This window comes from Rhodococcus triatomae, from assembly GCF_014217785.1.
In the GTDB taxonomy this organism is placed as follows: domain Bacteria; phylum Actinomycetota; class Actinomycetes; order Mycobacteriales; family Mycobacteriaceae; genus Rhodococcus_F; species Rhodococcus_F triatomae.
In genome coordinates this window covers 3,135,052-3,249,567 of the sequence record NZ_CP048814.1, presented here as the reverse complement: position 1 = coordinate 3,249,567, position 114,516 = coordinate 3,135,052, and the positions used below count along the sequence as shown (strand labels likewise).

Genomic DNA, 114,516 nt, shown 5'->3' with positions numbered 1-114,516 from the left:
GCTGTCCACGGTGGGTCCGAGGAGAAGATGCAGCCGAAGGACTGCGGATCGGCGCGAGCAAGTCTCGAACCGTCGTCACCGTCGAACCTCAAACCTGCAGCCGCCAGTGCCTCAGGCGAGATCTCGTCACACGGCTGCCACGACACCGGGCCAGCAGTAGCAGTCGGCTCCGGTGCCCCCGAACCCGACGAACACCCCACCAACACAACACCCGCAATCGCCACCAGCGAGGACACAGCCTGTCTCACAGCGAATCTCCCCACTGCCCGTAACCAGCCGCATTCACCGCATCCTGCTCCTCATACCGCCGCAACGCCGCCCGGAAGCTTCGCCGTCGACTCGATCGCCGCCCACACCGACGAGTGTTCGCCACGCACCTCGGCGACCATTCGCACCGCCCGCTCATGCAGCTCGACCGGTCCTCCGCGCCGGTGGCTGAGGACCGAGGTGTCACCTCCACCAACCACACCTCACGAAACGGTGCGGCTAACCCAGCCGATCCGGGAACGCCGGCGCCAACCCTTCCGCATAGCCCGTCGCATACTCACATGCCTCTACCGCACTCGCCGCATCCTTGATCGACTCGGACGGATTCGGGGTCCAGCCCACCTGGAGGGTGATGACGCCGGGAGGAAGCTCGATCACCACGACACACGACCGCGAATTCGTGTCATCGGTCGCGATCATCCGCCGTCCCCCGAGCTCGGACTCCGCCAGCACCTCACCCTTCACCGCCTCGTCAACGGTCATCGACCACCCCGACACGGTCACATTCGGCGCTGTCCACGGTGGGTCCGAGGAGAAGATGCAGCCGAAGGACTGCGGATCGGCGCGAGCAAGTCTCGAACCGTCGTCACCGTCGAACCTCAAACCTGCAGCCGCCAGTGCCTCAGGCGAGATCTCGTCACACGGCTGCCACGACACCGGGCCAGCAGTAGCAGTCGGCTCCGGTGCCCCCGAACCCGACGAACACCCCACCAACACAACACCCGCTATCGCCACCAGCGAGGGAAAAGTCTGTCTCACAGCGAATCTCCCCACTGCCCGTAACCAGCCGCATTCACCGCATCCTGCTCCTCATACCGCCGCAACGCCGCCCGGAAACTGTCACCCATCGCCCGAGCCCAATCACGGTGCGCCTCGAACACCCCCACCGCACTCGACTCGTGCGCGATGCTGCCACCACCGATCGCCTTGTCCTGAAACTTCGCCGTCAACGTACGGGCGGACTCGAGCTCAGATTCCCCGATACCCAACGTGTTGACGTACAGCTCAACCTTCGCACGATCCGCGAACCGCTGCATGTCCGCCGCATGCTGATCACACAGCGCAACCAGCCGCACAAGCCCATCACGCTCGATCGAGAACGCGTGCGCAGCACACGACTCCGCAAACGCCTTCCAATCCTCACCAGATTCGGTCATATCCCCCACTCGTCCCACCGCCAATGCCCGTCAAAACTACCAAACCAAGGACAACCAGAACCTCCCGCTATCGACGTCGAGCCGCGTCAAGCGGGCCGCTCCGCTCAATGAAGGGCACCTCCCGAAGGAGGTGCGACGCGTGGTCGTCGAAGTGGTGCAGCATGTGCTCGCCGCCTCAATGAAGGGCACCTCCCGAAGGAGGTGCGACCCTCGTCCGGCCCGCCTCGCACGACGAGGACGGGCTGCTCGCCTCAATGAAGGGCACCTCCCGAAGGAGGTGCGACCGCGGCGTGTCGTACACGATGTACGACGCCGGAGCTGTGCCTCAATGAAGGGCACCTCCCGAAGGAGGTGCGACCGTGACGCTGCATGGCCGCGAACGACTTTGACCATTCGCCTCAATGAAGGGCACCTCCCGAAGGAGGTGCGACTTCTTCATGTCGGCGTTGGCGTCGGCGACGGTTTCGCCGCCTCAATGAAGGGCACCTCCCGAAGGAGGTGCGACCACCGGCGTAGATGAACGCCTGCCGGAGCGCTCCCATGGTGCCTCAATGAAGGGCACCTCCCGAAGGAGGTGCGACCCGGGACGTCCACCGCCTCCGGCTGCGGTTCCTCGAGCCTCAATGAAGGGCACCTCCCGAAGGAGGTGCGACCTGCTGCCAGTCGCCTCGCCCGGCCGAAGCGGGAGAGCAGCCTCAATGAAGGGCACCTCCCGAAGGAGGTGCGACTCGGTGAGCATGGGGGCGGCGTCCGGTGCGGGGCTGCGGGCCTCAATGAAGGGCACCTCCCGAAGGAGGTGCGACGTGTGTCGGCGATGCTCGAGGCCGAGGCGTCCGGCGAGCCTCAATGAAGGGCACCTCCCGAAGGAGGTGCGACCCCAGGTGCTCCATCGCGAAGTCGGGCAGGGTCATCGAAGCCTCAATGAAGGGCACCTCCCGAAGGAGGTGCGACGGCCGTGGCACCCCATCCCGACAGGGGGCATTTTTTTGGCCTCAATGAAGGGCACCTCCCGAAGGAGGTGCGACCCACGACCTGGCCGCCGGGCAGATACGTCGGCATGCCGCCTCAATGAAGGGCACCTCCCGAAGGAGGTGCGACCGGGTTCGGCTCCTCCGTACGTGACCCGACGACCGCCTCAATGAAGGGCACCTCCCGAAGGAGGTGCGACTTCGGGTCGTCGCCGAGGGCCGCGGCCAACTCTTCGAGAGCCTCAATGAAGGGCACCTCCCGAAGGAGGTGCGACCGTCTCGGCGGCGAGGGACCCGACGGCGGCCGTGTCGGCCTCAATGAAGGGCACCTCCCGAAGGAGGTGCGACCTGGATTCCGAGCGGGTGCGCACTCTCGTCCGTCGGCTCAGCCTCAATGAAGGGCACCTCCCGAAGGAGGTGCGACGACGGCGTGCCGCGACCGAACCCGGACGATGCGACCGACGCCTCAATGAAGGGCACCTCCCGAAGGAGGTGCGACAGCACCCTAAATTTACCCCCTCTGACCAGCATCGGAGCACCCTCCCCGCGAGCACTCCGCTTTCAGCACCCCGATTGAGGGCTTCAAGGCTACTCTTCGGCACGAACATGGCCTCTACCTGCGGAAACATCACGCGAGCGCTCCCCAGGAAATCGTGCACCGACGGAGCGCTCGCGAAACACCTCGGAATCAGATGATGATCGACGAATTGTCGGTGATCGGTCGCGACCTTCCGAGGTAGCTGAATCGGCCGTCCTCGACGGTTGCGGTCAAGCCGAGATCACACACGAGCACCGAGTCCTCCGAACGCACGATGACCGAATCCATCTCCCGTTCGAGACGAACCAACCGAGCCGGCGAGATGTCCACGACGAACACGCTGTACTGCACGCGATCGCCGTACCTGGACAGGAGCTTGGCAAGTCGCACCCGGCGCTTGTCGTCCGGGATGTCGTACGCGATCAGCGTGCGCCGCGTGTCGTCCCGCCTCATCGCGTCTTGATCCCGACGTACCGGCCCTGGGTCCCGTCCACACACCCCAACACCATTCGTGCCTGCACCTCGATCGCTCGACGCCAGGACACTCGATAGCCGAACACCGGGTGGGTGAACTTCGTCTGGATTCTCCGCTCGAACCCGGCGACGAGCACCTTTCGTCCGCGTTCGGTCAGCCTGCTCGATCCAAGGACATCGGTGAAGTCGTCGATGACGAGTTCGCCGTTGTTGATCGCCGTCACCACCGCCGAATCGGCCAGTGGCGCACGAAACTCCTCCATCAGATCGAGCGCGAGTGCAGGCTTGTTGCGCGCACTGCTGTGCAGAAACCCCGCGTGCGGGTCGAGACCACACGCCACCACCGCGCGTACCACCTCACCGAGCAGCAATCCATACGCGTAGTTGAGCGCGACATTCAAGGGATCGTGGGCATGCCTACCGGCTCGCCCCGGCCACCGTCTGCGGAACTCTCCGGATCGCGACGGCGACAGCAGAAGCGGGAACTCCCGGAAGTATGCAGCGGCCGCATCTCCCTCCACACCGAACAGCTGGCCGAGCGAATCGACAACACCCGCTTCACGCTGAGACCGCCGCAGCCGCGCGATCGTCTCCCGTCCCCCATCGGCGTTCCGCCGCAGAAGTGTCGCCTGATTAGCCACCTTCGATGCAACGAACTCCCGCGCAATGTCGAGCCGTCCCTCAGCCGACGCCACATGCTGACGCACCCGGGGCAACCCGTTGGCCGATGCTGCCGGTCGGCTCCACCCGACCACCCTTCCCACACTCGAGCACCAGACGATGGTGAGATCCCGCCACAGCATCTGCCGAATCAACGCACCCGAGAGATCGCAGTTGCCATGTACTACCAGGCCCTGCACTCGCTCGAGCGGAAGAGAAGCGATCTCCTCACCTCGCGCCTTGACCACCATCCGCCCTTTGGACACCGATGCCCGACTCCCCTGAGTCGTGAGATGGACGGTCTGTGCGTCGGGGTCGGCGACGTGGATCCGCCGCTGAACCTCCCCTTCGGCTCGCTCGTCCGGCAGGCACACGCTGATGTGCGAGCAACTGCTGCACCGCGCGTCGTCGACCAGAGGAAGCGGAGCGATGGACGCCGACACGATCTCGCGTGCCCTCCTTGCGAAAGACCTTGCCGTATCGAATGCTTCATCGTCGAGTTCGACCTCGGCATGTACATTGTGTCCGGTGAAATAGACCTGCTGCTCGGCTACATCGTGCCCCATATCCTCGAGACACAACCGCTGCAGAGCCAATTGGATGCGCATCGCCTCGGTGATCTCGGGGCGCCGACGTACAGGCGTGGCCTTGTACTCGACGATCCCGAGGCTCCCGTCGCCACGCACATCGACGACATCACACCGCCCCACGAGGTTCATCCGCTTGTGCCCGATGTCGAGAGAACGAACGGACCGATCTCGGCTGCTCCCTGGATCATCCGCCCTGCGGTGCGACGCGACACCGACCGCCATCTGCGCGGTGTCGGTGCGTTCGCCCACCGCCTCGAGCCAGGCCCTGCGCTCACAGAACACCGTGTGCGCCACCAGGCTCAACGGCAACGGGTCCGCCGAGAATCCGCTACTCATGTCACTGTCTCTCCCGTCGGCAACAGTGCTCCGCTGAGGACCTGCCGCTCCGGGGCACTCGCGCTTCCCTTCTTGTCCACGGCGAACCGGGCCACGGCCACGACGCGGCGAGCGAAGAGCCACTTGCTCGCTGCCGCTACGGTGAGGGCCGTGATGCCCTCGTTCTCGGCGTCCTCGTCCAGGCCGGCGGTGCCTACCACCGCCAACTGCTCGGACACCACCAGTGAGCGCAGCCGTGCGAGGGTGACGCCTCCCACCGCCACCGGCAGATACATGTACCTGGTGTGCAGCGCGCCGGGGGGAAATGCCCCCGGTGTCACCGACAGGTCGGTGACGCGGTGGGTGAGCGGGAAGGCACTGATACCCCACAGCGCGCACCAGGCGAGGACGCTTTCCGTCGGTCCGGGTGTCGTGAATCCGGTGGAGGTGCGTGAATCCTGCTTGTCCTTACCGAGTTCATCGCGCCGACTGCTCCCGATGATGCCCGCGAGCACGTCATCGACACTGCGCGCGGCAACCACCTTCGCCAACGGCAACAGCCGATTGCCGACGAACTCCTCACCCTTGTTGCGGGTCTTCATCTCCCAGCGGCTCGCCCCGTGATCCGGGCGGAGGTCCCCATTGTTCGCCTCGCGCCAATACGCGGGCTCACCGAGTGCGCCGATCAGGCGCAGATCCCCGTCGCGGCCGGTGTCGAACAACGCATCGAGATGCTCCTGGCGGGTGCGCTGAAGCTCGCGCCACTCCGGCGGCGAGGCGGCGAGCTTGATCCGGGGGCTGAATGCCGCCGTCCCCGCCCGGCCCCCGTGATCGACGGTGGCATTCAGCCACGAATCCGGGTCGGCAAGCCGACCCGCGTGCGCGGAGATGATCCGGGCAATCGCCGCCTCATCGAGTCCGGGGCAGTCCACGAACGCCTGCGGACGGGCTGTATCCGTCCATCCCACCGCCACCCGGCAGTCCGACTCCGCTTCGACGATCGCCGCGAGCCCGAACTGCGCGAAATGCGTCAGCGCACTGGTGACCTCACCGGCCACGGTCAATGTCGTCATCGCCCCTCCTTCGATACCTGGCCGTCGGCGGCCCGCAGCAGGGCCTCGAGATATGCCGAACCCCAGACCCCCCATCGGCGGTGAGTGTCATCGAGAATGCGGTCCCAGGTGCCGACGTCGAACAACTCCACGGCGTGGGCCGGGAGGCCGCCGGCACCGATCAGTTCCTCGGCCGTGTGCGGGAAGCCGCTCCGGCCACGACCGTGGCTGGTGCCGACCAGCCGCAGCACCAGATCCGCGAGCGGCGAATCGCCCACTGCCGGGGCAGCGAGGACCACCGACAGCTGCTCGTGCCGCCAGCCCACCGGCAGCCCGCTGGCACCCTTCCCGGAGGCCAGCCACTGGGCCGTCCGCCGCTCACTCTTGGCCAGCACCTCCGCCTTCGCCCCGAGCAGCTTCTGGAATCGCACGTCGACCTTGCCGGCGTCGTGGTGCAACCCGGCCGAGGCGAGTGCCTCGGCGACGTCCTCAGCAACCCCCAGAACCGTGGCCAGTGCGCGACCTCGATCCGCGACCGCCGCATTGTGGTCGTCCAACAGCACCGGCGCGCGCGACGCCGTCCATTCCTGTCGGGCTTCCTCGTCGGCTGCGATCGCGGCGGCACCACGAGGAATCACCACCCAGGACAATGCCTGCACGACAACGGTGTCCGGCGCCAGCGGGCCCACCAGCGCAGTGCGCCGCACCTCCTCCCGCCGGGGCTCGGGAACACGGAGTACCAGAACGTCGCGGGGGTCGTCCGCTTCCGCGGCGTCGACGAGGTCCCGCTGATCCTTGTCCCACTTCCTCGGGTCCTCGTCGCCGCGCCACACGATGACCTCGGCGCCGGTGCACTCGCTGTAGACGTCCTTGGCTTTCGCGACCGGCTCGTCCACCGCGACACCCTCATAGGCCACGGGATGGATGTCGTCGAGAATGACGATGTCGCCATCCTCGACGGCTGCGTCGTTGTCCAGGACGTCCACCTCGCCATCGCGGTAGACGAACGCACGACGACGGAGATCGTCGTCATAGCCCTTGTCCGCATCCCACACCACCGCGAGCCGATGCTCGGCCTCCCACCGCTGGCACGGAAACACCTCGTCGGCGACAGGCGGCGCGGCCCGCAGCAGCGCGAGCGCGCCCCCGTCATCCCTGGGTAGCGAACGCACCACGATCCCGGAACTCGATCGGTCGCGCTCGAGGGAATCACGGAGCCACAGCGTAAGGTCCGCACGCGCGGCCCCCTCCTCCGTGGTGCGCGCCCAGGACCACGCATCCCACAACTCCGGACGCTGATACAGGGTGCGGCGGGGCGCCTCGGGCGGCGGTGGGTCGGACGCCACAGCCCACGGGGCGATACCGTCGGCTGTCGCGGCCAGGCGGTCGACCCACTTCTTCGCGGCTTCCAGGTCGTCACGCCGGTAGGGACCGTGCCAATCCTTCATGGCGTCGATATGGGTCGACACCACCACTACCTCGGTGTCGGCCGATCTCCCGATCCGGTTCACCCGCCCCGCGCGCTGTGCGAGCGCCGCACCCGGCGCCAGTTCGGTGACCAGGGACGCGAGGTCCGCGTCGACGCCGACCTCGACCGTCTGGGTGGCCACCAGCACGTCGACGTCGGAATCGCCGTCCAGCGAGAACAGCCCGCCGTGCTCGTCGCGCAACCGCGCGACGTCGTAGCGGCGCATGCGGCCGACGAGAGTGACCACCCGCAGCCCCCGCTTCTTCAGACGCGTGCTCATCTCGACCGCTCCCTTGACGGTGTTGACCACACACGCCACGGAGCGACCGGATCCGCTTGCCGTGCCGAACCTCTCGTGTTGCGCGAGAACCTGTTCGACCAGCACGTCCCAGTACGGCCCGGTCGTCTTCGGGTACGTCGTCGGCAGGTAGCGAATCGGCTTGGGCGTGGTGAGCCGTCGCCGGAGCACCTCACCCGATCCGTCCCCACCGGGAGCAATGTCGCCTGCGAGCACACCGACCTCCCGAACACCGGACCCGGGATCGCCGGGCGTGGCGGTGGTTTCGACCACCTGCAACACCGGCACCCCGATACGCTGCGGCGCGTCGCGCTCGAGGTCCGCGATCCGGCGCGCCGTCACGAGCAACTGCCGGTTGAGATGGGCCTCGTCGAGCACCATCACCGAGTCGTACGCCAGCATCCCGGCGTCGCGGGGGCGCGCATAGCGGGACGAGCCGTAGCCGCGGAACAGCAGACTGCTCCCCCACATGTCCGGGGTTGCACAGAGGACAGCACACGCGCTCGGGTCGTCCACCCAGGAGCGATCGGTCGGCAGGCCGCCCCGCAACTGCGTCAAAGGCAGGATCTCGGCGGCGGTCGGCGTCCCCTCGTGGGCCACGACGCGCAGCGAGCCCAGCGCGCTGCGCACCGCGCCCAGGACGCTGTCGTCCTCGGTCTCCGAGAGCAGCTTCCCCAGGTACTCGGCCCGGTCGGCGTGACTGTCGACGAGAGCGCGGCGGTTGACCACCACGGCCAACCGCCGCGGCACCCGCGGACCGGTCCCGGCGCCGTACAGCGCGTTGAGGAACACGTGCACGTCGACGACGCTGGATTTGCCCGCGCCGGTGGGCGCGACGATCCGGTCCGGCCACCGGCCGTCGGAGAGGACGGTGTCGACCAGACGAATCTGCCACGCAAACGGCTGGTGCCCGCTGACCGCGGCGAAGAACTCCGCGAAATCGGCGGGCTTCACGATCCCCTCGGGCCCGGTCATCCCTGCACCTCCCGCAGCGCGTTCGCAAGGTCCTCCGGATGGTCGACGGGCACGAGGAGCCCGCCGCCGAGGTGCCGCGACTGTCCCACGGCCGACAGCGTCCGCGGGGGAATCGCCTCGCCGACGTCGAATGTCGCCGAATAGGTCAGGACCGGCGTGTTTCGGTGGAGTTTGTGGACGTACCGCTCGGCGTCCCGCTTGGCGACCGCACGAACCTGCTGCACGCGCACTCCCCGCTCGCGTGCCTGCTCGACGACGCTGCGGTAGAACGCCAATCCACGTCCGGGCTCGAGCTGCCAACGGTCGCGCAGCACGAAACCCACCGACAGCAACGCCGCATCCTGCAGCGTCCATGCCGGCACCGCGTCCCGCTGGGGTCGGGTCTCCGCTACCGCCACCGGGTTCGTCGTCCACATGCGGACGGTGCGCGGCGCGGGCGCCGGCCAGAACTCGTCGGCGAGGACGCTGTGCACGGTGCCGTCGAACTGCACCATTCCGGCGGGCGATCGCAGGTAGCGGAAGTTCGCCAGTGCGGCGGTGAGCGCGGCGTAGTCCTCCTGCTCCGCCCCGGCCGGAATCATCAGCGCGAACGCATCGCTGGTGATGTTCAGATGACCGAGGAGTGAGCGGTGCAGGTACTGCAGCGCCAGCCGGTTCGCGGGCCTCGGTACTCCCGGCTCGTACACGCCGGTGACCAGGGACGGCGCACCGAAGCCGATCCGGGAGACCAGCGCCCGGTGCAGCGCGGTGCACCAGAGGACGCGGTCACGGAAATCGACGTCGAGATCGACCGGCAGCAGGATCACCTCCTGCCACGGCCCCGCGGCCGGAGCCGGATCGGCCGGAAAGTACTGAGCCGACGCCAAACCCGTGGTCACCACGGGATGGGGCGCCGGAAGCTCCGAACTCGCGGGCCTGTCCTGTGCCGTCGTCGGGCGCTTGACGTTGGCCTTCTGATGACCTGTGAGAAGGGCGTCGACTCGGCCGGGCTCGGCGACCCGAACGGCGGTGGCACCGGCGGCGAACCGCGATGCCTCCGGCCGCAATCGCAGCGTCTGTTCCGGCGCGGCGGACGAGACCTCGAGGACCACCGGGCTGGCGGCCTCACCGAGGCAGGAGACGTCCGCGCACAGAGCGTCGAGGGTGTCACGCACGTCGGCGGGCGGCTCCTGCTCCCAGACCCAGGCGATCTCACCGTTGAACGCGTAGCCGTCGGCGACGCGACGCTGCGTCTTCTTGTCCGTCCACGCCGCGCCTTCCTTCCGGACGACGCCCTCGTGCCGGTAGGCAATGACCCGCTCGCCGTTGATCGGCACGGACTCCGGAAGATGAATCCCGGTGGGCGGGTTGCTCTCGAACCAGCGCAGCGCCGCGAGCGATTCGGGTGACGGGCGCAGGCTGCCGCCGGAATCGGCGAGAGCTGTCGATCCCTGGCAGGCGGCGTGGACGAGCGCGGCGTGCAGGCGGGCCGGGTCGGGAAACGGGTCCGGTGCCCCGTCGTCGCGGTGTCCGGTGTAGGTGCCCAGCAGGAACCGGGCGACGATGGCCCACATCATTCGTCCGCATCCGCGACGGCGCCCGCCCGGATCGCCGGGTTGCCGGTGACGGTCAACACCAGTCCGTCCCAGGTGACGTCGGCCTTCTTCTCCGCCTCGGCAAGCGCTTTCTCGAGTAGTGCGTCGGCGGTCTCGATGGTGATCGGATCGAACTCGACGGTCTTGCCGTAGCGGGCATCGAGCGTCACGGTGGGATTGCCGGACTCGACCAGATCGCAGTTGGCGCGCAGGCTCAGCTCGGAATCCGAGCGGGCCAGGCCGGCGAGGGCGTACGCGGCGAGCAGGGCACGCGCGGCGGCGTCGCCGTCGGGGCCGGCTCCGAAACGCAACTGGCGCAGGGCACTGAAGCTGAGGACGTGGGTGCGGATGATCCGCTTGCACGCCACCGAGCCGAGTGGGTCCAGGCTCGGTGGGATCGCTCCGAGCCCCAGTGCGGACGCCGATTGTGCCTTGGTGCCTGCGCTCTTGATGGTCTTGCCGACCCTCTCGATCAGCTTGGGGCTCAACTCCGATGCCTGCGCGTCCACGATGCCCTGAAGTTCCTTGCCGGTGAGCCGCACGCTCATTGCCACCGGGTCGACGCGGGCGCCACCGCGTGGGTTGGGAGTGCGCGCCTCCTTGCCCTGGTCGGCGAGGACGCCGATGATCTCACCGACGAGCACGCTCCGGTAGCGCGCCTGATGCGACTTGCGGGTCGAGTCCCAGGACCCGAAGACGAGGCTGGTGGGGCTCGTCTCGAGCAGTGCCTTCGCGTCGGCCGGGGACGAATCGCGAGCTGCACGATAGCGCGGATCGTCGGTGGCGGGAGCTCCGTCGATCGTTCCGGCGCGAATGTGCCCGTCCCACAGACGGTGTGGCAACTGCAAGTCGGTGTAGACCTCGGTGCCGTCCCGGTAGGTGACGGCCACGTGCGGCACCCGGGACAGCAGCGGGTGGCCGTCGGCAATCGCATCGGCGAGGGGCTTTTCGAAGCGATTACCCTGCGAAGACTTACCGTCGATGTCAACGGTCTGCTGCGCCTCCCCGTCGATGTAGCGGACGCCGTACGCGTACACGGAGTTGTCGCCCAGGACGAACCGGGCGGGCGCCACGGCAGCGTGGTCGCCACCCGCGGGCTTCAGGTCGGTGACCGAGGTCAAGGCACTCGATCCGCCGGGGCGGCAGGCGGCGAGCAGGGTCTGGTAGTCGAGCTGGGGCATTGGAGATCCTTCGTGTCATGAAGCGCGAAAACTGGAGATCGAGCATCGAAATCGCGAGCACGCGCCCCCATTCAGGAAGGCGTTTCACCTCGCCGCCGACCGTTCGTGCGGACTTCACCATCGCGAACACACCGCACGAACGGTCGACCTGGAACAGCAGGGCACTGAGAGGCATGGCACCGCCCCGGCCAGCGACCTACTGGCAACAACTCCTGGAACGCACGTACCAGAATTGCAGAATTCGGACACGGTGGCAACCGTTAGCTGATCTCATGTCACCTAGCACTACCTCACGGGTGCATGTCAGGGAGGCAGCGCCCATTAGGCTGGGTGTGCGCTGCCCTTCATTGAGGCGTGACCTGAGAGCAGCCGCGTCGTGCGGACGCAAGTCGGCATCTCGTCCGGGTGGGCGGCGCCGCCCTCCACCCGGACGAGCCTTCATTGAGGGCTACCAGCTCACGAGCAGTCCCCCCTCTCCCCGTCCTTGACCACCGACAACATCGCGTCCCCTTCTCCGATGGGCGCTCCCGGCTGGGGATCCTGGCCGACGACCACCCAGTTGGAGTCGATGATCTGAGATCGACCGCGGCCGGTCGCATCTTCGCTGCGGGAGTAGAACGCGCCGGTTTCCTGGATCAGGTTCTGCGCCTCCTGCAAATCCATGCACATCACGTCGGGCATCAGCGCCGGGATCGGTGCCACCGCGGATGTCAGCGACGGCTCACTGCTGGTCGCCGGTGCTCTCCCCTGCTGCGCCGGTCCCGAGGCCTGCGGATTCGGCTCCGGTGCAGCTGCCACCGTCGCGGGCGCAGTGGTGGACGTCGCGCTCGGCTCGGTCTCTGACTCCTCCCGTCCGGTCACGTCCCCGATGATGCCCACCAGGACGAACACGCCCGCGACGACACTCGCTGCCACCAACCCCTTCCGCATCGGCCGTTTCTCGGGAACCTCCGGTGGTGGCGCCATGTACCCGGCTGTGTCACCAGCGAGGAAGGCTGCGTGTCCCGCATCGGCGCGGGCCGCGATCGCTTCCTTCTCCGCCTTGACCCGGGCATGCCGGTCCCGAAGGAGCTTGCCGACGGCCAGGTACCACAGCCCCGCAGCGAACAGCAGCTGAATGAGCGCTGCACCGAAATCGCCCTCGGCGAGGGTCGTGAAGACGAGCCACGTGCAGATCCCGGCAAAGAACCCGGCGACCACCCGGAGGTAGGGAACGATCAGATTCATATGCGCTCCAGTTGATTCAGAGGACGGATTCGACTTCCCGCTCCGCATCGCGGACACGGAGTTCACCGGCAATCAGTCGCGGGAGAAGGGTGTCGCGGAGTCGGACCAGAGAGGCAGATTCTTCCCGCCGATCAACAACCAGCGTTCCCAAACTGGAAACCGTATCGAGCAACGACGGACTGAACTGCTCAGGATCGGGGACCTGGCTGGCCATGACATCCGCTGGCTTCACTCGCTGATGGCTCCCTGAAGTACCCGCGACCTGCGACTGCAGCTGAGCTGAAAGAACAGGAGACCGCAGAAGCGCCCAGAGCACCGAGGTGGAACACGACATCGGCTCGAGTACCAGGAACTCGGTCGAGGCGAACGCACGCTCGGCGGGAAGCCTCGCGAGATTCCACACCCTGGGAAAACGCGGGTTGAGCTTGGAGATCAACACGCTCGGCTTTTCCACCTCGAACTTCGCACTCTTGATCTCAACCGGGTTGGAGATCTCTGGCATCTCGCCCGAATCGAATGCGGGCAGACTGAAATGAGCGACTGCCATGTCACCCATCAGAGCTGGCGAGCACGTCGCCTTCCTCAAGCTTGCAACAGCGCCCAGTTCGACGAATCGGTTGCCGCCTGCAAGCATCGAAACTGCAAGTTCCGCTGCCGTCTCCACGACCTTGCGGTTGACGGCGATCTTGTCGTCGAAGGCGCCGAGGATTTCAGCGATGGCATCCTGCTCAGAACGTTCAGGAACACACACATGGAGGGCCTTAGCCTCGGGGTAATACATCGTTTGATGTGTGGTCCCGTAAGAGAACCTGCGCACACTCTCCTGCTCTGCGACGAGAAGGTACCGAAGGTACCTAGAAGACAGCCCAGGACCGCAGACCCAGTTGACGAAATCCTGACTTGTCGCCATCGGAACCCCCATTCGGACGACGTAGCCGACCGAGGCAGTTCGCGACAGACACACTGTGCCAGCTGGCAGGATGCGCGCTGACGAGTTTTCGATCCCCTTCTGCGTCACGTTCTGCAAGGTGTGGTCGATCGTTCGTCCGTGGTTGGCCGTCGCGTCTCGGATACCGATCCAGGGAATCTCACCGTCCCAGTACTCGTCGACCTTGCGACTCGGCGTGTGTCCACTCTCTAGTCGGGCCAGCTCGCCAAGAGGCCTCCAGCGGAACCCTGTTGGCTGACTCAAGGTGGTCGGCATACCGACACTCAAGGCGAACCTCCCTGCGATCACTCCCCCCGTAGGCCCCCTACCTCCCGTACTGGTTTCAGCACTCACGACAACACCCGCCCCAGCTGCTCACGCACAACCGCCTGCAACCGGTCCGACTCCTCGAACTGCGCGAACAGTTCCTTCGTCAGGCGCTCGATCTTCTCGCCGATGGGTTCGCCGTCGTCCTCGAGCTGCGGGGCACCGACGTACCGGCCGGGGGTCAACGCATAGCCGGCCTCTTTGATCTCGGCGAGTGAGGCCGAGTAGCAGAATCCCGGTTCGTCCTTGTACACCGCATCACCGGCGGATTCCGTTCCGCGCCAGGCATGGAACGCACCGGCAATCTTCGCGATATCCTCCCCGGACAGCGCCCGCTCGGCACGATCGACCATGTAGCCGAGATTGCGGGCGTCGATGAACAACACCTGGCCCTGCCGGTCGACCGACCCCTTCGGCCCGGCGCTCTTGTCCCGCGCCAGGAACCACACGCACACCGGGATGCCGGTGCTGCGGAACAGTTGGGTTGGCAACGCCACCACGCACGACACCAGATCGGCCTCGACCAGCTGGGCCCGGATCTCGCCCTCGCCGCCAGAGTTCGAGGACATCGAGCCGTTGGCCATGACGATGCCGGCACTGCCACGCTCGGCCAGCTTCGACACGATGTGCTGGATCCACGCATAGTTCGCGTTGCCGGACGGCGGAACGCCGAAGCGCCAGCGCTTGTCGTCCTCGCGGCGGGCCCAATCCTTGATGTTGAACGGAGGATTCGCCAGCACGTAGTCGGCCAGCAGATCCGGGTGCCGGTCGTGGGCAAACGTATCGTCCCACTTGCCACCGAGATTGGCGGTGATGCCGTGAATGGCGAGGTTCATCTTCGCCATCTGCCACGTCCGCTGATTGGACTCCTGCCCGTACACCGCAGCCTCGGTGGGGCTACCGCCGTGCCGCTCGATGAACTTCTCCGTCTGCACGAACATGCCACCCGACCCACAGCACGGGTCGTATACGCGCCCACCGTACGGCTCGAGCACCTCCACCAGCACCCGCACCACGCCCGGCGGGGTGTAGAACTCGCCACCACGCTTCCCCTCGGCACGGGCGAACTTCTCCAGGAAGTACTCGTACACCTCACCCATCAGGTCGCGGGCCTTGGTCGCCCCGTGACCGGTGAACCGCGTATCGCCGAGCAGGTCGATCAGCTCGCCCAGCCGACGCTGGTCGACCGCGGGGCTGTTGAACGACGTCTGGGTGATGCCCTCGAGCGTCGGATTGGCCGCAACCAGCTCGCGCATCGCATCGTCCACCACCTGGCCGATGGTCTTCGCATCTGCGGAACTGCTCTCCTGGATGCCCTTCGCATTCTCGGCGAGATAGGACCACCGGGACGGTGCGGGCACCCAGAACACGCTGCCACCGACGTACTCGTCGGGCACGTCGACGAGTTCGACGATCGCGTCCTCGTCCAAGCCCTCCGCAACCATCTCGTCGTGGATCTGGGCGCGACGCTCCTCGAATGCGTCCGACACGTACTTGAGGAACACCAGCCCCAAGATGATGTCCTTGTACTGGGAGGCGTCCATCGACCCACGCAGCTTGTCCGCGGCCTTCCAGAGCGTGTCCTTGAGCTCCTTCATCGTCGACGGCGCCGACGACGCGGACTTCTTCCTCGGTGGCATACTCAGCCTTCCTCCGTGCTTTCCGTGGACGCGTCGGTGACCACCAGCACACCTCGTGCCAGTCCGTCGACCACCGTCGTCGTCAAGAGATCGATATTTCGCACCAGTTCGGCAGCGGCCCTGCGCTGCCGAGCCAATTCCTCGAGCGCCGCCCTGGTCGCCTGCGCGTGGTCGGATCGCAACTGCGGCACCTCCCACCCGCCCCAGCGCGCGCCGGTCCGTACACCCTGCCGGGGCCGAGTCCGGGTCTTGGCGCCGCGTAGGCACTCGGCCACCACCTCCGGAAGGAGCCCGGCATCGGGATCCACGATCCGCAACACCCGCGCTGGCGCAAGCACGACGGCCGCACCCTCGTGGTCGATGAGCACCCCGAAATCGGCGTCCCCACAGACGACGATGTCGCCTTGCACGGTGAAGCGGCCCCGGGGGTAGTCGGCCGCGAAGGTCAGCCGGTCGATCCCCCGGGAACCGACCGCGCAGCGGCCGAATACCTCGTCCGGCCCGATCACCCGGTGGTCTGCGTCCGCCACGACGTCGTCGGGATCGATCCGGTTGCCGGGCACCATCCGGACGACACCCTCGGACACGAGATCCCCGACCGTGCGTATCCTCGCCGCACCGCCGCTGCGGTACTCGAGCGGCATCGTCACGGTCGATCGCGTGGATGTCGCCGCGCGGTTGATACGGTCCACCAGCACTCCGGCGCGCACGGCGATGTCGGCACCTTCGACCCGCGCGCGTGGCCGCTTCCGGCGCCCGGAGAGCGCACCGTGTGCATCCTGCGCGAGCAATGTGGCGGTACGTTCGAGCTCGCCGAACTGGAACGAGTGTGCCCGCACCGACGCAGGCGAGCCCATCGCTGCCGTCACGTCGGAAACGATCGCGGACGTGACCGCCTCGTTCAGGTCGATGTCACCGATGTCGGCCAGCACTGCCCGTCGCTCTGCCGGCGGAACCGAGTCGTCTGCGGAGCCCAGCACCCACAGCGCCAGTGGCAACCCCGGAGCGGACGGGACGAGGCCTTCCGGCAATCGGATCGACGCCCGCAGCCGGTCCGACCGGAGGATGTCCGAACGAACCCGCGAGGCGGCGGCATCACGCAACGGATCGACGAGGATCCGGGCCGGCGCCAGCACCACCGCGGTGTGCCGCTCCCCCATCCGCAGGGTGACGTCATCGATCTCGGTGAGCACGTCCACCGGCGAATCCGCCGCCCGTGACGAGACCGGATACTGCATGACGAACACCGCGCGATCGTGCACGGCTGCCGCGTCGTCGACGCCGCCGCGGCGTAGTGTCCACCCGTGCACGGTCAAGCGACGCCGCGCCAGCCGCGACACCGGGCCGCCGTCACTCGCGACCGCTGCCACCGGGCTCGCGTACTCCGGTAGGCGCCTTCGCACGGCCACCAGCAGATCGGTGCCTCCGGGAATCGGATCGACGAACGTTGCGTGATCCGGGTCGGCCAACGAAGTCGCAACTGCCGCAACCATCGCCGATGCACGGGCGGCTACGCCCGCCGGACCCGAACCCAGGTGCGGATAGCGCGTTCGCTGCCGCATGAGCACCTCGAACGCGTCGAGTGGCGTGTACGCGGCGTCGGCGATGCGATCCACGTAGAGGGCCATCGTCCGCAGCTCCGGCCCGAGCGCGATCAACTCCGAATACACCATCTCGTCGTCGGGATCGTGCTCGTCGGCCTCGTCCAGGAGCTCCTCGGTGTCCAGATCACCCAGCTGCGCACCCATCATCCATTTCAGGCACAGCAGTGCGGTGATTCCCTCGAACACGACACCGGGCTCGAGGTCGCTGCGGTGATCGAGGGCAGCATGCACGGCGAGATCCTCGGCCACCGCGTCATTGTTGCCCAGCCTCCGCCGCGTCAGCCATGCGACGATTTCGGCGCCGTCGAACCGGTCCTGGCCACCCACGGACTGCACCGGCGCCGGGAACGGATCGCCCCCAATTCGGTAACGATCTGCCCACACGGTCACCACCGGACGCCGGACGCCGGCGAGCGCCGCAATCCCCGAGCGAGTGAGCAACAGGGCCGAGTCCATGGATGTGTCGGTAGTCATCGGCATACTCCTCTCAGGTCCGGGGGGACAACGTCGGGGGGGACCACACTGGGGAGAAAGCTACAGCAACCATCCGACTGTACCGTCTAGTTGCTCGATAACCCGGGTTATCGATACTTTCCGTGATTGCACGATCATCAGAAGCCATGCTCGTCGCCATACCGCAACCGAGGAGGCTCCGATGCACGCTGTCATCCACACCCGTACCGTCTCCGGACTTGCCGATGACGCCCACACGGTGGCTGCGTTGGCCTGGTCCGCTGCCGACGGCGAACACCGCAGCCAGCTCTTCATCCGGCCCGGCGCCTCCTGCGAAGCCCGCTACGCCGCCGGACTCGACGCCTTCGAAATGGCTCTCGCACTGTGCGAGACGAACGACGACACGGTGATGCTCCACATCAACGACCACGGACTGCGCGCCAACATCGACATGGTTCTCGACGCCTTTCCCCACATCCACCTGGCGCACGGAACCAGAGGCAACCTGCTCGCCCTGCTGGAGACCGCCATGCACCGAATCGACGAGCACACCCATGTTGCCGCTGCCGTGCATCACGAGCGGCTCGAGCGGGCCCGGATCGAGCGAGCCCAGGCCCTGGCGGAGCTGCCCGAGCTCGTCATCGCGACCGATGCATCCAAGGCAACGCATCGCCGCGGCGCCGGCATCGCCTACGCGACGGCAGACGGCCGATACCGGCAGGAGTTCCTATCTGGTGTCCGGCACATCTCCGTCGGGGAACTACTCGCCATCGAGGCGGCCGTCGCCGACTTCCCCGGACGTAGACTCCACATCCTCACCGACAGCCGAGACGCGATGCAGGCGATCGGCGTGGAATGGGAGCCGCGCTGGCGGGTCACCGGCGAGACGGCCACGCTGGGGGCACGGATCCGCGCGCTGATGAGTGGTCGGGACGTGCGGATCAGCTGGGTCAAGGGCCATTCCGGGCACGAGCTCAACGAGATCGCGGACCGACTTGCTGTCGCCGCGCGCCGTCACCACGAGTCCAAGGTTCCGGCAGCAAGCCGACGATCCGTGGCGGACAACATCGTCGCGCCCCTGCGTGCAGCCCACGTACAGGCCGCCGCATGAACGACAACTGGGAACAGATATTTCACGCGCTCGGATACACACGCCGCGACGGTCGCGACGGGCTGTGGTGCAGTGTTTCCGGAGTGGACGTCGGCGCCGTCGACGGCCCCGGAGACCTCGTCCGGCTCACCGCACGCCATCGCACCGTCCGCACGATCGCGTGGCGCGAATCCGTCGGTGATCGCCGTTGGGACCGAGAGCACATGCTCAACTCGATTGATCAGATGGTGGGGCAGGTGACCGACCGGCCGGATACTGCAGTCCTGCAGGATCTCGATCGCGCCGAACAGATCACGCTGGAAGGCCTCGTGTCCGGCTCCCACCCTTGCTACACGTTCGAACAGTTGCCCCTCTATCCGGGAATCAGTTACGGCCTCGAGTACACGCTCGAACACCGGGCCGCGATGACGTGCGCACGCGCGAGCGCGGACACGCCTCTGCTCGGCTGGCTCGCCGCGCACCATCCGAACGAGCAGGTGCGCACCGAGGCGCTGCGCAATCCGGCGTGCTCGCACGATGCACTGCTCGCCTCGGCATCCGACGAACGCGTGGCTGCGCAACTGCTGCGGCGCAACGACATTCCGCCGGACGTCATGGATCGACTCATCGTCGCCGAGAGCACGCGGTATCTGCGATCGCCACATCCTCGTGCGCACTGCCCACGGTTGCTGGAGATCGCTGTGCACCCGTCCTGCCCGGACGAGGCGGTATCTGGCTTGATCGCGCACGGGTCGGTAACTCACGAACTCCGGCTGTATGCGGCCGAGGTCGCGTGGCGGGCATCAGACGAGCGGCGCGACCGTATCCACATGTGGCTGCTCGAATCCCGCCGGCCGGGGAAACGCTCCGCCGAACTGATCGGCCGAATACTCGGCACCGACGACCCCGCCGGGCGTGCCGCCTGGCTCCGCGCCCAGAGCCCTCGCCTGTCCCGCCTCGTCGAGGGCTCCCGACCGAACACCGAGACGGCTCGGTGACCGCCGTGGAAGGAACCTGGCGAGGGGCCGCGGCGCCCTTCGACAGGTGTTCACTGATCGCCGACCCGCTCTTCTCTCCGGTTGCGTGTCACTGTCGTGGGGCGTGCCCGGTCGAACGGCGGTGCCGATACACGTCGGCATCGGCGTGCACACGCCGGAGCGCGGCGACGACCACGCCCGAGGGTGATCGCGCCTCACCGCGATACCGTCGGCTGCCCCAATCGGACGACCGTCTGTCGCCGAGCCCTGTCGCCGAGTCGTTTCGCGAGCGCTCCACCGGTGTACGATTTCCCGGGGAGCGCTCGCGTCCCATTTCCGCAGGTAGAAGACGAGCACGTGTCGCCCACGCCATTCTCGCACTCGGATTTCGACGGCCGGAGACGGAGCGCTCGCGAGAGGGGTGTTCCGCCGCTGTTCAGAGGGGGTAAATTTGGGGCGCTGTCGCAGCTCCTTCGGGAGCTGCTCTTCATTGAGGCTGGGATCAGCCTTCGCCATGATCACTTCTCTCCTTCGAGGTCGCAGCTCCTTCGGGAGCTGCTCTTCATTGAGGCCTGCGACCCCAGGTGCGCTCCACCGCCGACAGCCCGGTGGAGTCGCAGCTCCTTCGGGAGCTGCTCTTCATTGAGGCGGGTATGGGTTCTCACGACGACGTTGCGCTCGATCACCGTCGCAGCTCCTTCGGGAGCTGCTCTTCATTGAGGCGACGAAAACCCCAGCGGGCAATCCCACCGGGGCTTCATGGTCGCAGCTCCTTCGGGAGCTGCTCTTCATTGAGGCACGGCGATCCGGCGCGGCACTATCGCTGACCGGTGGGTGTCGCAGCTCCTTCGGGAGCTGCTCTTCATTGAGGCCGGATCCTCCGGAACGCGGGGTTGGCGTCGGCTGGGGGTCGCAGCTCCTTCGGGAGCTGCTCTTCATTGAGGCGCGAAGAGCCTGGGGGTCGCGGTCTCGGCGGACTCGATGTTGGTCGCAGCTCCTTCGGGAGCTGCCCTTCATTGAGGCTCACGAGACAGCTCGGTCACGCGAGCGGCTGCCCCGTCCGGGCAGGGCTCCGTAGTTGTTGAGGCCCAGGGCCGCGACCTGCGGGTTCAGGATCTCAAGACCAGGTCGACAGCACGATGCGGGTTTACCGCGACACGTCGGCAGGCCTGGGCGATATTCGACTGCCCCGCCCGTCGATGAAGGCTGATCGCTGTATTCCGCAGCGTCGCCATCACCTGCGGTCCGTGACCGGCACGGACCGTGGAGCGGTCTTCGTCGAACGTCACGTCCCGTACCCAATGGACCCTGTTCTCGATCGACCAATGCCCGCGGATCCACCTCGCGAGCAGCTTCGGTGGCGCCTGCTCACAGGGCAACGAGCAGATCGCGTACACAACCTCGATGCTCCACCGGTCGGCACCGATCCGGCGGCGACGGCGAGTGATCTCGATCACCTGCTGCGCGTACGGGAATCGAAGACCACGGGTGACGGTGACGATCTTGTAGATCCGCGCCTCCTCACGACCGTGACCACGTTCGAGCGGGTCGGACCACACCACCGGCACCTGCTCCCACGGCAGCTCCCGGATCCGGGCGAGCAGCCCAGGCTGGTTCGCCTTGACAACCATCACGTACTCGGCCCGACACCGCTCACGCAGACACCGGGCAGTGGCCTTCTGCGTGTGCATGGCATCGACGGTGACGACCGCACCGACCAGGTCGATTCCTCGCAGCAACCTTCGGACAGCGGATATCTCGTTGGACTTGTCCGCGGTGCGGCACTGCCCGAGTACCACACCACCGGTATGGGTGACCGCCGAAACCAGGTGCGGGGCCGACTCCTCGCCGGCTCGTGCACCGCGGACAGTTTTACCGTCGACAGCCACTGCCACCCGCTCGCCGCCGCTGTCATTATCGCCGGCATCGGACAGGTAGCGGCCCAGCACCAGATCCAACCCATCCCCCTCGACCCGTCCGAGGACCTGCCGGATCGTGGCCTCGCTCGGCACACGGAACCGGATACCCAAGCGCACCAACACCTCCCGCGGAGCAGCTACGGCCCAATCCGCGATACTCGAATACGACCGAGCGCCCGCGGCAACCGCACACAGGGCAATCGCGATCAACGAGGGCAGCGAGTACCGGCGACCGCGACGATCCCGCGGATCGGGCACCACTTCGAGTGCAGTCATCAACCGCGGCACCTGCTTCTCGTCGACGACACCACCGACAAACCGGGTCAGCTGGTCAAGGCATGGGTCGATCGGGGACACTGTCCCGGCGGGCATGGGTGACTCCTTGTGGACGATCTGGATGCGTAAGACACACCCATGATCGGCCCCTGTCCCCATGCCCGCTCCACCGCCCCCACACGCTCCAACGAACCCAAACCACCAGGCCACAGCTCCGCTACTCAACAACTACGGAGCCCTGCCCGTCCGGGTCGCAGCTCCTTCGGGAGCTGCCCTTCATTGAGGCATGGTAAAACCAGCCGCTTCGAGTTCGTCGGCGTATGCGTCGTCGCAGCTCCTTCGGGAGCTGCCCTTCATTGAGGCGGGAATTGGAGGCCGCGCACAATGGATCGGCCAGAAGTCGCAGCTCCTTCGGGAGCTGCCCTTCATTGGGGCCTTCTGAGACGCACAGAGCGTGCTCGTGCCGACTGGCGGTCGCAGCTCCTTCGGGAGCTGCCCTTCATTGAGGCGGCCTCCCCTCTGGCATCGCCTCCCACCTCCCCACCGTCGCAGCTCCTTCGGGAGCTGCCCTTCATTGAGGCCCGGCAGATCGAGGCGGTGACGTCGTCGCCGCTGGCGTCGCAGCTCCTTCGGGAGCTGCCCTTCATTGAGGCGCGCCCGATTCCGTCGGGGTCATCCCAGGCACGGATGTTCCCAGTCGTAGCTCCTTCGGGAGCTGCCCTTCATTGAGGCGAGTAGGGGTTCGCGTTGAGGACCGACCAGGCGGCGGTCGCAGCTCCTTCGGGAGCTGCCCTTCATTGAGGCCTCGTCCATCACTTCACCGGCCCGACGAGCTGCTCGAGTCGCAGCTCCTTCGGGAGCTGCCCTTCATTGAGGCCCGCTCGCGGACACGGTGCGGGTGACGAGGGAGACCGAAGTCGCAGCTCCTTCGGGAGCTGCCCTTCATTGAGGCACGACCAGCGAACACCAGCCGACCCTCTCGTTCGGGGGTCGCAGCTCCTTCGGGAGCTGCATCGATCCTCGTCGGCACCAACGGCCTTCGCCCCGCCTCAGTTCATGCGGCGCCCCAGACTGCAGGCCTTCGCGCAGTCAACGATCCAGGCCCCTGCTGGTATGGTGCGCGCCGGGGAGTTCGGCCGACGTGCAGCGGCCGTCAGCCGTACAGGGAGGGAGCACAACCATGAGCGCAAGCGACGCACCCGCGCCGGGGAGCTGGCAGGAATTTTCCGCCGCAGCCATCGGCAGCGGCCAACTCAGCCTCGACCCGGACAAGATGCGCGAGTGCATCAACTACTGCGACGACTACATCCGCAAGCTCCAGCGATTACAGGACCGAGCGAGCGACGAGCTCTACTACGAGACCCTCGGAATCGGTGAAGCAGACATCGAGACCTCGAGGCTGATCGTGCAGAAATTCCAGCACAAAGCCCGCGGCGGCGGCCAAATCGCAGACGAGAGCTCCGCCGTCGGCTACCTCGGCGCCCACATCAGGTATGCCACCGATCTCCGCGATTCGCTCCAGGCAGTACTCGACGCCTACCTCACCACCGACTCCCAGTCCGCCGACGGCTACCACTCGATCGGAACCAACCAGTGACCCACTCGCGCTCCCTCGCCGCCGTCGGCGCACTCGGCCTCCTCACCGTCACCGCACTCACCGCCTGCGGCACCGATACCGACTCGCCCACCACCACAACCACCAGCGCGGCACCGATCCCGATCACCTACCACCCCTGCGACGACCTCTCCTTCGACGCACTCGCACAGGTCGGGTTCGACCTCGAGCACGACCGCACCGACCGACAGAACCCGATCTCACACGGGTGCACCTTCGCCCACATCGACCCCGGCTACGGCGCCACCTTCTCCGCCAGAGGAATGACCTTCGACAGCGTCCTCGCCGACGAACGACTCGTCGAATACAACCGCACCACCATCAACGGACGCGACGTGTCGATCGCCGAATTCACCGGCGGCTCCAACTGCTTCGCCACCATGGACATCGAACCCGGCGTCTTCCAGTTCTCCGTCACCTACTCCCCCACATCTGGATACCCCGACCGATACGTCACCACCATCGAGCAGGCCTGCAGTGAAGCCGAACGCATCCTCACCGCACTCGCACCCCACCTCCCCGACCGCCTATAGCCCGCGCGAACACCGACGGCGCGTACTACCCCCGGAATCCGCGGCCATACTGCACACCGCGCCCTCGAACCTTCGAGAGCACGGTGCACACAACGTCCGCGGATCGCGAACCTCGGCGGCTACCACTCGATCGGAACCAACCAGTGACCCACCCCCGCACCCTCGCCGTCTTCGGCGCACTCGGCCTCCTCACCGTCACGACACTCACCGCCTGCGGCAGCGACACCGACTCGCCCACCACCACAACCACCAGCGCGGCACCGATCCCGATCACCTACCACCCCTGCGACGACCTCTCCTTCGACGCACTCGCACAGGTCGGGTTCGACCTCGAGCACGACCGCACCGACCGACAGAACCCGATCTCACACGAGTGCACCTTCGCCCACATCGACCCCGGCTACGGCGCCACCTTCGCCGCCATGGGAAGAGCCTTCGAGGACGTCGTGGCCGACGAACGCCTCGAAGAAAAGAAGCGCATCCAGATCAACGGACGCGACGTGTCCATCGCCGACTTCACCGTCGGCTCCAACTGCTTCGCCACCATGGACATCGAACCCGGCGTCTTCCAGTTCTCCGTCACCTACTCCCCCACATCGGGATACCCCGACCGATACGTCGCCACCATCGAACAGGCCTGCAGCGAAGCCGAACGCATCCTCACCGCACTCGCACCCCACCTCCCCGACCGGCTCTAGCTGTATGAGGCCATGACGTTGGTGACACCGGCGTGAAGCAGGGTCGCTGGCGGCCGGTTCCCGGCGGCAGTGATGGGGTCGATGGTAGTTGTAGTGGACGTTCCACACAGCGAGGGCCTCCGCTCGTTGGGTCTCACTGGTCCAGTCGCGGGCGTAGAGGAACTCCTCGGCCAGGATGCGGTTGTAACGTTCGACCTTGCCGTTGTGCCGTGGGGTGTAGGGCCGGATGAACTGATGCCGGGTGCCGGCGAGAGTGCGGGCGAACACCGCCGACCGGTAGCAGGAGCCGTTGTCGGTGACGACCCGGGTGAACCGGGCGATACCGTGGGCGACGAAGAACGCCTTCGCCCGGTTGATGAACCCGACTGCGGTGACGCCTTTCTCGTCGGCGAGGGCTTCGGTATAAGCGAGTCGGGAAAACCCGTCGACGATCGAGTGCAGGTACACGTATCCAGTGCGGGTGCCGCGCTTCTTGCTCCGGTCGACCTTCTTGGCATGGCCGCTGCCACGGCCGTGCATCCGCCATCCGCCTCCGTCGGGAATCCGGCCGACCTTCTTCACATCGACATGCACCATGTGGCCGGGGTATCGGGCGACGATCGTGGCCGCCGGTGTGCGGTTGTCGGCACCGGTCGGGTCGAGGAATCTACGCCGGTTCAGGCCGAGGCGGACCAGGTGACGGCTGACGGTGCGGACCGAAATCCTGATGCCCTCGGCAGCGAGTTCGAAGGCGATGCGCCGGGCTGACCACTTCCTCTCGCGCCGCAAGGCTTCGATTCGGGCCACGACCTGGTCCGGGGTGGCTGTCGGTTGGTGGTGCGGGACGCTGGATCGGTCGAGCAGGCCATGCTCGCCGGATTGGCGGTACCGGTTGATCCATTTGCTGGCGCAGGCGCGGGAAATGCCCATCTCGGCGGCGACGTGGGCGATCGGGCGGTGTTGACAGCGTTCGACGAGTCGGCGGCGGCCTTCGACGGACAGCGGAGCATTACTGTGGGTCACGGACGGGTCTTTCTGGCGGGTGGACGAGTTGGTGGTACTTCTCATCCTGCCGTCGAAGGACCCGTCCGCCTTGTTCGGCCCAACCGTGGTCCGGTGTCTACAACGTCATGACCCGCAACATCTAGCCCGCACGAACACCGACGGCGCCCCAAATCCGCGGACATACTGCACACCGCGCCCCCGAACCTTCGAGAGCACGGTGCACACAACGTCCGCGGATCGCGAACCTCGGCGGCTACCACTCGATCGGAACCAACCAGTGACCCACTCGCGCTCCCTCGCCGTCTGCGGCGTGAAGGATGTCGGCACCGCCGCACGCTCGTACTTCGGCGGCCGGTCTGAGGCCAACGCCCGCTCCACCGTCGACCTGACGCTGCGGAACACCGTCCGCCACCAGCCGCCGGATCAGAGCCCAATCCTCCACAGAGATCACCCATCCAATCTGCCTGGGTGGCCTCGTTTTCGACCGGCGCTATGGCCTCGTTTTCAAGCGTCGTCGACAGGAACGCCAGCGCCAACCCTTCCTCATAGCGGTCGCGTACTCACATACCTCCACCGCACTCGCCGCGTATTGGACTGACCCCGCTCGAATTCGAGACAACCACCAGCGTCGCAACCGCGGCCTGACCTATCAACCCCACCTGTCAACCGAAGCGGGGTCAGTCCCGAATCCCGATGGAGGTCGGACGGAAAGCTGCGGTACTGTCCTGATTGCGCAATTCGACGCTGCGTAGCAGCGACGGCACAGGGGGGATCAATGTCTGACGATCTGTATATCGATGTGGTTGCATTCGAACAGCTGACGACCACACTCGAAACAGCGGCGGAGGATATGGCGACGGCCACACGACAGTTGGTGGACGCCGCGGTGGAGGGGATGGGAATCCGGGCGCTGGACGTGGCCGCGGGATCCTTCAACAACGAATGGGGATACGGCGTCAAGAAGATTGGCGAAGCGACCGAGGGACTCGTCACAGTGATGCGCGCGACCAAGGATGCCTACGTTCTCCAGGACGACGCGACCTCACAGTCCTTCGATACGTGCGGCGCCGCACTCGCTGAGGCGGGGCCCTTGCCGGGCGGATCGACCACCGCTCCCGGTGTCGACGGGGTCTCGCCCCCGGCTCGCACCGGCCACAGCCTCGCGGGCTTGTGATGACCCGCGCTCACATGCTGGACAGCTCACCCACCGGTACCCGCGACGAACTGTTCCCAGCGTTGGGAGGCGATCCCACCCCAGGTCGAGCGCAGGTCGCGGCGGACGCGGCCGCTGAACTGATGAGCGTGGCGGATCGGCTCCGACAGGCCCACACTGCGCTTTCCGGCATCGGATACTCCGACGGAATCTGGCGCGGTGAAGCCGCGAACGCCTTTCGCAGCAGGGTTGGCGAACTCCCAGCACAGTTGGACACCGCTGGCGAATCCCTGCGGAAGGCGAGCAACGCCCTCGACGGGTGGAGCAGCGATCTGGCTTCGTTTCAACGCAACGCCACCACCTTGGAGGCCGAGGCGGCCGCTGCCAAGCGCGCCGTTGCAGACGCCGAACGGCATCCAGGATGGGCCGAGCAAGGCCGAACCTACACGGATCCGCACGAACTCAGCGCTGCACAAGCACGTCTCGACGCGGCTACCGACTCCGTGCGGCGCGCGAAGAACGAACTCGACGCCATCATCGAGCAGGCTAAAGCCCTGTCCAGGCGCCACCAGGAACTCGCTCTGGCAATCGCGGCACAGCTCCGCGCCGCCGCGGACGAGGCACCGGACCAAGGATTCTTCGAACGCCTCGGCGACCTCATCGGCGACGTCATCGACATCCACAAACAGATGGCCGAGATGGTCGTCGAGTTCATCAAAGAGCACGCGGATGTCATCGAGAAAATCTCGGATGGGCTGTCCACGGCCAGCACCGTTATCGCTGTAGCCGGGACCGTCGTCGCGGCGACAGGCATCGGTGGCCCGGTAGCAGTTGCTCTTCTCGGAACATCCGCGGCACTGTCAGGCGCCGCCCTCATCGGCCATGCCACCGTTGCAGCTGCCAGCGACGAACCAATCGGGATCGACACAGTCAAAACCCTTGCCAGTGATGCAGTCGGAGCTATTCCACCGCTGAAAGTCCTCGGCGAATCGGTCCGGTACACCATCACCGCCGGAAAGGTCACGGAGACACTGGGGGTGATTTAGTGGGCAGTGGATGTCATCCGAGATGTCAACTTTCCTGGCGACAACTCGCAAGCACCAAACAATGGATATCGAATGGTTGACTCGCACCGAGTTTCTTTTACGCCGTTACCAGGGTTCCACGAAATACCAATTCTCGGCGACCCAACTAAACGAGAACGAGAATGGGTGAAGCTTTCATCAGCCGGAAGCGCCGGAATATCCGACACACCGGATCGCGACCCTGATTTTTCACTCCTGAACGAACTTGCAGACAGCCTCGTGGAGAACGGTGCGGTATGGTTCGGCGTCATAACGACACCCGCTCACGGCGGTAGCACATTCGCCACTTTGTGCATAAGTGTCGTGGAGTTAGAAATTCCAAATATCGACAACGAATCGGAGAGTAAAGTTCAACAAGCCGGCGTCGCTGCGCTGGAGGAGTCGCTAAGATCGAGCAAAACTCAGTTTTCGTACTCCAGAGATTTCCTGAATTCCGGCCCGAGCATCTCCGTTCACAAAGTTCACGAACTTCATTTGGAAGAACAAGAGGGGCTCACCTGCAGGTCATTCAGTAAGCAAATTCTCACATTATCTCCGGACGGGATGAATCTGGTAATATTTGACATGTCATCAGCCTTTGCAGATGCCTGGAATGATTTCGATCATATTTTGTCAAACTTTGCCAATACCCTCACGTTCGGATCCGATAGTGGAGCCACCCCCGATGGAGTGAGCACTCCGCAGCGGGAGCCATCAGAAGTCGCAAGGAGCGCCAACTACAATGGGTGACGACATTTTCGTGCCGATCGTGGTCGTCGCAGTAACTATTGGCATGATCACGACCCCCTTCCTCGTCCTCCGCGCCATCGCCCACCTCGAATCGGAGGACAGCGCACGGGCCAGGTTTGCACGGCACTTCGGGCGCGACGAATGGGTGCATGTCACCGCTGCGCGCGTGAGGCTACCCGCCGAGGAAATGGGTCGCATAGCATTACAACACGGGTACGTCTACGCAGCCAATCGGCTAAGCGGACTACCCCTCAGGCGGATGACATTTGCTCGCATAGTCGAAACGCCCGGTGTTACACAGCTCCCCTCCCGCGATGAAGAAGCCTTCTATCATCAGATATTTCAAAGCGGGAAGGACAGGATTCGAATCGAGCCCGACTGGCTGAACCGTCACACCCAACCTTCAGATCCTCCCGTCGCCCGAATCTGCACTATCGCTGCGCAGTACGGTCTCGTCTTCAGTGGTGCCCGAAATCGCGCGATGCGCGCAGTGGATCTAATTTTCACGCCCATGGACTCGTCACCTGACTTACCACTTCCGAATACCTACCTCGGCGAAATCCAGCAGCATTGGAATGACCGTCGAAAAAGCAGAATAACGAGGCGCGCCGCTAAGAGTTGATTCGGTCGTGCACAGCTCTTTTGCCGGCACAGCTGCGCTGGGCGCCGAACGGCGCCTCAACGAATGGCGCCTCCCGAAGGAGATGCGACAATACCTCAGATTTACCCCCTCTGACCAGAATCGGAACACCCTCTCCGCGAGCGCTCCGCTTTCCAGCACCCAAGGCGGTCGTTCGGCACGAACCTACCCTCTACCTGCGGAAACATCCACGCGAGCGCTCCCCGGGAAATCCCGCACCGACGGGGCGCTCGCGAAACACCTCGGAATTAGATAATGATCGACGAAGACCGAAGTCATTTCCCGCTCGAGGCGGACCAACCGAGCCGGGGAGATGTCCACAACGAACACGCTGTACTGCGCGCGATCGCCATACCTGGACGCGACATTCAAGGGATCATGGGCACTCCGACCGGCCCGCTCGCCAGCCCACCGGCAGCCCGTTAGCACCCTTGCCGGATGCCAGCCACTGGGCGGTCCGCCGCTCACTCTTGGCCAGCACGTCGCCCTTCGCTCCGTGCCGCTTCTGGAATCGCACGTCGACCTTGCCTGCATTGTGATGCAACCCGGCCGAGGCGAGTGCCTCGGTGACCTCCTCGGCCACTCCCAGAGCCGTGGCCAGTGTGTGACCTCGATTAGCGACCGCCTCGTTGTGGTCGTCCAGTAACACCGGCGCGTGCGACGCCGCCCACTCCTGTCGGGCTTCCTCGTCGGCTGCGATCGCGGTGGCACCACGAGGAATCACTACCCAGGACAATGCCGGTACACCAGTGAGACCAGAAGCTCTGGCATGGGCGATCGCGTTTCCTGCGTCGCAGCTCCTTCGGGACCTGCCCTTCACTGAGGCGTGACTTCGAATCCGGCAGAAGACCCCTGTCGCAGCCGCACCGTTCTTCACGTCGTTGCTCTCGAACCTTCGAGGGCAACGACACGAAGAAGGGCGCGGATCGCTGGGACTCACTCACTCGATCGGAATCACCCAGTGCCCCAACTCGTCACCGTGGCCGCAGCCGGCACTCCGACCTGCTCACCGTCATCGCACTCACAATCCGGTGCGGCGATCCACCACGTCGCGCCGAGCGACATGTCGGAGTTCGGCCCCCGCTCACGCCCGTTCAGCTCGGGACTCGCGTGCGGACTGACCCGGAACGGTGTGGCAGATCCGGGGCGGCCGGATCCGTCGGGGGCTCGGCTTCTCGAGGCACCCGATGCCAGCCCCGGCGGTCGTAGACGGCTGCCGCGACCACGCCCAGGACGAGCCCGAGCGCGAGCACGACGAGCAGCGCCACGACGGCGCCCGTCACGCGCTCTCCGCCGCCGAAGAACAGGATTGCCTGGACTCCGCGGTGCACCTGGTACATCGGTTCGAGCGGAGCCAGCACCGAGAAGAATTGCGGGCTCGCTTCGAGCGGCACCGTCGCCCCGGACGACGGCAGGCCCAGGATGATGAACAGCACGAGATTGACCAGCAGCCCGGGAGTGCCGAACACGACCAGGATCGACGTGGCGAGTATCCCGACGGCCGCGATGGACAGTGCCGAGAACAGCCACAACTGCCCGGGCGAGGGAACCGGCATGCCCATCGCCGTCGCGATCCACAGGTACAGGGCCGCGACCACACCGGCGATCACCACCACCAGCGCCCACTTGATCAACAGGGTCTGGAGACGGGAGAGTCCGGCATGTGGTTCGTGCACGTAGAAGGGGCCGTACTCAGTCGGCGTGTAGCCGAGGTGCCCGTCGACGATCGAGTGCACGATCATCGATCCGGTGAAGCCTGCGAGGACGATGGCCAGCGCGAAGAAGAAGACCGCGAGCCCGTTGCCGATCCCGTCGGGTAGGGGCGCGAAGTCGACCTCGAGCACCTGCACCGGCTCCGCCAAGGCGATTCGGGCGGCGCCCGGCACCGACGCGGCACCGTCCGCGAGTTCGGCGTCCACCCGCGCGGTGAGTTCGGCTCCGACCGTCTCGACGACCTGCCCCAGCGCCTCGGCGGTGAACCGGTCCATCACCTCGGCGCCGCCGATGCCCAGGCGCGGGTTGCTGTAGACGGTGATGACGGGCTTTTCCATCTCTCCCGGGATGACACTGCCCTGCCCCAGGATGGACAGCCGTTTGGTGAAGTCGACCGGCACGACGATCGCGCCGTAGAGATCCCCGGAGGCCAATTCTCCACGGGCCCTGGCGATTCCCATCCGCTCGAGCCGGAACTGCTCGGACGGCACGTTGTCCTCGAGGCCCTGCGCGATGCGCTCACCGACGTTCTCGTAGCCACCGTCGAGCGGTTCCCCGTCGTCGCGGACGACCAAGGCGATCGGGAAGTCGTGCAGGTGCTGTTGCGGGTCGAGCGTGCTCGACAGGTAGAGCGCGCCGAGGAGCGACATCAGCACCGCGACGAGCGCCACCGGCGCACCCCACAGGCGAGGGTGACGCAGTACCGATCGGTCGATTGCCATTCCGCCCCTCGCCAACGCAAGACTCTCTTGCGTTACTACCGGACGGTAGCCGGGAAAGCGCCGACATCGCAAGGATGTGTTGCGTTAGGGTGAGGTGTGATCGACAAACTCCCCGGCGGGAAGCTCCGGCGGCGCGGTGCGCACCTCAAGGCGGCAGTGCTCAGCGCCGTGCTGGAATCGGTCAACGAGTACGGGATCCGCGGCTTCTCCGTCTCCGATGTCGCACACCGCGCCGGGGTCCACGAGACGTCCGTGTACCGCCGCTGGAGCGAGTCGCGCGCGCTGCTGGTGGCCGCGCTCTACGACCGGACCGACGAGACTCTGCCGGTACCCGACACGGGTTCACTGCGTGGCAATCTGCTCGCCCACCTGAGACAGGTGGCCGACTACCTGGCGTCACCGACCGGGCGCGCCTCGCTCCAGATCGCCGCGGCCACAGTGCAGTCCGACGCATCGGAGAAGGCGCGAGACGATTTCTGGTCGTCGAGGTCGACCGTGGTCGAACTCCTACTCGAACGCGCACGGAAGACCGGCGAGATCGTCGACGTCCCGGATCCGGAAATCGCCTACGAGTTGCTCGCCGCACCGCTCTACATGCGGGTACTCCTGACGGGCCGGCCGATCGACGAGGACTACCTCACCCGGATCGTCGACTCCTTCCTTCGCGAGTCGACGAGCTAAATGGTCCAGCCGCCCACACCGACCTCACAACGGCGGCACACCACACCCGCGGATCAACCGATGTTGTCGTCGAGTAACCGCGAGAGGTCCTGTGATTCCCGCCGGAGCGCCTCGAGTTCCCGGTCCACCTGCTGCGAGAGTTCGATGATGCTCGCGTTCCATTCAGCCCGGGACTTGCGCGCGGCCATACCCATTCCTGCTTCCTCGACGGTGTGACAGATCCGGGACTGCGGTTCCCTCGGGAAGTGTCGCGCCGGCCGGAGCCCGATTATCGCAGCAAGAAGGGGAATTCCGCGCGGTATGTCCGTTTCTGCGGACGATTCACAAGCGGTGGCCGTCGCCACTGGAGACTCTCACCGGGCGGGACACGGGGCCGCCGAGTCCCCCTGCGACTCCACGGCCCCGGCCCGAGGAGCGGCCACGCCGCCCCTCATGGGAAGTAGACGCAACGGGAGCCTGTCCGGTTCCCTTCCGCTGCCGTAGGGCGCGGCCGACGGTCAGGCCAGCGCCGACATCGACTGCCACGTGCCCCAGTCGATCGCCCAGTCGTAGAGATCGCCGTCTGCCGCGGACAAATCGATCGACGTCCCGGTCACCTCCACCGGGTCGCCGTACATCGCGGTCCGGAAGTACTGCTCCGCGTCGCCGAGCGAGAGGTTGATGCAGCCGTTGGTGACGTTGGACGCACCCTGGACGCCGATCGTCTCCGGATTGGCGTGGATGAACTCGCCGTTGTTGGAGATGCGCACGGCCCACCGCTCCCGCACGTTCTCGTAGTAGGGCGGGTTGGACATCAGGAAATCCTCGTGCTTCTCGGTGACCACGTGGACTCCGCTGCGGGTGACGTTGCGCGGCTCGTTGCCCTCGCCGTAACTGACGGGGATGTCCATGATCGTCTCGCCGTCCCGGACGACCTGCATCCGGTGGCTCGTCGCATCCGCGACCACGACCTGACTGCGACCGATCGTGAAGTCCAGCGTCAGGTCCTCCTCGCCGTAGGCGCCGTCCCCGAAGGCGAGGCCGTACAGCTTCGCGTCCAGATGTACCGAGGTACCGGGTGCCCAGTACTGCTGCGGACGCCAGTGCACGCGCGCACCGCCGTCGTCGGGCAACCACGCCCAGGAGCCGGGCGTGGGCGGATTCGTCGTCACGGTCAGCGCTCGTTCCACGGCCGCCCGGTCCTCCACGGCACCGTGGAACTGGAGCGTGATCGGTGCCGCGATCCCGACTTCCTGTCCGTCCGCGATGTTCAGTGTGGCGCCCACCGTCTCGTCCGGTGCCAGTGTCGTGAACCCACCGCGGACGGGGACGGTCTCGCCGTCGGTACCCACCGCGGTGCCCTGCCAGGTGTATCCGGCGTCGTACCCGAGCGGTTCGGCGCTCGTGAAGGTCGTTCGATCGGGAGACAACTCGCCGAGAACCGGCGTGCCCTGCGCATTCACGAGGGCGACGTCGGTGAAGGTCCCGTCCGCCACCCGGACGGACACCGGTGCGACCGGATCGACGTCACGGGCACCGTCGCCGGGCTGCGCGGTGACCACGGCGACGGGCCCGGGATCCTGCGGCGGGGACGAGCCGGGGCCGTCCGCCGTGCAGGCGACCGTCGCCGCCAGCAGGGAGAGCACCGTCGCGACGATCAGCAGCCACCGTCGCCTGTTTGTCCGAATTACCAGGTCACGCACTTGACCAGGCTACGCTCGCTCGGTGAACCCGGCCGGGACGGCGAGCGAATTCACACCGTCGGCTCTCGCGGCCGCGTCAGATCTCACAGCCGACGGTCACCGGTTCCGGCGAGAGCCGCACACCGAAGGCGTCCTCGACCCCGTCCCGGACCGTACGGGCCAGCTCCGTCAGATCCTTCGCCGACGCCGCACCACGATTGGTGAGGGCCAACGTGTGTTTCGTGGACAGCCGTGCGGGAGCATCCGCGCCGGGGAAGCCCTTGGTGAATCCGGCCCGCTCGATCAGCCAGCCGGCCGACAGCTTCACTCCCCCGTCCGCCGGATACGTCGGCACGGCGACGTCGCCGAGCCGCGACCGGATCGCCGCGAGCACCTCCTCGGCCCGTGCGGCGGGGACGACCGGGTTCGTGAAGAACGATCCGGCACTCCACGTGTCGTGGTCGGTCGAGTCGAGCACCATGCCCTTCCCGCGCCGGAGCGCCAGCACGGCCTCGCGGGCCTGCGCGGCAGGCACCCGCACCCCCTCCGACACCCCGAGGGTCGCCGTGAGCTCGCGGTAGCGGATCGGGGCGCTGGCCCCGTCCGGCGACACCTGCAACTCGACCTCGAGCACCAGGGCCGCATCCGAATGCTTGAGCACGCTGGTGCGGTAGCCGAGACCGAGCTCGTCCGGGCCCACCCAGCGAACCTCACCCGTGACGCGGTCCAACAGCCGGACCCGATGCAGGACGGTGCCCACCTCGACGCCGTACGCACCCACGTTCTGCACCGGCGTGGCCCCCGCCGAACCGGGTATCCCCGAGAGACATTCGAGCCCGCCGAGGCCCGCCTCGACCGTCCCGGCGACGACGTCGTCCCACACCGCGCCGGCCTCGGCCGCGATCACGTCCGCGTCGAGGCGTACCCCGGAGTTCGCGATCCGGACCACCACTCCGTCCCAGCCGTCGTCGCCGATCACCAGGTTCGAACCCCCGGCGATCAGCAACGTCGGAACGGACTCCGCATCGAGGAGGCGGACCACCTCGACCAGCGACTCGGTGGTCGAACACTCGGCGACGACGGGGGCCGGGCCACCGACCCGCAGTGTCGTGAAGCCGGCCAGGTCGAGATCCCGGGACACGAACGCGCCGGCCTCGACGAGTCTCTCGGACGTGTTGCTTGCATCCCACACAACAGGAAACGGTAGCGTGCCCGTCGTGAGCCGCCGCATCGAGCATTCGTCCTCGTACCCGTTCCCCGTCGCCGAGGTCCACGCGGCCCTGACCGGCGAGCAGTACTGGCGGGACCGCCTCGCGGAGGTCGGCGGCGACGGAGCCGCCCTCGACGCGATCACGCCCACCGCGTCCGGTGGCGTCACCGTCACCATGACCCAGGCGATTCCCGAGGATCACCTCCCGTCGATCGTGACGAAGATCCGGCCCGGCGACCTGATCATCACGCGCACCGAGACCTGGGGTCCCCTCGTCGGCGGCCGCGCCACCGGCACCTTCGCTGCCGAGGTCGAGGGGGCACCGGCGCAGATCTCCGGAAACCAGACGCTCGCGGGCGAGAACGGGTCGTCCACGATCGACGTCAACGGCGCCGCCGAGGTAAAGATTCCCCTGGTGGGCGGCAAGATCGAGAGCGCCATCGCCGACGAGATCCTCCGGCTCCTGGACCGCGAGCAGGAGTTCACCGGCGCCTGGCTCGCCCGCTGACGACCCCGACCGGGTGCACGCAGTCGGCACGGCTTTCGTGGTAGACCGCACGAGCCGGTAACCTTGGCGATCATGGCTCGCCGCATGAACTATTCCGCACGCTACAAGCACACCCCGGAGCAGGTGTACGACGCGTTCACCAACCGTGACTACTGGGACGCGCGCATCGAGGAGATGCGCAAGTACTCGGAGAACCACGTCGAGCACTTCGAGGTCGGCGACGACGGCATCGACCTCGTGCTGCACCACATCCTGCCGCGCTCCGAGCTGCCGGAGATCGCCCAGACGGTGATGAAGAAGGACATGATCATCACCCGCAAGGAGAACTACAGCCCGTTCGGCGAGCCGGTGACCGCCACCTACGAGGCGTCGATTCCGGCCGGTCCCGGCAGCCTCACGGGCACCATGGAACTCTTCGCCACCGAGACCGGGTGCACGTTCCGCACCACGTCCGAGGCCAAGGTGTACCTGCCGTTCATCGGCGGCAAGCTCGAGCAGCTGATGCTGGTCAACCTCGTCGACCTGTTCCGCGCCGAGGCCGAGATCACGGAAGCGTGGCTCTCCCGGCAGTAGCCGCCCGCGCCGCTTCCGCCCGCACCCGCAGCACGCCGGTCGGGGTCGTCACCCGGGGAACGACGGGGATCAACCGGCTCCGGCGCAGTGATCGCTGGCTCGTCCACGATCCGCTCGTGCGCCGGACGCTGTCCGACGCGGCCGACCCACTGGTGGTCGACCTCGGCTACGGCGCGCGTCCGCACACGACTTTCGAGCTCGCCACACGGCTGCGGACGGTGCGGGCGGACACGCGGGTGACGGGCCTCGAAATCGATCCCGGAAGGGTTGCGGCTGCCCGGGACGGTGTGTCGTTCGCACGGGGCGGGTTCGAGCTGGCCGGGCTACGACCGGTCCTGGTACGGGCATTCAACGTATTGCGGCAGTATCCCGAAGAGGCAGTGGCGGCCTCGTGGGCGCAGATCCGTGCGGGCCTCGCGCCGAACGGTCTCCTCGTCGACGGAACCTGCGACGAACTCGGCCGTCGCGCGGCGTGGGTGCTGCTCGACGCCCATCGTCCGCTCTCGCTGACGCTCGCGTGGGATCCGTTCGACGTGCAGCGTCCCTCGGACGTCGCCGAACGACTGCCGAAGGCACTGATCCATCGCAACGTCCGTGGCGAGGGCGTGCACGCATTACTCGAGGCGGCAGACCGTGCCTGGTCCTGGGCCGCGCCGTACGCCTCCTTCGGACCGCGGGTGCGCTGGCGCGCGGCACACGAACGCCTGCGCGAGGACGGAGTTCCCGCGGCACCGCAGCGCCGTCGACTACGGGACTGCGTCCTCACCGTGCCCTGGGAGACGGTGGCACCCGGCCGCACGGCCGGACCGGGCCCGAACTAGCAGGCCGGCACGGGCTCGTCGACGAGCGTGATCCGCCACCGCTGATCGGGGATCCGCACTCGGGTACGCCGGACCAGGTAGCGCCGCAGGTACTCCTCCGAGTCCGGGGCCAGCGCGAGTTCGCCGACGACCCGGCTCAGCCGGGATTCGATCACCGCGTTCGGCGGACGCCCACGTTCGGCAGCGGTCGGAGTATCCAGCAGCGCCCCGACGAAACGGTCCGCGAGGGCGTCGACATCCGCCGACGTCCGCAGGTCGCCTGCGGCCGCGGAGGTGCGCAACACCCGGGTCGCGTACGCACGGAGTTCGTCGCCGATTCCCGGCGACGCACCGCGTTCGGGAGCACGCGCATGGTGGACGAGCAGGGGTCGTTCGTTCCGGCGACCACAGGCGGTCGCGATCCACACGTCGACCAGTGCCTCGATCGCCGAACTCCGCCACAGTTCGCGGCGGCGGATCAGGGCGACGACCTCGTCACGGCTGGATGCGATGACGCCCTGCAGGAGCAGTTCCTTGGACGCGAAGTGGTAGTACACCGCACCCTTGGACACCCGCGCCCGATCCGCGACCGCCTCGACCGTGGTGCGCCGATAGCCGAGTTCGTCGATGAGCATGAGCGCACCATCGGTGATCGCTCTGCGGGTCGCCTTCGAGCGCGCCTGCATCTACCCCTCCTCGGTGCCGGTACGAGTTGTTGCTCCGCAATCCGGCCATAGTTCGCTGGACGTTAACCGTGGACCGAAGTATTGGACCTGAACCTGTCTCGACATGCAAGCGGACCACGCCCCGCGGGCAACTTCACGTCGGGCATCGCCCCTCGTCATCGCAGTGAACGGCACCGGGAATCACAGGTGCCCTCAGCGTCGAACACGGGATTCCCCCGGGTCGATATGGGCGAAATGCGAAGAAATGCCCGACACTCGCCGCCCGGGTAGATGAATGCACGCGCCGGGAGGCCCGTTCCGGAACGAGCAGGGTACGGCGGGATTGAAGTAGCTACACAGAAGCTGCACCGAAGCCGTGAAACAGGCCGTCACCTCGAAGTCCGCCCCGCGGACACGCGTCCGGACCGGACGTCACTGGCACGACATCAGGGCATGTTCGAGTCGCTGCGCAACCTGCGCAGGCTTCGTCGCACACTCTCCGTACAGTCGCTCCGGATCGAGACGCCCGATGGCGACCCCGTCGGAGACCACCTCGTCGAGCAGTTCCTGCGCGATCCCGCCCGCGGCCAGATCGAGGGCGGTCCGGGTGGGCGTGGTGATCCGCAGCGCACCGATCTGTTCACAGTCGTCGGTGCCGATCGATCGTCGATGCAGCGCCAGGGCCCGGGTGGGCGCCGGCGGTGACAGAACCGTCGACATGTGGATGAACCGCGGATACAGATTCCCCAGCCCGTGCAGGTCCGCCGCACTCTGATGGGACACGGCCGCAGCATTACCGAACCACGTGCACCACTTCGCGAACTCCTCCAGATCGGTGGACGGGATCTCCGCCAGGCGGAAGAGATCGCGCTCGACCCGCTGCCACGAGCCGTCCACGATGCGCGCGCCGACGTCGCCCACGTGGAAGCCCAGGCGCAGTACCTGCGCCGTCGTGAAGTATCCGGACTGGGAGGCGGCGAGCTGCGCGAGGGAGCTCTCGAGCCGTTCCCGGTCCTCGTCCTGCCGTTCCGGTGCCACCCATTCGTCCATACGCACAGATTACGTTCGTATGTGTTTCAGATCACAAAATAAGGTGAGGATTCGGTCACGATTGCCGAGGAGTGTTCACAGACTTTCCTCACACTCGTCGGGAAGAATCCGATACATGGCTGCCACCCGAACCGACGGAAAGAAGCGCAACCGTGTACTCGTCGTCGCACTCGTGCTGGTCGCGGTACTCGTCGCGGCATTCGCGGCAAGCGAGCTGTATCTGCGCCGACAGGTACAGAGCTGCATGGCGAGCCAGTTCGAGAGCCAACTCGGGTCGAAGGTCGACGTCGGACTCAGCTGGAAACCCGTTCTGCTGCAATCGATCGACAAGCGCGTCCCCTACGTGACGCTGGAGAGCAACGACACGTCGTTCGGTCCCGCCGTCGGCATGGACGTGCAGGCGCGGGTCGACGACGTCCACATCGAGGAGACGCCCGACAGCAACGGGACGATCGGCTCCTCGACGGCCGAGGTGCGCTGGAGCACCGCGGGGATTCTCGCGACGATGCACCAGCAGCCGTTCGGCACCCTGATCGGCAACGTCGTCTCCGATCCCGCGGCGGGAACGCTCACCTTCTCGGTCGGCCCCGGTGGGCTCGCCGACCTCGAAGTGCGCCCCCACATCTCCGGCGACACCATCGCCGTCGAGACCGTCGGTGCCGAGATCCTCGGCTTCGGGCTGCCGACCGACCTGGTCGACGGAGTCGTCCAGACCCTCACCGAGAGCCTGCAGACCTACCCGCTGGACATGGTCCCGACCTCGGTCGAGGTGACCGGCGACGCGATCGAGATCTCCCTCGAGGGCGGCGCGTACACCATGCCCGCGGCGGACCCCTCCGACCCGGCGGTGCAGGAACAGCGCGATCAGCTCGAGGGGTGCGGGTTCCTCGTCTGACGCGGGGCCCCGACCCGGACGGCCCGACCGCACCTACTCCGGAAGCGCCTCGAGCACCTCGCGACTGCGGGAGAGCCCGAGGCGGGTGGCACCGGCGGCGATCATGTCGAGTGCCGCCTGCGCGGTGCGGATGCCGCCACTGGCCTTGATCCCGATCCGCCCACCGACCGCGTCCGCCATCAGCGCCACCGCGCGGGTCGACGCGCCACCGGCAGGGTGGAAACCGGTGGACGTCTTCACGAAGTCCGCACCGGCTCGTTCGGCCGCGAGCGCGGACTGCACGATCGCCTCGTCCGAGAGCGCCGCGGTTTCGAGGATCACCTTGAGCACGGGGTCGGTACCGACGGCTTCTCGCACCGTCAGCACGTCGGCGAGGACCGCGTTGTAGTCGCCCGCGACGGCGGCCCCCACGTCGATCACCATGTCGATCTCCTGCGCTCCCTGATCGACCGTGAGGCGCGCCTCGGCGCCCTTGACGAGCGAGTGGTGCTTCCCGGACGGGAACCCGACCACCGCAGCCGTGACGAGGCCGCCGGGCCGGATCGGGAGCATCGACGGAGACACGCACACGGCGAGGACACCGAGGTCCCGGGCCTCGCCGATCAGGTCGGCGACGTCCTGTGCGGTGGCCTCGGGAGCGAGCAGGGTGTGATCGATCATCGACGCCACCGTGCGCCGTGTCGGAGTGTTCGAGTGGTCGTCAGCGGACATGGACCTCAGCTTGTCACAGCGGATCCGGACGACCGGCCCATCCCCTGCACCCGCCGCGATCTGCTGCCGGCGCCTCCTGGGACACTGACGGCATGAGTTCCGCTTCCACCGGCCACGAGATCGCCGACGACCGCAGGTACGTCCTCACCCTCGGATGCCCCGACCGCACCGGTATCGTCGCGCGGATCTCCGCGTTCCTCGCCGACGTGGGCGGCTGGATCGTGGAGGCCGCGTACCACGCGGATTCGGACACCGGCTGGTTCTTCACACGGCAGGCTGTGCGCGCGTCCTCCGTCGGCTTCGGTGTCGACGAACTGCGCAGCAGGTTCGCCGAGGTCGCCGCGGAACTGGGGCCGGACACCGAATGGACCCTGCACGATTCCGGGGCACGCAAGCGGGTGGTTCTCCTCGTCAGCAAGGAGGGACACTGCCTGCACGATCTACTGGGCCGGGCTGCCGGCGGCGAGCTGCCCGCGGATATCCGCGCCGTCGTCGGCAACCATCGCGATCTCGAGGACGTCACCCGCAGGCACGGCATCGACTTCCACCACGTGCCGTTCCCGAAGGACCCGGCCGAGCGCGGACCGGCCTTCGAGGAGGTGCGCGAACTCGTCGACGTGCACGATCCGCACGCGGTGGTACTCGCTCGCTTCATGCAGGTGCTGCCCGCGCCGCTGTGCGACCACTGGGCCGGCCGGGCGATCAACATCCATCACAGCTTCCTGCCGTCGTTCGTCGGCGCACGCCCGTACCACCAGGCGTTCGCGCGGGGCGTGAAGTTGATCGGGGCAACGTGCCACTACGTCACTCCGGAGCTGGACGCCGGGCCCATCATCGAGCAGGACGTCATTCGCGTCGACCACGCCGACGAGGTGGCGGACATGGTGCGTCAGGGCCGCGACATCGAGAAGCTGACTCTCGCCCGCGGGTTGCGCTGGCATCTCGAGGACCGGGTCCTGGTCCACGGCCGCAAGACCGTCGTCTTCAGCTGACACCGCATCCGCGGACCTGTTCCGCGCCGCGCCCTCGAAGCTTCGGGAGCACGGCGCGGAAGGAGTCCGCGGATGCGCAGGGTGGATCAGAGTGCCCGCAGGCGCACGATCTCCCGGTTGACCGACTCGGGGTCCTCGACCGAGCTCATGTGCCCCACACCGGGCAGCACGATCAGCCGCTGCAGGTTGTCTGCCTGGTCCAGGGTGCGGGCGAGGCGGCGGGCATGCGACTGCGGCGTGAGCCGATCGACCGTTCCGACGAGGACCGTCGTCGGAACGGTGAGGTTCTCCAAGCCCCGTCGTATGTCCAGGTTGCTGAGCGCGATACCCCAGCCACCGCGCGTGCGCGGCTGGCAGCCGGACACGATCTTGCCGCAGAACTCGACCTCTTCCCTGGTGGCCCGCGGCGACATGGTCACGTACTGGATCGCCTTGGCCGTCATGGGCGTGGAGACGATCGGCAGCGACGCGCCGATGATCGCGCGTCCGACCGGAAGCGGAACCTTCGGGAACCGGGGCGGGAGCGGAATCACGGTGGATTCGGCGACCAGACTGTCGGTCGCGGTGCTCGCGAGCAGCACCGCGGACGCGAAACGGTCCACCTTGTCCGAGTGGCGTTCCGCCCACGCGATGATGCTCATTCCGCCCATGCTGTGGCCGACGATCTCGGCCTTGTGGTCTCCGACGACGGTGGCCTCGAGCACGGCCTCCAGGTCGTCGGCGAGCACGTCGGGATCGAACACGCGCGTGCCCGCGGTGCTACGTCCGTGGCCACGCTGGTCGTACGCGATGACCCGGTAGTCACCGGCGAGGGCGTTGATCTGCGGGTACCAGTACTCGATCGAGCAGGCCCAGCCGTGGACGAGGACGATCGGCGGGGCATCTGCCGGACCGTAGGCGCGCGCGTGCAGCACCGCACCGTCGTCGGTGACGACGTCGATGATCTCCGGCCGCGTCGTCGGCTCGCCGAGCAGCGGATTCCGCGGTGCCGGGGCGGCGGAGGCCGCCCGGCCGGCCCGACGCCGCCGTGCGTACAGCCCGGCCGCGACGACTCCGGCACCGAGTGCACCGAACGCCAGGAGGCGGGTGCGGGAACTGCTGGTCATGTACTCCCCTGTTCTGGCCGGGACGGTCCCGGCCGTGGTGGATCCGAGCTCAACCGGCCCGGGTGCTCTCGTCTCGATCCTCGCCCATCCGGGCGGCCATCTGCTCGAGGGACCGGGAGATCGCGGTCTCCATGGCCTCGGCGAACATCGACTGCACCGTGTCATGGGCCAGTGGCCGGATCTGGTTCACGAGTGCCGCCATCTCGGAGACGGTCGCCTCGTCGAGGTCGAGTGGACGATCGTCGCCGGGCATGTAGCGGTCGGCGACCACCGCGACGAACCGGGCGGCGACGTCGGCGAGGTCGGCGCGCACCGCCTCGGCCTGATCGAGGATGTCCCCGAGCGGGATTCCCGCGTCCACCAGAACCTGGGCCGCGTCGATCAGCCGTCGCTGCGGCACCGCGAAGTCGTCACCGGTGGGAACGAGTGCGCCGAGTTCGGTGCCGCGCGCGATGTTGCGTTCGGTGCCGTCGGCGCCGAACATCTCCCGCAGGTCCTCGAACGACAGCCGCCGGGACCGCCGCAGCGCCTTCCAGTCTCCGTCCGGGTTCTCGGTCTCGAGGATCTCGCTGACCTGGAGTCCGTAGCGTGCGGCGCTGAGCAGTTCACTGATCGTGGCGAACGTGTATCCGCGGTCGAGCATGCGTCCGATGAGGGTCAGCCGGGCCAGATGCGAGTCGTTGTACCACCCGGTGCGTCCCTGCTTGCGCGGCGGTGGCAACAGCCCTCGGTCCTGGTAGACCCGTACGTTGCGCACACTGACACCGGCAGCACGGGCCAGGTCGTCGATCCGGTACTCGGTCATCACAGGATGTGCGCGCGCCGCAGCAGGACCGTCGACGGTCCGCCGACCAGGCCGACCTCGTCGAGGAACTCCATCGTCTTCGCGCATCCTTCGCGGACCTTGTCGTGGTAGTGGCGATTGTTCTTCGCGGCGGCCTTCGCCTCGGCGACATCGAGCCCCGCAGCCGCGTACACCTGGTCGTTCACCAGGCTGGTGACGACGAAGTAGGCGGTGACGCCCAAGACGAGACGCACCCGGGCTCGGCTGAACCACGACGCGTTGCGGACCCGGCGCACACACTCCTCACGCGCGAACTTGATGTGCCGGGACTCCTCGAGTACGTGGATCTTGCTCACGGTGCGGGTGACGGGCTGCACGCGCGGGTCCTTCATGAAGTCCCGCTGCATCATGTCGAGGATCTCCTCGGCGAACAGTGTTCCGCCGTAGGCGAGCGACCCGGTCGCGGTGGCCTTGAAGAGCCGGGCCGACTCGCGGATCCAGCGCTTGGGCCGATACGACGGGATCCCGAACCGCTGGGCGGACCGCGCGAACATGGTCGAGTGCCGGCACTCGTCGGCGATCTCGGTGAGTGCGAACTGGACGTGGGCGGACGCCGGATCGTGAGAGTAGATGTCCCGCAGCAGCATCTGCATGAGGATCATCTCGAACCAGATGCCGGTGCCGGCGATGGACGCCGCCTCGTGCTGGGTGAGCGTGACCCGCTGCTCCTCCGACATCCGATCCCACAGCTCGGTGCCGTACAGGCTGCACCACTCCGGCGTCATGCCGTACTTCTCGTGCGGGATGGGCGCCTCCCAGTCCACCTCGACCAGCGGGTCGTAGGACTTGCGGGCGGAGGAATCGAGCAGCCGTTCGGCCGTCTCCTGGCGGGAACCGGCACGAGTGAGACGCGAGGAAGGAATTCGACCCTTCGCGCTGCCACCCTTTGTCCTGCCACTGATGACGGACATCACAGTTCCCTTCGTCAGGCCTGTCTGTCGCTCAGGATATCTGCCTGTCACTCAGGATATCAGTTATCACCCCTCCTGGGACACCAGCACATTGTCACAATGAGCATTGTCATCGTTGCGGCAAGCGCGGCCCCAGGGCTCGGCACCATGTCACATCGGATCGCTCAGATCGAACCCGTGTGACATCGTGCCGAGCAGGGCGGGAAGAGGAGGGCGAGCGGGGCGGCTACCAGCGAGGGCCGCGCTGCACCTCGTCCACCCGCGGACGGACGTCGACGAGGTAGACGCACACCGCGACCACGGCGACGATGCCCAGCAGGAACACGGCCTGGAAGAGCAGGAGCACGAGGAACGACGCGGCCAGGATGCCGAGCCAGATCGGCTTGGTCAGCTTGTCGACCGCCGTGAAGGCGTCCTTACGTTGACGCAGCGCGTGAAACAGCGCGTACCCGGCGGCCGCGAGTGCCACGATCTGGAGCGCGAGCAGGATCAGCGAAACGATGCCGTCGACGTGAATCACGGGTCCATCCTACGAGTCGGGACGACGAACGGCTCCCGCGCAGTGCGCGAGAGCCGTTCGTCGTCGGTATCCGTGCCGGTCGGAGCGTCCGTCCGACGCGTCCCGATCAGGACTTCTTGGCGGGAGCCTTGCGTGCGGTGGTCTTCGCCGGAGCCTTCTTCGCGGGCGCGGCCTTCTTCGCCGGAGCCTTCTTGGCCGGGGCGGCCTTCTTCGCGGCGACTCGGGACTTGGCGACGGTCGCACGCTCGGCGGCGTCGTCGGCGGCGTCCTCTGCCTGCTCGCCGAGATCGAGGACCCGGAGAGCGGCCTCGTCGCCCGCGTCCGAGATGGCGTCGCCGACACCCTCTGCGGTGTCCGAGATGCGACCGGCGGCACGGCCGGCCAGCTTGGCGGCCTGCTCACCCACCGAACGCGTCTGGCGCGCCACGGTGCCGAGCGCTTCCTCGGTCAGCTCGACGGCGTCGCCGAACGCGGACTCGGCGCGGCCCAGGCCCTCTTCGAAGCCGGACTGGTTGCGCAGCCGCTCGACGGCCTCTTCGCCGCGCTCGGCCAGCGACGTGTACAGATCCGACGCGACCTTCAGGTAAGCCTCGGCGACCCGCCGCAGTTCTTCGGCGCTGAACTTCTCGCGCAGGTCGGCCAGTTCCTCGGGGAGCTCGGCCGGCAGACCGGACAGGCGCTCACGCAGCCCCTCGACGCTCTCGGTGAGCTCGTCGGAGAGCTCCACGAAACGCTCGCGGGCGGTGTCCACGCGCTCGGTGACGTCGCCCTGGGTGTTCTCGGCGCGCTCACGTACCTGGGCCACCACGTCGGCCACGGCCTGCACGACGACGTCGCCGGCGCCCACCGCTGCGTACAGCGACGTCTTGACGTTGTCGATGGTCTTCGGATCAGTCATCGGTGTTCTCCTCTTCGAGGGTCGGCGAGGTACTCACCTCGCGCGTCGGCGAATTGCCCTCCGGGCCGGTGTCGCGGACGGGTTCCCCGGCACGAGCGCTCGGGGACACCACTACCGCACCGTCGGTGGCACGGGGTTCATCCGAGTCGTTCTCTCGACGGAACGACTCGTAGATCTCGAGCAGGACCTGCTTCTGCCGCTCGGTGACGAAGGTGTCGGCGAGCAGCGCATCGCGCACCGGGCTGTGCGCCCGTTGTTCGAGATAGCCGGCCTGGACGTACAGGACCTCCGAGGAGACCCGGAGCCCCTTGGCTATCTGCGCGAGTACCTCCGCGGAGGGCTTGCGCAGCCCACGTTCGATCTGACTCAGGTAGGGGTTGCTGACGCCGGCCAGTTGAGCGAGCTGACGGAGCGACACCTGGGCCGACTCACGCTGTGCGCGAATGAACCCGCCGATGTCGTGTGCCGCGGAACTGACCACCGCGGCGATGTCGCCGGCACCGGCTGCGTCCCGATCCTCACTGTCCACCGTCGTCTTCACCTTTCGTGGGCACCACCAGCGTAGGGCGGGGTGCTAGCAATTGCAAGCACTCTGTTAGCACCGGTGCTCGCGGACCTGTTCGTCGGCCGTCCGGGCCGCTGTGGCTCAGCCGAAGAGAAGCCCCGACAGGGTGTAGATGGTCAGGCCGGCGAGCGCGCCGACGACCGTGCCGTTGATCCGGATGAACTGGAGGTCGCGGCCGACCTGGAGTTCGATCTTGCGGCTCGCTTCCCCGGCGTCCCAGCGTTCCACCGTCTCGGAGATGACGGCCGTGAGCTCGCCCGTGTAGTTCTCGGCGATGTACCGGGTCCCGCCCTGGAGCCAACGATCGACCTTTGCCCGCATCTCCTCGTCGTCGCGGAGGCGGCGACCCAGCTGCGCCACGTTCTCGGCCACCTTGGTCCGGAGCGTGCTGTGCGGATCGTCGACCGACTCCATGATCAGGCGTTTGGCCACCTTCCAGGTGGAGGCGGCGAGGTGTGTGACCTCGTCGCGATTCATGATCTCCGCCTTGATCTTCTCGGCCTTCTCCATCGTGACCGGGTCGTTCTGCAGGTCGTCCGCGAAATCGTGGAGGAACCGGTTGGCCGCCTGGCGGACCTCGTGATCGGGGTTGGACCGCACCTTCCAGGTGAACTCGACGAGTTCGCGATGGATCTTCTCCCCGAGCAGATGGTCGACGAACTTCGGCGACCACGTGGGCGAGTCGCGACTGATCACCCGATCGATGGTGTCCTGACTGCCGAGCGCCCACTGGTGCGCCCGTTCCGCGAGCAGGTCGATCACCGGGAGTTGCCGGTTCTCCCGCAGCAGTTCGGCGAGCACCTTCCCGATCGGCGGACCCCATTCCGGCTCCGCGAGCCGGCGCACGATGGTGTGGTCGATGATCTGCTGGACGTCCTCGTCGCGCAGGACCTCCACGAACCCGCGCAGGACGGTCGCGGTCTCGGCGGCGACCCGCTCCGCGTGCTCCGGCTGGGCCATCCAGGCACCGAGCCGACGCGGGATCTCGGCACTCTGGACCTTCGCGGCCACCACGTCCGGGGCGAGGAAGTTCTGGCCGACAAAGTTGCTCAACGCCCCGCCGAGCTGGTCCTTCTTGCGTTTGATGATCGCGGTGTGCGGGATGGGCAGCCCGAGCGGATGCTTGAACAGCGCGGTCACGGCGAACCAGTCGGCGAGGGCACCGACCATGCCTGCTTCCGCCGCGGCGCGCACGTACCCGACCCACGCGCCCGCGCCACGCGACTCCTGCCACCGGCAGTAGAGGTAGATCACGGTGGCGACGACGAGGAAACCGGTCGCCAGGACCTTCATCCTGCGCAGGTCGCGGCGCTTGGCGGCGTCGTCGAACACCGAGAGGTTCAGTTGTTCCACATCTGCCATTGTGCCGAAGGCGCGCGGGGTGCCGGTGCCGAAGGCGCGCGGCCAGGGTGGGGTCCGAGTGAACGAGACATCACCGCCGCGGACAGTTCGGTGCCATTAAGCTGGACTGGTTCGGAGCAGACCCGCCCGATCACCCCGAGGAGTGGACGAACCCCAGTGCCGAAGAACGATGCCACCGTCGCCGAGAAGGAAGCTGCCGATCTCGTGACCGAACCCGACAAGCAGGCCAAGCCCGACGGGCGTAAGCGCCGCTGGCGTGAGCACAAGATCGCGCGGCGCGAGGAGTTGGTGGACGGGACGATCGCGGCGATCCGGCTGCGGGGGCGCGACATCGGGATGGACGAGATCGCGTCGGAGATCGGCGTGTCCAAGACGGTGCTGTATCGCTACTTCAACGACAAGGGCGATCTGATCAACGCGACGATGGTTCGCTACGTGGAGACGATCCTCGCCCCGCGGATCTATGCCGCGATCAGTGGAGACCTCGACGAATTCGAGCTGGCCAAGGCGACCATCACGGCCTATGTGGAGACGGTGGCCTCGGACCCGGAGATCTACCTCTACGTGATGGCCAACGGGCAGGGCTCGGCGGGTCGCGACGTGGTCGCGGATTCGGAGCGGATGATCGCCGAGGTGCTCTCCACGGTGCTCGGCGAGAAGCTTCGCGGGCTGGAGATGGACTCGGGCGGCGCGGTTCCGTGGGCGTACGGGATCGTCGGCTCCGTGCAGTTGGCCACCCACTGGTGGATCTCGAACCGGTCGATGTCGGCGGACGACCTGATCAGCTACCTGACGATGATGACGTGGGGCGGCGTCACCGGGATCGCCGCCGTCAACGGCTCGCCGGCCCGTTTCAACGCGATGCCGCATTCACTGTTGCCCGAGCCGCACTGACACTCGACACCTCTTGTGTAACTTCAAGTCACAGGTAACACTGGAGGGGTGAGCGAACCAGAGGAAGAAGCGGACGGCTACCGCGGCACTGCCGAGGTCTCGGTGGCCGGGCAACCGACGGTCACCACGTCCGTCGAGTTGGCCGGGAACTTCGAGCCGATCAGCGGTCGCTACGTATGGCACGGGCGCCTCCGTTCCCTCACCGAACTCCTCGGCCGGGGCGCCGATCTCTCCGTCGGCACGGAAGTCTTCCTCACGACACCCACCGGAACGGCGAATGCACGGATCACCGCCGTGGACCTGTGGGGCAGTCACATGATCGAAGGCGCAGGCGCACCGCCGTACGAGTGGATCTGACCGGAGCGACGGCCCCTCCCGTGGCAGAGTGGGCGCCATGGCGAAGGCGGGATCGAAGCTGTGGCAGCGTCCGGCGAGCGAGATTCTGCGCGCGGGCCCGGGGACGCTGGTCGCCGAACTCGACCGCAACGGCACTCCGGGGTTCTCCGGTGCCAAGTCCGACGGCACGGCATTGCTCGAGGAACGCGGCGCCGTGCTCTCCGGCCTCCAGGAAATGCTCTACGCGAACGGGCGGTCGGGCGACTCCCGCTCGGTACTGCTCGTCCTGCAGGGCATGGACACCGCGGGCAAAGGCGGAATGGTCCGGCACGTGATCGGACACGTCGACCCCCAGGGAGTCGATCATGCGGCGTTCGGAGTACCCACGCCGGAGGAGAAGCGGCACCATTTCCTGTGGCGGATCTCCAAGAGGTTGCCGCGCGGTGGGCAGATCGGAGTGTTCGACCGCTCGCACTATGAGGACGTCCTGGTCGTCCGCGTCCACGGACTGGTTCCGACGCCCGTGTGGCAGGGCCGGTACGAGGAGATCAACCAGTTCGAGCGGACCCTGGTCGCGGAGGGCACCACCCTGGTCAAGGTCGCCATGTTCGTCTCTCTCGAGGAGCAGAAGAAGCGGCTCGCCGAGCGCCTCGACCGGCCGGACAAGTACTGGAAGTACAACCCGAGCGACGTCGACGAACGTGCCCTGTGGCCCGCCTACCAGGAGGCATATCAGGCGATGCTCGACCGCACCTCGACGGAGTACGCGCCCTGGTACGTCGTGCCGTGCGATCGCAAGTGGTACAGCCGCCTGGCCGTCACCGAACTGCTCATCACGGCACTCGAGGGGCTGGATCTGAGCTGGCCGCCCGCCGACTTCGACATCGAGCACGAAAAGGGACGCCTCGCCGACGCCTGACGCCGCGTCGCCGACAGACGGAAATGCCGGGCGTCAGAAGATACCGGGCGTCAGAAGATACTGGGCGTGGGTCGGTGGAGCCGATGATCGTGGTGCCGAGTTGTTCCGAGGAGCACCGCCGCGGCCGCGAGGGAGCCGAGGCAGATCACACCGGTGAGTACGGCCCACCCGCCGAAGCCGGACCCCGCCGCGACCAGGAATCCGGCCAGCGCCACGATGGACACCAGCACGAGAGCGAACGTCGCCCATGCACTGAACAGGTTGAGCTTCATGTCCCATCACCTCGGGTGAACTACCGGTCGGAGGTATGACACCGACGGTACGCGAGCAGTGACGTGACGACAATCACGGCACCGGGGAGCTCCCCCACCGTTCGACGGTGTATCGGGCGGCCCGGACGAGCTCGACACCGTAGCCGCGCCCGTGACCGGCCGCGTGCACCGCAAGCGGGTGCAGCTGATGGACAGGCACCCGCTCGTCCCGGCCGGGCGCGAGATCGGCGACCGCCGCGTAGCCGGCCAGGACCTGTTCGAGGAACGGGCACCCGAAGAGCTCCAGCATCGCCAGATCGGTCTCCGGATGCCCTCCGTGCGCCGCCGGGTCGATCAGCACCACGCCGTCCGCGGTCCAGAACACGTTCCCGCTCCACAGATCGCCGTGGATGCGGGCCGGGCCGGGCACCGTGGCGTCCAGCACGCCCGACTCCACGACCTCGCAGGCCTGCTCGACCTCGCGAGCCTCCGTCTCGGTGAGGTGCCCGGCGGCCACCGCCGCGGGCAGGAACGGTCGCACCCGTTCCTGCCCGTAGAACCGACCCCAGGTCGGGGCCGTACCGGATCCCATCGGCCGCGCGCCGATGTAGAGCTGTCCGTGGTAGCCGTCGGGAGCACTGCCGTACTCCGACGCACCCGCCGCATGGACCAGGGCCAGCATCCGGCCGAACTCCGCCGCACAGGCTGCTGTCGGACGCGCTGCCTCCAGGCGTTCCATGACGATGCCGTCGGCGCCCACCTCGAGAACCCCGACGACTCGGCCACCTGCGGCGGCCAGCCATCGCAGCCCCGCGGCCTCGGCCTCGAAGAACCCGGGGGGCGCCCCCGCACGGTGTTTGCGGAACGAGCCGTCACCGACACTCATCCGCCGCACTGTACCTGCGCCGGTCGTGTCCGGGTTTACCTTCGGCAGCTTCGGGAAACACTGCGGGCGACGGCAGTACCACCACGGTTCCGCCCGGCAGGTCCCCTGGGGCCCGCCGCGCGTGACCTGCTCCACCCGAGACACAGGCCGATCCACTCCGAAGACTGAGGTGATGCAGATGCGCGCAGCGGTGACCGGCGACCCGAGACCGCTCAAGATCTCGATGGTCTCCGAGCAGGCCAGTCCGTTGGCCGGCTGGAGCGAGTCCGGAACCCACCGACAGAGCGTCCACGTCGCCGAGTTGTCGGGCGCGCTGGCACGCGCCGGTCACGACGTCACCGTGTTCACCCGGCGGGAGGACGACCGAACGCCCGAGCGCGTCGACACCGAGGCGGGCTACACGGTGGTCCACGTCCCGGTGGGACCCTCCGAGCGCATTCCGGTCGACGACACCCTGCAGTTGATGGGCGAGTTCGGTGGCTATCTCGAGGATTCCTGGGACGTCGACCGGCCGGACATCGTGCACGCCCACTTCTGGATGTCAGGGATCGCCACCCAGCTCGCGACCCGGATCCTGGGTATCCCGACGATCCAGACGTTCCATGCCCTGGGCGTCGTGGAGAACCGGTTCAGTCAGGCGCCGAAGCCGCGTGCCAACCAGAGGGTCCGGCTCGAACAGCTCATCGCCCGCGGTGCGACCCGAGTGGTGGCCACCTGCACGGACGAGGTGTTCGAACTGTCCCACCTCGGGCTCCCCCGGTCACGAACGTCGATCGTCCCCGGCGGGGTGGATCTGTCCGTCTTCACTCCGGAAGGCCGCCGGCTGGAGAAGGGGCGTGCACACCGGCTGGTCATGGCGGGTGACCTGTTGCCGTCCAAGGGAATCGACACGGCCATCGCTGCTCTCAAGTGGCTGCCGGACACCGAGTTGGTGATCGCGGGTGGGCCCGACCCGGCTGCGCTCGACGACGATCAGGAAGCTTCCCGGCTGCGCACCGTCGCTCGCCGCGCGAGGGTGCAGGACCGTGTGCACCTCCTGGGCTGGGTGCCGCACGAGGACATGCCCGCGCTCTACCGCTCCGCCGACGCGGTCGTGTGCGCGCCCTGGTACGAGCCGTTCGGCACCGCACCCTTGGAGGCGATGGCTTGCGGCACACCGGTTGTCGCCGCCGCGGTCGGCTCCTTGCGAGAGACCGTGGTCGACGGGATCACGGGTCGGCTCGTGCCGCCACGCAACCCGAAGCGCCTCGCCGACGCGACCCGGCAACTCATCGAGGACGAGTCGGCCCGTTCCGGTTTCGGACTGGCCGGCCGTGATCGGGTGCGGGCCCGCTACTCGTGGGACCGCGTCGCCTCGGAGACCTTGCGAGCCTATGCACGATGCGTGTCCGCGCCTCCGAAACACGCCAAGGCCGCGGCCAATTGATGCCGAGACGTTCTCGCACGGAGAGCGCCGGACGAGGGTCGATCGGCAGGTACTGCGCACCCACGCGAGCGCGGGCCGCGCAAATGAAGGGCGGACGCCGTACGCGGTCGGCGGAGAGGCGGACCCGGATCACCGAGCGTGCGGGGAGACCCACCGGACGGGTGCCGTGCTCCTCCGCGAGGAGAGTCGGACCGGAACTGCGAACCGCACGGTCGGTCGGGTTCGAGCCCACCGGCCGGTCGACGAACAGGAGAGCGGCGGCCGGTTCACCGTGGCTACCGGGCGACCCACCGCTTCGAGGGCGGCACCGGCGCCGCTGGACTGTTCCGGATCGTGGACATCCGCGACTGCCCAATTGTGGCCTCCGCCACCCGGGGGGCTCCGACGCGACGTCGACAACCTTCGAATGTTGTGGAACCGAGCGTCTTTTGCCAACATTACCCCGGAAACTGTCAACACCGTCGGGGTTTGATCAGCGTGCGCACGCGGTATCCAGCGAAGTGTCACTCGCTCGCCGCCGTGACGGTTGGGCGCCCGACCGTCACCTGCTCTGCCGGACCCGGAGGTCTCATGGCCAACGCCAAGACAATTGAACCCGACCAGGATCAGTCCCATCCTGTGGTCGAGCTGCGGATACGGGCCACGCCCGACCAGCTTCCGGTTCTGCGTGCTCTCGCGTCCGCCATCGCGATCCACGAGAACTTCGATCTCGACGCCATCGCCGACATCAAGCTCGCGATGGATGAGATCTGCACCCACCTGATCGTGCGCTCCACCGAGGGTGCGGTGCTGGTGTGTCGGCTGCAGTTCCTGGCGGGCACATTGCGGGTGGCCGTGTCCACGACGACCAACGAGCCGGACGACTTCAGCCCCCGATCGTTCGGCTGGCGGGTGCTCGAGACACTGACGGACTCGGTGGACATCACTCAGGAGCCGTCCGGCGGAGCCACCGGCTACGTCACGACGATGGAGTTCAGCAAGACGAACGGCATGTATTCGTGACGAGTTCTGCCGACGAAGGGCAGCGCAGCACATCTCGGTGGCCGGACGAGTACGACGACGTCAAGCCGGTCTTCCACCAACTCGCGGCACTCGAACCGGGCAGTGCCGAACACGGGTCCCTGCGCGATCGCCTGGTCAAACGCTGCCTACCTCTCGCCGAACACATCGCCCGTCGGTTCGACGGACGCGGCGAATCCCACGACGACCTCGTCCAGGTGGCGCGGGTGGGCCTGGTCAACGCCGTCGACCGATTCGACGTCGAGCGTGGATCCGACTTCGTCTCCTTCGCCGTCCCCACGATCATGGGCGAGGTGCGTCGCCACTTCCGCGACACCGGGTGGGCCGTGCGCGTTCCGCGCCGCCTCAAGGAACTGCACCTGGCTCTCGGGCAGGCGATCTCGGATCTGTCCCAGCGACTCGGCCACGCACCCACGGTGCGGGAGCTGGCTGCCGAGCTCGGCATCCCCGCCGAGGACGTCGCCCAGGGCCTGATCGCCGGCAACGCGTACCAGACGGTGTCGGTCGACAACACCGGGCCGGACCGCTCCGGCGAGATGTCGATGGTGGAGACGCTGGGCGACTACGACTCGGCGATGGAGGACGTGGAGAACCACGAGACGCTGCGGCCGCTGCTGAACTCGCTACCCGAACGCGAACGCACCGTCGTGATGCTGCGGTTCTTCGGGAACATGACGCAGACGCAGATCGCGGAGCAGGTGGGCGTCTCGCAGATGCACGTCTCGCGGCTGCTCACCAAGACCCTGGCGCAACTACGGGAGAAGCTCGACGAGCCTTGACCCAGGGGAATCCGTTCAGATCGTCGACGCGTCGATGACGAACCGGTACCGCACGTCACTGGCGACGACCCGCTCGTAGGCGGCGTCGATCCCACTGGCCGGGATGACCTCGATCTCGGCGCCGATACCGTGCCGCGCACAGAAGTCCAGCATCTCCTGGGTCTGCGCGATACCGCCGACCATCGATCCGGCCAGACTGCGCCGGTTGGCGGCCAGCGTGAAGGCCCGGACCTCGATCGGCTTCTCCGGCAGACCCAGCTCCACGAGGGTGCCGTTGATCGCCAGCAACGACATGTACGCGTCGATGTCGAGGTTGACCGAGACGGTGTTGAGAATCAGGTCGAACCGGCCGCGCAGGTCCCGGAAGGTCTCGGGATCGGCGGTGGCACGGTAGTCGTCCGCGCCGAAGCGCAGTCCGTCGTCCTTCTTGCCGAGCGACTGGCTGAGCACGGTGACCTCGGCGCCCATCGCGTGCGCGATCTTCACCCCGACGTGGCCGAGCCCTCCCATCCCGATGACGGCGACCTTCTTCCCCGGCCCGGCACCCCAGTGCGCCAGGGGCGAGTACAGGGTGATGCCGGCGCACAGCAGCGGGGCGGCGACGTCGAGCCCGAGTCCGTCGGGGACGGACACGACGAAACGTTCGGTGACGACGATGTGGGTCGAGTACCCGCCCTGGGTACGCTCACCGTCGCGACCACGGGCGTTGTACGTCCCGGTCACACCGACGACGCAGTACTGCTCCTCGCCGGCGAGGCAGGGCTCGCACTCGCCGCAGGAATCGACGAAACACCCGACGCCGACTCGGTCACCGACCTCGAATCGGGTGACCTCCGAACCGACTTCGGCGACGATGCCCGCGATCTCGTGGCCCGGGACGACCGGGTAGCGGGTGCCGCCCCATTCGTTGCGGGCGGTGTGGATGTCGGAATGGCAGATACCCGCGTACTTGATCTCGACGAGGACGTCGAGCGGGCCGAGCTCCCGTCGGTCGACGGTGGTCTTCTCGAACGGGGAATCGGGTGCGGTCACGGCATAGGCGGCGGCGGAAACCATGCTTACATGCATACTCTTCGACGCGGCCGGACGCATGCCCTGGTGTCTGTGGCTCCGGTAACATCGTGCAGGTGACCAGCAGCCCCGCAACGGCGCAGCATCTCCGTGATCTCGCCCGGTTGCGACGTGTCCGGGACAGGATCGACCGGGAGTACGCGCAGCCGCTGAACGTCGAGGCGCTGGCCCGCGACGCACACATCTCCGCCGGGCACCTGAGCCGCCAGTTCCGCGCCGCATACGGCGAGTCCCCGTACAGCTACCTGATGACGCGACGCATCGAGCGCGCCATGACGCTGCTGCGGCGGGGCGAGCTCAGCGTCACCGAGGTCTGCTTCGCGGTGGGCTGCGCCTCGCTGGGCACCTTCAGCACGCGTTTCACCGAGTTGGTCGGGATGCCGCCGAGTGTCTACCGACGCCGAGCGGCGTCGGCGACGGACGGCATCCCGTCGTGCATGGTGAAGAAGGTGACCAGACCGGTCAGGAATCGAGAAGCGCGGGGTGCCGAGCCGCAACTAGCGTGAGCGGCATGGACATCATCATTCACTACGCCTTCCTCCCCCATACCGACGCCGACGCGGCTCTGGCGTTCTATCGCGACACTCTCGGCTTCGAAGTCCGCAAGGACGTCGGCTACGAGGACATGCGCTGGATCACGGTCGGTCCCCCCAACCAGCCGAACACCTCCATCGTCCTGCATCCTCCGGCCGCCGATCCCACCATCACCGATGACGAACGCCGCACCATTCTCGAGCTGATCGCGAAAGGCAACTTCGCCGCGGTCACCCTCGCCACCGACGATCTCGACGCGCTGTTCGAACGGTTGCAGGCAGGCGACGCGGAGGTCGTCCAGGAACCGACGGATCAGGACTACGGCGTGCGCGACTGCGCATTCCGTGATCCCGCGGGCAATCTCCTGCGCATCAACCAGCTGACCTGAACGGTCCCGATTCCGGAAGCTGCCCGAGTTCGTCCCATCGACGGCGCCTCACCGCGCTCGAGGAGCCACCCATGCCACTCTCGCTCGACGTCCTCGCTCTCGAGGTTCCGCAGGCGCAGGCCGCGTGCGACTTCTACGCGTCCTCGTTGTCGTCCACCGTCATCGACCGTGACCGCCACACCGACCTCGACCTGCACGGCACCGGGCGGATCTCGCTGACCGAGGCTGTCTCGCCGGCCCCCGCGCGCTCCGGTTTCCCCGGCTACGTCCTCAGCTATGTCGTCGACCAGCCCAGCGAGGTCGAGTCCCTGCTCGACGCGGCGGTGCGCCACGGCGCGGACATCCTGGTCCCCGCCGAGAAGGGCATCTTCGGCGGATTCTCCGCCGTCCACCGGGCGCCGGACGGCACCGTCTGGAAGTTGTCGGCACCCACCCGGAAGGACACCGGCCCCGCACGCACACCGCCGGTGCCGACCGAGACCGGCGTCCTGGTCGGCGTCGCCGATCCCCGAGCCGCCAAGGCGTTCTACGAGGCCGTGGGGATGACGACGGACCGGGACTACGGGAAGAAGTACGTCGACTTCCTACCCGGCCCCGGCCGTGTCCGATTCGGGCTGATGCCCCGCAAGGCGCTCGCCGAGGATGCGGGCTTCGGCTCGGGGGGCGCAGGATTCGGCGCCGCGATGCCGGTCTGCAGGGCAGGTTCCCGGGACGAGGTCGACTCCCTCCTGGCCGCCGCGGCCGCCGCCGGCGGTGACGTCGTCGTCGCGGCCGGAGAGACCGAGGACGGCTACGGCGGCCGCTTCACCGATCCGGACGGCGTGCCGTGGCAGGTGACGTCGTGACGAAGAGCCGAACGCCCGGTTCGAATCTGGTTGGATCGAGCCGGGCCACGCCGACCGGGAGCACGAAGGCGGCGCACACACGGAGGGAGAGACGATGAGCACGGTCACCAAGAGGGGTACGACGGCTCGGGCGAAGCGAGCGGAGGCGGACGCTCCACACGTCGCCGACACGCACGACCTGATCCGGGTGCACGGTGCTCGGGTGAACAACCTCCGGGACGTCAGTGTCGAGATCCCGAAGCGGCGGTTGACCGTGTTCACCGGTGTCTCCGGCTCGGGCAAGAGCTCGCTCGTGTTCGGCACGATCGCGGCGGAATCGCAGCGGATGATCAACGAGACCTACAGCGCGTTCGTGCAGGGCTTCATGCCGACGCTGGCCCGGCCGGACGTCGACGTCCTCCACGGGTTGACGACGGCGATCATCGTGGACCAGGAACGGATGGGTTCGGACCCGAGGTCCACCGTCGGCACCGCCACCGATGCCAACGCCATGCTGCGGATCCTCTTCAGTCGGCTCGGGAAGCCGTACATCGGTTCACCCCAAGCCTTCTCGTTCAACGTCGCCTCCATCAGCGGGGCTGGGGCGGTGACCATGGAGCGCGGCGGAAAGACGGTGAAGGAACGCCGCGACTTCAGCATCACCGGCGGCATGTGTCCTCGCTGCGAGGGCCGGGGTTCCGTCTCCGACTTCGACCTGACCGCGCTCTACGACGCCGACAAGTCCCTCAACGAGGGCGCGCTGACGATCCCCGGCTACTCGATGGACGGCTGGTACGGGCGGATATTCCGCGGTGCCGGTTACTTCGACCCGGACAAGCCGATCGGCACGTTCACGAAGAAGCAGTTGGACGACCTGCTCTACCGGGAGCCGACCAAGATCAAGGTCGAAGGCGTCAACGTGACGTACGAGGGTCTGATCCCGAAGATCCAGAAGTCGTTCCTGTCCAAGGACCGTGCGGCGATGCAGCCACACATCCGGGCCTTCGTGGACCGGGCGATCACGTTCTCCGCGTGCCCGGAATGCCACGGCACCCGGCTCAGCGAGGCGGCCCGCTCGTCGAAGATCGCGGGGGTCAGCATTGCCGACGCCTGCGCGATGCAGATCAGCGACCTGGCGGAGTGGGTGCGGGGGCTGGACGAACCGTCGGTCGCCCCGCTGCTCGACACCCTCCGCCAGACTCTCGACTCGTTCGTCGAGATCGGGCTGGGCTACCTGTCGCTCGAACGCCCCGCGGGCACGCTGTCCGGCGGTGAAGCACAGCGCACCAAGCTGATTCGGCATCTCGGCTCGTCCCTCACCGACGTCACCTACGTCTTCGACGAGCCGACGATCGGCCTGCACCCGCACGACATCGCCCGGATGAACGACCTGTTGCGGCAATTGCGTGACAAGGGCAACACGGTGCTCGTCGTCGAACACAAGCCGGAGGCGATCGCCATCGCCGATCACGTCGTCGACCTCGGCCCGCGTGCGGGCAGCGAGGGCGGACAGGTCGTGTTCGAGGGGACCATCGACGGGCTGCGCGAGAGCGGCACCCTCACCGGACGGCACCTCGACGACCGCGCCTCGGTGAAACCGGCTGTCCGGGAACCGTCGGGCGCACTGGAGGTGCGCGGCGCGGACACCCACAACCTGCGCGACGTCGACGTCGACATCCCTCTCGGGGTCCTCGTCGTGGTGACCGGGGTGGCGGGCTCGGGGAAGAGCTCACTGATCGCCGGGTCGGTGTCCCCGCGGGAGGGAGTGGTCTCGATCGACCAGACCGCCATCAAGGGATCGAGGCGCAGCAACCCCGCGACCTACACGGGGCTGCTCGATCCGATCCGCAAGGCCTTCGCGAAGGCCAACGGGGTGAAGCCCGCGCTGTTCAGTGCCAACTCCGAAGGCGCCTGCCCCAACTGCAACGGTGCCGGGGTCGTCTACACCGACCTCGGGATGATGGCCGGGGTCGCGAACCCGTGCGAGGTGTGCGAGGGGAAGCGTTTCCAGGCCGCCGTGCTCGACTACACGTTCGGCGGACGCGACATCAGCGAGGTGCTCGGTATGTCGGTGGCCGAGGCCGAGGAGTTCTTCGGTGCCGGTGACGCCCGAATCCCCGCAGCGCACAAGATCCTGACGCGTCTGGTGGACGTCGGACTCGGGTACATCAAGATCGGCCAGCCCCTCACCGCCCTGTCCGGCGGCGAACGCCAGCGGCTCAAGCTCGCCACCCACATGGGCGAGAAGGGCGACGTCTACATTCTGGACGAGCCCACCACGGGCCTGCACCTGGCCGACGTCGAACACCTTCTCGGCATGCTCGACCGGCTCGTCGACTCCGGTAAGTCGGTCGTCGTCATCGAGCATCATCAGGCGGTCATGGCCCACGCGGACTGGATCATCGACCTGGGCCCCGGCGCGGGACACGACGGAGGGCAGATCGTGTTCGAGGGCACCCCGGCCGACCTCGTCGCCGCCCGGTCCACCCTCACCGGCAAGCACCTCGCGGAGTACGTGGGAGCCTGAGGCTGTCCCTCGCCTCCTCTTCGCCTCGCCCTCGTCCGGCACGATGTCACGCCGTATCGATCTGATCGATACGGCGTGACATCGTGCCGGGGTGGGGTGGGGTGGGGTGACAGGGCGCCCGGATCGCATCGGGACTCAGCCCCTGCGAGTGCCCTGCGAAGCTGCCTCAGCCCTTCGGTGCCCTGCGAAGCAGCCTCAGCCCTTCGGTGCCCTGCGACGCAGCCGACGGGCCGCGGCCACCAGGTTGCGCAGGGACGGTTCCAGCTGCCAGTAGTGGCGGGTCTTGAGACCGCCGTCGGGATTCGCCCACAGCCGATCGAGCGGCACCGACGCGCTTGCCTCGGTGAGCAATTCGTCGAGCTCGTCGATGTCCGGGATACGCGCGGAACGAGACTCGTAGACACCCGGCCCCACTCCACGGGTCAGGGCCCGCTCGTCGAGAGCCTCGAGCACCCACCGGATCGACCGGGTCGCGACGATGGCCGTGACGTCGGCGTCCAGACGCTCGATCGCGTCCACGACGGACGACTTGCCCGAGTACGTCAGGTGGGTGTGGATCTGCGTCTGCGGCTTCGCCCCGCCGGTCGCCAACCGGAACGCGTCGACGGCCCATTCGAGGTATTCCTCGCGCCCGTCGTCCCGCAGCGGCAGCAACTCGCGAATCGCGGGCTCGTCCACCTGGATGATCGCGATGCCCGCGGCCTCGAGGTCCGCGATCTCGTCCCGGATGACGAGGGCGAGCTGGTCCGCCGTCTCGTGGAGCGGCTGGTCCTGACGGACGAACGACCGTGCCAGCATCGTCACCGGACCGGTGAGCATGCCCTTGACCGGCTTGTCGGTGAGCGACTGCGCATACGTGATCCACTCGACCGTCATCGGCTTCGGCCGGGAGATGTCGCCGTAGAGGATCGGGGGCCGCGTCGCCCGCGAGCCGTAGGCCTGCACCCACCCGTTGTGGGTGAACGCGTAGCCCTCCAGCAGTTCTGCGAAGTACTGCACCATGTCGTTGCGCTCGTGCTCGCCGTGCACGAGGACGTCGAGCCCGATGTCCTCCTGGAGCCGGATGGTCGACTCGATCTCCGCCTGGATCCGCTTGTAGTACTCGTCCCAGGAGAGCCGGCCCTCGCCGAGCTCGTACCGCGCCTGCCGGACCTCGTCCGTCTGCGGGAACGACCCGAGTGTGGCGGCGGGCACCAGAGGAAGGTTCAAGCGCTCCTGCTGGAGCACGCGGCGCTCCTCGTACGGTGCCCGCACCCGGTCCTGTGCCTTGATCGCGTCGACCCGCAACCGGACGGCGTGCTTGAGCTTGAAGTGCACCTTCGTGGGGCGCTTGCGCCACTTGTCCGAGGGGCCCTCGGTGAGCGCCTTCGCCAGCGACACCACCTCGCCGACCTTCTGCTTGGCGAAGGCGAGCCGATCCGCGACGTCGCCGGGGATGTCGTACTCGGAGAGCACGTCGTACGGCACGTGCAGCAACGTCGTGGACGTCGACACCACCAGATCCGGCACGACGTCCTTGAGCCGGTTCAGGTAGGTGAGGGTGACGTACCGGTCGGCGCGCCACACGTTGCGTCCGTTGACCACGCCGGCGTAGAGGCGCTTGCGCTTGATGCCGGGGATCTTCGCGAGTTCGTCGGGATCGACCTTCCCGCTCACCAGGTCCAGTCCGAGCGCCTCGACCGGCGTCGACGCCAGGATCGGCAGTGCGTCCCCGAGCCATCCGTACTGTCCGGTGACCAGGATGCGCGGCCGCAGCGGGGCGTGCGAGAGCGTCTCGTACGCCCGGCGCAGCGCGGCCAGTTCCTCGGGTGTGCGGTCCTCGGTGAACGACGGCTCGTCCAGCTGGATACACGTGGCTCCGGCCTTGGCGAGCTGCTCGAACAGCCGCTCGTACTCGGGGAGCAGACGGTCCAGCAGATCCAGCGGTGTGAAATCGGGATCGGTCCCGGTGGGGCCGACCTTCGACAGCAACAGCAGCGAGACCGGGCCGAGCACGACGGGCCGCAGCTCGATGCCGCGCTCCATCGCCCGGGCGAACTCGTCGAGCACCGCCTCCGAGTGCAGCGAGAACGTGGTGTTCTCGTCGAGTTCGGGCTGACGGTAGTGGTAGTTGGTACCGAAGTACCGGACCAGCTCGAGCGGCGGGAAGTCCGGCCGGCCGCGCGCGAGGGTGAAGTAGAAGTCCAGCGGATCCAGCTCGCTCTCGAGCGGCCGGAAACGTTCCGGGACGGCGCCGAACAGCAGCGCGTTGTCCAGGACGTGGTCGTAGTACGAGAAGGTGTTGCCCGGCACCTGGCTGAGGCCGGTGGCGGCCAGTTCGCTCCAGGTGTCCTCTTGCAGGGACCGTCCCACGGCGAGCAGTTCGTCGCGGGTGATCCCTCCGTGCCAGTACGACTCGAGGGCGCGCTTGAGCTCGCGGTGCGGGCCGATGCGCGGGTAGCCCAGGACGCTCGAACCGAACCGGCCACTCGAACCCGGGGATGCGGCGGTGGACATGAGACGACCTTTCTTCAAGCACCTGTGCGCCCCCGCTGACCGACGACGTCGAGAGAGACGTTATCGGTCACCGAAGGCGCACGGGCGACGGGAGGGGCGTGGCTAGCTCGCCTTCTTGGTAGCACGGCCGTTGTCGCCGTACTCGTAGAATCCGGCACCGGACTTCTTGCCCACGAGTCCGGCTTCGACCATGCGCAGCAACAGCGGCGGGGCAGAGTACAGCGGCTCCTTGAACTCCTCGTACATCGAATCGGCGATCGACTTGACCGTGTCGAGGCCGACGAGATCGGTGAGCGCGAGCGGGCCCATCGGATGGGCGAGGCCGAGGACCGTCGCCTTGTCGATGTCCTCCTTCGTCGCGAACCCGGACTCGACCATGCGGATGGCCGAGAGCAGGTAGGGGACGAGGAGCGCGTTGACGACGAAGCCGGAGCGATCCGCCGAGCGCACGACCTGCTTGCCGAGGATGTCGCTGGCGAAGGACTCGGCACGCGCGGTGACGGCGGGGCTGGTCTTGAGGGTCGTCACGAGCTCGACCAGCGGCAGCACCGGCACCGGGTTGAAGAAGTGCATTCCGATGACGCGCTCGGGCTTGGTGGTGGCGATGCCCAGCTTCATGATCGGGATGGACGAGGTGTTGGAGGCGAGCACCGCATCGGGGTCGGTGACCACACCGTCGAGTTCGGCGAAGATCTCACTCTTGATCTTCTCGTCCTCGACGACGGCTTCCACGACGAGCTGCCGGTCGGCGAAGTCGCCGAGGTCGCTCGTGAAACGCAGGCGCCAGGCAGCCTGTTCGCGCTCGCGCTCGGTGATCTTTCCGCTGCTCACGCCCCGGTCGAGGGAGCGCAGGATGCGGGATCGGCCGGCTGCGGCGAGTTCGCGGGTCTGCTCGTACACCAGGACGTCGACGTGCGCGCGGGCGCACACCTCTGCGATTCCGGAACCCATGATTCCGGCGCCGATGACGCCGACGCGCTGAATCTTCTCACTGCTCACGTCAGCTCCCTTTCGTTGGTGGGTCGTCTCGATTGGAGGGTGGCGATCTGGGTACGACACTGCCTTGGGATGGATCTCGGGGTGCGTCCCCCGTGGGGGGAGACCGGGGCTGTCGGTCTCCCCCCACGGTACGACGCGGAGAGGTTCCCGGAGGAACCGTCTCGTGGAGCAGTTCCTAGTGGAACTGGCCCTCTTCGGTGGAGCCCTTCAGCGCAGCCGTCGAGGTGTTGGGATCGACGGTGGTGGCGATGCTGTCGAAGTAGCCGGCACCGACCTCACGCTGGTGCTTGATGGCGGTGAAGCCACGCTCCTCGGCAGCCTTGAACTCGCGCTCCTGCAGGTCGACGAAGGCGGTCATGCCCTCGCGAGCGTAGCCGTGGGCCAGGTCGAACATGCCGTAGTTGAGCGAGTGGAAGCCGGCCAGGGTGATGAACTGGAACTTGAAGCCCATCGCGCCGAGCTCCTTCTGGAACTTCGCGATGGTCGCGTCGTCCAGGTGAGCCTTCCAGTTGAAGGACGGCGAGCAGTTGTACGCCAGCAGCTGGTCGGGGAACTCGCTGCGGACGGCCTCGGCGAACTTCTTGGCGACCTCGAGATCCGGCACACCGGTCTCCATCCAGATGAGGTCGGAGTACGGGGCGTAGGCCTTCGCACGGGCGATGCAGGGCTCGATGCCGTTCTTGACACCGAAGAAGCCCTCGGCGGTGCGGGTTCCGTCGAGGAACTCACGGTCGCGCTCGTCCACATCGGAGGTGATGAGGGTGGCGGCCTCGGCGTCGGTGCGCGCGATGACGACGGTCGGGACGTCCGCGACGTCGGCCGCGAGGCGAGCCGAGGTCAGGGTGCGGATGTGCTGCTGCGTGGGGATGAGCACCTTGCCACCGAGGTGGCCGCACTTCTTCTCCGACGCGAGCTGGTCCTCCCAGTGCGAGCCGGCGACGCCGGCCGCGATCATGGCCTTCTGCAGCTCGTAGACGTTGAGGGCGCCACCGAAGCCGGCCTCACCGTCGGCGACGATCGGGGCGAGCCAGTTCTCGACCGAGGTGTCACCCTCGACCTTGGCGATCTCGTCGGCGCGCAGGAGCGCGTTGTTGATCCGGCGCACGACCTGCGGCACCGAGTTGGCCGGGTAGAGGCTCTGGTCCGGGTAGGTGTGACCGGACAGGTTCGCGTCACCGGCGACCTGCCAGCCGGACAGGTAGATGGCCTTCAGGCCGGCGCGGACCTGCTGGACGGCCTGGTTACCGGTGAGGGCGCCCAGCGAGTTGATGTAGTCCTCGTTGTTCACGAGGTCCCACAGGATCTCCGAGCCGCGGCGGGCGAGGGTGGCTTCCTCGACCACGGTGCCCTGCAGCTTCGAGACCTGCTCGGCGGTGTAGTTGCGGGTGATTCCCTTCCAGCGCGGGTTGGTGTCCCAATCCTGCTGGATCTCAGCTGCGGTCTTCGGGGTGCCGGTGGTCGACATCAAGACTCCACTTCTCATGTGATCTACGGGTCCGGTACGGATGTACTGCTTCACATCCTTGCCAGGCCCTCTCTAGGTACTCACCGAGAATGACACAACCGAAAAGTGCCGTCTACCTGTTGCAAGTGCCAATCTTGGCTAGGTTCTCGAGCGCATTTGCAAAGGTTGCGAAGACTCTTCGCCGTTGCGACGGGCAGGCAGACGACTCCGGTTACTCCCAAGTAGGTCCCCACCTGCGGATTGCCACCCTGCGGCAGCAGTGACACCCGCCGGCCGCCGTCGGGCCGGAGCGCGGTCCCGATTCGGACAGAACTCACCGCTGGGCAATCCAGTTGTGAGCGCTTTCACATAACGCACGTACTGCTTTCCGTCACCCCCGAGTCCCGCGGACCGGACACCGGAAGCGCTGCCGGGCACGCCGAGGTCCGCTAGCGTGACCGACATACCGAGTACGTCCGACGGCTCCTCTGACAGGAGGTGGCGACCGTGCCGCTCTACGAGTTCCACTGCGCCGACTGCGGGCCGTTCGAGCAGTCGTTCCCGATGGCGACCGTCCCCACCGCTGCGGACTGTGCCCGCTGCCTCCGCCCGGCCCGCCGCGTGGTCACGACGGTGCGATGGGGCCGAGGCTCGTCACCGCAGATGCGGCTGCTCGATCGGACCGCGCGCTCCGCACACGAACCGGACGTCGTCGCGGCACCGCCACCGTCCCGTTCCGGCCCTTCCACCGCACAGCCGTCGACCAATCCCCTGCACCGCAAGCTCCCCCGGCCCTGAAGGAGCACGACATGCCCGAGTTGTTGTTCCCGCTCGACTCCTCGAAGAAGTTCACCGACCAGGCGATCGTGGGACACAACCGGTGGCACCCGGACATCCCGCCCGCGGTCACGGTCAAGCCCGGTGACTCGTTCCGGGTGCACTGTCGCGAATGGTTCGACGGCGCCATCCACAACGACGACTCGGCCGACGACATCCTGAACGCCCCCCTGACCACCGTGCACACCCTGTCCGGCCCGTTCGCGATCGAGGGTGCCCGGCCGGGCGACCTGCTGGTGGTGGACATCCTCGACATCGGACCGATCCCCCAGGAGGACTCGGGACCGCTCGCGGGTCAGGGCTGGGGCTACACCGGCATCTTCGCGCGCGGCAACGGCGGCGGATTCCTCACCGAACAGTTCCCGGACGCCTACAAGGCGATCTGGGACTTCTCCGGACAGACGGCCACGTCGCGGCACGTTCCGCACGTGTCGTTCACCGGCATCGTGCACCCCGGCCTGATGGGCACCGCGCCGTCCGCCGCCCTGCTCTCGACGTGGAACGCCCGCGAGGGCGCGCTGATCGCCACCGACCCGGATCGCGTACCACCGCTGGCGCTCCCGCCCGAGCCGCGCGACGCCGTCCTCGGTTCGTTGCCGGACGCCGACCACGACCGGGTCGCCGGCGAAGCGGCCCGCACGGCACCGCCGCGGGAGAACGGCGGCAACCAGGACATCAAGAACCTCACCAAGGGCAGCCGCGTCTTCTATCCCGTGTTCGTCGACGGCGCGCACCTGTCGGTGGGCGACCTGCACTTCTCCCAGGGCGACGGCGAGATCACCTTCTGCGGGGCGATCGAGATGGGTGGCTTCATCGACCTGCGCGTCGACCTCATACCGGGCGGAATGGAGACGTACGGGGTCTCGGAGAACGCGATCTTCATGCCCGGCAACACCGATCCCCAGTACTCGGAGTGGCTCGCGTTCTCGGGCACGTCGGTGACCCTGGACGGGGAACAGCGCTACCTCGACTCGCACCTGTCGTACCAGCGCGCCTGCCTGCACGCGATCGACTACCTCACCAAGTTCGGCTACAGCCCGGAACAGGCGTACCTGCTGCTCGGCGCGGCGCCGATCGAGGGCAGGCTGTCCGGGGTCGTGGACATTCCCAACTCGTGTTCGACGGTGTACCTGCCGACGGCCATCTTCGACTTCCCCGTCACGCCGTCCACGTCGGGACCCACCCGCATCGATCCGGGCATCGGCGCTCCCCGCTCCGCCGCGACCTGACCCTCGCGTTCGGACCTCACACCCTCCCTCCGCGCGCCCTCCCCCCGGGGGAGCAGATAGGATCGGCGCCCGTTGCGGCCGACCGGCCGACGCGAACCTCGAGGGGGAGACGATGACTCAGTACCAGGCGCCGCCCGCCGGCCCACACACGCCCGCTTCGCCCGGGCAGCACCAGTCCCCCAAGAACAAGCGTGGCCTCGTCATCGGTCTCGTCGTCGCCCTGGTCGTGCTCGTCGGCGCGGGAGCAGGCCTGTTCCTGTTCGTGAAGGGCGGGGACACCGAGGCGCCCGCAGGCGTCGACAACTCGGCGTTCCTGTCGGCGTCCAGCCCGACCGAACGGCTCGAGGCGGCCGTCGACCAGACTCTCGCGGCCGGCCCGATGCGGGTGACGACGGTGACGGACGGCGTCGAGTCCACCGCGCACGTGGACTACCCGCAGCAGATCGTGCTCACCGAGATGCCCGCCGGCCCGGGGATGCCCGCCGCGGCCACCGTCCTCATGCGCGGTGGCGACGTGCTGATCCGCCTCGACTCCGCCCAGGACGGGATGGAGGCCGGGGTCTGGTACCGGATGCCGGTGGAGGAAACCGGGATGGGTGCGATGATGGCGAGTTCCTTCGACGCGGAGGCCGTCCGCAAGCTCGTCAGCGGTGCCGAGGACACGGTGGAGAGCGGCAGCGACGAGATCAACGGCGTGTCCGCGACGCGGTTCGTCGTCACCCCGGACAAGGACGCCTACATCGACAACATGTTCTCGATGATGGGTGTTCCGGAGGACGAGCCGACCCTGCCCCAGCTGCGCGCGGCGCTGTTCGAGCAGGTTCCGAACGAACTCGAGTACTGGGTCGACGACTCCGGGATGCTCGTCCGCGAGAACGACGGCACCCAGGTGAAGACGTATTCGGAGTTCGGTGAACCGTTCGAGGTTCCGGAGATCGACGAGGCGGCCGTCCAGCAGATGCCGGGCATCTGACTCACACGCACTTCCACGACATCCGACGCGCGACCGGTGGCCGAAGGGCCGCCGGTCGCGCGTCGTCGTATCGCTCCCCCGCCGCCGCGCGGGCTAATCCTGCGAATGCGTCGTTGCGAAGCTGCAACGACGCTCGTAGCGTGGGCATATGCCCAAGACCTTCGTCGGATCCCGCCTCCGACAGTTGCGCACCGAGCGCGGGATGAGCCAGGCGGCGCTGGCGAAGATGCTGGAGATCTCGGCGAGCTACCTCAACCAGATCGAACACGACGTGCGTCCGTTGACGGTGCCGGTGCTGCTGCGGATCAGCGAGGTGTTCGGCGTGGACGCCGCGTTCTTCTCGTCGCAGGACGACACGCGCCTGATCGCCGAACTCCGTGAGGTCGCGCTCGACCAGGAAATGGGCATCGACGCCGACGTGCAGGAGCTCGCGGAACTGGTGGGCTCCCACCCCGGTCTCGCGAAGTCGATCGTCAACATGCATCGCCGCTACCGCAACACCACGGCGCAGCTCGCCGCCGCCACCGAGGACCGGTTCAGCGACGGCAGCGGCAGCGGCGCCATCACGATGCCGCACGAGGAAGTGCGCGACTACTTCTACCAGCGACAGAACTACATCCACGAACTCGACGCCGCGGCCGAGGAACTCACCGCACGCATGCGCTTTCACCGCGGCGACGTCGGCGGAGAGATCGCTCGCCGGCTCGAGACCGTGCACGACGTGCAGGTCGTCAAACGTATCGACCTGGGCGAGAACGTGCTGCACCGCTACGACCCCGATACCCGGGTGCTGGAGATCTCTCCGCACCTGTCCCGCGGTCAGCAGGTGTTCAAGTTCGCCACCGAACTCGCCTACCTCGAGCACGGCGAGTTGATCGACAAGCTCGTCGCGGAGGGCAACTTCACCTCCGAGTCGTCGGTGTCGCTGGCCCGGCTCGGCCTCGCGAACTACTTCGCCGCGGCGACGGTCCTGCCCTACGGCCAGTTCCACGAGGTCGCCGAGGACTTCCGGTACGACATCGAGCGACTGTCCGCGTTCTACTCGGTGAGTTACGAGACGGTGTGCCACCGCCTCTCCACGTTGCAGCGACCGGCGCTACGGGGAGTGCCGTTCATGTTCGTCCGCGTCGACCGTGCCGGAAACATGTCGAAGCGACAGTCCGCCACCGGCTTCCACTTCTCCACCAGCGGCGGCACCTGCCCGCTGTGGAACGTGTACGAGACGTTCTCCTACCCGGGCAAGATCATGACGCAGATCGCGCAGATGCCGGACGGGCGCCGTTATCTGTGGATCGCCAGGACCGTGGAGCGTCGCGCCCAGCGCTACGGGCAGCCGGGCAAGACCTTCGCCATCGGGCTCGGCTGCGAGATGCGGCACGCTCACCGCACCGTCTACGCGGACGGACTGGACCTGGACGATTCCAACCCCGGAACCCCGATCGGGGCCGGCTGCCGCGTCTGCGAGCGGCTCAATTGCCCGCAGCGCGCCTTTCCGCCCCTGGGCAAGGAACTCGACATCAGCGAGCACCGGAGTTCGGTGTCTCCCTATGTGATTCGCTGACTGTGATTTGCCGACTGTGATTCGCCGACTGTGATTCGCCGACTGTGATTCGCCGACTGTGATTCGTCGACCAGGAGCTGCCGAGAACTCACCTCGCACGTCACGACGGGAGCAAGCCCGCGACGAGGGCGTCGACGATCTCGTCCGTCGACGTGCCCGGGGTCAGTGGCGTGGTGAGGCGGTCCAGAAGTAGCCCGTCGACGGCATAGTGGAACAGCGCGATCTCGCGGGAACCGCCGGGGAGGCCCGCGGCCGTGTTGAAGGCGACGTCCGCCTCGAACGCTGCCCGCTGCCACTCCGAGAGCACCCGCGCGACCTCCGGGCGACGCGTGCTCTCCAGTCGTAGTTCGAACAGAGCCAGCGTCACCTCCCGGTTCTCCGTGAGCCGCCGGACGATGTCGCGGAGATAGTCGGCGAACAGTGCACGGCTCGGCTCCTTCCCCGCCAGTCCGGCGAGCACGTCCTCGTCCGGAGTCAATCGCTCGCCTATCCGCTCCACGAGCCCACCGATGAGGGCGTCGCGGGTGCGGAAATAGTTCGACGTCGTGCCCACCGGCACCCCGGCGACACGATCGACCGCTCGATGGGTCAGCCCCCGAGCACCCTGTTCGGCCAGCACGGACAGGCCCGCGTCCGCCAGGAGGACCCGTCGTTCGTCGTTGCGCACCATGAATTCACCCTAGCGCGAATCACTACACATGTTGTAGATTACGAATCACTACAGATGAAGTGATTGGAGCAGCAATGCGTGAACTCGTGTACTACGTCGCCGTGAGCCTCGACGGCTACATCGCCGGCCCCGAGGGCCAATTCGACGCCTTCTCCCTCGAGGGCGACCACATGGCCGATCTGGAGCGACTCGCCGACGCGCTCCCCACCGATGCCGCCGCACACCTCGGTATCACCCAGCCCGGCACCAGGTTCGGCGCCGTGCTGATGGGGTGGAACACGTACGCCGCCGGCCTTCCGGACGGGATCACGAGCCCGTATCGACACCTGGAACAGTTCGTCTTCTCCCGCTCCCGCCACTCCGGCACGGACGACGACGGGCCCGAGAATCTCGTCGTCACGGACCGCGACCCCGTCGACGTCGTGCGCGAGCTGAAACGCGAGCCCGGCGCCGACATCTGGCTGTGCGGCGGCGGCAACCTGGCCGCCCAGCTGGTCGACGAGATCGACCGGCTGATCGTCAAACGTCACCCGAAACTGTTCGGCAGCGGCATCCCCGCCTTCGCGAGCAGCGCCTACCGTCCCAGCTCGTTCGAGATGGTCGACAACCGCACCTTCGAGACCGGAGTTGCCGTCACCGAGTACGCCCGACGACGTTGATCCCCGCGAGCAGTCCGCTCGGCATCGGTTCTCCGGCACCGGTTCTCCGGCATCGGTTCTCCGGCACCGGAATCCCCTCGACGCTGCATCGATTCGACCGCCGTGAGGACTTGTTCACACGGGCGAAACATCCGTCACGAAGACGTCACTCACTGACATTCGGGCGCAATAACTTCCGTTTACTGTTCGGCCACACGAATACAGCTCTGTATACGCAATCCGCATACAGCGAATCGCGGTCCAGCGCTGTGCCGACTCTGACGGAAAGGCCCGTACATGCGCACGTTCTCCCAGCGCGCCCTCGCCGCGCCGGCCGCGATCGCTGCGGTCGGCCTGGTGCTCACCGGGTGCGGTAGCAAGGCGTCCGACACCACTGCCGCAGGCGGCACCACGGAATCCTGTGTGGACACCTCCGGTGACACCATCAAGGTGGGATCGCTCAACTCGCTGTCCGGAACGATGGCCATCAGCGAGGTCACGGTGCGTGACTCGATCGCGCTGGCCATCGAGGAGATCAACGCCTCCGGCGGCGTCCTCGGCAAGCAGATCCAGGTCGTCGCCGAGGACGGCGCCTCCGAACCCACCGTCTTCGCCGAGAAGGCGGACAAGCTCATCAGCAGCGACTGTGTCGCCGCGGTATTCGGCGGCTGGACGTCGTCGAGCCGCAAGGCGATGCTGCCGGTGTTCGAGGACAACAACGCCCTGCTCTACTACCCCGTCCAGTACGAGGGCCTCGAGTCCTCGCCCAACATCTTCTACACGGGTGCGACCACCAACCAGCAGATCGTTCCGGCGCTGGACTACCTGAAGGAACAGGGCGTGCAGTCCCTCTACCTGGTCGGTAGCGACTACGTGTTCCCGCAGACCGCGAACCGCATCATCAAGGCCTACGCCGAGGCGAACGACATCGAGATCAAGGGCGAGGACTACACCCCACTCGGCTCGACGGACTTCTCGACCATCATCAACAAGGTGCGTTCCGCGGACGCGGACGCCGTGTTCAACACGCTCAACGGCGATTCCAACGTGGCCTTCTTCCGCGAGTACAAGAACGTCGGCCTCACCCCGCAGGACATGCCGGTGATCTCCGTATCCATCGCGGAGGAGGAAGTCGGCGGTATCGGCATCCAGAACATCGAGGGTCAGCTCACCGCCTGGAACTACTACCAGACGGTCGACTCTCCCGAGAACGCCGCGTTCGTCGCCGCCTACAAGGCGAAGTACGGCCAGAACAAGCCGACGTCGGACCCGATGGAAGCCGCCTACACCTCGGTCTACCTGTGGAAGAACACCGTCGAGAAGGCGGGTTCCTTCGCCGTGGCGGACATCCAGGAGAACGCCGACGGCGTCACGTTCGACGCCCCGGAGGGCACGGTGACCATCGACGGCGACAACAACCACATCTCGAAGACCGCGCGCATCGGCGAGATTCGCGGTGACGGCCTGATCTACACGGTGTGGGACTCGGGCGACCCGATCGAGCCGGACCCCTATCTCGAGAGCTACCCGTGGGCCGAAAGCCTGGGTAGCGGTAGCTGATCGGGCAGTAGCCGACGAGTAGAGCGAAAGGACACACATCCATGGATGTCGTGATCGGGCAGCTGTTCACCGGTATGAGTATCGGGTCCATCCTGCTGCTGGCCGCCCTGGGGCTGTCCCTGACCTTCGGTCAGATGGGCGTGATCAACATGGCGCACGGCGAGTTCATCATGGCCGGTTGCTATACGGCCTACGTCGTACAGCAGGTGATCTCGAGCGCCACCGGCTCGCTGTTCGTATCTCTGCTCGTCGGCTTCCTGGTCGGTGGCGCGATGGGCGTGCTACTCGAGGTCACCCTCGTACGTCGCATGTACCACCGACCACTCGACACCCTGCTGGTGACATTCGGCGTCGGGCTGATCCTGCAGCAGTTGGCCCGAGACATCTTCGGCGCTCCGGCCGTGAACGTGGTGGCGCCCGAATGGCTCAGCGGCGGCGTCGAACTGTTCGGAGCCGTGGTTCCCCGGACGCGCATCTTCATCCTGGTGCTCGCCGTGGTCGCCGTGGTCGCGCTGTCCGTGGCGATGAAGCGTACGTCGATGGGCAGGCGGATCCGCGCCGTCGTCCAGAACCGTGACCTCGCGGAGACGACGGGGATCTCGAGCCGACGCACCGACATCACCACGTTCTTCATCGGTTCCGGCCTCGCCGGTGTCGCCGGTGTGGCGTTGACGTTGATCGGCTCGACGAGTCCGACGATCGGTCAGAGCTACCTGATCGACGCCTTCCTCGTCGTCGTCGTCGGAGGCCTCGGCCAGATGAAGGGCGCGGTGATCGCGGCGTTCGCGCTGGGCATCCTCAACTCGTTCATCGAGTACTCGACCACAGCGTCGATCGCCAAGGTGATTCTGTTCGTCATCATCGTCGTGTTCTTGCAGGTCCGCCCGCAGGGTCTGTTCGCCGTCAAGACGAGGAGCCTGGTATGAGCATCCTTACGAACGAGAAGGCCCGGGTCTGGGGCGGATTCGCGATCGCGGCGATCCTGCTGTTCGCCGTGGCCCCGGCCGTGCTCAGCGACTTCCGGCTGTCGCTGCTCGGCAAGTTCATCTGTTTCGCGATCGTCGCCGTCGGCATCGGTCTGGCGTGGGGTCGGGGTGGCATGCTCACCCTCGGCCAGGGTGTCTTCTTCGGCCTGGGCGCCTACATCATGGCGATGCACCTGAAGATCGCCGACGCCGAACTCCGGGGCGACACCGTGCCGGACTTCATGCAGATCGCCGGTATCAGGGAGCTGCCCGGGTACTGGGTGCCGTTCAGCTCGCCGATCGTGGCGATCCTCGGAATCCTCTTCGTGCCCGCCCTCGTCGCGCTGCTTCTCGGGCTCGGGGTGTTCAAACGCCGGGTCAAGGGGGCGTATTTCGCCATCCTGTCGCAGGCGCTGGCAGCCGCGTTCGCGATCCTGCTCGTCGGCCAGCAGTCCACGGGAGGGTCCAACGGGCTCAACCGGTTCCGCACGTTCTTCGGTTTCAATCTCAATGATCCGGCGAACAAGCAGATGCTGTTCTTCATCGCCGCCGGCACCCTGCTCGCCGTCGTCGCGATCACCCGGCAACTGATGTACTCACGCTACGGCGAACTCCTGGTCGCGGTACGCGACCAGGAGGAGCGGGTCCGGTTCCTCGGGTACGACCCGGCGAACATCAAACTCGTCGCCTACGTGACCGCCGCGTTCTTCGCCGGTATCGCGGGTGCACTGTTCGTACCGATCGTCGGCATCATCTCCCCCGCCGACGTCGGGATCATCCCGTCGATCGCGTTCCTCATCGGTGTCGCCATCGGTGGCCGCTCGACCCTGCTCGGGCCGGTGCTCGGTGCTCTCGGTGTCGCGTGGGCGCAGAGCGCGTTCTCCGAATCGTTCCCGTCCGGCTGGACCTACGCACAGGGTCTGCTGTTCATCGTCGTCGTCGGGTTCTTCCCCGCCGGTATCGCCGGACTCATCGCACTGCTCAAACGCAGGAAGAAGCAGTCGGACGATCCGCCGCCGGAAGCACCCGAACCCGCCGAGGAAGTGGAGATGGCACGATGAGCGAACCCCAGCCCGTGAAGGAACCCGTCGCCGGCGGCAACGCCGGAATGTCCAGCCAGTACCTCGAGATCCGCGATCTACGCGTCAGTTTCGACGGCTTCAAGGCCGTGGACGGAGTCGACCTCACGCTGATGCAGGGCGACCTCCGATTCCTCATCGGCCCGAACGGCGCCGGCAAGACCACTCTCGTCGACGCCGTCACCGGCCTGGTCCCGGCCACCGGCTCGGTCGAGAAGTCCGGCGTCGAGCTGATCGGCAAGAAGGTTCATCACATCGCCCGCCTCGGCGTGGGCCGCACGTTCCAGACGGCCAGCGTGTTCGAGGAACTGTCGGTGCTGCAGAACCTCGACATCGCCGCGGGCGCCGCGCGCACACCGCTCAGCCTCCTGCGCCGCCGCAAGGACGTACTGCCGCAGATCGAGGAGGCCCTGGAAACCACCGGACTGACGGCTCTGCGCGATCGTCCCGCCGGAATCCTGGCCCACGGCCAGAAGCAGTGGCTCGAGATCGGAATGCTGCTGGTGCAGAACGCCGACGTGCTGTTGCTCGACGAGCCGGTGGCGGGAATGAGCCACGAGGAACGCGAGGAGACCGGGAATCTGTTGCGGCGCATCGGCGCGGAACGCACCGTCGTCGTCGTGGAGCACGACATGGACTTCATGCGTGCGTTCGCGACCTCGGTGACGGTGCTGCACGCCGGACGCGTGCTCAGCGAAGGCACCGTCGCCCAGGTCCAGGCCGATCCGAAGGTCCAGGAGGTCTACCTGGGTACGACGGCCGCCATCCGTGGCGACGGCCACGACATCGTCGACGCTGGTCAGGAGGATCCCCATGCTCGAGCTCGTTGACGTCCGCGCCGGATACGGCCGGACCGAGGTGATTCACGGTGTGTCACTGGAGGTTCCCCGCGACGGGGTGGCCGCGGTGATGGGCCACAACGGGGCCGGCAAGACCACCCTTCTGCGCGCCGCCGTCGGGCTGATCAAGGCGAACTCCGGGCGCGTGATCTTCGACGGCGAGGACGTGACGAGTCTGCGTCCGTCCGGCCGGGTCGCTCGTGGCCTGGCCTACGTCCCGCAGGGTCAGCAGTCCTTCGGTCAGCTCACCACCGCCGAGAACCTCCAGGTGGTGGCGGACGGACGCAAGCGCGGCAAGGAACTGATCGCCGAGGTCCTCGATCTCTTCCCCGCGCTGACCGGTCTCCTCGACCGTCGGGCCGGACTGCTCTCCGGTGGACAGCGGCAACAGCTGGCCATCGCGCGTGCGCTGATCACCGAACCTCGGATGCTCATCCTCGACGAACCCACCGAGGGGATCCAGCCCTCCGTGGTCGCCGAGATCGAGCGCACCATCTCCGATCTCACCCGGCGCGGCGATCTGGGAGTCCTTCTCGTCGAACAGCACATCGGTTTCGCGCTCGAATCGGCACAGCGCTACTACGTCCTCGAATCCGGTCGGGTCACCTCGTCCGGTTCCGGCGGAGCGGGCGCGGACTCCGATCTGGACACCATCGCTTCCGACGTCCGCGCGGCGATGGCGATCTGACATGGCGCGACAGAACGCGGCCCCGCTGGGCGAGCAGGTGTACCTGTCCCTGCGGGACGACTTGATGACCGGCCGGATCTCCCCCAGCCAGCGACTCGGCGAGGAGAAGCTGGCCGAGATCTACAACGTCTCCCGGACCCCGGTCCGCGAGGCGCTCGCCAGGCTCCTCGCGGACGGACTCGTCCAGCGGGACACGGACGGGCTCTACCCGTACCGGCCCCGACTCGAGGAACTCGCCGGACTGTACGAGCTCCGTATCACCCTCGAGCTGCGGGGTATCGAACGGATCCGGGACGACGCGCGACTGTCGCACGACCCGGACGTCCTGGGGCCCGAACTCGACCACTGGTACACGCTCCGCAAGGAGAGCCCCGCTCCCGACGCCGGATTCGTCGTCCTCGACGAGCGGTTCCACACGGTGCTGCTCGCCTCGTCCGGCAACAAGGCGCTGTCGGACGCGCTGGTCAACGTCAACGCCAGGGTGCGTCCGGTACGCATGTTCGACTACCTCACCCCGGACCGGATGGGCGCGACCATCGACGAGCACATCCAGGTGGCCGAACTGGTCCTGGACGGCGATCTCGACGCCGCGCACGCGACGCTCCTCAGCCACATCAGCGAGTCCCGTGAGGTGGTCATCGACCGCGCCGAGCAGGCGCTGTCCTTCGCGAAGATGGCGTGGGCGGTCCGCGACTGACCCGGCAACGGACCCGTCCCCAGTAGGCTGGCACCGACGATCGGACGGCGACGAGGGGACGGTCATGGGCGCACGCATCACTCCGGGACGGTTCGGCCAGTTGGGGCCGATCAACTGGGTCGTATGGCGGGTGCTGTCCGTCGCCGCGCGCGCCGAGGACGCGCACCTGTTCAGCACCCTCGGCCGCACCCGCGGGCTGTTCCGCGGATGGCTGCACTACTCGGGCACACTCATGCCCGGCGGCCGCATCTCCCGGCACGAGACCGAGCTGATCATCCTGCGCGTCGCCCATCTGCGCGACTGTGCCTACGAGATGGACCATCACGTTCGTCTCGGCCGGCGAGCCGGGGTCACTCCCGAGATCCTCGACCGGGTCCTCACCGGTCCGGACGCACCGGGGTGGAGCGACCGGCACCGGGTGATCCTCGCCGCGGTGGACGAACTCGTCGCCAGCAAGGATCTCGACGACCCGGCCTGGAACAGGCTGGCCGAGTACTTCGACGACCGTCGCCTGATCGAGTTCTGCCTGCTGGTCACCCAGTACGACGGCCTGGCCACCACCATCGGCACCCTACGGATCGAGCGCGACCACTTCGCCTGATCGAATCGGACTGTCCCATCGGGATTTCCGCCCGATTTCCGAGTCACTTTGGTCACCCATGATTTACGCCGCGCAATCTCGGTGAAACACGGCATCCATAGCGTATACAGGCATGTCCACAGGGATGAATACACCGACGGTCGAGTACAGCTTCGATACCCTCCTGGTCGCGAACCGTGGCGAGATCGCCTGCCGCATCATGCGTTCCGCGCACCTGTTGGGCCTCAAGACGGTCGCCGTCCACTCCGACGCCGACTCGGCAGCCGCACACGTCGAGATGGCGGACGTCGCCGTCCGACTCGGCCCCGCCCCGGCGGCGGAGTCGTATCTGCGTGCGGACGCCGTGATCGAGGCGGCGCTCGCGACCGGGGCCGGGGCGATCCACCCCGGCTACGGCTTCCTCTCCGAGAACGACGCGTTCGCCGCGGCAGCCGAGTCCCGTGGTATCGCCTTCGTCGGCCCCACCCCCGAGCAGTTGCGCATCTTCGGCAACAAGCACACCGCCCGAGAGGCCGCCCGTGCCGTCGGCGTGCCGCTGGTACCCGGCAGCGGCCTGCTCGAGTCCGTCGACGCCGCGGTCGCCGAGGCGGAGACCATCGGATACCCGGTGATGCTCAAGGCCGTCGGCGGTGGTGGTGGTATCGGCATGCAGGCGTGCTTCTCCGCCGACGAGCTCCGTTCCGCGTACGACCGGGTGCAGCGTCTGGCCGCGGCCAACTTCTCCTCCTCCGGGGTGTTCCTGGAACGATTCGTCGCCAATGCCCGTCACGTCGAAGTCCAGGTCTTCGGGGACGGTCGCGGCCGGACACTCAGCCTCGGGACCCGCGACTGCTCACTGCAGCGACGCAACCAGAAGGTCGTCGAGGAGGCCCCGGCCGCCGGTCTCCCCGACGCCGTGGTCGAGCAGTTGCTCGTCTCGTCCCGGAAACTGGCGTCGTCGGTGAACTACCGTTCGGCAGGCACCGTCGAGTTCGTCTACGACGTCGACCGCGGCGAGGCGTCCTTCCTCGAGATGAACACCCGTCTCCAGGTCGAACACCCGGTCACCGAGGAGGTCACCGGCGTCGATCTCGTGGGGTGGATGCTGCGGCTCTCGCGCGGCGACTCCTCCATGCTCGACGCGCTGCCGGACACCGGCCCCGAGATCACCGGGCACGCCGTCGAGGCCCGCGTGTATGCGGAGGACCCTGGCCACGACTACCGGCCGAGCGCCGGAAAGCTCACCGGCGTGGAGTTCCCCGCCCACACCCGCGTCGAGACCTGGGTGGACACCGGAACCGACGTCAGCTCCTACTACGACCCGATGCTGGCGAAGGTGATCACCCACTCCGCCACCCGACGCGGCGCCTTCGCCGCGCTGGGCGAGGCCCTGTCCGACACGCACGTGTACGGCATCCAGACCAATCTTCCCCAGCTCCGCAGGATCTGCGCGGCGGACCTCGTCCTCGACGGCGGTCACACCACGAAGTCGCTGGACTCGTTGCCCGCGACCGGTCACCGCATCGACGTCCTGCGCGGCGGCACCATGACGACCCTGCAGGACCACCCCGGCCGAATCGGGTTGTGGGAGGTGGGCATCCCGCCGTCCGGTCCGATGGACGACCTGTCCTTCCAACTCGCCAACACCGCGGTCGGGAACCCTTCGGGCGCGGTCGGTGTCGAGTGCACCCTGCAGGGCCCCGTGCTGCAGTTCGCGGACGACGCCGTCGTGTGTGTGACCGGAGCGCCTGCCCCGGTGACGCTGGACGGCGACGAGGTGGCGATGTGGGAGCCGATCAGCGTGCCCGCCGGCGGAGTTCTCGACATCGGAACCCCGTTCGGTGAGGGGCTGCGCACGTACGTCGCGGTCCGGGGCGGCATCGACGCGCCGCTGTACCAGGGCAGCGCCGCCACGTTCACCCTGGGCGGGTTCGGCGGCGTCACCGGCAAGGCACTGGCCACCGCGGATGTTCTGGGACTGTTCGCGGACACCGCGGATCTCACCGACCCGGCGTCCGTGCCGCTCGATGCGCGACCGCAGTTCACCCACGAGTGGCACCTCGCCGTGACCGAGGGACCGCAGCCGTCGCCCGATTACTTCACCGACGCCGACATGGACCAGTTCTACGACACCACCTGGACGGTGCAGACCCACGCGAACCGCACCGGCATCCGGTTGGACGGACCGAAACCCACGTGGTCGCGCACCGACGGCGGCGACGCCGGACTGCACCCCTCGAACCTGCACGACAACCCCTACAGCGTCGGCGCACTCAACGTTTCCGGCGACACCCCGATCCTGCTCGGCCCGGACGGACCGAGCCTCGGCGGCTTCGCCTGCCCGTTGACGGTGGTGGCGGCGCACCGGTGGAAGCTCGGCCAGATCCGTCCCGGCGATCGGGTGCGCTTCGTGCCCGTCTCGGACGAGGGAGCCGACGCGCTCCGCGGATCCGACCCTGCTCGCGCCCTCGACGTCCCGCCGCCGTCGACCATCGCACGGTCCGCGCACGGAGGCGTACTCGACCGCGCCCCCGAGTTCCCGGATCGTCCCGAGGTGGTCTATCTCCGCGGCGGCGACGACAACATCCTCGTCGAATACGGCGCGATGGAACTGGATCTCGGCCTGCGGATGCGTGTGCACGCGTTGTCCCGTGCACTGATCGAGCAGGGCGTCGAGGGACTCGTCGACATCACGCCGGGAGTGCGGTCGCTGCACCTGCACTTCGATCCGGACGTCCTGCCGCAGCACCGGCTGCTCGGCATCCTCCAGGACATCGAGACCGAACTGCCCCCGACACACGACCTGGTGGTTCCGAGCCGTACCGTTCGGCTGCCGCTGTCCTTCGACGACCCCTCGATCGCCGAGGCCATCGACCGGTACCGCAGCGGAGTCCGGGACGACGCACCGTGGCTGCCGTCGAACATCGAGTTCATCCGCCGGATCAACGGTCTCGACAGCATCGACCAGGTGCGGGACACGGTCTTCGACGCCGAGTATCTCGTGCTCGGCCTCGGTGACGTCTATCTCGGTGCACCCCTTGCAGTTCCGCTGGACCCTCGTCACCGGCTGGTCACCACGAAGTACAACCCCGCCCGCACCTGGACGCCCTCGGATGCGGTCGGTATCGGTGGCAAGTACCTCTGCGTGTACGGCATGGAGTCGCCGGGCGGGTACCAGTTGGTCGGCCGCACCGTGCCGATCTGGTCCGGATATCGGCAGCGGCCACCGTTCGAGGACGGCAAGCCGTGGCTCTTCCGGTTCTTCGACCGGATCGTCTGGGAGCCGGTGACGCCCGAGCAGCTCACCGAGTACCGCGACCAGGCGCGGGCCGGGCGCTTCGACGCCGAGGTCACCGAGGGAACGTTCGCGCTGGCCGAGCACCTGCAGTTCCTCGAGAACAACGCCGAGTCCATCGACGCCTTCGACACCCGGCAGAGCGCAGCGTTCGAGATCGAGAAGGCCGCCTGGCGTGCGTCCGGCGAGTTCGACCGGGTCGAGGCAGACCCGACACCGGACGAGGCCCTGGCTCCGCTGGACCTACCGGAGGGTGCCTACGTCGTGGAAGCCCCCATGGTGGGTAACGTCTGGCGTGTCGAGGTCGAGGTCGGGCAGAGCATCGAGGCCGGGGAGGACGCGCTGGTCCTCGAGGCCATGAAGCTCGAAATGCCGGTTCCCTGCCCGGAATCCGGAACCGTTCTCGAGGTCCTCGTCACCCCCGGCTCGAAGGTCGAGCCGGGAACCCCGCTTATCGTGATCGGAGCTGCGCAGTGACTCTCGACCCAGGGACCCTCCACTCGGGTACCACCGATGTGGTGCACACCGTCGGTGCACCGTCTCCCACCGCGCGCGTCCACGCGGCGTTCGACCGGATCGTCGAGGTGGACCGGCCCGAGGTGTGGATCACGCTGCGCGCCCGCGAGGACGTGCTCGCCGACGCCGAGGCGGTCGAATCCCGCCTCGCCGCCGGTGAGGAGTTGGTGCTGGCCGGGTTGTTGGTGGCCGTCAAGGACAACGTCGATGTCGCGGGCCTGCCGACGACGGCGGCCTGCCCCGAGTTCGGTCGCACCGCCGAGCGCACGGCCACCGCGGTGGACCGCCTGACCGCACAGGGCGCGGTCGTTCTGGGGAAGACGAACCTGGACCAGTTCGCGACCGGCCTGGTCGGCACCCGCAGCCCGTACGGTGCGGTGCGCGCGTCGTGGGACCCCGAACGCGTGTCCGGCGGTTCCAGCTCGGGTTCGGCGGTCGCCGTGGCCCTCGGGATCGCCGATATCGGAATCGGTACGGACACTGCCGGTTCCGGGCGGGTTCCGGCAGCGTTCAACGGTTTGGTGGGAATCAAGGCGACGCTGGGCATCATCCCGGCCACGGGCGTGGTCCCCGCGTGCGCCGACTTCGACGCGCTCACCGTGTTCGCGGCCGATCTCGCCACCGCCACCTCGGCGGCGCGCGTCATGGCCGGCCCGGACGCGGCGGACCCGCGCAGCCGCGCGTGGCCCGCGGACGTCCGGCTCGCCGCCCGTGTCCGGCGTCGGGTCGCGGTGCCGCGACCGCAGGATCTCGAACCGCTGTCCCCGCAGTACCGGGCCGCCTTCGACGACACCGTCGCCGAATTGCGGGACAAGCAGGTGGAGATCGAGACCGTCGACGTCTCGCCGCTGCTCGAGGCGGCCCGTCTGCTCTACGACGGCGCCGTCGTCGCCGAGCGGTATGCGGCCGTCGGCGAGTTCCTCGCGACCGCCCCTGCCGGTGCGGACCCGACGGTCGCGGCCATCATCGCGGCCGCGCAGCGGCCGTCCGGGCACGAGTTCGCCGCCGACCTCGACGCCCTCGCCCGCACACGCGCGGACGCCGTGTCGCTGCTGGCCGGGTTCGACGCGCTGTTGCTGCCGACCACCACCGAGCAGCCGACGATCGCCGAGGTACACGCGGAACCCGTCGCGATCAACCGGAGGATGGGGACCTACACCAACTTCTGCAATCTGCTGGACATGGCGGCAGTCGCCGTACCCGGAGAATCCACCGCGGAGGGCGCTCCGTTCGGCGTGATGTTCGTCGTCCCCGCGTTCGGCGACCAGGTGGCGATCGATCTGGCCGCGACGTTGCTCGGTGTGCCGTCACCGGAATTCGTCGGTGAGAGCGTCGAACTCGCGGTGTTCGGTGCGCATCTGCGCGGGCAGCCGCTCCACTTCCAGTTGGACGACCTCGGCGCCCGGTTCGTGAACACGGTCACGACCACCGACGCCTACCGTCTCACCGCCCTCGCGACGACTCCCCCGAAGCCGGGCCTGGTACGCCGGGGTCCTGGCCTGGGCGAACCGATCGCCGGCGAGGTGTTCCGGCTCTCGCCGGGAGGGCTCGGCCGGTTCCTCGCGGCGCTGCCGGCACCGATGGCACTGACCAGCGTGGAGCTGTCCGACGGCCACTCTGTCGTCGGATTCAGCTGCACGCACGACGCGATCGTCGACGCCGCCGACATCACCGAGTTCGGTAGCTGGCCTGCGTACCTGGCGGCGTCGAACTCCTGACCTCCGGCGCACCCCGCGTTCCCGGCCAGGGTAGATTGTCGTCACGTCCGAGCCGGGGACGCTTGGGGGTAGCTGCGATGCCATGCGCGTCGACGGAGGTGGGGGTGCAACGATGACCGAGGGCGCGGATCCGAAGTACGTACCGTTCTGCGAGTTGTTCGAAAGCGGCACGTGGAGCTTCGAACGCCTCGTCGAGGTCGCCGAGGCGATGACGAACGAGAACGCCGGTTCACTGCAGTCGGGCTGGGCCCTGCTGGGAGCGGACGCACAGGCCTCGATCTCCGAGTTCGGGCAGGGCCTGTCCACGAAGCTGGCCGACGCGTGGACCGGCGACGCCGCACAGAGTGCGGCAGCGTCGATCGCCACCTACGCACGCAGCTCCGAGGACGCCGGTGGGTACTTCCAGGGTGTGTCGACGACGCTGTGGGGCATCGCGACCGCGGTGGACGCGGTCAAGAACACCCAGTCCGGGGTACCCGAGTACATCAGCAAGGGTGGCATCTACAACACCCTCACTCCGTGGGACACCGCCGCCGAGAACGCCTACCACGAGAGGCACGGCCAGGCACTGCAGGCGCTCACGACGTTCTCGTTCAATCTCGGCCGGGTGGACGAGCACGTTCCGCAGTTCGCGCCGCCCGAATCGACACTCGGCGCCGATCGGCCCGGTTTTCCCGGTGGCGGGGGCGGTTCCGGGGGAAGCGGTGGTGATGGCGGTGGTGGCGGTGGTGGCGGCGTCGGTCTGCCCGGAGGCTCTGTCGGCCCCGGTGCGGACGGACTCCCGTCCCTCGACTCCGTGGGTCCCGCGGCCGGGGGCGGCGCTGCCGTGCCCGCGGTGTCCGAACTGGGCGATGCGCTGGCCGCGGGTACCGCTCCCGCAGCCGCGTCGACCGCACCCGCCGGCCTCGGCCCGGCAGGGGTGAGCCCGGCGGGGGTGGGCGGCGGTCTGGGTGGTGGTGGATCCGCCGGTGGTGGCGGAGGAGGACTGGGGGGCGGGGGTCTGGGTGGCGGCGCGGGAGGCCTGGCCGGTGGAGGTCTGACGGGCGTTCCCCCGTCCGGAGTTCCCGCCGGGTCCGCAGGTCCCGGGGCCGCAGCAGGGGCCGGGATCGGCCGCCCGGGCATGGCGGGCGGCGCCATGGGCGGAATGATGGGCGGTGCGGGCGCCGGCCGGGGCCAAGGCGATCAGGACAAGGAACACAAGACCGCCGGCTACCTCGTCACCCTGGACAACGGTAACGAGTTGATCGGCAAGCTGCCTCCCGTGGCGCCGCCGGTGATCGGGGCGTGAGGCGATGATCAACTGGCGCATGAACGGTGCACAGTTCGGTGGTCTGTGGCTCGACCACCGGGTGGAGGGCTACCCCTTCCCCTTCCAGATCGTCACCGGCTATCGCTCGGTGGAAGAGTTGACCGAGTTCCATCGCTCCGTGCGGGAGGCATTCGCCGGTCCCGCGCACGATTCGCTGCGCGCGGCCGTACGTGTCCTCGCCGAACCGGAAGTCCACGTGGCGGTCTCGGGACGCACGATCGACGCCGAGCCCCTCCGCCTCATCGCGGCCCAGGTACAGAGTTTCGTGGCACTTGCCGTCCAACTTCCGGGGCCGGGCCCGATGCACGGCGGGGACGTCGTCGTCGCCTACGGAACCGCGGGGCGCCTCGGCGGGCAGATCGTCGGCGCGTTGCCCGCGAACGCCGCAGGAAGACGCCAGTTCGCACCGCGCGCTGCAGAAACCGAACCGGAGTACGACTACTCGGCGAGTGTTCTGTCGGCCGTCGCCACCGCCCCGGCCCGTCCTCGCCTCGAGTCGGCAGTCGAGAAGTCCCATGCCGGTGATGGTGTGATTCGGGTGTGGAGCGGGCTGCGGCACGAACGCGGACGCGAGGTCGGCACGGTGAAGTGGATCGACCTCGCGGGCGACGGCCGCTACGCCATCGGCCCTCGGGACCGGAACACGGCCCGGCCGGCCGGGCCCGACACCCTCGCTGCCACAGTGGATGCCATGATCCGCGAGGGGCTGGCTGCTGCTCGGGACGAGTTCACCTCATGAGCGGCAACGACACACCCGCACCGGGAAGCTGGCAGGCGTTTTCGGCCGCGGCAATCGGCAGCGGCCAACTCAGCCTGGACCCGGACAAGATGCGCGAGTGCATCAACTACTGCGAGGACTACATCGAGAATCTCCGGCAGTTGCAGGACCGGGCCAACCGCGAGCTGTACTACGAGACCCTCGGAATCGGTGAAGCCGACATCGAAACCTCGAGGCTGATCGTGCAGAAATTCCAGCACAAGGCCCGCGGTGGCGGCCAGATCGCCGACGAGAGCTCCGCCGTCGGCTACCTCCAGGCACACATCAAGTACGCACGTGACCTTCGCGACTCGCTCCAGGCAGTACTCGACGCCTACCTCGCCACCGACTCCCAGTCCGCCGACGGCTACCACTCGATCGGAACCAACCAGTGACCCACTCGCGCTCCCTCGCCGTCTTCGGCGCACTCGGTGTCCTCACCGTCACCGCACTCACCTCCTGCGGCACCGATACCGACTCGCCCACCGCCACAACCACCAGCGCGGCACCGATCCCGATCACCTACCACCCCTGCGACGACCTCTCCTTCGACGCACTCGAAGAAGTGGGCTTCTCCGTGAGAAGCCCCTACCGCACCGACCGACAGAACCCGATCTCCCACGAATGCACCTTCGCCCATCGCGACCCCGGCTACGGAGCCAGCTTCTCCGCCATGGGCCGCACCTTCGACGACGTCGTCGCAGACCAACGCCTCGAAGAACACACCCGCATCCAGATCAACGGCCGCGACGTATCCATCGCCGACTTCACCGGCGGCTCCAACTGCCTCGCCACCATGGACATCGAACCCGGCGTCCTCCAGTTCTCCGTCACCTACTCCCCCACCTCGGACCGCCCAGACGAAGACATCACCACCATCGAACAGGCCTGCAGCGAAGCCGAACGCATCCTCACCGCGCTCGCACCCCACCTCCCCGACCGGCTCTAGCCGCACCAACACCGACGGCACCCACCACCCCAGAATCCGCGGACCTTCTCCGCACCGCGCCCTCGAACCTTCGAGAGCACGGCAGGCACAACATCCGCGGATCGCGGGAATGCCGTCAGTTGGTGCTGGGACCTGCTCGCCGCGGTGGTCCCGGAACGGCTGATGAGCCTCGGGCGCCGGGTGATCGACGATCGCCGGGCACTGACCTCGGTCGACCCGGAGGGACGCGCCGACTACACCGAGCGCGTGGCGAGACAGGCGCACGGGCGGGACTGACCTCCCGGACACCGGGACCGTGGCCTCCCCCGGACACCGGTCCGGCGTACCTTCGCTGCGTGGCGAACACGAAGGTGACGACATCCGGCTGGACGCACCACGACGGTGCCGCGCTGGTCGTGGGTGGGACCGGCGGCATCGGGGCAGCGATCGTCCGGATGCTGGCCGAACGCGGAGCGCGCGTCGTCTTCACCTATCGCGGCAACGTGGCGGCGGCCCGTGCGCTCGAGGACTCGGTGCCCGGTGCCCGCGGTGTCCGGCTCGACCTCGCCGACCCGGACGCCGTCGCGGACGTCGTCGGCGAGGCGGCCCGGGAACCGGAGCGGCTGCACACGCTCGTCTACGCCGCCGGCCCACCGGTACCGCAACGACACCTGAGCACGATCGCACCCGAACGCTTCCGCGAACAGTTGATCGACGACGCCGCCGGGCTGTTCGCCGTGATCCACGCCGCGCTCCCCGCGCTGCGCCGGTCTCGCGGCGCGATCGTGGCGGTGACCTCCGCGGCCACCGGGCGCTACGCCGCCCGCGACGGGCTGTCGGTGATCCCCAAGAGTGCCGTGGAGTCGCTCGTCCGCGGCATCGCCGTGGAGGAAGGCCGGTTCGGTATCCGCGCCAACTGCGTCGGGCCGGGAATGCTCTCCGACGGCATGGCCGAAACCCTGGTCGCCTCGGGGGATCTCGATGACAGGGCACTCGAAGCAGCGAGGCGGAACACCCCGCTGCGCCGCTTCGGGTCGAGCCGCGACATCGCCGAGGCCGTCTGCTTCCTCGCCTCGGATGCCGCCGGATTCGTCAGCGGACAGAAGCTCGACGTCGACGGCGGATACAGCGCCTGACCGTTCAGCCGACGGTCGGAAGTGTCAGCGTCTGGCCGGATCCGAGCGTGACCGGCGCGAGCGTCATCTGGCCCACGAACTCGGGATCGGCACCCGTCACCGTGAGCCGGATCGCGTGTCCGGCCTCGAATCGGTGCGCAATCCCCGCGAGCTGCACATCCACCCGCCCCGGCCCGGTCCGTACCGGGGTGACCAGATCGCCGATCACCGTGGACGTCCCGTCCGGTGCCACATCGGCCACGGAGACGAACACGATGCTCTCGCCCGGGCTGTCGAACTGCAGCGTTGCCCGGGGCACACCGACCACGTCCACCGGAGCAGTCAACGGGTGCGTCGTCCACTCGACTCGGTCGACGTCCCCGAGAGTATCGGTCAGCACCGGGAGCGGCCCTGCGGTGAGGGTGCGCGTGCCCTGCTGCCCCGGTTCCGAGGCGAGAACACCGTCGGCGGAGAGATGGTAGTCCCGGTCCGATCCGACCGGGTAGCTCGCTGCCGAACCGTAGGCCGGCTCGGTGTCGCCGTCGTACTGCGCCCACGGGCGGAAGTATTCGAACTCCGGGCCCGTGTCGACCGGGACATCCCGCAGATAGTGGTCGAACCAGTCGAGGATCCGCCGGGTCTGGAACGGTGGCCGGTCGTCGTAGTCGAAGCCGAAGTCACCCGGCTCCGGTACGAGCTGGTCGTGTCCCCATTCGTGCCAGAGCATCTTCACCGGGACGTCGCGGGCGCGCAGCCCCTCGTAGGTGGCGACCGCCTCGTTGAGCGTGAACAGCGTGTCGCGGTATCCCTGGGTGAGGAACACGGGCACCGAGATGCGGTCGAGGTAGGACGCGACGGACGCCTCACGGAACGACTCCAGGACCCGGTCGTCGACGGTGCCGGTCGCCGCGGTCTGCGCGATCGCCTCGCACATGAACGGTGGATAGTTGGGGCATCCGGTGAGCCGGGTGGGGTCCGCGACGTATCCGTCGTCGAATCCTGCGCTGGCGACTCCACCGGCGAAAAGCGTGGCCGCCCACCGCACCTTGGTCGCCCCGGTGACGGACGAAGTGACTCCGTCGACCTGGTGCGCACCGTTCGGCTGCAGCGAATGCGACAGATCGTTCCAGGTGATCATCGGCACGAGGGTGTCGATCCTGGGATCGACACTCGCGGCGGCGAACTGGACGCCACCTCCGTAGGAACCGCCGATCATGCCGACCCTCGGATCGTGTTCCGACGGGTTGCCGTGGTGGTCGGTCTCGTCACGGACGACATGGTCGAGACCGGGAACCGCGACGGTGAGCTCGGGGTCCGCATAGGCGATTCCGTCTGCACCGCCGAGGAAACTCACCAGCTGGGACGCGGCCCGTCCGTCGTAGTCCGGATGATCCATGGTGACCCGGCAGCCGCTGCCACCGAACCCGAGCCCGGAATACGCGAGCACGGCGTATCCCTCGGCGGACAGCGACCGGGCGATGTCCAGCTGGTCCTCGTAGGAACGAGCGAACCCGTTGGTGGTGAGTACCGCGGGTACGGGCGTGGCACTGCTCGCCCCTGCGGGGGTGAACAGTTCTCCGACGACGGTGCACCGCTGCCGGTCGTGCTCCGGACCCGTGTCGAGGTCGAAGTAGAGCACCTGCGACGACGCGCCGGGTGCGGGCTCCGCCGCAGCACCACCGGCTCCCCATGACATCGAACAGGCGAGGACGACGGAGAATGCGATCGCGGACGGGGCGAGCACACCGGAAAACCTACGCAACGGAAATCCCACTCTCGATGAACTGGACGGACGTACCGAACATACGTCCAATTCAGGAAGTTGTGAACCACGACACGTCGTGGCACGCGACAGGAGCGGGAGAGTTTGACTCGGCGCCGAACGGGCATCCGACAGGAGGAGCGACGAGAGGAGACCCGCACCGATGACGGACACCGAGAAGCGGTGGTACGACCCGAACACGGTCCGAAGCGCGTCGATCTACGCGATCTCCGTCATCGTCGTGGCGCTGCTCGCCATGGGGGCGATCCTCGCTTGGGTGGGAATGGACGACACGCAGTGCCCGCCGGACTCAGGGTTCGTCTGCGACGACACGCAGCAGCTTCTGCTGGCGTTGGTTCCGGCCGGGATACTGCTCGTGGGGACCATCGGCGGCTTCGTGCGCACCTACCTGGTGTGGCGAGACGGCGGTCGCTGGCCCATCTGGCAGGCGGCCGGATGGGTACTGATGGTCAGCACTCTGCTCTACATCACCATGTCCGCGAGTGTGCTGATGAACTGATTCGTCCCGAGAAGTACGGCCCCGGGGATCCAGAAAGGTCTGGAGTTCGGAACGCTCAGGGCGTCGTACGTGCGGCGGGGGCGTCGTGGCGCGAGCCGAGCGAGACGAGGGCCGCGTCGAGTGCTTCGAAGCACGGGAACAGGTCCGTCTGCCCCACCGCACGGAGCAAGCGGTGCACGGGCCGACCTCCGACGAGCGCCCAGGCCCGGCCGAACCCACGAGTCGCCCGCTCCAGCCCCGTGAAGACGGCGAGGCCGGCGGTGCCGAAGAACTGGACTCGCGAGAGATCCAGCAGCACATCGGTCGATTCGCCGCACTGGTCGCGGGCGAAGTCGCGCAGCGCATCGGCACTGCACAGGTCGATGTCCCCTCGAACACTGACGAGCACGAGACGCGGCGTGATCGCGACACCGGTGAACTCCGCTGTGGCGCAAGACGCTATGGTAACGCTGGGATCACATGTGTTATGATTCCGTGACGCAAGGGCTCCGGCGAGGAGGTCATGGGTGGCGACCTTCTTGGTAGCGATAGCAGTCATTGGCTCTCCCACCTCTGTCGACAATGAGACGGAAAGCGAGCACGGGGCAGTCGGCGCGTATTCGATGGCGTCTCTACCACAGTGACGCTTCCCGAGACCGGCTGTGTGCTCAACCTGGTTCCAGACGCTACCCCAGCTAGATTGCCCTAGCAAGAGCTCCCGGTATTCAGCTGTATCGCTCTGCATCCCAAAGGTTTTCGATTCGGACATTCCGTCGGCGGGGAATTGCATCCAACTGGACGAGAGACCAATTTCGCGCTCTCGCCATGCCCTCTCACCTGCACCTACCACCTGCCCGCTCACCGAGCTTCCGACGCCGGGAATACGGCACTCGATGCGGGAATGGAAATGGGCCGCTGCGGGAACGGACAATCACGAACCGAATGTTCGAATTCCATTCATTTTCCGGTTACCGGAGACCGTGAGCCACTTGTAATTTCGGTGTGGTTTAAAACCGTTCCGGCGCTTTCGCGCGGATCCTTCTTCCGGAATTTCTCCGGTCGGCCCACGCGATCAACCGTCCGCGTCGCGACTCTCGCCGTCGTACTCGTCGTCGATGACGTGGACGGCGGCTTCCTCCGCCGACGCGGCCCCGCCGTCGATTCCGACGTCCGTAGCCACGAGTTCGTCCTCGGTGTCCTCGGCGACGCCCTCGTCCTCCGCGAGCAGACGGCCGGCGCGGCGCGCGCCGATCTCCCGGTCCTCCACGTACTGCGGAGCGTCGGGGTCGGCGCCGACGTCGGGCTCCTCCTCGGCCAGCCGCTCGTCGAGGGTCTCCTCCGCGCGCTCCTCGGAGTCGGTGAGGGCATACCCCTTCGGAGGCCGGTCCGGCGGCGAATACCCCTCGTCGAGCACGTCGTCGACACCTCGGTCGACGAGCGAGTCCTCGGGCTGGAGCTGGTTGTCCTCGTCGACGGTGAAGTCGGCGTCGTCGCCTTCGCGCGTGCTGTCGCTCGGGTACGTCATACCCACGACAATGCCACCACGTGGACACCCGCGCCACGAATTCGCCCGCTCCCCGGTGCGTGCGACGTCACCACGGAAAGCGGCCCACCCGCCGGTGCCCGTGTGGTTCGCTCGAAGGACGTGAACCCATCGAAAGGGGACGGCGTGAACACCACCGTGACTCCCGCGCAGCTGCGCGAACTGCTCGACTCCCCGCTGACCGACCCGACCCTGATCCTGTCGGAGGGACAGCCCCGGATCGTGCCCGGATCGGACGCTGCCGACGGCGCCACCCTCGTCATCGTCAGCCGGGAGGACCTGCAGGGTCGTCTGCCCCACGACCGCCCGCACAGCGACGCCGATCTCGAGTACCAGGCCGCCGCTCTCGCCGCGACCGTGGACGAACTCGGCGGCTGACCGGCGACACCGGAACATCGGCGACACCGGAATACGAAAGGACCCGCGCGGGATCACCGCGCGGGTCCTTCGTCGACGGGGCTTCGAGGTCAGAAGTTGATCATGTGCCCCGCGAGGCCGTGAATGGCCTCCTGCAATGCCTCACTGAGGGTGGGGTGCGTGTGGACGTTGCGCGCCAGTTCGTTGACGGTGAGGTCCCACTTCTGCGCCAGAGTCAACTCGGGCAGCAGCTCGGAGACGTCGGGGCCGATGAGATGGCCGCCGAGGAGTTCCCCGTACTTCTTGTCGGCGACGAGCTTGACGAAGCCGGTCGGGTCGCCCAGTCCGTGGGCCTTGCCGTTCGCGGTGAACGGGAAGGTCGCCACCTTGACGTCGTACCCCTCGACGATCGCCTGCGCCTCGGTGAGCCCGAAGCTGGCGACCTGCGGCTGACAGAAGGTGGCGCGCGGCATCATCCGGTAGTCACCGAGCGGCATCGTCTCGGCACCGCCGATCACCTCCGCGGCGACGACACCCTGTGCCTCGGCGACGTGCGCGAGCTGCAGCTTGGCGGTGACGTCGCCGATCGCGTAGATGTGCGGGACGCTGGTGTGCATGTACTCGTCGATCTCGATGGCACCGCGATCGGTGAGCTGCACTCCGGTGTTCTCGAGTCCGTAGCCCTCCACACGGGGAGCGAACCCCACGGACTGCAGGACCTTGTCCACGACGACCGTGTCGACCTCTCCGGACTTGTTGTCCTTGATCGCCACCGAGACACTGTCGCCCTCGTCGGTGATCGACTGGACCGCGGCACCGGTACGGATCGTGATGCCCAGCTTCTTGTACGCCTTGGTGATCTCCTTGGAGACGTCCGCGTCCTCGTTGGGCAGGGCCCGATCGAGGAACTCGACGATCGTGACGTCGACGCCGTAGTTCTTCAGGACGTAGCCGAACTCCATACCGATCGCGCCGGCGCCGACGATGACGATCGACTTCGGCAGGTCACGGGTGAGGATCTGCTCCTCGTAGGTCACCACGTTGTCGCTGAGCGACGTCCCCGGCAGCAGCTTCGTCACCGAACCGGTCGCGATGATCGCGTTGTCGAAGGTGATGGTCTCGGTGCCACCCTTCGACAGCTCGACCGACAGCGTGTTCGCGTCGGTGAACGACCCGAGCCCGTCGTACTCGGTGATCTTGTTCTTCTTCATCAAGAAGTGAACGCCCTTGACGCGCCCGTCCGCGACCTTGCGGCTGCGGTCGAAGGCGGCGCCGAAATCGAAGGACGCTTCGCCGGAGATACCGAACGTCTTGGCCTCTTTCGTGAAGAGGTGCGCAAGCTCGGCGTTCCGGAGAAGTGCCTTGGACGGGATGCAGCCGACGTTCAGGCAGACACCGCCCCAGTACTTCTTCTCGACAATGGCGGTGCTCAATCCCAGCTGTGCCGCGCGGATAGCAGCGACGTACCCACCGGGACCGGCTCCGAGGACAACGACGTCATAGTGTGAGGTCACGATTCCTCAGGGTAGTCCTGACGTTTTCCGCTGTCCGCGCGTGGTGGGGTTACCTGCGAGTAGCTCTTCGAGTAGCTCGTCCGGGCCACCACCGACCACCGGGTCATCCGCGCAGCGAGCCCGCGACCTCGTCCACCGCGGCGTCCAACAGCTCCAGGTAGTGGTCCGGGTCCGGCATCGCCCGCGAGCCGGTGAGCACCCCGAGCGTGACCGTGCCGCCGATGCCGTGCACTCCGTGTGTCAGTCCCATCACCGGGGACAGCCCGGGAAAGCCTGCGGTGAACCGCACCCGGCGGCCCGCGAGCCGTAGATCCGCCGCGCCGCGGTGCACGCTCGAGATCACCGTGTTGCCCGCGACGGTGGCGGGCACGGCGGACAGGTCGTAGCGCTCGATGCCGCGGCGCAGCATCCGCGCGGGCACGTACTCGACCGACCCGCCGGCGAGCGCGACGTTCGGGTCGTCCAGTCTCCGACGTCGTTCCGCGAGGTCGGCGGCGATGCGGGCGGCACGCTCCCGCAGATCGGCGACCTCCGGGAACAGTCCCACACCGACATTGCGGTAGGAGTTGCGCGAGCGACCGGTCGGATCCGGAACGGCCACCGTGACCTCCGCGCCGAGTGCGGCGATGTCCGCACCGTGCTCGGCGAGATACCGGGCGAGCGCCACCGAGATCGCGGTGGCGGCCGCCACCGTCACCGTCACGCCCGCACCTGTCAGACGGGCCGCGTCGCACACCAGCATCCGCGCCGTGCGGCTCGGGCCGGGGTCGGTGTTCACGCGGGTCAGCGGAAACCCGTCGGCGGGTGGCGGCACGGCGCCTGCCGCCTCCGCCGCCCGGACAGCCCGTTGCGCCGCCAGCGACCGACGTGCCACCGACACGGTCCCGGCGACCTGGCCGGGAATCTTGGCCGCGGCCCGCGCCAGCATCGCGGGTGCGAAGGGTGCGCGCGTGGGCGCCGGAGATCCGGGCGGCAGCCCGGGCCCGAACAACTGTCGCGCCGAAGCCGATGCCCGGCGGCCGTCGGCGAACGCGTGCGAGACCTGGAACACCGCGACCAGGGCCGGCTCGGAGCAGCGCGGCGCTCCCGTCACCGCCGGGAAGAGGTGAACCTGCCACGGGCTCTCGGTGATGTCGAGCGAGGTGGCGAGTAAATCGCCCAGCGCGCGCTGGAACCCGGCCCACGATCGATCAGCCAGGGAGTGCACCCGGATCTGATCCGGACCCTGTCCGCGCCGCGCCCAGTACGGGTAGTCGAGATCGCCCGGGACCGGGACGGCATGCACCTGCAGCTCCCCGATGCGGTCCACCCGATCTCCGATGTGCCTGCGCGCGGCGGCGACACCGTCGTCCCCCGGGCCGGAGCGGCCGTCCGTGCCGGAGAAGCAATACAGCTGGAACTGGTCGTTGCGGATCCGGCGTCCGATCCAGGACATCTGCGCGTCGGCGGGAGTGAGCTGCACAACTCGACAGCCTAGAGCGGGGCCTGCCGTACGTCGGCAACAATGGGCCGTATGACCGACCCCCATCTCTGGCTCGAAGACGTCACCGGCGACAAGCCCCTCGACTGGGTGCGCGAACGCAACGGGCGCACCGTCGACACCTACGCGGCGGACGAGCAGTTCACCGACCTCGAGAGCCGGATCAGGGACGTCCTGGACACCGACGCGCGGATCCCGTACGTGGGGATCCGCGGCGAGTGGCTGTACAACTTCTGGCGCGACGCGACCCATGTGCGTGGCCTCTGGCGCCGCACGACTCTCGAGCGGTACCGCACCGACGATCCCGAGTGGGAGGTGCTCGTCGACGTCGATGCACTGGCCGAGGCCGAGGACGAGAACTGGGTGTGGGCCGGGGCGAACGTGTTGCGCCCCAGTCAGTCCCGAGCACTCATCTCCCTGTCCCGAGGCGGCGCCGACGCCACGGTGATCCGCGAGTTCGATCTCGACAGCCGTACGTTCGTCACCGGCGAAGACGCCTTCGAGCTGTCCGAGGCGAAGTCGAGCATGGGATGGATCGACGCCGACACCGTCTACGTGGAAAGCGATTTCGGTCCGGGAACTCTCACCGACTCCGGCTATCCACGGCTGGCGAAGCGATGGCACCGGGGCGCGCCGCTGGACGACGCCGTCACCGTCTTCGAGGGCGCACGATCGGACGTGTCCGTGGGTGCGTCCTACGACGACACCGAGGGTTTCGAGCGCCACTTCGTCAGCCGGGCGATCGACTTCTACCACTCCGAACGGTACGAACTCCTCCCCGACGGTGCCCTGGTCAAGATCGAGGTCCCCGACGACGCGAGCACGGGCGTGTACCGCAACTGGTTGACGGTCCGGCCCCGCACCGACTGGGAGGTCGGCGGGACGGTGTACCCCGCCGGCTCGCTCCTGATCACCGACTACGACTCCTACATGGCCGGTGCCCGCGAGCTCACCGCGGTGTTCACCCCGGACGCTCACACCTCGCTCGAACAGGCCACCTGGACGCGCAATCATCTACTGCTGGTGACGCTCGCCGACGTGCACACCGAGCTGTTCGCTCTCACTCCGAGCGAATCCGGTTGGGCGAGAACTCCCATCGCAGGCGTTCCGGAACTGACCACCAGCGGCGTCATCGCCACGGACGCACGCAACAGCGACGCGTTCTTCGTCAACTCGAGCGGATTCACCACGCCGGCCACCCTGCTGTACGGCACGGTCGGGAGCCCGCTCGAACCGATCAAGAGGGCGCCCGCCTTCTTCGACGCCACCGGCATCGCGGTGTCGCAGTACTTCGCCACCTCGGACGACGGAACCGCGATCCCGTACTTCGTCGTCCGGCGTGAGGACGCCGAGGGGCCGGGACCGACGCTGCTGTACGGGTACGGCGGTTTCGAGAACTCGATGGTGCCCGCCTACAGCGGCGTGGTCGGCCTGGCGTGGCTCGAGCCCGGTGGCACGTACGTGGTGGCGAACATCCGCGGTGGCGGCGAATACGGACCGGGCTGGCACACGCAGGCCATCCGGGAAGGACGCCCCCTCGCCTACGAGGACTTCTCCGCGGTCGCGAAGGATCTCGTCGCGCGCGGGTTCACGACGCCCGAGTTGCTCGGCGCCCAGGGCGGCAGCAACGGCGGGCTGCTGATGGGGGTCATGCTCACCAGGTACCCGAAACTGTTCGGCGCGATCGTGTGCCAGGTGCCGCTGCTGGACATGAAGCGCTATCACCTCCTGCTCGCGGGCGCGTCCTGGATGGCCGAGTACGGGGATCCGGACGACCCCCGGGACTGGGAGTTCCTCGGCGCGTACTCGCCATACCAGAACACCGATCCCGCGGCGCAGTATCCGCCGGTGCTGATGACGACCTCCACCCGCGACGACCGGGTGCATCCCGGACATGCGCGGAAGATGACCGCATTGCTCGAGGAGCAGGGCCACGAGATCTGGTACTACGAGAACATCGAGGGCGGGCACGGCGGCGCTGCGGACAACGCGCAGGCCGCGTTCAAGTCGGCCCTCACCTACACCTTCCTCCGGCGCACCCTCACCCCTTCCTGACCACCCTGCCGCCTACGCCTCTACGCCCCCCTGCCCTGCCCCCTGTCCGCCCGCCCCCTGTCCGCCCGCCCTCCCCTGGGTGAAGGGACCATTCGACCGATCTGAGAAGGCGAAGGGCACCGTCACCCTCGGATGGGCAGGGGCGGGTGGGTGTAAGCAGGGGCGGGTGGGCGGCAGACCTACGGGTAGGCGTCGGAGGGGACGGCGGAGGGGCGACGGACCGTGCGGGTCATTCGCGGTCGGCGAGCCAGGTGGCGATCCGATCCACCGTGGACCCGGGGTCCCGGATCCACCCGTTGTGACCGAGACGTGCGGGCTGGTGCCACGTCGTGAGACGGGCGTTCGGCAGCTTCGCCACCAGGTTCCGCACCGACGCCGGGGGTGCCATGTCGTCGCCCTCGACGGTGATCGAAAGCACCGGCAGCTTCAGCCGGGCGATCCGCTCCTCGTAGTCGATGTCCGCTCCGGTCGGTTGGATCCGTCCGGTGCGGGCGAAGCGGGACCAGTCCGAGATCAGCACCCGCGACTGCCGTCCGAACCCGCCGACGTCGAGGCGGTCGCCGGGCCAGAAACCCGCGACCGACGCCGTCATCGACATCGCGGCCGAACCCATGAGCAGGCCGGGAGAGCGCACCCCGGGAAATCCCCGGTAGTAGGGCGAGCCCGACGCCACCAACATCAGCCCGCCGAGCCTGCCCCGGATCCGCGCCGCATACATGACTCCGAGCTGCCCGCCCATGCTGTGCCCGAGCAGATAGGGCGTGCTGGCGGGGAAACGTTCCCGGACCACTTCGAACATGGCCGGGAAGTCGACGCAGACCAATTCCTGGTAGCCGTACCTGCTGGCGGAACTCGGTCGTGGCCGGCTGTCGCCCTGTCCGCGCAGCTCGCCGACGGCGGCGTTGTACCCCCGCCGGACGAGTTCGTCGGCGAACGGTTCGTAGTAGCCGGCCGGAATCCCCAGGCCCGGGAACATCACCACGACGGGCGCCGCGTCGGCCCCCGGGAACAGGCGGACCGGAGTGGTCGTGCCGTCGGGCATCTGGATCGGGACTGTCTCCACGGACGTCAGCCTATGTCCGGGAATCGGCGTCCGGCTCGACGCACGGGAGGAGTCTCGCGTCAGGCCCCGAGCGGTCCGGCGATGACGGGCCAGGACTTGTGCAGCTGGTCCTGCCAGTACGGCCACGCGTGGGTACCGGTGGACTGGAAATCGAACGTGGCCGGAATGCCGAGTTCGTTCAGCCGGTTCGCCAGCTTGTGGGTGCACTGGTTGGTGGCCGCCTCGATGACCGAACCGAGGATGATCTGGTTCGCGAAGGTCTCCACGTCACCGTTGATGCCCTGGCCGTCGAGCCGGTCGTGGTGTCCGGGGAGCCCCGATCCCGTGCTCACGTACAGCGTCGTGCCGCGCAGCTTCTCCGCGTTGACGATCGGGTCGTTCTCGAGCCACAGCGGGTCGCCTTCCGGCCCCCACATGTTCTCCACCTTCCCGCGCCCGCGGGATTCGACGACCATGCTCACGTACGCCCGGCCCGGGTTGGTGCTGGTTTCCGCACATCCGCTGTACGCGCCGACGCTCTCGTAGAGGCCCGGCGCGGCCTGCGCGAGACTGAGGACCGAGCCGCCGGCCATCGAGATGCCGGCGATCGAGTTGACCCCGTTGGTGCCGAGCGCCGAGTCGATGACCGGGGGCAGCTCCTGGGTGAGGAACGTGGTCCACTGGTTGCGGCCCAGAACCGGGTCGTCGTCCTTCCAGTCGGTGTAGTAGCTGAACGCCCCCATCATCGGGGTGACGACGTTGACGTTCTTGTCGGCGAAGAAGTCCACCGCGTCGGTCTGTCGGTACCAGGTCGCAGTGTCCTCACCGCCGCCCGCGCCGTTGAGCAGGTAGAGAGTGGGCCGGGGAGCGCTGTCGTCCGCGGGAGTCAGCACCCGCAGCTCGATCTCGCGGTCCATCGCCGCGGAGTAGACGTACATCCGCTGCTGGCGGTCGTCGATCTTCTGGGTCCGCACGACGTGCGACGCCTGATCGGAGGACGCCGGATCGGCCGAGGCGATCGCCTGAGTGCCGAGGAAGGGGGCCGCGGTGATCGCGGCAAGTGCAACCGCCGATCGGATTCCGAACTTTCTCACGACCATGCGGTTGCGCATTTCTCACCTTCTCTGTAGTCCAGCGTGTCCGGCCCCGCGGCCTTCCGCAGGGCACCGAACCGAGCCACATTGTGACACAGGCCGCTCGGACGGCCGTACAACTCGATCCGATTCCCTCTATCGCGCGAAATCCCAGGGTTGTTATCGGGGCGTTCCCCGATGCCCGCGGACCCGCTCGCACAGCACACTCGATGCATGACATACGACAGCAACTCCCGCCCCTTCGTCCGTTCCTCCGACAGCAAGATGCTCGGCGGGGTCTGCGGAGGAATCGCCGAGTACTTCGGAGCCGACGCCAACCTCGTCCGACTGCTCACCGTGATCGCGGCCTTCGTCACCGGCGGTACCGCGATTCTCGTCTACCTCGCCGCCTGGATGATCATGCCGCAGGGCTGACCACTCCCTGGCGCAGCGCTACTGCGTCACGAGGCGCGCAGACGAGAACGGCGGGCCGGAGCTCATCCCTGCCCGACCCGCCGAGTACGTCGCGCTTCGCTCAGCTCGCGGAGCTGAGCAGCGGCGCCAGCAACTGGTACAGCTCGACCAGGCCGATGATGGTACCGATGGAACCCATTGCAATCTCCCAACTTTCGTGCGTTCGTGTGACTCGCGGTCACAGTACGGAAAGCTAGCAGCGCAGCAGGTCGCGCGGTGGAGTCCCAGATGTCCAGCGGATGAACCCGCAGGTCAGAGAGTTGGACATGTGACTAAGGACACTACGCGAAGCTGTAACGGATCGAGAAGCCCCTGGTGAAGCCGTCGACGCCGCCGCCGCGCACACACCGCGACGGCGGCGCCCAGACAGGCCGACGACTCAGAGCGAGCCGGTGACGATCTGCGGCATGATCAGCAGAATCAACTCGACGAATCCGCTGATCGCTTCCCACCCGTTTCCGATGCTACCCATGATTTTTCCTCCGATTGTCCAGTGCAAGAACGCCGTTCGACGTCCGGCATCGATCTGTCACCCCACGACCGGGGCGAGGTGTGGTCAGCTGAAGAACTGAGCGCTCTGCAGCAGGATGTCGAAGAAGAAGGTGATGATCTCCGTCAGGGTCGTGCTTCCCATCGGTTCTCCTCGTAATTGTCGTGTCGTGCAACACAATCAGATTGTGCCGTGTTGCCGGTCACATTGAATCATTGATGGTTCAACTTTGGAAGGGAATCCGAACAAGTTCCGCTGCAACACTTTTGATGCAGTTCGGGGCTGATTGGTTGTTCGAACACGACGAGGCGCTCCACCCGCACCGCGGATCGTGGAGGCAAGGCTCTACCGCCGCACTCACCGCGCGTCGGTGTCGATTCAGTTGCGGCCCATCCGTGGCCGACGTTCGGTGTCGCGGTTTCGCCCTGTCGGCTGTCGCCCTCCGGATCGGCTCGTCGTCGGCGCTCGCGGAATCGCGAGTGCTGCTAATTAGCAGTTCTACCGAACAGACGTCCAGAAGACATAGGAAACGAAAGAAAAAGTCGGACGTTCAACTAAAATGGAGTATGTCCAGACGTACGCCCGTATGCCTGACCTCCGCGTCCTGGTGGGACACGTCGGCAGGCTGTCCGAGGTCAACTCACCCCGCGTCCACGGGGAGCACCCGCGATCAAGACCCGCAAGCCCACCGGCGCTGGGCTCATCCCCGCGTGCACGCAGTGCACGCAGTGCACGCAGTGCACGCATTACAAGCCGGGCTCATCCCCGCGTCCGCGGGGAGCACAAGCCTTCGGAACGGACGCGTAGCTCCACCTCGGGCTCATCCCCGCATGCGCGGGGAGCACGGAGAAACAGGGACATGATGAGCCAGATTACGGGGCTCATCCCCAGGGGCCCGGCAAAGTCGCATTTCAGCTGGTCATGAGTAGATCGATGGGGCGTTGAGGATCGCGACCATGGTGTCTGATCGCGGCGGTTCTCGATCGCCCAATGTCCGCGCAGCCAGGTTGCGACCTGGCCGGGATGTGCGTCCAGCACAGACAGTGAGGTGACCGCGTAGACGACTTCGGTGCGTCGCTTGCAGTCCCGCCCTCGGCGGGTGGTGCGGGTCAGTTGCAGCACCTGGACGGCGTGCGGGAACAGCACTCCGTCGGAGATCTCGGTGGCTTTGAGTGAGCGGACCTCGCGGCGGCCGTGCCCGTTCTCGGTGGTGCGGCTGATTACCGGAATCTGTTTCCATGGCAATGATTTGAGCTGTCGTCGCAAGCTCGGCTGGTTACCTTGGACAGTGAGGATGTAGTGGCCACCTCGGCCGACAATGTGCTCGGCGGTCTCGCGTTGGCAATGCATCGCGTCCGCCGTGATCACAGTTCCGGCGATGTCCAACAGGTTCAACAGTTTCGGCAACAGAGGAATCTCGTTCGTCTTCGCTCCGACCGCGCACTGGGCGAGGACGGTCCCGGTGCGGTGACACAATCCGGCGAGTAGGTGGGCCAGGTTTCCGGCCGCATCCTTGGCGCCGCGTAGCGTCTTGCCGTCGAATGCGATTACCCTCGGCCGTCGGTAGTGTTGGTGTGCAGCCACATCCAGGAACCGATCAGGGCATCGAGCTGATCCGGTTCGAGTCGTTGCAGGCAGCGGCGGATCGTCGATTCGGAAGGGACGGTGCCGTCGATGCCGAGCCGGGCGTACTCGGTGGTGGGCACGTCGGCGATCCACTCACCGATCGCGGTGAACGAGCGGGCGCCGGCGATTGTTGCGGCCAGCGCGATCGCCAGCACTGTCGAGATCGTGTGGCGCACGCCGCGCCGCTTGCGTGGATCGGGGACCGCAGTCAGGATGTCGAGTAGGCCGCATTTCCAGTTCAGGCCAATAGGATTCGGGACGGCGAACGATATCTCTCAGCCTTTTCACGACTGCACTCTGAACGTCTCCTGGCCAGTCAGACACTCCTCGACGTACTGGGTCGGAAGCGGAGTCGATGCGCAATGCACCAATCCGAAACGCCGAACCGAAGCGATCGCCAATTGGTTCTTCACCCCGTCTGGAGGAAACGAACAAACAGCACACCGCTACACGCAGGCCGCAACGCAGCCTCCCAACAACGTGCACGAGTTCGAAGGTGAGCTGGTCGCATCTTGCAGGAACGGAACATGGCGAGCGAGGGTCGATTTCAACATCACCAACGCGGACGGTGGAATAATGTCGACTCGGCACCGCACAGACCCGGTGGCGATCAGCGGGTGCATGAGCCAGCCGCCGGTGTGCCCCTCATCGATGAGTCAGGCAGATTGCAACGCAGCCGCGGAAACGTACGTCTTTGCCGTGCAACATAATCTCGCTGCGCGGCCAGGGTACGCAGGCCACTCCCAGTTCGACAACGATCTTGGCCATCTTCCCGATCCGGTAGACTGAGGGGCTGGAAAGTTCTCGGACAGCGAGATTTGGTTATCTCAAGCCGCCTGATTCTGCTGGAACCACGCGGACTCTACTTCGTTCGGCGTGTGGTAGTCAATTCCGGAGTGCAGACGAATCTGGTTGTACCGCAACTCGATATAGCGGGTGATATCCCTTCGAGCGTGTTCCCGGGTCGGGTATTGAGTGCGGTTCACGCGCTCATTCTTCAGGGTTCCATTGAAAGATTCCGCCCAGGCATTGTCATAGCAAGTTCCCGTGCGGCCTACCGATCGCACGATGCCGAGTTCTTGTGCCACTGAGGCGAATTCAGCGGAAAGGTACTGGCTGCCGCGGTCGCTGTGGAATATTGTTCCTTCGACCATGATGGGCAGGTTCCGGATGGCCATGCGCCAGGGCTCCGTAGTTGTTGAGTAGCGGAGCTGTGGCCTGGTGGTTTGGGTTCGTTGGAGCGTGTGGGGGCGGTGGAGCGGGCATGGGGACAGGGGCCGATCATGGGTGTGTCTTACGCATCCAGATCGTCCACAAGGAGTCACCCATGCCCGCCGGGACAGTGTCCCCGATCGACCCATGCCTTGACCAGCTGACCCGGTTTGTCGGTGGTGTCGTCGACGAGAAGCAGGTGCCGCGGTTGATGACTGCACTCGAAGTGGTGCCCGATCCGCGGGATCGTCGCGGTCGCCGGTACTCGCTGCCCTCGTTGATCGCGATTGCCCTGTGTGCGGTTGCCGCGGGCGCTCGGTCGTATTCGAGTATCGCGGATTGGGCCGTAGCTGCTCCGCGGGAGGTGTTGGTGCGCTTGGGTATCCGGTTCCGTGTGCCGAGCGAGGCCACGATCCGGCAGGTCCTCGGACGGGTCGAGGGGGATGGGTTGGATCTGGTGCTGGGCCGCTACCTGTCCGATGCCGGCGATAATGACAGCGGCGGCGAGCGGGTGGCAGTGGCTGTCGACGGTAAAACTGTCCGCGGTGCACGAGCCGGCGAGGAGTCGGCCCCGCACCTGGTTTCGGCGGTCACCCATACCGGTGGTGTGGTACTCGGGCAGTGCCGCACCGCGGACAAGTCCAACGAGATATCCGCTGTCCGAAGGTTGCTGCGAGGAATCGACCTGGTCGGTGCGGTCGTCACCGTCGATGCCATGCACACGCAGAAGGCCACTGCCCGGTGTCTGCGTGAGCGGTGTCGGGCCGAGTACGTGATGGTTGTCAAGGCGAACCAGCCTGGGCTGCTCGCCCGGATCCGGGAGCTGCCGTGGGAGCAGGTGCCGGTGGTGTGGTCCGACCCGCTCGAACGTGGTCACGGTCGTGAGGAGGCGCGGATCTACAAGATCGTCACCGTCACCCGTGGTCTTCGATTCCCGTACGCGCAGCAGGTGATCGAGATCACTCGCCGTCGCCGCCGGATCGGTGCCGACCGGTGGAGCATCGAGGTTGTGTACGCGATCTGCTCGTTGCCCTGTGAGCAGGCGCCACCGAAGCTGCTCGCGAGGTGGATCCGCGGGCATTGGTCGATCGAGAACAGGGTCCATTGGGTACGGGACGTGACGTTCGACGAAGACCGCTCCACGGTCCGTGCCGGTCACGGACCGCAGGTGATGGCGACGCTGCGGAATACAGCGATCAGCCTTCATCGACGGGCGGGGCAGTCGAATATCGCCCAGGCCTGCCGACGTGTCGCGGTAAACCCGCATCGTGCTGTCGACCTGGTCTTGAGATCCTGAACCCGCAGGTCGCGGCCCTGGGCCTCAACAACTACGGAGCCCTGGGCCATGCGCAGGGCGTCGGTCACCAATTCGGTGCGCATATGGTCCGCCATCGCGTACCCGATCACCTTCTTCGAATAGCAGTCGAGCACGGTGGCCAGATAAAGCCACCCTTCCCAGGTACGGATATAGGTGATGTCACCGACGAGCTTGCGTCCCGGCGCGTCGGCGGTGAAGTCGCGTGCCACCAGGTCGGGCAGGTCGGCGGCGTCGCCGGCGATGGTGGTGACCGGTCGGAACGGCCGGGGCTGGCACGGCACCAACCCCAGCTCACGCATGATTTTCCGAACGGTGTCCGGATCGACCTGGGTTCCCCACCGGGCGAGCTGGGCGTGGACGCGGCGGTAACCGTAGGTGCTGTCGGAATGATCGAAGCAGAACCGGACTTCTGCTTCGAGGATTTCCCGCCACCGCGCGGTGGCCGAGGGTTTCCGGCTTCGCCAGTCATAGAATCCTGAGCGGGAAACTCCTGCCCACCGGCACATATCGACCACAGCGTAATTGCCTTCTTCGGACGCGATGAACGCGTACTTGACCGTTACCGGTGCTTCTTCGCGAAGAAGGCCACCGATTTTCCCAGGAAGCGGTTCTCGTCCTCCAGTTCCCGGACCCGCCGCTCCAATTCCTTCAAGCGGGCACGTTCCGGCAAAGACAACCCGGTATCCGCTGCCGAGTTCGTGCGCTGGAGCTGTTTCACCCAGTTCCGGATCGTCTGATCGGTTACCCCGCAATCGCGCGCGACATCGGCGATCGGCCGAGACTTCTCGAACACCTCACGTGCCGCCGTTTCCCGGAACTCCGGGCTGAACTGACGCGACTTCTTCTGTGCCACAAACAACTCCGTTCAGTCACCCAAATCTTACTTTGGGTCGCTGTCCGAGAAAGTTCCGGCACCTCAGACCGCTGGTTGGAGTACGATGTGTATCCCAGAAACCCGACGACTGGGGACCGCGAGGCCGAGCGCCTAGTCATCGACGAAGGAAACCCCATCTTCGGCCGAATCTGGTTCTCGAAAGATCACTTCCAAACGCAAGACGGATGGACGGAATTCTGGATTCGATGATCCGATAGTGTCGGGTGCCTGGTCTTCGTCCAGCGAGGGTCGGGCACCCGACGGATCTGCGAACACGAGAAGAGGACGCGGTGTCATACCCGAGGTGGACCCAGCTCGACAAAACAGAGAAGGCGTCTTGGTGGACTGCTTTCAACGCCGTCTACAACTTTCAGCCAGGTTCGGAAACTGACCCATACCCTGGGATTGTGGAACCAAAGAACTCCATCACCTTCGACCTCCGCGGATCGTCGTCTCCCCCACGGGCTCGGGTGAACACGGAGGCCGAAGAAGCCTTCCGTACTGCGTTTCCCTCAGACACCGTGCTGATTGCGCTCAACTGGCAGCATCCCGGATACCGCTTCCGGCCACACGGCGACCCGCTCCCCCAGAATATCTCGCCCATCCCCGTCTACCCCGATGGGGACTACTACCTGTTCTTCACCGAAGACCTCCAGTGCGGAACCTTCGGACACCCGTGGCACAAAACCCTCTGCGTCTTCGGCGAGCCACTCCTGTCCACCTTGGCAGAAGCACTGTCGACCTGGCTGCCGGTAGCCAGGCGCGGCGGCCACGAACCCCAGTGACCGGTCCAGACGTTCTGAGCATGAACACGAGTCATCCGAATGACCTCTGATCCAGAATGCGCCCAATCCCAAAACACGTACGTCGTGGCGTGAACGACCTAGCCACTCTCGCTCCCCACACGCGCGGGGCGGACAATCCGCCATGATTACGGGCGACGTCCCAGTACGAGAGATCCCCGCACGTGCGGGGCAAATAGATCGCTTCGGGACTGCCCCCGCGCGGCCAGGGATGGATCCCCGCACGCGCGGGGCACACAACCTCCGCCCCGACGACCCGGACCAGATGTCGGAGCATTCCCCACGCGCGTGGGGCAGACACTTCCCGACCAGCATAGACACCACCCGGCCTAGCCCGAGAACATCACTCCCCCACGGCCCCAACAGACCTCAGACCTCACCGACGACGACGTTCATGCCCCGCGGAACGCGAAATCTGCCTCAACAGCTCGCCCGTGTATCCGGATCCCCACACACGTGGGGCAGACTCCTGCGCGACACCCCCAGCGACGGAGCATTCCACGCCCCGCGCTACCAACAACGACTCGAACACGTCCACCAAATCCCCTGGCTGCTCGCCACCACATCGGACAGCAACTTCCACGGATTCGACGGGCCACCACCTGGTCTCCCCCAACGGGCCCTCAGCTGGTACTACCAGCGTGTACTCGCAGCAGGCACACGCAACCGCACCGCCCAAGAGGCACTGATCGGCGTCCTCAACATGACACGCCACCCCGCGAAACTACTCACCCCCCGCGTCGCCGGACCAACGCTCGTCTCCACCCGACCGACAACGACTCTCCCCACCCCGACACCAGGGCCTCGGCAAAGTTGTGTAGCCATGATCTGACCAGCAGTTTTGCTGATGACACGCCGAAGAGCCGCAGAACCAAGGGCGAGCACGGACGTTCCGGCGATGATTCAAGTTCCTACACAATCGTCACAACCAGGAACGAGCCACGCCCGCCGTGTCATCTTCGCCCATACCGTCCGTCACCGTCGACACCACCCTCACGATCGGCGCGTCGTCGCACCCCAGCGGCCTACTCGACATCCTGACTGCGGTCCCCGATCCACGCAAGCGGCGCGGCGTGCGCCACACGATCTCGACAGTGCTGGCGATCGCGCTGGCCGCAACAATCGCCGGCGCCCGCTCGTTCACCGCGATCGGTGAGTGGATCGCCGACGTGCCCACCACCGAGTACGCCCGGCTCGGCATCGACGGCACCGTCCCTTCCGAATCGACGATCCGCCGCTGCCTGCAACGACTCGAACCGGATCAGCTCGATGCCCTGATCGGTTCCTGGATGTGGCTGCACACCAACACTACCGACGGCCGAGGGTAATCGCATTCGACGGCAAGACGCTACGCGGCGCCAAGGATGCGGCCGGAAACCTGGCCCACCTACTCGCCGGATTGTGTCACCGCACCGGGACCGTCCTCGCCCAGTGCGCGGTCGGAGCGAAGACGAACGAGATTCCTCTGTTGCCGAAACTGTTGAACCTGTTGGACATCGCCGGAACTGTGATCACGGCGGACGCGATGCATTGCCAACGCGAGACCGCCGAGCACATTGTCGGCCGAGGTGGCCACTACATCCTCACTGTCCAAGGTAACCAGCCGAGCTTGCGACGACAGCTCAAATCATTGCCATGGAAACAGATTCCGGTAATCAGCCGCACCACCGAGAACGGGCACGGCCGCCGCGAGGTCCGCTCACTCAAAGCCACCGAGATCTCCGACGGAGTGCTGTTCCCGCACGCCGTCCAGGTGCTGCAACTGACCCGCACCACCCGCCGAGGGCGGGACTGCAAGCGACGCACCGAAGTCGTCTACGCGGTCACCTCACTGTCTGTGCTGGACGCACATCCCGGCCAGGTCGCAACCTGGCTGCGCGGACATTGGGCGATCGAGAACCGCCGCGATCAGACACCATGGTCGCGATCCTCAACGCCCCATCGATCTACTCATGACCAGCTGAAATGCGACTTTGCCGGGCCCCTGGGCTCATCCCCGCATGCGCGGGGAGCACACTTCCTGACCTGGGACGTTACTCGACGAAGTCCCGAATCACATTCACTTGTATCCGACCTACTCCCCAACGCCGGAGCCCGGCACCACCGAGGTGGTGCCGGGCTCCGGTCTGTGAAACAGGTGCCTGGGAAGGCTGGATCAGAAGTCCATGCCACCCATGCCGCCGGTCGGATCGCCCACGGGCGCTCCGGCCTTCTCCGGCTTGTCGGCGACAACGGCCTCGGTGGTGAGGAACAGCGCCGCGATCGAGGCTGCGTTCTGCAGCGCCGAGCGGGTGACCTTCACCGGGTCGTTGATGCCCTCGGCGAGGAGGTCGCCGTACTCGTTGGTCGCGGCGTTGAGGCCGTGGCCGGCGGGCAGGTTGGAGACCTTCTCGGCGACGACGCCGGGCTCGAGGCCGGCGTTGAGGGCGATCTGCTTGAGCGGAGCCGAGAGCGCGACGCGAACGATGTTCGCACCGGTGGCCTCGTCACCCTCGAGCTTCAGATCGTCCAGAGCGGGAGCCGACTGCAGCAGCGCGACGCCACCACCGGCGACGATGCCCTCCTCGACCGCAGCCTTGGCGTTGCGCACGGCATCTTCGATGCGGTGCTTGCGCTCCTTGAGCTCGACCTCGGTCGCAGCGCCGGCCTTGATGACCGCGACGCCGCCGGCCAGCTTGGCCAGCCGCTCCTGCAGCTTCTCACGGTCGTAGTCGGAGTCGCTGTTCTCGATCTCGGCGCGGATCTGGTTCACGCGACCGGCGATGGCCTCGGAGTCACCCGCGCCCTCGACGATGGTGGTCTCGTCCTTGGTGACGACGACCTTGCGTGCCTGGCCGAGCAGCTCGAGGCCTGCGGTCTCGAGGGAGAGACCGACCTCTTCGCTGACGACCTCGCCACCGGTGAGGATGGCGATGTCGGCGAGCTGAGCCTTGCGGCGGTCACCGAAGCCCGGAGCCTTGACGGCGACGGACTTGAAGGTGCCGCGAATCTTGTTGACCACGAGGGTGGACAGCGCCTCGCCGTCGACGTCCTCGGCGACGATCAGCAGCGGCTTGCCGGACTGGATGACCTTCTCCAGCAGCGGCAGCAGGTCCTTGACGGTGGAGATCTTGGAGCTGACCAGGAGGATGTAGGGATCCTCGAGGACGGCTTCCTGACGCTCCGCGTCGGTGGCGAAGTACGCCGAGATGTAGCCCTTGTCGAAGCGCATACCCTCGGTGAGCTCGAGCTGCAGGCCGAAGGTGTTGGACTCCTCGACCGTGATGACGCCTTCCTTGCCGACCTTGTCCATGGCCTCGGCGATCAGCTCACCGATGGACGGGTCGCCGGCGGAGATACCGGCGGTAGCAGCGATCTGCTCCTTGGTGTCGATCTCCTTGGCGGAGTCGAGCAGCTTGGCGGTGACGGCCTCGACGGCCTTCTCGATGCCACGCTTGAGGCCGAGCGGGTTGGCACCCGCGGCCACGTTGCGCAGGCCCTCGCGCACGAGTGCCTGGGCGAGAACGGTAGCGGTGGTGGTTCCGTCGCCGGCGACGTCGTCCGTCTTCTTGGCGACCTCCTTGACCAGCTCGGCACCGATCTTCTCGTAGGGGTCCTCGAGCTCGATCTCCTTGGCGATGGACACACCGTCGTTGGTGATCGTGGGAGCGCCCCACTTCTTCTCGAGAACGACGTTGCGGCCCTTGGGTCCCAACGTCACCTTGACTGCGTCGGCGAGGCTGTTGAGGCCACGCTCGAGGCCGCGACGGGCCTCTTCGTCGAACGCGATGATCTTGGCCATTGCGAAGTGATCCTCCGGATTGGGGGTGACACGCAAGGCGACCGCTCGTCGGGTCGCCTCATCTGTGAAGCGACCCCGTTCCGGGCCGCCTCAGTTACGCCTCGGCCGGGGTCAGTGCCCGCGACGGACGACCAGGGGTGTCGATGTTTCCCGGCCTCACCGTCCCGACCTGGCACTCACGTGTTGCGAGTGCCAGTTGCATTTTTAGCACTCGAACAGGGCGAGTGCAAGGTAGCGGGGCCGACTCACTCCAACGGCGTGAAGGATCCCGCGATCGCATCCGCGAGCTCGCGGTCCACCGACCCGGGGATGTCACCGAACCAGACCAGCCACCACCGGTCGTCGCCCCGTTCGACGACTGCGGCGTGGATCTCCGCGTCGTCCCGCGACGGCTCGGCGAAGTCGACCCGGTAGGACACGGTGCTGCCGGAGACGTGCTCGCCGGAGACCTGGCCGAGTTCGAGGTCGATCCGCTGTCCCGAATCCGGGAAGAAGAACTCGCCCATCCCGGACGCCAGCGACGAGGCGGCGGCCGCGGTATCCGATTCGGCGGAGGCGAACAGCGATCCGTCCAGCCGGCCGAGCAGCATCACCGAGTGGGCGTCACCGTCGCGGTGCAGCATCACCTGCCCGAAGAGGGGTTCGTCGTCCTCCTGGACGCTCCACCCGGTCGGCACGACGAAGCCCACCCCGGCCTCGGCGTCCTCGGCCCACGTTCCCCAGTCCGGCCCGTCGCTTCCGCCGGCGCGGGTGGCCAGGCCCCACACCAGTGCGACGGCCCCCACCGCCACCATGACGGCAGTGGACACCAGCACGATCGCGCGTGTTCTCGTCGTCACGAGGGGCAACGATAAGGCCGGATGACCCCGGTCCGGCAGAGTATTCCTACTCGGCGGGTCTCCACCGGGCCGAGATCACACCCGGACGTCACGCCTCGGCGCCTCGCACAGACACGTATCAGCGCATCGCGCAGAACTGCCCGGTCTGCAGGTTGACCGCGAGGGACAGCGCACCCGTGCAGTCGACGCCCAGCGAGTTGGCGGTGGCACCCGAACCCCACCCGGCGACCGCGAGCGTCGTCGCACCCTGCTCGGCTCCGGACAGGGCGATTCCGCCGCCCAGTGCCAGCGCGTAGGCATTGCCGCCGGAGTTCGACGCGGCCAGCGCGGTACCGAATCCCGTCGCCACCGTGTTCGCCGAACCGGGACCGTTCGCGGTGCCCACCGCGGTGCCCGTGTCGGTCGCCCACGAGTGCACGACACCCCCGTCCGTCGCCTTGGCTCCACAGCTCGCTGTGTCGGCGACCTGGATGTCGTTCTCCGACGGCGGCGACACACAGGACACCGGAGCCGCCTGCGCGACACCGGTTCCCACGAGCGCCGCACCCGCCGCGAGACCGAGCCCGACCATCGCCGTCGCGACGGTGCGCGTCAATCGTCGACCGAGGGAACTACCGAGACGAAACGAGAAGGAAGAACGGTCGGACGACGACGCATGTGGCATGGAGACTCCTATACGGAATGTGAACGGAGGATGCGGCCGCGAGAGTACCTGTTCTCGGCGCCCTTGGCTCCCCCCAATTTTCGCGGCGGGCGTTTCGCCCGGTCTCGGCGTCCGTCGACTCCGCCGACGTCACCCGAGGGTGTCGATCAGCCCCGGCAACTGCGCGACGGAGTCGATCACGTGGTCCGGCGACTCCGGCGACAGGTCCACGACGGACTGCCGAAACTTGCCGGTGCGCACCAGGATTCCGGTGAGCCCCACCCGCTGGGCCGGGAGCACGTCGGCGGCGAGGTCGTCACCGACCATGCAGGTCGCGTCGGGGTCGGTGTCGACGATGTCGGCGGCCGTCAGGAATGCCGCTGCCGAGGGTTTGCCGAGTGCCACGATCGAGGTGCCGGTGACCTGCTCGACGCCCGGCAGGTAGAGCCCCACGTCGGCACGGAGACCCTCGTCGGCGGCCCATACCGCACCTCGGTGCATCGCGACGGCGGGCACTCCGTCGAGCATCAGTTCGACCACACGCCCGAGAGTCTCGTGATCGAACTCGGGACCGGCGCCGCCGAGCACGATCACCTCCGGCCGGTGTTCGTCGAGTTCGATCCCGGCGAGGTCCGCAGCGACGTCGCCGCTGTTGAGCAGCCACACCCGGGCTCCGGGATAGGTCGAGCGCAGGTATTCGGCGGTGAGCCTGGTCGCCGTGACGATCTCCCGCTCGTCCGCGTCGATCCCCGCTTCCCGCAGCCCGTGGGCGATCTGCGCGCACGTCCGGGACGTCGTGTTGGTGAGGAACGCGCGGGCGACGCCCCGCTCGCCCAGCGCCCGCACCGCGGCGGCGGCACCCTCGATCGGTCGCCAGGACGTCACCAGGACGCCGTCGATGTCGAACAGCACTCCTTGAACCGCCATGCCCCGAGCCTATCCGCGCCGGCACACCGACGAGCGCCGACGAACGTCAGCCTCCACTCCCGGTGAGCTCCTTCGCCTCGTCCTGCGCCCTGCGCCCCCAGCCGACGTGGGCCTCGGCCCGCATCCGTTCGACCATGTGCGGGTAGTGCAGCTCGAACGCCGGACGCTCCGAGCGGATCCGCGGCAACTCGGTGAAGTTGTGCCGCGGCGGCGGGCAACTGGTGGCCCACTCGAGCGAGTTGCCGTATCCCCACGGATCGTCGACCGCGACCACCTCGCCGTACCGATAGCTCTTGAAGACGTTCCACAGGAACGGCAGCGTGGACACGCCGAGGACGAACGCCCCGAGGGTGGACAGTTGGTTGAGCCCGGTGAAGCCGTCGGTGGGCAGGTAGTCGGCGTACCGGCGGGGCATGCCCTGGGTGCCGACCCAGTGCTGCACCAGGAAGGTGCCGTGGAAGCCGATGAAGGTCAGCCAGAAGTGCCACTTACCCAGGCGTTCGTCGAGCATCCGGCCGGTCATCTTGGGGAACCAGAAGTACACGCCGGCGTAGCTCGCGAACAGCACCGCACCCGAGAGCACGTAGTGGAAGTGCGCGACGACGAAGTACGTGTCGGTGATGTGGAAGTCGAGCGGCGGGCTCGCCAGGATCACTCCGGACAGCCCGCCGAAGAGGAAGATGGCGAGGAAGCCGACCGAGAACAGCATCGGCGATTCGAGGGTCATCTGTCCCTTCCACATGGTGCCGATCCAGTTGAACATCTTCACGCCGGTGGGCACCGCGATGAGGAACGTCATGAACGAGAACCACGGCAGCAGGACGGCGCCGGTGGCGTACATGTGGTGCGCCCATACCGCGATGGACAGTGCCGCGATCGCCAAAGTCGCGTAGACCAGGCCGCTGTAGCCGAAGATCGGCTTGCGGGAGAAGACCGGGAAGATCTCCGAGACGATGCCGAAGAACGGCAGCACGATGATGTACACCTCGGGATGGCCGAAGAACCAGAACAGGTGCTGCCACAGCATCACCCCACCCGTCCCGGGATCGAAGATGTGCGAGCCGAGGTGCCGGTCCGCCCACAGCGCGATGAGGGCAGCGGCGAGCAACGGGAACACCAGCAGCGTGAGCAGGCTCGCGACGAGGACGTTCCAGGTGAAGATCGGCATCCGGAACATCGTCATTCCGGGTGCCCGCAGGCACACGATCGTGGTGATGAAGTTGACGGCACCGAGGATGGTGCCCAGGCCGCCTGCCGTGATCCCGAGTATCCACAGGTCGGCACCGACGCCGGGCGAGTGGAGTTCGTTGCTGAGCGGGACGTACGCGGTCCAGCCGAAGTCCGCGGCACCGCCCGGGGTGACGAATCCGGCGGTCGCGAGGATCGCACCGAAGAAGAACAGCCAGTAACTGAACGCGTTGAGACGCGGAAAGGCGACGTCCGGGGCACCGATCTGCAGCGGCATCATGTAATTGGCGAAACCGAAGAACACCGGCATCGCGAACTGCAACAGCATCAGCGTCCCGTGCATGGTGAAGAGCTGGTTGAACTGCTCGTTGGAGAGGAACTGCAGCCCGGGGGCGGCCAGTTCGGCACGCATGAGCAGGGCCATCAGGCCCGCGGCGAGGAAGAAGCCGAACGCGGACACCAGGTACATCAGGCCGATCTTCTTGTGATCGGTGGTGGTGAGCAGGTCGACGATCACCGAGCCCTTCGGGGCCTCGTTGCGCCGGAGGGGACGGTCGGCGGCCGGCAGGTGTTCCGGATTCTCCGGCGGCGAGGAGACCGGTGCGATGTCAACCACGGCGAACGCTCCCGGTGACGCGGGCGCGCTGCCGGGACACGCGCGAGGACACATTCGGGGACGCACACGGACACACACTTCGCACACACATGCGTGCAATCGTCGCGGCGCCCGCGGCCACCGGACGAGTAGCGAAGGTCCCCGCCGAACGGGACCAAACGCGGTGTCGCCGAAGGACCAGCGGCGCGACGCCGAGGGATTCCGTACGCCGGGATCGGGGGCCCGCGCTACAGCCGCCCGCGCACCACCAGTTCGATCTCGCGGGGCGTCATCAGCCGTTCGAGCTTCTCACCGGGCCACGTCGCGGGGGCACCGTCGAACGTCGCGGTCTGCAGGAGCGGAAGGGCGGTACCGGCGTCCCGCCGACCGAGTACACCGGCGTCCCGCCGACCGAGTACACCGGCGTCCCGCCGACCGAGTACACCGGCGTCCCGCCGACCGAGTACACCGGCTCCCCGACGGGGGATCGAAGGAATGTTCATGGCGCGATCACTTCCCTGGCGGACTTGCTGTGCGATCCGGCGGTGGCGCGAGCTACCGCCCTACAGGGTTCATCTCCACGCGGCGCCGGACAGTTACACCGATCGCGCCCACACGCGACCGCCGCGGCCGGGGTGTCGCCGCGCAAACGTGACCCAGTACACTTTGGAGAAGTTGCTGTAACCGCACGTACCACTCGACTCGTCCGCCCGCTCGACGCCGACCCGGCGCCCTCCCGACTGGAGACATCGTGGCCAACACACTCGAAGCCGTCATCGACATCGACGCCTCCCCCCAGGACGTCTGGGCCGTCGTCGCCGATCTGAAGCGGATGGGAGAGTGGAGCCCCCAGTGCCGCCGAATGCACATCGTCGGTGGGGCGGTCGCGGAGGGCACCCGCACGATCAACATCAACCGCAAGGGCCTGCTCGTCTGGCCGACCACGGCGAAGGTCGTCCGCTTCGTGCCGAACAAGGCCGTCGCCTTCCGCATCGTGGAGAACCGCACCATCTGGTCGTACGAGCTCGAGCCGACCGAGACCGGAACGCGGGTCACCGAGCGCCGCGAGGCACCGACCGGGACCTCCACGCTGTCCCAGTTCCTGGTCAAGAACGTCCTGGGCGGCAACGAGGACTTCGAGAGCGAACTCGTGCAGGGCATGAACGCCAGCCTGCAGCGGATCAAGAAGGAAGCCGAATCCGCCCGGGTCTGAGCACCACGGCGCCCGCCGGTTGACCCTCGACCAGGTCGAGGGCTCAGCCTCGTCACCATGGACATCGAAGACCACGTCATGGCCGAGATCGGGCGCGCGCAGGAACTTGCCGTCGCCGGTGAGCGGGACCGGGCCCGCGGCGCATTCGAGAAGCTCTGGGAACAGGTCGAGGAGGCGGGCGATCCCCTGCACGTGGTGACCCTCGCGCACTTCGCCGCAGATGTTCAGGACGATCCGGCCCGCGAACTCGAATGGGACCTGCGCGCGCTCGACGCGGTGCCCGCGCTCACCGACGCCCGCGCACAGCGACACCACCCGTCGCTGCGGGTGGCCGGATTCCTCCCCTCGCTGCATCTCAATGCCGCGGCCGCCTACGCGAAGCTCGGAAACGCGGCAGCCGCCGCGGAACACCTCGACCGAGCGCAGCTGCACTGCCGTCACCTCGCCGACGACGACTACGGTCGGATGATCCGGGACGCGATCACACGGTTGCGCGGGGAGATCCCCACTCCCGGCGAGGGGCGAGGAGCGCACACGTGCTGAGCATCGGCGACCTCGCCCGCGAGTCCGGACTGTCCGTCAGCTCCCTGCGGTACTACGACAAGGTCGGCGTCCTCGTACCGCACACCGTCGATCCGCACACCGGATACCGCCGGTACACGTTCGACCAGGTGGACC

General features: G+C 67.2%; 108 protein-coding genes, 2 pseudogenes and 3 CRISPR repeat arrays (2 of these 113 cut by a window edge). Of the genes and pseudogenes, 55 read left to right on the top strand and 55 right to left on the bottom strand.

The window, feature by feature from the left end:
* From G4H71_RS15370 to G4H71_RS15310, 13 genes are all read right to left on the bottom strand, one after another.
* A protein-coding gene (locus G4H71_RS15370; protein WP_246442945.1) for a DUF3558 family protein crosses the window boundary here: on the bottom strand, positions 1 to 200 show its 5' portion. 292 nt of this gene lie to the left of the window's left edge; the window shows 200 of its 492 coding nt (coding positions 1–200); it begins with the start codon at positions 198 to 200; its stop codon lies off the left edge, out of view.
* A gap of 286 nt (positions 201 to 486) precedes the next feature.
* Positions 487 to 978 carry a DUF3558 family protein gene (locus G4H71_RS15365; RefSeq protein ID WP_246442945.1) on the bottom strand — a complete coding sequence of 164 codons (492 nt, stop codon included), beginning with the start codon at positions 976 to 978 and terminating at the stop codon, positions 487 to 489.
* A gap of 44 nt (positions 979 to 1,022) precedes the next feature.
* The gene (locus tag G4H71_RS15360; protein WP_083343071.1) at positions 1,023 to 1,424 is read right to left on the bottom strand and encodes a hypothetical protein; all 402 of its coding nucleotides are present in this window, start codon (positions 1,422 to 1,424) and stop codon (positions 1,023 to 1,025) included.
* 101 nt (positions 1,425 to 1,525) lie between these two features.
* A CRISPR array of direct repeats spans positions 1,526 to 2,891; the repeat unit is 36 nt; unit sequence GCCTCAATGAAGGGCACCTCCCGAAGGAGGTGCGAC.
* Between the two features lie 189 nt (positions 2,892 to 3,080).
* A complete protein-coding gene (cas2, locus tag G4H71_RS15355; protein ID WP_072740350.1) occupies positions 3,081 to 3,383 on the bottom strand; it encodes a CRISPR-associated endonuclease Cas2 in 303 nt (100 codons plus the stop codon).
* Positions 3,380 to 4,990 carry a CRISPR-associated endonuclease Cas4/Cas1 gene (locus G4H71_RS15350; RefSeq protein WP_072740351.1) on the bottom strand — a complete coding sequence of 537 codons (1,611 nt, stop codon included), beginning with the start codon at positions 4,988 to 4,990 and terminating at the stop codon, positions 3,380 to 3,382. Before G4H71_RS15350 ends, cas2 begins: the two co-directional genes overlap by 4 nt.
* Positions 4,987 to 6,042 carry a hypothetical protein gene (locus tag G4H71_RS15345; protein ID WP_072740352.1) on the bottom strand — a complete coding sequence of 352 codons (1,056 nt, stop codon included), beginning with the start codon at positions 6,040 to 6,042 and terminating at the stop codon, positions 4,987 to 4,989. The genes G4H71_RS15350 and G4H71_RS15345 overlap by 4 nt, the downstream gene beginning before the upstream one ends.
* A complete protein-coding gene (gene cas3g, locus G4H71_RS15340; RefSeq protein ID WP_072740353.1) occupies positions 6,039 to 8,762 on the bottom strand; it encodes a type I-G CRISPR-associated helicase/endonuclease Cas3g in 2,724 nt (907 codons plus the stop codon). The genes G4H71_RS15345 and cas3g overlap by 4 nt, the downstream gene beginning before the upstream one ends.
* Positions 8,759 to 10,318, bottom strand: a complete 1,560-nt coding sequence (csb2, locus tag G4H71_RS15335; RefSeq protein WP_072740354.1) for a type I-G CRISPR-associated protein Csb2 — start codon at positions 10,316 to 10,318, stop codon at positions 8,759 to 8,761. Before csb2 ends, cas3g begins: the two co-directional genes overlap by 4 nt.
* Positions 10,315 to 11,517: a type I-G CRISPR-associated RAMP protein Csb1/Cas7g gene (cas7g, locus tag G4H71_RS15330; protein WP_072740355.1), complete on the bottom strand. Its 1,203-nt coding sequence runs from the start codon at positions 11,515 to 11,517 to the stop codon at positions 10,315 to 10,317. The genes csb2 and cas7g overlap by 4 nt, the downstream gene beginning before the upstream one ends.
* Before the next feature lie 456 nt (positions 11,518 to 11,973).
* Positions 11,974 to 12,744: a PASTA domain-containing protein gene (locus tag G4H71_RS15325; RefSeq protein ID WP_072740356.1), complete on the bottom strand. Its 771-nt coding sequence runs from the start codon at positions 12,742 to 12,744 to the stop codon at positions 11,974 to 11,976.
* A gap of 16 nt (positions 12,745 to 12,760) precedes the next feature.
* Positions 12,761 to 13,948, bottom strand: a complete 1,188-nt coding sequence (locus tag G4H71_RS15320) for a restriction endonuclease subunit S (RefSeq protein ID WP_139183248.1) — start codon at positions 13,946 to 13,948, stop codon at positions 12,761 to 12,763.
* A gap of 74 nt (positions 13,949 to 14,022) precedes the next feature.
* A complete protein-coding gene (locus G4H71_RS15315) occupies positions 14,023 to 15,639 on the bottom strand; it encodes a class I SAM-dependent DNA methyltransferase (protein WP_072740358.1) in 1,617 nt (538 codons plus the stop codon).
* Positions 15,640 to 15,641: 2 nt separating this feature from the next.
* Positions 15,642 to 17,717, bottom strand: coding sequence for a hypothetical protein (locus tag G4H71_RS15310; RefSeq protein ID WP_246442125.1), 2,076 nt, complete (start codon positions 17,715 to 17,717; stop codon positions 15,642 to 15,644).
* Between the two features lie 181 nt (positions 17,718 to 17,898).
* On the opposite strand from G4H71_RS15310, the gene G4H71_RS15305 reads away from it, so the two are divergent.
* Both G4H71_RS15305 and G4H71_RS15300 read left to right on the top strand, forming a co-directional pair.
* Entirely contained in the window at positions 17,899 to 18,807 is a 909-nt protein-coding gene (locus G4H71_RS15305) for a ribonuclease HI (protein ID WP_072740360.1), read from the top strand.
* Complete coding sequence (locus tag G4H71_RS15300; protein WP_072740361.1) at positions 18,804 to 19,784, top strand: hypothetical protein; 981 nt, start codon at positions 18,804 to 18,806, stop codon at positions 19,782 to 19,784. The genes G4H71_RS15305 and G4H71_RS15300 overlap by 4 nt, the downstream gene beginning before the upstream one ends.
* Before the next feature lie 440 nt (positions 19,785 to 20,224).
* Positions 20,225 to 20,786: direct repeats of the CRISPR family, unit length 36 nt; unit sequence GTCGCAGCTCCTTCGGGAGCTGCTCTTCATTGAGGC.
* 86 nt (positions 20,787 to 20,872) lie between these two features.
* Here the strand turns inward: G4H71_RS15300 and G4H71_RS15295 are convergent.
* Positions 20,873 to 22,054 carry an ISAs1 family transposase gene (locus G4H71_RS15295; protein WP_072740404.1) on the bottom strand — a complete coding sequence of 394 codons (1,182 nt, stop codon included), beginning with the start codon at positions 22,052 to 22,054 and terminating at the stop codon, positions 20,873 to 20,875.
* Between the two features lie 154 nt (positions 22,055 to 22,208).
* A CRISPR array of direct repeats spans positions 22,209 to 22,910; the repeat unit is 36 nt; unit sequence GTCGCAGCTCCTTCGGGAGCTGCCCTTCATTGAGGC.
* A gap of 228 nt (positions 22,911 to 23,138) precedes the next feature.
* Here G4H71_RS15295 and G4H71_RS15290 point away from each other — a divergent pair.
* The 3 genes from G4H71_RS15290 to G4H71_RS15280 all read left to right on the top strand — a co-directional run bounded on the left by G4H71_RS15290 (position 23,139) and on the right by G4H71_RS15280 (position 24,804).
* Positions 23,139 to 23,555 carry a hypothetical protein gene (locus G4H71_RS15290; RefSeq protein ID WP_072739906.1) on the top strand — a complete coding sequence of 139 codons (417 nt, stop codon included), beginning with the start codon at positions 23,139 to 23,141 and terminating at the stop codon, positions 23,553 to 23,555.
* Positions 23,552 to 24,106, top strand: a complete 555-nt coding sequence (locus tag G4H71_RS15285) for a DUF3558 family protein (protein ID WP_072739905.1) — start codon at positions 23,552 to 23,554, stop codon at positions 24,104 to 24,106. Before G4H71_RS15290 ends, G4H71_RS15285 begins: the two co-directional genes overlap by 4 nt.
* Before the next feature lie 83 nt (positions 24,107 to 24,189).
* Positions 24,190 to 24,804, top strand: coding sequence for a DUF3558 family protein (locus G4H71_RS15280; RefSeq protein ID WP_367890092.1), 615 nt, complete (start codon positions 24,190 to 24,192; stop codon positions 24,802 to 24,804).
* Here G4H71_RS15280 and G4H71_RS15275 read toward each other — a convergent pair.
* Positions 24,801 to 25,806 (bottom strand): annotated as a pseudogene (locus G4H71_RS15275) (IS481 family transposase). The gene G4H71_RS15280 and the pseudogene G4H71_RS15275 overlap by 4 nt on opposite strands.
* 757 nt (positions 25,807 to 26,563) lie before the next feature.
* On the opposite strand from G4H71_RS15275, the gene G4H71_RS15270 reads away from it, so the two are divergent.
* The 4 genes from G4H71_RS15270 (at position 26,564) to G4H71_RS15255 (ending at position 29,377) form a co-directional block, all read left to right on the top strand.
* Entirely contained in the window at positions 26,564 to 26,962 is a 399-nt protein-coding gene (locus G4H71_RS15270; RefSeq protein ID WP_072739902.1) for a hypothetical protein, read from the top strand.
* 14 nt (positions 26,963 to 26,976) lie between these two features.
* Positions 26,977 to 27,987, top strand: a complete 1,011-nt coding sequence (locus G4H71_RS15265; protein ID WP_139183348.1) for a putative T7SS-secreted protein — start codon at positions 26,977 to 26,979, stop codon at positions 27,985 to 27,987.
* A gap of 72 nt (positions 27,988 to 28,059) precedes the next feature.
* Positions 28,060 to 28,755: a hypothetical protein gene (locus G4H71_RS15260; protein WP_139183347.1), complete on the top strand. Its 696-nt coding sequence runs from the start codon at positions 28,060 to 28,062 to the stop codon at positions 28,753 to 28,755.
* Positions 28,748 to 29,377, top strand: coding sequence for a hypothetical protein (locus G4H71_RS15255; protein WP_139183346.1), 630 nt, complete (start codon positions 28,748 to 28,750; stop codon positions 29,375 to 29,377). The genes G4H71_RS15260 and G4H71_RS15255 overlap by 8 nt, the downstream gene beginning before the upstream one ends.
* A 394-nt stretch (positions 29,378 to 29,771) precedes the next feature.
* Here G4H71_RS15255 and G4H71_RS15250 read toward each other — a convergent pair whose 3' ends face one another.
* Both G4H71_RS15250 and G4H71_RS15245 read right to left on the bottom strand, forming a co-directional pair.
* Positions 29,772 to 30,119 carry a hypothetical protein gene (locus G4H71_RS15250; protein WP_072739900.1) on the bottom strand — a complete coding sequence of 116 codons (348 nt, stop codon included), beginning with the start codon at positions 30,117 to 30,119 and terminating at the stop codon, positions 29,772 to 29,774.
* 370 nt (positions 30,120 to 30,489) lie between these two features.
* Entirely contained in the window at positions 30,490 to 31,830 is a 1,341-nt protein-coding gene (locus G4H71_RS15245; protein ID WP_072739899.1) for a YhgE/Pip domain-containing protein, read from the bottom strand.
* Positions 31,831 to 31,926: 96 nt separating this feature from the next.
* Here G4H71_RS15245 and G4H71_RS15240 point away from each other — a divergent pair, with 96 nt between their 5' ends.
* Positions 31,927 to 32,511, top strand: coding sequence for a TetR/AcrR family transcriptional regulator (locus tag G4H71_RS15240; protein ID WP_072739898.1), 585 nt, complete (start codon positions 31,927 to 31,929; stop codon positions 32,509 to 32,511).
* A 53-nt stretch (positions 32,512 to 32,564) separates the two neighbouring features.
* Here the strand turns inward: G4H71_RS15240 and G4H71_RS22670 are convergent, their stop codons facing one another.
* From G4H71_RS22670 to G4H71_RS15230, 3 genes are all read right to left on the bottom strand, one after another.
* On the bottom strand, positions 32,565 to 32,699 hold the full coding sequence (locus G4H71_RS22670) for a hypothetical protein (protein ID WP_260440798.1): 135 nt from the start codon (positions 32,697 to 32,699) through the stop codon (positions 32,565 to 32,567).
* 309 nt (positions 32,700 to 33,008) lie between these two features.
* Complete coding sequence (locus tag G4H71_RS15235; protein ID WP_072739897.1) at positions 33,009 to 34,193, bottom strand: L,D-transpeptidase; 1,185 nt, start codon at positions 34,191 to 34,193, stop codon at positions 33,009 to 33,011.
* 76 nt (positions 34,194 to 34,269) lie between these two features.
* Entirely contained in the window at positions 34,270 to 35,364 is a 1,095-nt protein-coding gene (locus G4H71_RS15230) for a UDP-N-acetylmuramate dehydrogenase (protein WP_072739896.1), read from the bottom strand.
* 25 nt (positions 35,365 to 35,389) lie between these two features.
* On the opposite strand from G4H71_RS15230, the gene G4H71_RS15225 reads away from it, so the two are divergent.
* The 3 genes from G4H71_RS15225 to G4H71_RS15215 all read left to right on the top strand — a co-directional run bounded on the left by G4H71_RS15225 (position 35,390) and on the right by G4H71_RS15215 (position 37,284).
* The gene (locus G4H71_RS15225) at positions 35,390 to 35,890 is read left to right on the top strand and encodes a DUF2505 domain-containing protein (protein WP_072739919.1); all 501 of its coding nucleotides are present in this window, start codon (positions 35,390 to 35,392) and stop codon (positions 35,888 to 35,890) included.
* 72 nt (positions 35,891 to 35,962) lie between these two features.
* The gene (locus G4H71_RS15220) at positions 35,963 to 36,463 is read left to right on the top strand and encodes a DUF2505 domain-containing protein (protein WP_072739895.1); all 501 of its coding nucleotides are present in this window, start codon (positions 35,963 to 35,965) and stop codon (positions 36,461 to 36,463) included.
* Complete coding sequence (locus tag G4H71_RS15215) at positions 36,445 to 37,284, top strand: SAM-dependent methyltransferase (RefSeq protein WP_072739894.1); 840 nt, start codon at positions 36,445 to 36,447, stop codon at positions 37,282 to 37,284. Before G4H71_RS15220 ends, G4H71_RS15215 begins: the two co-directional genes overlap by 19 nt.
* Here G4H71_RS15215 and G4H71_RS15210 read toward each other — a convergent pair.
* Together G4H71_RS15210 and G4H71_RS15205 are read right to left on the bottom strand one after the other, a co-directional pair.
* Positions 37,281 to 37,949 (bottom strand): TetR family transcriptional regulator, encoded by a 669-nt coding sequence (locus G4H71_RS15210; RefSeq protein WP_072739893.1) that lies wholly within the window; start codon positions 37,947 to 37,949, stop codon positions 37,281 to 37,283. The genes G4H71_RS15215 and G4H71_RS15210 overlap by 4 nt on opposite strands.
* A 411-nt stretch (positions 37,950 to 38,360) precedes the next feature.
* Positions 38,361 to 38,978 carry a type IV toxin-antitoxin system AbiEi family antitoxin domain-containing protein gene (locus G4H71_RS15205; protein ID WP_072739892.1) on the bottom strand — a complete coding sequence of 206 codons (618 nt, stop codon included), beginning with the start codon at positions 38,976 to 38,978 and terminating at the stop codon, positions 38,361 to 38,363.
* A 115-nt stretch (positions 38,979 to 39,093) separates the two neighbouring features.
* On the opposite strand from G4H71_RS15205, the gene G4H71_RS15200 reads away from it, so the two are divergent.
* Positions 39,094 to 39,873, top strand: coding sequence for an LmeA family phospholipid-binding protein (locus G4H71_RS15200; protein WP_072739891.1), 780 nt, complete (start codon positions 39,094 to 39,096; stop codon positions 39,871 to 39,873).
* A gap of 33 nt (positions 39,874 to 39,906) precedes the next feature.
* Here G4H71_RS15200 and deoC read toward each other — a convergent pair whose 3' ends face one another.
* Positions 39,907 to 40,584, bottom strand: coding sequence for a deoxyribose-phosphate aldolase (gene deoC, locus G4H71_RS15195; RefSeq protein WP_072739890.1), 678 nt, complete (start codon positions 40,582 to 40,584; stop codon positions 39,907 to 39,909).
* Between the two features lie 92 nt (positions 40,585 to 40,676).
* Between deoC and purU the strand changes: the two genes are divergently transcribed.
* Complete coding sequence (gene purU, locus G4H71_RS15190; RefSeq protein ID WP_072739889.1) at positions 40,677 to 41,576, top strand: formyltetrahydrofolate deformylase; 900 nt, start codon at positions 40,677 to 40,679, stop codon at positions 41,574 to 41,576.
* Between the two features lie 86 nt (positions 41,577 to 41,662).
* Here the strand turns inward: purU and G4H71_RS15185 are convergent, their stop codons facing one another.
* From G4H71_RS15185 to G4H71_RS15155, 7 genes are all read right to left on the bottom strand, one after another.
* On the bottom strand, positions 41,663 to 42,682 hold the full coding sequence (locus G4H71_RS15185) for an alpha/beta fold hydrolase (protein ID WP_072739888.1): 1,020 nt from the start codon (positions 42,680 to 42,682) through the stop codon (positions 41,663 to 41,665).
* Between the two features lie 49 nt (positions 42,683 to 42,731).
* A complete protein-coding gene (locus tag G4H71_RS15180; protein ID WP_072739887.1) occupies positions 42,732 to 43,487 on the bottom strand; it encodes a MerR family transcriptional regulator in 756 nt (251 codons plus the stop codon).
* On the bottom strand, positions 43,487 to 44,437 hold the full coding sequence (locus G4H71_RS15175) for an AurF N-oxygenase family protein (RefSeq protein ID WP_083343309.1): 951 nt from the start codon (positions 44,435 to 44,437) through the stop codon (positions 43,487 to 43,489). The genes G4H71_RS15180 and G4H71_RS15175 overlap by 1 nt, the downstream gene beginning before the upstream one ends.
* Positions 44,438 to 44,663: 226 nt before the next feature.
* Positions 44,664 to 44,957, bottom strand: coding sequence for a DUF2516 family protein (locus G4H71_RS15170; RefSeq protein WP_072739886.1), 294 nt, complete (start codon positions 44,955 to 44,957; stop codon positions 44,664 to 44,666).
* A gap of 106 nt (positions 44,958 to 45,063) precedes the next feature.
* On the bottom strand, positions 45,064 to 45,855 hold the full coding sequence (locus G4H71_RS15165) for a heparin-binding hemagglutinin (protein ID WP_072739885.1): 792 nt from the start codon (positions 45,853 to 45,855) through the stop codon (positions 45,064 to 45,066).
* On the bottom strand, positions 45,848 to 46,384 hold the full coding sequence (locus G4H71_RS15160) for a helix-turn-helix domain-containing protein (protein ID WP_072739917.1): 537 nt from the start codon (positions 46,382 to 46,384) through the stop codon (positions 45,848 to 45,850). Before G4H71_RS15160 ends, G4H71_RS15165 begins: the two co-directional genes overlap by 8 nt.
* A 117-nt stretch (positions 46,385 to 46,501) precedes the next feature.
* Complete coding sequence (locus G4H71_RS15155) at positions 46,502 to 47,773, bottom strand: DUF445 domain-containing protein (RefSeq protein ID WP_072739884.1); 1,272 nt, start codon at positions 47,771 to 47,773, stop codon at positions 46,502 to 46,504.
* A 165-nt stretch (positions 47,774 to 47,938) separates the two neighbouring features.
* On the opposite strand from G4H71_RS15155, the gene G4H71_RS15150 reads away from it, so the two are divergent.
* From G4H71_RS15150 to G4H71_RS15140, 3 genes are read left to right on the top strand one after another with little or no spacing between them, the layout of a single operon-like run.
* Positions 47,939 to 48,676 carry a TetR/AcrR family transcriptional regulator gene (locus tag G4H71_RS15150; RefSeq protein ID WP_083343308.1) on the top strand — a complete coding sequence of 246 codons (738 nt, stop codon included), beginning with the start codon at positions 47,939 to 47,941 and terminating at the stop codon, positions 48,674 to 48,676.
* Positions 48,677 to 48,724: 48 nt separating this feature from the next.
* Positions 48,725 to 49,033 (top strand): DUF4873 domain-containing protein, encoded by a 309-nt coding sequence (locus G4H71_RS15145; protein WP_072739883.1) that lies wholly within the window; start codon positions 48,725 to 48,727, stop codon positions 49,031 to 49,033.
* Between the two features lie 37 nt (positions 49,034 to 49,070).
* The gene (locus G4H71_RS15140; protein WP_072739882.1) at positions 49,071 to 49,931 is read left to right on the top strand and encodes a polyphosphate kinase 2 family protein; all 861 of its coding nucleotides are present in this window, start codon (positions 49,071 to 49,073) and stop codon (positions 49,929 to 49,931) included.
* Between the two features lie 50 nt (positions 49,932 to 49,981).
* On the opposite strand, the gene G4H71_RS15135 is transcribed toward G4H71_RS15140, so the two are convergent.
* The gene (locus G4H71_RS15135) at positions 49,982 to 50,203 is read right to left on the bottom strand and encodes a hypothetical protein (RefSeq protein WP_072739881.1); all 222 of its coding nucleotides are present in this window, start codon (positions 50,201 to 50,203) and stop codon (positions 49,982 to 49,984) included.
* 73 nt (positions 50,204 to 50,276) lie between these two features.
* Positions 50,277 to 51,068 carry a fructosamine kinase family protein gene (locus G4H71_RS15130; RefSeq protein ID WP_072739880.1) on the bottom strand — a complete coding sequence of 264 codons (792 nt, stop codon included), beginning with the start codon at positions 51,066 to 51,068 and terminating at the stop codon, positions 50,277 to 50,279.
* Positions 51,069 to 51,246: 178 nt separating this feature from the next.
* Between G4H71_RS15130 and G4H71_RS15125 the strand changes: the two genes are divergently transcribed.
* The 3 genes from G4H71_RS15125 to G4H71_RS15115 all read left to right on the top strand — a co-directional run bounded on the left by G4H71_RS15125 (position 51,247) and on the right by G4H71_RS15115 (position 54,293).
* Positions 51,247 to 52,494 (top strand): glycosyltransferase, encoded by a 1,248-nt coding sequence (locus tag G4H71_RS15125; protein WP_072739915.1) that lies wholly within the window; start codon positions 51,247 to 51,249, stop codon positions 52,492 to 52,494.
* 570 nt (positions 52,495 to 53,064) lie between these two features.
* Complete coding sequence (locus tag G4H71_RS15120) at positions 53,065 to 53,496, top strand: ATP-binding protein (protein WP_072739879.1); 432 nt, start codon at positions 53,065 to 53,067, stop codon at positions 53,494 to 53,496.
* A complete protein-coding gene (locus G4H71_RS15115; RefSeq protein WP_072739878.1) occupies positions 53,493 to 54,293 on the top strand; it encodes a SigB/SigF/SigG family RNA polymerase sigma factor in 801 nt (266 codons plus the stop codon). Before G4H71_RS15120 ends, G4H71_RS15115 begins: the two co-directional genes overlap by 4 nt.
* A 15-nt stretch (positions 54,294 to 54,308) precedes the next feature.
* On the opposite strand, the gene G4H71_RS15110 is transcribed toward G4H71_RS15115, so the two are convergent.
* Positions 54,309 to 55,349 carry an NAD(P)-dependent alcohol dehydrogenase gene (locus G4H71_RS15110; RefSeq protein WP_072739877.1) on the bottom strand — a complete coding sequence of 347 codons (1,041 nt, stop codon included), beginning with the start codon at positions 55,347 to 55,349 and terminating at the stop codon, positions 54,309 to 54,311.
* A 71-nt stretch (positions 55,350 to 55,420) separates the two neighbouring features.
* Here G4H71_RS15110 and G4H71_RS15105 point away from each other — a divergent pair, with 71 nt between their 5' ends.
* The 4 genes from G4H71_RS15105 to G4H71_RS15090 all read left to right on the top strand — a co-directional run bounded on the left by G4H71_RS15105 (position 55,421) and on the right by G4H71_RS15090 (position 59,637).
* Positions 55,421 to 55,870: a helix-turn-helix transcriptional regulator gene (locus G4H71_RS15105; RefSeq protein WP_072739913.1), complete on the top strand. Its 450-nt coding sequence runs from the start codon at positions 55,421 to 55,423 to the stop codon at positions 55,868 to 55,870.
* A 5-nt stretch (positions 55,871 to 55,875) separates the two neighbouring features.
* Entirely contained in the window at positions 55,876 to 56,286 is a 411-nt protein-coding gene (locus G4H71_RS15100) for a VOC family protein (RefSeq protein WP_072739914.1), read from the top strand.
* Positions 56,287 to 56,357: 71 nt separating this feature from the next.
* Positions 56,358 to 57,131 carry a VOC family protein gene (locus G4H71_RS15095; RefSeq protein ID WP_072739876.1) on the top strand — a complete coding sequence of 258 codons (774 nt, stop codon included), beginning with the start codon at positions 56,358 to 56,360 and terminating at the stop codon, positions 57,129 to 57,131.
* Positions 57,132 to 57,225: 94 nt separating this feature from the next.
* Positions 57,226 to 59,637 carry an ATP-binding cassette domain-containing protein gene (locus tag G4H71_RS15090; RefSeq protein WP_072739875.1) on the top strand — a complete coding sequence of 804 codons (2,412 nt, stop codon included), beginning with the start codon at positions 57,226 to 57,228 and terminating at the stop codon, positions 59,635 to 59,637.
* A gap of 195 nt (positions 59,638 to 59,832) precedes the next feature.
* Here the strand turns inward: G4H71_RS15090 and metE are convergent, their stop codons facing one another.
* The 3 genes from metE to aceA all read right to left on the bottom strand — a co-directional run bounded on the left by metE (position 59,833) and on the right by aceA (position 64,597).
* Positions 59,833 to 62,133 carry a 5-methyltetrahydropteroyltriglutamate--homocysteine S-methyltransferase gene (gene metE / locus G4H71_RS15085; protein WP_072739874.1) on the bottom strand — a complete coding sequence of 767 codons (2,301 nt, stop codon included), beginning with the start codon at positions 62,131 to 62,133 and terminating at the stop codon, positions 59,833 to 59,835.
* 102 nt (positions 62,134 to 62,235) lie between these two features.
* Complete coding sequence (locus tag G4H71_RS15080) at positions 62,236 to 63,132, bottom strand: 3-hydroxybutyryl-CoA dehydrogenase (RefSeq protein ID WP_072739873.1); 897 nt, start codon at positions 63,130 to 63,132, stop codon at positions 62,236 to 62,238.
* 175 nt (positions 63,133 to 63,307) lie between these two features.
* Positions 63,308 to 64,597, bottom strand: coding sequence for an isocitrate lyase (gene aceA, locus G4H71_RS15075; protein WP_072739872.1), 1,290 nt, complete (start codon positions 64,595 to 64,597; stop codon positions 63,308 to 63,310).
* A 486-nt stretch (positions 64,598 to 65,083) separates the two neighbouring features.
* On the opposite strand from aceA, the gene G4H71_RS15070 reads away from it, so the two are divergent.
* From G4H71_RS15070 to ramB, 4 genes are all read left to right on the top strand, one after another.
* Entirely contained in the window at positions 65,084 to 65,374 is a 291-nt protein-coding gene (locus G4H71_RS15070) for an FmdB family zinc ribbon protein (protein WP_072739912.1), read from the top strand.
* A gap of 11 nt (positions 65,375 to 65,385) precedes the next feature.
* Positions 65,386 to 66,642, top strand: a complete 1,257-nt coding sequence (gene fmdA / locus G4H71_RS15065) for a formamidase (RefSeq protein WP_072739871.1) — start codon at positions 65,386 to 65,388, stop codon at positions 66,640 to 66,642.
* 112 nt (positions 66,643 to 66,754) lie between these two features.
* Positions 66,755 to 67,615, top strand: coding sequence for a hypothetical protein (locus G4H71_RS15060; protein WP_072739870.1), 861 nt, complete (start codon positions 66,755 to 66,757; stop codon positions 67,613 to 67,615).
* Positions 67,616 to 67,763: 148 nt separating this feature from the next.
* Positions 67,764 to 69,176, top strand: coding sequence for an acetate metabolism transcriptional regulator RamB (gene ramB / locus G4H71_RS15055; protein WP_072739869.1), 1,413 nt, complete (start codon positions 67,764 to 67,766; stop codon positions 69,174 to 69,176).
* Between the two features lie 100 nt (positions 69,177 to 69,276).
* Here ramB and G4H71_RS15050 read toward each other — a convergent pair whose 3' ends face one another.
* Complete coding sequence (locus G4H71_RS15050; protein WP_072739868.1) at positions 69,277 to 69,846, bottom strand: TetR/AcrR family transcriptional regulator; 570 nt, start codon at positions 69,844 to 69,846, stop codon at positions 69,277 to 69,279.
* 74 nt (positions 69,847 to 69,920) lie between these two features.
* Here G4H71_RS15050 and G4H71_RS15045 point away from each other — a divergent pair, with 74 nt between their 5' ends.
* The 15 genes from G4H71_RS15045 (at position 69,921) to G4H71_RS14970 (ending at position 86,551) form a co-directional block, all read left to right on the top strand.
* Positions 69,921 to 70,505: a dihydrofolate reductase family protein gene (locus G4H71_RS15045; RefSeq protein ID WP_072739867.1), complete on the top strand. Its 585-nt coding sequence runs from the start codon at positions 69,921 to 69,923 to the stop codon at positions 70,503 to 70,505.
* 276 nt (positions 70,506 to 70,781) lie between these two features.
* Positions 70,782 to 72,044 (top strand): urea ABC transporter substrate-binding protein, encoded by a 1,263-nt coding sequence (urtA, locus tag G4H71_RS15040; protein ID WP_072739866.1) that lies wholly within the window; start codon positions 70,782 to 70,784, stop codon positions 72,042 to 72,044.
* Between the two features lie 41 nt (positions 72,045 to 72,085).
* On the top strand, positions 72,086 to 72,970 hold the full coding sequence (gene urtB / locus G4H71_RS15035; protein WP_072739865.1) for an urea ABC transporter permease subunit UrtB: 885 nt from the start codon (positions 72,086 to 72,088) through the stop codon (positions 72,968 to 72,970).
* Complete coding sequence (gene urtC / locus G4H71_RS15030; RefSeq protein WP_072739864.1) at positions 72,967 to 74,070, top strand: urea ABC transporter permease subunit UrtC; 1,104 nt, start codon at positions 72,967 to 72,969, stop codon at positions 74,068 to 74,070. Before urtB ends, urtC begins: the two co-directional genes overlap by 4 nt.
* Positions 74,067 to 74,918: an urea ABC transporter ATP-binding protein UrtD gene (gene urtD, locus G4H71_RS15025; RefSeq protein WP_072739863.1), complete on the top strand. Its 852-nt coding sequence runs from the start codon at positions 74,067 to 74,069 to the stop codon at positions 74,916 to 74,918. The genes urtC and urtD overlap by 4 nt, the downstream gene beginning before the upstream one ends.
* A complete protein-coding gene (urtE, locus tag G4H71_RS15020; RefSeq protein ID WP_072739862.1) occupies positions 74,902 to 75,615 on the top strand; it encodes an urea ABC transporter ATP-binding subunit UrtE in 714 nt (237 codons plus the stop codon). Before urtD ends, urtE begins: the two co-directional genes overlap by 17 nt.
* 1 nt (position 75,616) lies before the next feature.
* A complete protein-coding gene (locus tag G4H71_RS15015; RefSeq protein WP_072739861.1) occupies positions 75,617 to 76,312 on the top strand; it encodes a GntR family transcriptional regulator in 696 nt (231 codons plus the stop codon).
* Between the two features lie 64 nt (positions 76,313 to 76,376).
* Entirely contained in the window at positions 76,377 to 76,913 is a 537-nt protein-coding gene (locus tag G4H71_RS15010) for a carboxymuconolactone decarboxylase family protein (protein WP_072739860.1), read from the top strand.
* Between the two features lie 112 nt (positions 76,914 to 77,025).
* The gene (gene uca / locus G4H71_RS15005) at positions 77,026 to 80,664 is read left to right on the top strand and encodes an urea carboxylase (protein ID WP_072739859.1); all 3,639 of its coding nucleotides are present in this window, start codon (positions 77,026 to 77,028) and stop codon (positions 80,662 to 80,664) included.
* Between the two features lie 38 nt (positions 80,665 to 80,702).
* Positions 80,703 to 82,421, top strand: a complete 1,719-nt coding sequence (atzF, locus tag G4H71_RS15000) for an allophanate hydrolase (protein WP_072739911.1) — start codon at positions 80,703 to 80,705, stop codon at positions 82,419 to 82,421.
* 112 nt (positions 82,422 to 82,533) lie between these two features.
* Positions 82,534 to 83,709 (top strand): hypothetical protein, encoded by a 1,176-nt coding sequence (locus G4H71_RS14995; protein ID WP_072739858.1) that lies wholly within the window; start codon positions 82,534 to 82,536, stop codon positions 83,707 to 83,709.
* A gap of 19 nt (positions 83,710 to 83,728) precedes the next feature.
* Complete coding sequence (locus tag G4H71_RS14990) at positions 83,729 to 84,469, top strand: ESX secretion-associated protein EspG (RefSeq protein WP_139183344.1); 741 nt, start codon at positions 83,729 to 83,731, stop codon at positions 84,467 to 84,469.
* Entirely contained in the window at positions 84,466 to 84,882 is a 417-nt protein-coding gene (locus tag G4H71_RS14985) for a hypothetical protein (RefSeq protein ID WP_072739856.1), read from the top strand. Before G4H71_RS14990 ends, G4H71_RS14985 begins: the two co-directional genes overlap by 4 nt.
* Entirely contained in the window at positions 84,879 to 85,436 is a 558-nt protein-coding gene (locus G4H71_RS14980; RefSeq protein WP_072739855.1) for a DUF3558 family protein, read from the top strand. Before G4H71_RS14985 ends, G4H71_RS14980 begins: the two co-directional genes overlap by 4 nt.
* Positions 85,437 to 85,771: 335 nt before the next feature.
* Positions 85,772 to 86,551, top strand: coding sequence for an SDR family NAD(P)-dependent oxidoreductase (locus G4H71_RS14970; RefSeq protein WP_255314920.1), 780 nt, complete (start codon positions 85,772 to 85,774; stop codon positions 86,549 to 86,551).
* Between the two features lie 4 nt (positions 86,552 to 86,555).
* Here G4H71_RS14970 and G4H71_RS14965 read toward each other — a convergent pair whose 3' ends face one another.
* On the bottom strand, positions 86,556 to 88,274 hold the full coding sequence (locus G4H71_RS14965) for a CocE/NonD family hydrolase (RefSeq protein ID WP_072739854.1): 1,719 nt from the start codon (positions 88,272 to 88,274) through the stop codon (positions 86,556 to 86,558).
* 181 nt (positions 88,275 to 88,455) lie between these two features.
* Here G4H71_RS14965 and G4H71_RS14960 point away from each other — a divergent pair, with 181 nt between their 5' ends.
* A complete protein-coding gene (locus tag G4H71_RS14960) occupies positions 88,456 to 88,812 on the top strand; it encodes a hypothetical protein (protein ID WP_072739853.1) in 357 nt (118 codons plus the stop codon).
* Positions 88,813 to 88,867: 55 nt separating this feature from the next.
* Here the strand turns inward: G4H71_RS14960 and G4H71_RS14955 are convergent, their stop codons facing one another.
* Positions 88,868 to 89,350, bottom strand: coding sequence for an STAS domain-containing protein (locus tag G4H71_RS14955; RefSeq protein ID WP_367890093.1), 483 nt, complete (start codon positions 89,348 to 89,350; stop codon positions 88,868 to 88,870).
* Positions 89,351 to 89,863: 513 nt separating this feature from the next.
* Positions 89,864 to 90,316, bottom strand: a complete 453-nt coding sequence (locus tag G4H71_RS14950; RefSeq protein ID WP_072739851.1) for a DUF5709 domain-containing protein — start codon at positions 90,314 to 90,316, stop codon at positions 89,864 to 89,866.
* A gap of 144 nt (positions 90,317 to 90,460) precedes the next feature.
* Here G4H71_RS14950 and G4H71_RS14945 point away from each other — a divergent pair, with 144 nt between their 5' ends.
* Positions 90,461 to 90,712: a hypothetical protein gene (locus G4H71_RS14945; protein WP_072739850.1), complete on the top strand. Its 252-nt coding sequence runs from the start codon at positions 90,461 to 90,463 to the stop codon at positions 90,710 to 90,712.
* Between the two features lie 89 nt (positions 90,713 to 90,801).
* On the opposite strand, the gene lpdA is transcribed toward G4H71_RS14945, so the two are convergent.
* Both lpdA and G4H71_RS14935 read right to left on the bottom strand, forming a co-directional pair.
* Positions 90,802 to 92,205: a dihydrolipoyl dehydrogenase gene (gene lpdA / locus G4H71_RS14940; protein ID WP_072739849.1), complete on the bottom strand. Its 1,404-nt coding sequence runs from the start codon at positions 92,203 to 92,205 to the stop codon at positions 90,802 to 90,804.
* A gap of 103 nt (positions 92,206 to 92,308) precedes the next feature.
* Positions 92,309 to 93,667: a WS/DGAT domain-containing protein gene (locus tag G4H71_RS14935; protein WP_083343306.1), complete on the bottom strand. Its 1,359-nt coding sequence runs from the start codon at positions 93,665 to 93,667 to the stop codon at positions 92,309 to 92,311.
* A 51-nt stretch (positions 93,668 to 93,718) separates the two neighbouring features.
* On the opposite strand from G4H71_RS14935, the gene G4H71_RS14930 reads away from it, so the two are divergent.
* Complete coding sequence (locus G4H71_RS14930) at positions 93,719 to 95,740, top strand: prolyl oligopeptidase family serine peptidase (protein ID WP_072739908.1); 2,022 nt, start codon at positions 93,719 to 93,721, stop codon at positions 95,738 to 95,740.
* A 229-nt stretch (positions 95,741 to 95,969) separates the two neighbouring features.
* Here G4H71_RS14930 and G4H71_RS14925 read toward each other — a convergent pair whose 3' ends face one another.
* Together G4H71_RS14925 and G4H71_RS14920 are read right to left on the bottom strand one after the other, a co-directional pair.
* Entirely contained in the window at positions 95,970 to 96,803 is an 834-nt protein-coding gene (locus G4H71_RS14925; protein WP_169847189.1) for an alpha/beta hydrolase family protein, read from the bottom strand.
* 59 nt (positions 96,804 to 96,862) lie between these two features.
* A complete protein-coding gene (locus G4H71_RS14920; RefSeq protein WP_072739848.1) occupies positions 96,863 to 97,894 on the bottom strand; it encodes an alpha/beta hydrolase in 1,032 nt (343 codons plus the stop codon).
* Positions 97,895 to 98,089: 195 nt separating this feature from the next.
* Between G4H71_RS14920 and G4H71_RS14915 the strand changes: the two genes are divergently transcribed.
* Positions 98,090 to 98,290: a PspC domain-containing protein gene (locus G4H71_RS14915; RefSeq protein WP_072739847.1), complete on the top strand. Its 201-nt coding sequence runs from the start codon at positions 98,090 to 98,092 to the stop codon at positions 98,288 to 98,290.
* A 1,288-nt stretch (positions 98,291 to 99,578) separates the two neighbouring features.
* Here the strand turns inward: G4H71_RS14915 and G4H71_RS14910 are convergent.
* The 3 genes from G4H71_RS14910 to G4H71_RS14900 form a co-directional block, all read right to left on the bottom strand.
* On the bottom strand, positions 99,579 to 100,403 hold the full coding sequence (locus G4H71_RS14910) for an ISAs1 family transposase (protein ID WP_185280445.1): 825 nt from the start codon (positions 100,401 to 100,403) through the stop codon (positions 99,579 to 99,581).
* The gene (locus tag G4H71_RS14905; RefSeq protein ID WP_185280447.1) at positions 100,367 to 100,621 is read right to left on the bottom strand and encodes a transposase family protein; all 255 of its coding nucleotides are present in this window, start codon (positions 100,619 to 100,621) and stop codon (positions 100,367 to 100,369) included. Before G4H71_RS14905 ends, G4H71_RS14910 begins: the two co-directional genes overlap by 37 nt.
* A gap of 651 nt (positions 100,622 to 101,272) precedes the next feature.
* The gene (locus G4H71_RS14900) at positions 101,273 to 101,623 is read right to left on the bottom strand and encodes an integrase core domain-containing protein (RefSeq protein WP_072740408.1); all 351 of its coding nucleotides are present in this window, start codon (positions 101,621 to 101,623) and stop codon (positions 101,273 to 101,275) included.
* Between the two features lie 149 nt (positions 101,624 to 101,772).
* On the opposite strand from G4H71_RS14900, the gene G4H71_RS14895 reads away from it, so the two are divergent.
* On the top strand, positions 101,773 to 102,954 hold the full coding sequence (locus G4H71_RS14895) for an ISAs1 family transposase (protein WP_072740404.1): 1,182 nt from the start codon (positions 101,773 to 101,775) through the stop codon (positions 102,952 to 102,954).
* Here G4H71_RS14895 and G4H71_RS22665 read toward each other — a convergent pair.
* Positions 102,861 to 103,517, bottom strand: a complete 657-nt coding sequence (locus tag G4H71_RS22665; RefSeq protein WP_260440808.1) for an IS3 family transposase — start codon at positions 103,515 to 103,517, stop codon at positions 102,861 to 102,863. The genes G4H71_RS14895 and G4H71_RS22665 overlap by 94 nt on opposite strands.
* 17 nt (positions 103,518 to 103,534) lie before the next feature.
* A complete protein-coding gene (locus G4H71_RS14885) occupies positions 103,535 to 103,828 on the bottom strand; it encodes a transposase (RefSeq protein ID WP_072740409.1) in 294 nt (97 codons plus the stop codon).
* Between the two features lie 245 nt (positions 103,829 to 104,073).
* Between G4H71_RS14885 and G4H71_RS14880 the strand changes: the two genes are divergently transcribed.
* The 3 genes and pseudogenes from G4H71_RS14880 to G4H71_RS22905 form a co-directional block, all read left to right on the top strand.
* Positions 104,074 to 104,634 (top strand): DUF2716 domain-containing protein, encoded by a 561-nt coding sequence (locus G4H71_RS14880; RefSeq protein ID WP_083343350.1) that lies wholly within the window; start codon positions 104,074 to 104,076, stop codon positions 104,632 to 104,634.
* Between the two features lie 968 nt (positions 104,635 to 105,602).
* Positions 105,603 to 105,980 carry a transposase family protein gene (locus tag G4H71_RS22660; RefSeq protein WP_246442130.1) on the top strand — a complete coding sequence of 126 codons (378 nt, stop codon included), beginning with the start codon at positions 105,603 to 105,605 and terminating at the stop codon, positions 105,978 to 105,980.
* A pseudogene (locus tag G4H71_RS22905) lies at positions 105,944 to 106,495 on the top strand (ISAs1 family transposase); the annotation flags it as partial. The gene G4H71_RS22660 and the pseudogene G4H71_RS22905, both read left to right, overlap by 37 nt.
* A gap of 312 nt (positions 106,496 to 106,807) precedes the next feature.
* Here G4H71_RS22905 and groL read toward each other — a convergent pair.
* The 6 genes from groL to G4H71_RS14845 form a co-directional block, all read right to left on the bottom strand.
* Entirely contained in the window at positions 106,808 to 108,433 is a 1,626-nt protein-coding gene (groL, locus tag G4H71_RS14870; protein ID WP_072739046.1) for a chaperonin GroEL, read from the bottom strand.
* A gap of 245 nt (positions 108,434 to 108,678) precedes the next feature.
* A complete protein-coding gene (locus G4H71_RS14865; RefSeq protein ID WP_072739018.1) occupies positions 108,679 to 109,272 on the bottom strand; it encodes an APA family fibronectin-binding glycoprotein in 594 nt (197 codons plus the stop codon).
* Positions 109,273 to 109,390: 118 nt separating this feature from the next.
* The gene (locus tag G4H71_RS14860; RefSeq protein ID WP_174561875.1) at positions 109,391 to 109,936 is read right to left on the bottom strand and encodes a DUF6764 family protein; all 546 of its coding nucleotides are present in this window, start codon (positions 109,934 to 109,936) and stop codon (positions 109,391 to 109,393) included.
* Positions 109,937 to 110,065: 129 nt separating this feature from the next.
* Positions 110,066 to 110,842 carry an HAD-IIA family hydrolase gene (locus G4H71_RS14855; protein ID WP_072739016.1) on the bottom strand — a complete coding sequence of 259 codons (777 nt, stop codon included), beginning with the start codon at positions 110,840 to 110,842 and terminating at the stop codon, positions 110,066 to 110,068.
* A 46-nt stretch (positions 110,843 to 110,888) separates the two neighbouring features.
* A complete protein-coding gene (gene ctaD / locus G4H71_RS14850; RefSeq protein WP_371842706.1) occupies positions 110,889 to 112,646 on the bottom strand; it encodes an aa3-type cytochrome oxidase subunit I in 1,758 nt (585 codons plus the stop codon).
* 227 nt (positions 112,647 to 112,873) lie between these two features.
* Complete coding sequence (locus G4H71_RS14845) at positions 112,874 to 113,128, bottom strand: hypothetical protein (RefSeq protein WP_072739015.1); 255 nt, start codon at positions 113,126 to 113,128, stop codon at positions 112,874 to 112,876.
* Between the two features lie 248 nt (positions 113,129 to 113,376).
* Between G4H71_RS14845 and G4H71_RS14840 the strand changes: the two genes are divergently transcribed.
* The 3 genes in view from G4H71_RS14840 to G4H71_RS14830 are tightly spaced (at most 57 nt apart) and all read left to right on the top strand, a layout consistent with a single transcriptional unit that may run on beyond the window.
* Positions 113,377 to 113,838 (top strand): SRPBCC family protein, encoded by a 462-nt coding sequence (locus tag G4H71_RS14840; protein ID WP_072739014.1) that lies wholly within the window; start codon positions 113,377 to 113,379, stop codon positions 113,836 to 113,838.
* 57 nt (positions 113,839 to 113,895) lie between these two features.
* The gene (locus G4H71_RS14835; RefSeq protein WP_072739013.1) at positions 113,896 to 114,381 is read left to right on the top strand and encodes a hypothetical protein; all 486 of its coding nucleotides are present in this window, start codon (positions 113,896 to 113,898) and stop codon (positions 114,379 to 114,381) included.
* Positions 114,375 to 114,516, top strand: the beginning of a protein-coding gene (locus G4H71_RS14830; protein ID WP_072739012.1) for a DNA polymerase III subunit beta family protein. Its footprint extends 866 nt past the window's final position; 142 of the gene's 1,008 nt are visible here — the first part of the coding sequence; the start codon lies at positions 114,375 to 114,377; the stop codon falls past the right edge of the window. The genes G4H71_RS14835 and G4H71_RS14830 overlap by 7 nt, the downstream gene beginning before the upstream one ends.

Excerpts from the sequence above, each read along its gene's own strand:
- G4H71_RS15360 (WP_083343071.1), bottom strand. The coding sequence starts at position 1,424 with ATGACCGAATCTGGTGAGGATTGGAAGGCGTTTGCGGAGTCGTGTGCT.
- cas2 (WP_072740350.1), bottom strand. The coding sequence starts at position 3,383 with ATGAGGCGGGACGACACGCGGCGCACGCTGATCGCGTACGACATCCCG.
- G4H71_RS15350 (WP_072740351.1), bottom strand. The coding sequence starts at position 4,990 with ATGAGTAGCGGATTCTCGGCGGACCCGTTGCCGTTGAGCCTGGTGGCG.
- G4H71_RS15345 (WP_072740352.1), bottom strand. The coding sequence starts at position 6,042 with ATGACGACATTGACCGTGGCCGGTGAGGTCACCAGTGCGCTGACGCAT.
- cas3g (WP_072740353.1), bottom strand. The coding sequence starts at position 8,762 with ATGACCGGGCCCGAGGGGATCGTGAAGCCCGCCGATTTCGCGGAGTTC.
- csb2 (WP_072740354.1), bottom strand. The coding sequence starts at position 10,318 with ATGATGTGGGCCATCGTCGCCCGGTTCCTGCTGGGCACCTACACCGGA.
- cas7g (WP_072740355.1), bottom strand. The coding sequence starts at position 11,517 with ATGCCCCAGCTCGACTACCAGACCCTGCTCGCCGCCTGCCGCCCCGGC.
- G4H71_RS15325 (WP_072740356.1), bottom strand. The coding sequence starts at position 12,744 with ATGAATCTGATCGTTCCCTACCTCCGGGTGGTCGCCGGGTTCTTTGCC.
- G4H71_RS15320 (WP_139183248.1), bottom strand. The coding sequence starts at position 13,948 with ATGCCGACCACCTTGAGTCAGCCAACAGGGTTCCGCTGGAGGCCTCTT.
- G4H71_RS15315 (WP_072740358.1), bottom strand. The coding sequence starts at position 15,639 with ATGCCACCGAGGAAGAAGTCCGCGTCGTCGGCGCCGTCGACGATGAAG.
- G4H71_RS15310 (WP_246442125.1), bottom strand. The coding sequence starts at position 17,717 with ATGACTACCGACACATCCATGGACTCGGCCCTGTTGCTCACTCGCTCG.
- G4H71_RS15305 (WP_072740360.1), top strand. The coding sequence starts at position 17,899 with ATGCACGCTGTCATCCACACCCGTACCGTCTCCGGACTTGCCGATGAC.
- G4H71_RS15300 (WP_072740361.1), top strand. The coding sequence starts at position 18,804 with ATGAACGACAACTGGGAACAGATATTTCACGCGCTCGGATACACACGC.
- G4H71_RS15295 (WP_072740404.1), bottom strand. The coding sequence starts at position 22,054 with ATGCCCGCCGGGACAGTGTCCCCGATCGACCCATGCCTTGACCAGCTG.
- G4H71_RS15290 (WP_072739906.1), top strand. The coding sequence starts at position 23,139 with ATGAGCGCAAGCGACGCACCCGCGCCGGGGAGCTGGCAGGAATTTTCC.
- G4H71_RS15270 (WP_072739902.1), top strand. The coding sequence starts at position 26,564 with ATGTCTGACGATCTGTATATCGATGTGGTTGCATTCGAACAGCTGACG.
- G4H71_RS15265 (WP_139183348.1), top strand. The coding sequence starts at position 26,977 with ATGCTGGACAGCTCACCCACCGGTACCCGCGACGAACTGTTCCCAGCG.
- G4H71_RS15260 (WP_139183347.1), top strand. The coding sequence starts at position 28,060 with ATGGTTGACTCGCACCGAGTTTCTTTTACGCCGTTACCAGGGTTCCAC.
- G4H71_RS15255 (WP_139183346.1), top strand. The coding sequence starts at position 28,748 with ATGGGTGACGACATTTTCGTGCCGATCGTGGTCGTCGCAGTAACTATT.
- G4H71_RS15245 (WP_072739899.1), bottom strand. The coding sequence starts at position 31,830 with ATGGCAATCGACCGATCGGTACTGCGTCACCCTCGCCTGTGGGGTGCG.
- G4H71_RS22670 (WP_260440798.1), bottom strand. The coding sequence starts at position 32,699 with ATGGCCGCGCGCAAGTCCCGGGCTGAATGGAACGCGAGCATCATCGAA.
- G4H71_RS15220 (WP_072739895.1), top strand. The coding sequence starts at position 35,963 with ATGGCTCGCCGCATGAACTATTCCGCACGCTACAAGCACACCCCGGAG.
- G4H71_RS15210 (WP_072739893.1), bottom strand. The coding sequence starts at position 37,949 with ATGCAGGCGCGCTCGAAGGCGACCCGCAGAGCGATCACCGATGGTGCG.
- G4H71_RS15205 (WP_072739892.1), bottom strand. The coding sequence starts at position 38,978 with ATGGACGAATGGGTGGCACCGGAACGGCAGGACGAGGACCGGGAACGG.
- G4H71_RS15200 (WP_072739891.1), top strand. The coding sequence starts at position 39,094 with ATGGCTGCCACCCGAACCGACGGAAAGAAGCGCAACCGTGTACTCGTC.
- deoC (WP_072739890.1), bottom strand. The coding sequence starts at position 40,584 with ATGTCCGCTGACGACCACTCGAACACTCCGACACGGCGCACGGTGGCG.
- purU (WP_072739889.1), top strand. The coding sequence starts at position 40,677 with ATGAGTTCCGCTTCCACCGGCCACGAGATCGCCGACGACCGCAGGTAC.
- G4H71_RS15185 (WP_072739888.1), bottom strand. The coding sequence starts at position 42,682 with ATGACCAGCAGTTCCCGCACCCGCCTCCTGGCGTTCGGTGCACTCGGT.
- G4H71_RS15180 (WP_072739887.1), bottom strand. The coding sequence starts at position 43,487 with ATGACCGAGTACCGGATCGACGACCTGGCCCGTGCTGCCGGTGTCAGT.
- G4H71_RS15175 (WP_083343309.1), bottom strand. The coding sequence starts at position 44,437 with ATGTCCGTCATCAGTGGCAGGACAAAGGGTGGCAGCGCGAAGGGTCGA.
- G4H71_RS15165 (WP_072739885.1), bottom strand. The coding sequence starts at position 45,855 with ATGACTGATCCGAAGACCATCGACAACGTCAAGACGTCGCTGTACGCA.
- G4H71_RS15140 (WP_072739882.1), top strand. The coding sequence starts at position 49,071 with ATGGCGAAGGCGGGATCGAAGCTGTGGCAGCGTCCGGCGAGCGAGATT.
- G4H71_RS15135 (WP_072739881.1), bottom strand. The coding sequence starts at position 50,203 with ATGAAGCTCAACCTGTTCAGTGCATGGGCGACGTTCGCTCTCGTGCTG.
- G4H71_RS15130 (WP_072739880.1), bottom strand. The coding sequence starts at position 51,068 with ATGAGTGTCGGTGACGGCTCGTTCCGCAAACACCGTGCGGGGGCGCCC.
- G4H71_RS15125 (WP_072739915.1), top strand. The coding sequence starts at position 51,247 with ATGCGCGCAGCGGTGACCGGCGACCCGAGACCGCTCAAGATCTCGATG.
- G4H71_RS15120 (WP_072739879.1), top strand. The coding sequence starts at position 53,065 with ATGGCCAACGCCAAGACAATTGAACCCGACCAGGATCAGTCCCATCCT.
- G4H71_RS15110 (WP_072739877.1), bottom strand. The coding sequence starts at position 55,349 with ATGGTTTCCGCCGCCGCCTATGCCGTGACCGCACCCGATTCCCCGTTC.
- G4H71_RS15100 (WP_072739914.1), top strand. The coding sequence starts at position 55,876 with ATGGACATCATCATTCACTACGCCTTCCTCCCCCATACCGACGCCGAC.
- G4H71_RS15095 (WP_072739876.1), top strand. The coding sequence starts at position 56,358 with ATGCCACTCTCGCTCGACGTCCTCGCTCTCGAGGTTCCGCAGGCGCAG.
- G4H71_RS15090 (WP_072739875.1), top strand. The coding sequence starts at position 57,226 with ATGAGCACGGTCACCAAGAGGGGTACGACGGCTCGGGCGAAGCGAGCG.
- metE (WP_072739874.1), bottom strand. The coding sequence starts at position 62,133 with ATGTCCACCGCCGCATCCCCGGGTTCGAGTGGCCGGTTCGGTTCGAGC.
- aceA (WP_072739872.1), bottom strand. The coding sequence starts at position 64,597 with ATGTCGACCACCGGCACCCCGAAGACCGCAGCTGAGATCCAGCAGGAT.
- fmdA (WP_072739871.1), top strand. The coding sequence starts at position 65,386 with ATGCCCGAGTTGTTGTTCCCGCTCGACTCCTCGAAGAAGTTCACCGAC.
- G4H71_RS15060 (WP_072739870.1), top strand. The coding sequence starts at position 66,755 with ATGACTCAGTACCAGGCGCCGCCCGCCGGCCCACACACGCCCGCTTCG.
- ramB (WP_072739869.1), top strand. The coding sequence starts at position 67,764 with ATGCCCAAGACCTTCGTCGGATCCCGCCTCCGACAGTTGCGCACCGAG.
- G4H71_RS15050 (WP_072739868.1), bottom strand. The coding sequence starts at position 69,846 with ATGGTGCGCAACGACGAACGACGGGTCCTCCTGGCGGACGCGGGCCTG.
- G4H71_RS15045 (WP_072739867.1), top strand. The coding sequence starts at position 69,921 with ATGCGTGAACTCGTGTACTACGTCGCCGTGAGCCTCGACGGCTACATC.
- urtA (WP_072739866.1), top strand. The coding sequence starts at position 70,782 with ATGCGCACGTTCTCCCAGCGCGCCCTCGCCGCGCCGGCCGCGATCGCT.
- urtB (WP_072739865.1), top strand. The coding sequence starts at position 72,086 with ATGGATGTCGTGATCGGGCAGCTGTTCACCGGTATGAGTATCGGGTCC.
- urtC (WP_072739864.1), top strand. The coding sequence starts at position 72,967 with ATGAGCATCCTTACGAACGAGAAGGCCCGGGTCTGGGGCGGATTCGCG.
- urtD (WP_072739863.1), top strand. The coding sequence starts at position 74,067 with ATGAGCGAACCCCAGCCCGTGAAGGAACCCGTCGCCGGCGGCAACGCC.
- urtE (WP_072739862.1), top strand. The coding sequence starts at position 74,902 with ATGCTCGAGCTCGTTGACGTCCGCGCCGGATACGGCCGGACCGAGGTG.
- G4H71_RS15015 (WP_072739861.1), top strand. The coding sequence starts at position 75,617 with ATGGCGCGACAGAACGCGGCCCCGCTGGGCGAGCAGGTGTACCTGTCC.
- G4H71_RS15010 (WP_072739860.1), top strand. The coding sequence starts at position 76,377 with ATGGGCGCACGCATCACTCCGGGACGGTTCGGCCAGTTGGGGCCGATC.
- uca (WP_072739859.1), top strand. The coding sequence starts at position 77,026 with ATGTCCACAGGGATGAATACACCGACGGTCGAGTACAGCTTCGATACC.
- G4H71_RS14995 (WP_072739858.1), top strand. The coding sequence starts at position 82,534 with ATGACCGAGGGCGCGGATCCGAAGTACGTACCGTTCTGCGAGTTGTTC.
- G4H71_RS14990 (WP_139183344.1), top strand. The coding sequence starts at position 83,729 with ATGAACGGTGCACAGTTCGGTGGTCTGTGGCTCGACCACCGGGTGGAG.
- G4H71_RS14985 (WP_072739856.1), top strand. The coding sequence starts at position 84,466 with ATGAGCGGCAACGACACACCCGCACCGGGAAGCTGGCAGGCGTTTTCG.
- G4H71_RS14960 (WP_072739853.1), top strand. The coding sequence starts at position 88,456 with ATGACGGACACCGAGAAGCGGTGGTACGACCCGAACACGGTCCGAAGC.
- G4H71_RS14955 (WP_367890093.1), bottom strand. The coding sequence starts at position 89,350 with ATGACTGCTATCGCTACCAAGAAGGTCGCCACCCATGACCTCCTCGCC.
- G4H71_RS14950 (WP_072739851.1), bottom strand. The coding sequence starts at position 90,316 with ATGACGTACCCGAGCGACAGCACGCGCGAAGGCGACGACGCCGACTTC.
- G4H71_RS14930 (WP_072739908.1), top strand. The coding sequence starts at position 93,719 with ATGACCGACCCCCATCTCTGGCTCGAAGACGTCACCGGCGACAAGCCC.
- G4H71_RS14920 (WP_072739848.1), bottom strand. The coding sequence starts at position 97,894 with ATGCGCAACCGCATGGTCGTGAGAAAGTTCGGAATCCGATCGGCGGTT.
- G4H71_RS14915 (WP_072739847.1), top strand. The coding sequence starts at position 98,090 with ATGACATACGACAGCAACTCCCGCCCCTTCGTCCGTTCCTCCGACAGC.
- G4H71_RS14900 (WP_072740408.1), bottom strand. The coding sequence starts at position 101,623 with ATGGCCATCCGGAACCTGCCCATCATGGTCGAAGGAACAATATTCCAC.
- G4H71_RS14895 (WP_072740404.1), top strand. The coding sequence starts at position 101,773 with ATGCCCGCCGGGACAGTGTCCCCGATCGACCCATGCCTTGACCAGCTG.
- groL (WP_072739046.1), bottom strand. The coding sequence starts at position 108,433 with ATGGCCAAGATCATCGCGTTCGACGAAGAGGCCCGTCGCGGCCTCGAG.
- G4H71_RS14860 (WP_174561875.1), bottom strand. The coding sequence starts at position 109,936 with ATGCCACATGCGTCGTCGTCCGACCGTTCTTCCTTCTCGTTTCGTCTC.
- G4H71_RS14855 (WP_072739016.1), bottom strand. The coding sequence starts at position 110,842 with ATGGCGGTTCAAGGAGTGCTGTTCGACATCGACGGCGTCCTGGTGACG.
- G4H71_RS14845 (WP_072739015.1), bottom strand. The coding sequence starts at position 113,128 with ATGAACATTCCTTCGATCCCCCGTCGGGGAGCCGGTGTACTCGGTCGG.
- G4H71_RS14835 (WP_072739013.1), top strand. The coding sequence starts at position 113,896 with ATGGACATCGAAGACCACGTCATGGCCGAGATCGGGCGCGCGCAGGAA.